Source organism: Rhizobium sp. Root1204, assembly GCF_001424965.1.
Taxonomy (GTDB): Bacteria; Pseudomonadota; Alphaproteobacteria; order Rhizobiales; family Rhizobiaceae; genus Pararhizobium.
Genome location: NZ_LMCZ01000034.1, coordinates 331214 through 443193, shown reverse-complemented (window position 1 = coordinate 443193; position 111980 = coordinate 331214). Strand labels below are relative to the sequence as shown.

At 57.6% G+C, this 111980-nt stretch carries 111 protein-coding genes, 5 tRNA genes, 2 pseudogenes and 1 riboswitch (2 of these 119 running past the window's edge); of the genes and pseudogenes, 53 read left to right on the top strand and 65 right to left on the bottom strand.

What is annotated here, in order from left to right:
• Positions 1–509 carry the 5' portion of a glycine cleavage system aminomethyltransferase GcvT gene (gene gcvT / locus ASC96_RS23450; protein WP_060505480.1) on the bottom strand. The gene continues 631 nt to the left of window position 1, outside the view, so the window shows 509 of its 1140 coding nt (coding positions 1–509); its start codon is at positions 507–509; its stop codon lies off the left edge, out of view.
• Positions 510–651: 142 nt separating this feature from the next.
• Positions 652–739, bottom strand: a riboswitch (glycine riboswitch).
• 160 nt (positions 740–899) lie between these two features.
• On the opposite strand from gcvT, the gene ASC96_RS23445 reads away from it, so the two are divergent.
• Positions 900–1295 (top strand): hypothetical protein, encoded by a 396-nt coding sequence (locus tag ASC96_RS23445; RefSeq protein ID WP_156393860.1) that lies wholly within the window; start codon positions 900–902, stop codon positions 1293–1295.
• Between the two features lie 102 nt (positions 1296–1397).
• Entirely contained in the window at positions 1398–2384 is a 987-nt protein-coding gene (locus tag ASC96_RS23440; RefSeq protein WP_060505478.1) for a DUF1775 domain-containing protein, read from the top strand.
• 80 nt (positions 2385–2464) lie between these two features.
• Here ASC96_RS23440 and ASC96_RS23435 read toward each other — a convergent pair whose 3' ends face one another.
• The 4 genes from ASC96_RS23435 to ASC96_RS23420 form a co-directional block, all read right to left on the bottom strand.
• Positions 2465–2800, bottom strand: a complete 336-nt coding sequence (locus ASC96_RS23435; protein WP_060505477.1) for a hypothetical protein — start codon at positions 2798–2800, stop codon at positions 2465–2467.
• A 166-nt stretch (positions 2801–2966) separates the two neighbouring features.
• Positions 2967–3233 carry a hypothetical protein gene (locus ASC96_RS23430; protein ID WP_060505476.1) on the bottom strand — a complete coding sequence of 89 codons (267 nt, stop codon included), beginning with the start codon at positions 3231–3233 and terminating at the stop codon, positions 2967–2969.
• Between the two features lie 331 nt (positions 3234–3564).
• The gene (gene dapA / locus ASC96_RS23425; RefSeq protein WP_060505475.1) at positions 3565–4491 is read right to left on the bottom strand and encodes a 4-hydroxy-tetrahydrodipicolinate synthase; all 927 of its coding nucleotides are present in this window, start codon (positions 4489–4491) and stop codon (positions 3565–3567) included.
• On the bottom strand, positions 4484–4990 hold the full coding sequence (locus ASC96_RS23420; RefSeq protein ID WP_060505474.1) for a hypothetical protein: 507 nt from the start codon (positions 4988–4990) through the stop codon (positions 4484–4486). Before ASC96_RS23420 ends, dapA begins: the two co-directional genes overlap by 8 nt.
• A 366-nt stretch (positions 4991–5356) precedes the next feature.
• Between ASC96_RS23420 and ASC96_RS23410 the strand changes: the two genes are divergently transcribed.
• Positions 5357–5770 carry a nuclear transport factor 2 family protein gene (locus tag ASC96_RS23410; RefSeq protein WP_162246389.1) on the top strand — a complete coding sequence of 138 codons (414 nt, stop codon included), beginning with the start codon at positions 5357–5359 and terminating at the stop codon, positions 5768–5770.
• A gap of 142 nt (positions 5771–5912) precedes the next feature.
• On the opposite strand, the gene ASC96_RS23405 is transcribed toward ASC96_RS23410, so the two are convergent.
• Together ASC96_RS23405 and ASC96_RS23400 are read right to left on the bottom strand one after the other, a co-directional pair.
• Positions 5913–6893 (bottom strand): HAD family hydrolase, encoded by a 981-nt coding sequence (locus tag ASC96_RS23405; protein ID WP_060505471.1) that lies wholly within the window; start codon positions 6891–6893, stop codon positions 5913–5915.
• 14 nt (positions 6894–6907) lie between these two features.
• A complete protein-coding gene (locus ASC96_RS23400; RefSeq protein ID WP_060505470.1) occupies positions 6908–7873 on the bottom strand; it encodes a formylglycine-generating enzyme family protein in 966 nt (321 codons plus the stop codon).
• A 311-nt stretch (positions 7874–8184) separates the two neighbouring features.
• Between ASC96_RS23400 and ASC96_RS23395 the strand changes: the two genes are divergently transcribed.
• The 5 genes from ASC96_RS23395 to ASC96_RS23375 all read left to right on the top strand — a co-directional run bounded on the left by ASC96_RS23395 (position 8185) and on the right by ASC96_RS23375 (position 12024).
• Complete coding sequence (locus ASC96_RS23395) at positions 8185–8883, top strand: L,D-transpeptidase (protein ID WP_060505641.1); 699 nt, start codon at positions 8185–8187, stop codon at positions 8881–8883.
• Positions 8884–9051: 168 nt separating this feature from the next.
• A complete protein-coding gene (locus ASC96_RS23390) occupies positions 9052–10101 on the top strand; it encodes a murein L,D-transpeptidase family protein (protein ID WP_060505640.1) in 1050 nt (349 codons plus the stop codon).
• A gap of 175 nt (positions 10102–10276) precedes the next feature.
• Complete coding sequence (locus ASC96_RS23385; protein WP_060505469.1) at positions 10277–11182, top strand: J domain-containing protein; 906 nt, start codon at positions 10277–10279, stop codon at positions 11180–11182.
• 1 nt (position 11183) lies between these two features.
• A complete protein-coding gene (locus tag ASC96_RS23380; protein ID WP_060505468.1) occupies positions 11184–11501 on the top strand; it encodes a chaperone modulator CbpM in 318 nt (105 codons plus the stop codon).
• Positions 11502–11577: 76 nt separating this feature from the next.
• Positions 11578–12024 (top strand): VOC family protein, encoded by a 447-nt coding sequence (locus ASC96_RS23375; RefSeq protein ID WP_082512231.1) that lies wholly within the window; start codon positions 11578–11580, stop codon positions 12022–12024.
• Between the two features lie 418 nt (positions 12025–12442).
• Here ASC96_RS23375 and ASC96_RS23370 read toward each other — a convergent pair whose 3' ends face one another.
• From ASC96_RS23370 to ASC96_RS23350, 5 genes are all read right to left on the bottom strand, one after another.
• A complete protein-coding gene (locus tag ASC96_RS23370; protein ID WP_156393861.1) occupies positions 12443–13423 on the bottom strand; it encodes a hypothetical protein in 981 nt (326 codons plus the stop codon).
• A gap of 836 nt (positions 13424–14259) precedes the next feature.
• Entirely contained in the window at positions 14260–18075 is a 3816-nt protein-coding gene (locus ASC96_RS23365; protein WP_060505639.1) for a vitamin B12-dependent ribonucleotide reductase, read from the bottom strand.
• Between the two features lie 640 nt (positions 18076–18715).
• A complete protein-coding gene (locus ASC96_RS23360) occupies positions 18716–19306 on the bottom strand; it encodes a hypothetical protein (RefSeq protein WP_060505466.1) in 591 nt (196 codons plus the stop codon).
• Between the two features lie 176 nt (positions 19307–19482).
• Positions 19483–19980, bottom strand: coding sequence for a xanthine phosphoribosyltransferase (gene gpt / locus ASC96_RS23355; protein WP_037095505.1), 498 nt, complete (start codon positions 19978–19980; stop codon positions 19483–19485).
• 39 nt (positions 19981–20019) lie between these two features.
• Positions 20020–20104: transfer RNA gene (locus tag ASC96_RS23350), tRNA-Leu, on the bottom strand.
• A gap of 208 nt (positions 20105–20312) precedes the next feature.
• On the opposite strand from ASC96_RS23350, the gene ASC96_RS23345 reads away from it, so the two are divergent.
• On the top strand, positions 20313–20555 hold the full coding sequence (locus ASC96_RS23345; protein ID WP_244482276.1) for a hypothetical protein: 243 nt from the start codon (positions 20313–20315) through the stop codon (positions 20553–20555).
• 141 nt (positions 20556–20696) lie between these two features.
• Complete coding sequence (locus tag ASC96_RS32980) at positions 20697–20846, top strand: hypothetical protein (protein ID WP_156397710.1); 150 nt, start codon at positions 20697–20699, stop codon at positions 20844–20846.
• 332 nt (positions 20847–21178) lie between these two features.
• Here the strand turns inward: ASC96_RS32980 and ASC96_RS23340 are convergent, their stop codons facing one another.
• Positions 21179–21421 carry a DUF2188 domain-containing protein gene (locus ASC96_RS23340; protein WP_060505465.1) on the bottom strand — a complete coding sequence of 81 codons (243 nt, stop codon included), beginning with the start codon at positions 21419–21421 and terminating at the stop codon, positions 21179–21181.
• Between the two features lie 283 nt (positions 21422–21704).
• Complete coding sequence (wrbA, locus tag ASC96_RS23335) at positions 21705–22304, bottom strand: NAD(P)H:quinone oxidoreductase (RefSeq protein ID WP_060505464.1); 600 nt, start codon at positions 22302–22304, stop codon at positions 21705–21707.
• A gap of 164 nt (positions 22305–22468) precedes the next feature.
• Between wrbA and ASC96_RS23330 the strand changes: the two genes are divergently transcribed.
• Positions 22469–23224: a competence/damage-inducible protein A gene (locus ASC96_RS23330; RefSeq protein WP_060505463.1), complete on the top strand. Its 756-nt coding sequence runs from the start codon at positions 22469–22471 to the stop codon at positions 23222–23224.
• 4 nt (positions 23225–23228) lie between these two features.
• On the opposite strand, the gene ASC96_RS23325 is transcribed toward ASC96_RS23330, so the two are convergent.
• Positions 23229–23840 (bottom strand): hypothetical protein, encoded by a 612-nt coding sequence (locus ASC96_RS23325; protein ID WP_060505462.1) that lies wholly within the window; start codon positions 23838–23840, stop codon positions 23229–23231.
• Positions 23841–24023: 183 nt separating this feature from the next.
• Here ASC96_RS23325 and ilvA point away from each other — a divergent pair, with 183 nt between their 5' ends.
• Positions 24024–25271: a threonine ammonia-lyase gene (gene ilvA, locus ASC96_RS23320; protein ID WP_060505461.1), complete on the top strand. Its 1248-nt coding sequence runs from the start codon at positions 24024–24026 to the stop codon at positions 25269–25271.
• 2 nt (positions 25272–25273) lie between these two features.
• Here ilvA and ASC96_RS23315 read toward each other — a convergent pair whose 3' ends face one another.
• Positions 25274–26227 (bottom strand): alpha/beta fold hydrolase, encoded by a 954-nt coding sequence (locus ASC96_RS23315; protein WP_244482274.1) that lies wholly within the window; start codon positions 26225–26227, stop codon positions 25274–25276.
• 61 nt (positions 26228–26288) lie between these two features.
• Here ASC96_RS23315 and ASC96_RS23310 point away from each other — a divergent pair, with 61 nt between their 5' ends.
• Positions 26289–26606 carry an HlyU family transcriptional regulator gene (locus ASC96_RS23310; protein WP_060505459.1) on the top strand — a complete coding sequence of 106 codons (318 nt, stop codon included), beginning with the start codon at positions 26289–26291 and terminating at the stop codon, positions 26604–26606.
• Positions 26607–26802: 196 nt separating this feature from the next.
• Positions 26803–28047, top strand: a complete 1245-nt coding sequence (locus ASC96_RS23305; protein ID WP_060505458.1) for a GGDEF domain-containing protein — start codon at positions 26803–26805, stop codon at positions 28045–28047.
• A gap of 20 nt (positions 28048–28067) precedes the next feature.
• Here ASC96_RS23305 and ASC96_RS23300 read toward each other — a convergent pair whose 3' ends face one another.
• Positions 28068–28529, bottom strand: coding sequence for an Lrp/AsnC family transcriptional regulator (locus ASC96_RS23300; RefSeq protein ID WP_060505457.1), 462 nt, complete (start codon positions 28527–28529; stop codon positions 28068–28070).
• A gap of 154 nt (positions 28530–28683) precedes the next feature.
• On the opposite strand from ASC96_RS23300, the gene ald reads away from it, so the two are divergent.
• Complete coding sequence (gene ald, locus ASC96_RS23295) at positions 28684–29802, top strand: alanine dehydrogenase (RefSeq protein ID WP_060505456.1); 1119 nt, start codon at positions 28684–28686, stop codon at positions 29800–29802.
• Between the two features lie 52 nt (positions 29803–29854).
• Here ald and ASC96_RS23290 read toward each other — a convergent pair whose 3' ends face one another.
• From ASC96_RS23290 to ASC96_RS23270, 5 genes are all read right to left on the bottom strand, one after another.
• The gene (locus ASC96_RS23290) at positions 29855–30325 is read right to left on the bottom strand and encodes a DUF1203 domain-containing protein (protein WP_060505455.1); all 471 of its coding nucleotides are present in this window, start codon (positions 30323–30325) and stop codon (positions 29855–29857) included.
• 81 nt (positions 30326–30406) lie between these two features.
• Complete coding sequence (locus tag ASC96_RS23285) at positions 30407–30973, bottom strand: GNAT family N-acetyltransferase (protein WP_060505637.1); 567 nt, start codon at positions 30971–30973, stop codon at positions 30407–30409.
• Positions 30974–30978: 5 nt separating this feature from the next.
• Entirely contained in the window at positions 30979–31833 is an 855-nt protein-coding gene (gene sseA / locus ASC96_RS23280; RefSeq protein WP_060505454.1) for a 3-mercaptopyruvate sulfurtransferase, read from the bottom strand.
• Between the two features lie 3 nt (positions 31834–31836).
• Positions 31837–32583 carry an alanyl-tRNA editing protein gene (locus ASC96_RS23275; RefSeq protein ID WP_060505453.1) on the bottom strand — a complete coding sequence of 249 codons (747 nt, stop codon included), beginning with the start codon at positions 32581–32583 and terminating at the stop codon, positions 31837–31839.
• 7 nt (positions 32584–32590) lie between these two features.
• A complete protein-coding gene (locus ASC96_RS23270; protein ID WP_060505452.1) occupies positions 32591–33631 on the bottom strand; it encodes a cysteine synthase A in 1041 nt (346 codons plus the stop codon).
• Between the two features lie 312 nt (positions 33632–33943).
• Here ASC96_RS23270 and ASC96_RS23265 point away from each other — a divergent pair, with 312 nt between their 5' ends.
• Positions 33944–34591: a ChrR family anti-sigma-E factor gene (locus tag ASC96_RS23265; RefSeq protein WP_060505451.1), complete on the top strand. Its 648-nt coding sequence runs from the start codon at positions 33944–33946 to the stop codon at positions 34589–34591.
• A gap of 107 nt (positions 34592–34698) precedes the next feature.
• A complete protein-coding gene (locus ASC96_RS23260) occupies positions 34699–35541 on the top strand; it encodes an SDR family NAD(P)-dependent oxidoreductase (protein ID WP_060505450.1) in 843 nt (280 codons plus the stop codon).
• A 36-nt stretch (positions 35542–35577) separates the two neighbouring features.
• On the opposite strand, the gene ASC96_RS23255 is transcribed toward ASC96_RS23260, so the two are convergent.
• The 7 genes from ASC96_RS23255 to ASC96_RS23225 all read right to left on the bottom strand — a co-directional run bounded on the left by ASC96_RS23255 (position 35578) and on the right by ASC96_RS23225 (position 42980).
• Positions 35578–36831, bottom strand: coding sequence for a cyclopropane-fatty-acyl-phospholipid synthase family protein (locus ASC96_RS23255; RefSeq protein WP_060505449.1), 1254 nt, complete (start codon positions 36829–36831; stop codon positions 35578–35580).
• 43 nt (positions 36832–36874) lie between these two features.
• Complete coding sequence (locus ASC96_RS23250) at positions 36875–37753, bottom strand: DUF1365 domain-containing protein (RefSeq protein WP_082512229.1); 879 nt, start codon at positions 37751–37753, stop codon at positions 36875–36877.
• Positions 37754–37755: 2 nt separating this feature from the next.
• Complete coding sequence (locus ASC96_RS23245; RefSeq protein ID WP_060505448.1) at positions 37756–39099, bottom strand: FAD-dependent oxidoreductase; 1344 nt, start codon at positions 39097–39099, stop codon at positions 37756–37758.
• A complete protein-coding gene (locus tag ASC96_RS23240) occupies positions 39096–40553 on the bottom strand; it encodes a deoxyribodipyrimidine photo-lyase (RefSeq protein ID WP_060505447.1) in 1458 nt (485 codons plus the stop codon). Before ASC96_RS23240 ends, ASC96_RS23245 begins: the two co-directional genes overlap by 4 nt.
• 178 nt (positions 40554–40731) lie before the next feature.
• Complete coding sequence (locus ASC96_RS23235; protein ID WP_060505446.1) at positions 40732–41364, bottom strand: LysE family translocator; 633 nt, start codon at positions 41362–41364, stop codon at positions 40732–40734.
• 83 nt (positions 41365–41447) lie between these two features.
• The gene (locus tag ASC96_RS23230) at positions 41448–42236 is read right to left on the bottom strand and encodes an APH(3'') family aminoglycoside O-phosphotransferase (RefSeq protein WP_060505445.1); all 789 of its coding nucleotides are present in this window, start codon (positions 42234–42236) and stop codon (positions 41448–41450) included.
• A 138-nt stretch (positions 42237–42374) separates the two neighbouring features.
• Positions 42375–42980: a TetR family transcriptional regulator gene (locus ASC96_RS23225; RefSeq protein WP_060505444.1), complete on the bottom strand. Its 606-nt coding sequence runs from the start codon at positions 42978–42980 to the stop codon at positions 42375–42377.
• 76 nt (positions 42981–43056) lie between these two features.
• Between ASC96_RS23225 and ASC96_RS23220 the strand changes: the two genes are divergently transcribed.
• Positions 43057–43971 carry an SDR family oxidoreductase gene (locus ASC96_RS23220; RefSeq protein WP_060505443.1) on the top strand — a complete coding sequence of 305 codons (915 nt, stop codon included), beginning with the start codon at positions 43057–43059 and terminating at the stop codon, positions 43969–43971.
• 73 nt (positions 43972–44044) lie between these two features.
• Here ASC96_RS23220 and ASC96_RS23215 read toward each other — a convergent pair.
• Positions 44045–44119, bottom strand: a tRNA-Asn gene (locus ASC96_RS23215).
• 221 nt (positions 44120–44340) lie between these two features.
• Between ASC96_RS23215 and ASC96_RS34095 the strand changes: the two genes are divergently transcribed.
• Complete coding sequence (locus ASC96_RS34095) at positions 44341–44619, top strand: hypothetical protein (protein WP_060505636.1); 279 nt, start codon at positions 44341–44343, stop codon at positions 44617–44619.
• Between the two features lie 59 nt (positions 44620–44678).
• Here the strand turns inward: ASC96_RS34095 and ASC96_RS23205 are convergent, their stop codons facing one another.
• Positions 44679–44999, bottom strand: coding sequence for a hypothetical protein (locus tag ASC96_RS23205; protein ID WP_060505635.1), 321 nt, complete (start codon positions 44997–44999; stop codon positions 44679–44681).
• A gap of 263 nt (positions 45000–45262) precedes the next feature.
• On the opposite strand from ASC96_RS23205, the gene lexA reads away from it, so the two are divergent.
• On the top strand, positions 45263–45973 hold the full coding sequence (gene lexA, locus ASC96_RS23200; RefSeq protein ID WP_060505442.1) for a transcriptional repressor LexA: 711 nt from the start codon (positions 45263–45265) through the stop codon (positions 45971–45973).
• Positions 45974–47100: 1127 nt separating this feature from the next.
• A tRNA-Cys gene (locus ASC96_RS23195) sits at positions 47101–47174 on the top strand.
• Between the two features lie 73 nt (positions 47175–47247).
• Here the strand turns inward: ASC96_RS23195 and ASC96_RS23190 are convergent.
• Together ASC96_RS23190 and ASC96_RS23185 are read right to left on the bottom strand one after the other, a co-directional pair.
• A complete protein-coding gene (locus ASC96_RS23190) occupies positions 47248–47466 on the bottom strand; it encodes a hypothetical protein (protein ID WP_060505441.1) in 219 nt (72 codons plus the stop codon).
• A gap of 351 nt (positions 47467–47817) precedes the next feature.
• Positions 47818–48300 (bottom strand): hypothetical protein, encoded by a 483-nt coding sequence (locus tag ASC96_RS23185; protein WP_156393863.1) that lies wholly within the window; start codon positions 48298–48300, stop codon positions 47818–47820.
• Between the two features lie 140 nt (positions 48301–48440).
• Between ASC96_RS23185 and ASC96_RS23180 the strand changes: the two genes are divergently transcribed.
• From ASC96_RS23180 to ASC96_RS23170, 3 genes are all read left to right on the top strand, one after another.
• Entirely contained in the window at positions 48441–48794 is a 354-nt protein-coding gene (locus ASC96_RS23180) for a hypothetical protein (protein WP_156407479.1), read from the top strand.
• Between the two features lie 143 nt (positions 48795–48937).
• Positions 48938–49015 (top strand) — tRNA-Met (locus ASC96_RS23175).
• Between the two features lie 165 nt (positions 49016–49180).
• On the top strand, positions 49181–49402 hold the full coding sequence (locus ASC96_RS23170; RefSeq protein ID WP_060511025.1) for a hypothetical protein: 222 nt from the start codon (positions 49181–49183) through the stop codon (positions 49400–49402).
• Between the two features lie 1298 nt (positions 49403–50700).
• On the opposite strand, the gene ASC96_RS23160 is transcribed toward ASC96_RS23170, so the two are convergent.
• Positions 50701–51006: a hypothetical protein gene (locus tag ASC96_RS23160; RefSeq protein ID WP_060505436.1), complete on the bottom strand. Its 306-nt coding sequence runs from the start codon at positions 51004–51006 to the stop codon at positions 50701–50703.
• Between the two features lie 551 nt (positions 51007–51557).
• Here ASC96_RS23160 and ASC96_RS23155 point away from each other — a divergent pair.
• Positions 51558–52187 (top strand): putative metallopeptidase, encoded by a 630-nt coding sequence (locus ASC96_RS23155; protein ID WP_060505435.1) that lies wholly within the window; start codon positions 51558–51560, stop codon positions 52185–52187.
• On the opposite strand, the gene ASC96_RS23150 is transcribed toward ASC96_RS23155, so the two are convergent.
• Positions 52184–52474 carry a hypothetical protein gene (locus ASC96_RS23150; protein ID WP_060505434.1) on the bottom strand — a complete coding sequence of 97 codons (291 nt, stop codon included), beginning with the start codon at positions 52472–52474 and terminating at the stop codon, positions 52184–52186. The genes ASC96_RS23155 and ASC96_RS23150 overlap by 4 nt on opposite strands.
• Positions 52475–52533: 59 nt before the next feature.
• On the opposite strand from ASC96_RS23150, the gene ASC96_RS23145 reads away from it, so the two are divergent.
• From ASC96_RS23145 to ASC96_RS23130, 6 genes and pseudogenes are all read left to right on the top strand, one after another.
• The gene (locus ASC96_RS23145) at positions 52534–52998 is read left to right on the top strand and encodes a DUF2280 domain-containing protein (protein ID WP_060505433.1); all 465 of its coding nucleotides are present in this window, start codon (positions 52534–52536) and stop codon (positions 52996–52998) included.
• A 49-nt stretch (positions 52999–53047) separates the two neighbouring features.
• Positions 53048–53683: a terminase family protein gene (locus ASC96_RS34090; protein ID WP_244482272.1), complete on the top strand. Its 636-nt coding sequence runs from the start codon at positions 53048–53050 to the stop codon at positions 53681–53683.
• Between the two features lie 71 nt (positions 53684–53754).
• Positions 53755–54303 (top strand): phage terminase large subunit, encoded by a 549-nt coding sequence (gene terL / locus ASC96_RS34085; protein WP_347360132.1) that lies wholly within the window; start codon positions 53755–53757, stop codon positions 54301–54303.
• Between the two features lie 78 nt (positions 54304–54381).
• Positions 54382–54465, top strand: a pseudogene (locus tag ASC96_RS32205) (major capsid family protein); the annotation flags it as partial.
• A gap of 2 nt (positions 54466–54467) precedes the next feature.
• Positions 54468–54764, top strand: a complete 297-nt coding sequence (locus ASC96_RS23135) for a hypothetical protein (RefSeq protein WP_060505432.1) — start codon at positions 54468–54470, stop codon at positions 54762–54764.
• Positions 54765–54908: 144 nt separating this feature from the next.
• A complete protein-coding gene (locus tag ASC96_RS23130) occupies positions 54909–55403 on the top strand; it encodes a DnaT-like ssDNA-binding protein (RefSeq protein ID WP_060505431.1) in 495 nt (164 codons plus the stop codon).
• An 8-nt stretch (positions 55404–55411) separates the two neighbouring features.
• On the opposite strand, the gene ASC96_RS23125 is transcribed toward ASC96_RS23130, so the two are convergent.
• On the bottom strand, positions 55412–55963 hold the full coding sequence (locus ASC96_RS23125; protein WP_060505430.1) for a hypothetical protein: 552 nt from the start codon (positions 55961–55963) through the stop codon (positions 55412–55414).
• A 93-nt stretch (positions 55964–56056) separates the two neighbouring features.
• On the opposite strand from ASC96_RS23125, the gene ASC96_RS23120 reads away from it, so the two are divergent.
• From ASC96_RS23120 to ASC96_RS34460, 4 genes are all read left to right on the top strand, one after another.
• A complete protein-coding gene (locus ASC96_RS23120; protein WP_060505429.1) occupies positions 56057–56413 on the top strand; it encodes a hypothetical protein in 357 nt (118 codons plus the stop codon).
• Positions 56414–56489: 76 nt separating this feature from the next.
• Positions 56490–57332, top strand: coding sequence for a hypothetical protein (locus ASC96_RS23115; protein ID WP_060505428.1), 843 nt, complete (start codon positions 56490–56492; stop codon positions 57330–57332).
• A 72-nt stretch (positions 57333–57404) separates the two neighbouring features.
• A complete protein-coding gene (locus tag ASC96_RS34465; protein ID WP_347360133.1) occupies positions 57405–58019 on the top strand; it encodes a hypothetical protein in 615 nt (204 codons plus the stop codon).
• Positions 57973–58674: a hypothetical protein gene (locus ASC96_RS34460; protein ID WP_348270822.1), complete on the top strand. Its 702-nt coding sequence runs from the start codon at positions 57973–57975 to the stop codon at positions 58672–58674. Before ASC96_RS34465 ends, ASC96_RS34460 begins: the two co-directional genes overlap by 47 nt.
• Positions 58675–58764: 90 nt before the next feature.
• Here ASC96_RS34460 and ASC96_RS23100 read toward each other — a convergent pair whose 3' ends face one another.
• The gene (locus ASC96_RS23100) at positions 58765–58956 is read right to left on the bottom strand and encodes a hypothetical protein (protein ID WP_060505426.1); all 192 of its coding nucleotides are present in this window, start codon (positions 58954–58956) and stop codon (positions 58765–58767) included.
• A 621-nt stretch (positions 58957–59577) separates the two neighbouring features.
• On the opposite strand from ASC96_RS23100, the gene ASC96_RS23095 reads away from it, so the two are divergent.
• Positions 59578–61497, top strand: a complete 1920-nt coding sequence (locus tag ASC96_RS23095; protein ID WP_156397708.1) for a hypothetical protein — start codon at positions 59578–59580, stop codon at positions 61495–61497.
• A 462-nt stretch (positions 61498–61959) separates the two neighbouring features.
• On the opposite strand, the gene ASC96_RS23090 is transcribed toward ASC96_RS23095, so the two are convergent.
• Entirely contained in the window at positions 61960–62178 is a 219-nt protein-coding gene (locus tag ASC96_RS23090; protein ID WP_060505424.1) for a hypothetical protein, read from the bottom strand.
• Positions 62179–63641: 1463 nt separating this feature from the next.
• Positions 63642–64070, bottom strand: a pseudogene (locus ASC96_RS23080) (ISNCY family transposase); the annotation flags it as partial.
• A 295-nt stretch (positions 64071–64365) separates the two neighbouring features.
• Here ASC96_RS23080 and ASC96_RS23075 point away from each other — a divergent pair.
• Complete coding sequence (locus tag ASC96_RS23075) at positions 64366–65103, top strand: hypothetical protein (RefSeq protein ID WP_060505422.1); 738 nt, start codon at positions 64366–64368, stop codon at positions 65101–65103.
• 6 nt (positions 65104–65109) lie between these two features.
• Here the strand turns inward: ASC96_RS23075 and ASC96_RS23070 are convergent, their stop codons facing one another.
• Complete coding sequence (locus tag ASC96_RS23070; protein WP_060505421.1) at positions 65110–66537, bottom strand: ISNCY family transposase; 1428 nt, start codon at positions 66535–66537, stop codon at positions 65110–65112.
• A 399-nt stretch (positions 66538–66936) separates the two neighbouring features.
• Between ASC96_RS23070 and ASC96_RS23065 the strand changes: the two genes are divergently transcribed.
• A complete protein-coding gene (locus ASC96_RS23065) occupies positions 66937–67881 on the top strand; it encodes a phosphoribosylaminoimidazolesuccinocarboxamide synthase (protein ID WP_060505634.1) in 945 nt (314 codons plus the stop codon).
• 10 nt (positions 67882–67891) lie between these two features.
• Here the strand turns inward: ASC96_RS23065 and ASC96_RS23060 are convergent, their stop codons facing one another.
• From ASC96_RS23060 to ASC96_RS23030, 7 genes are all read right to left on the bottom strand, one after another.
• Complete coding sequence (locus ASC96_RS23060) at positions 67892–68728, bottom strand: MBL fold metallo-hydrolase (RefSeq protein WP_060505420.1); 837 nt, start codon at positions 68726–68728, stop codon at positions 67892–67894.
• Between the two features lies 1 nt (position 68729).
• Positions 68730–69509: a TatD family hydrolase gene (locus tag ASC96_RS23055; protein ID WP_060505419.1), complete on the bottom strand. Its 780-nt coding sequence runs from the start codon at positions 69507–69509 to the stop codon at positions 68730–68732.
• 12 nt (positions 69510–69521) lie between these two features.
• The gene (gene metG, locus ASC96_RS23050; protein ID WP_060505418.1) at positions 69522–71072 is read right to left on the bottom strand and encodes a methionine--tRNA ligase; all 1551 of its coding nucleotides are present in this window, start codon (positions 71070–71072) and stop codon (positions 69522–69524) included.
• 122 nt (positions 71073–71194) lie between these two features.
• Positions 71195–72238, bottom strand: coding sequence for a DNA polymerase III subunit delta' (locus tag ASC96_RS23045; protein ID WP_060505417.1), 1044 nt, complete (start codon positions 72236–72238; stop codon positions 71195–71197).
• Positions 72235–72933, bottom strand: a complete 699-nt coding sequence (tmk, locus tag ASC96_RS23040) for a dTMP kinase (RefSeq protein ID WP_060505416.1) — start codon at positions 72931–72933, stop codon at positions 72235–72237. The genes ASC96_RS23045 and tmk overlap by 4 nt, the downstream gene beginning before the upstream one ends.
• 124 nt (positions 72934–73057) lie before the next feature.
• Complete coding sequence (locus tag ASC96_RS23035; RefSeq protein ID WP_060505415.1) at positions 73058–74212, bottom strand: D-alanyl-D-alanine carboxypeptidase family protein; 1155 nt, start codon at positions 74210–74212, stop codon at positions 73058–73060.
• A 68-nt stretch (positions 74213–74280) separates the two neighbouring features.
• The gene (locus ASC96_RS23030; protein WP_060505633.1) at positions 74281–75315 is read right to left on the bottom strand and encodes a septal ring lytic transglycosylase RlpA family protein; all 1035 of its coding nucleotides are present in this window, start codon (positions 75313–75315) and stop codon (positions 74281–74283) included.
• Between the two features lie 706 nt (positions 75316–76021).
• On the opposite strand from ASC96_RS23030, the gene ASC96_RS23025 reads away from it, so the two are divergent.
• Together ASC96_RS23025 and ASC96_RS23020 are read left to right on the top strand one after the other, a co-directional pair.
• A tRNA-Ser gene (locus ASC96_RS23025) sits at positions 76022–76111 on the top strand.
• 264 nt (positions 76112–76375) lie between these two features.
• Positions 76376–77209 carry a M10 family metallopeptidase C-terminal domain-containing protein gene (locus tag ASC96_RS23020; protein WP_060505414.1) on the top strand — a complete coding sequence of 278 codons (834 nt, stop codon included), beginning with the start codon at positions 76376–76378 and terminating at the stop codon, positions 77207–77209.
• A gap of 391 nt (positions 77210–77600) precedes the next feature.
• Here ASC96_RS23020 and ASC96_RS23015 read toward each other — a convergent pair whose 3' ends face one another.
• Entirely contained in the window at positions 77601–78284 is a 684-nt protein-coding gene (locus ASC96_RS23015; RefSeq protein ID WP_060505413.1) for a hypothetical protein, read from the bottom strand.
• Positions 78281–78736, bottom strand: a complete 456-nt coding sequence (locus ASC96_RS23010; RefSeq protein WP_156393870.1) for a hypothetical protein — start codon at positions 78734–78736, stop codon at positions 78281–78283. Before ASC96_RS23010 ends, ASC96_RS23015 begins: the two co-directional genes overlap by 4 nt.
• Between ASC96_RS23010 and ASC96_RS32970 the strand changes: the two genes are divergently transcribed.
• The 3 genes from ASC96_RS32970 (at position 78729) to ASC96_RS23000 (ending at position 81060) form a co-directional block, all read left to right on the top strand.
• On the top strand, positions 78729–79115 hold the full coding sequence (locus tag ASC96_RS32970; protein ID WP_156393871.1) for a hypothetical protein: 387 nt from the start codon (positions 78729–78731) through the stop codon (positions 79113–79115). The two genes, ASC96_RS23010 and ASC96_RS32970, sit on opposite strands and share 8 nt — an antisense overlap.
• 238 nt (positions 79116–79353) lie before the next feature.
• Positions 79354–79776 (top strand): DUF4864 domain-containing protein, encoded by a 423-nt coding sequence (locus ASC96_RS23005; protein ID WP_060505411.1) that lies wholly within the window; start codon positions 79354–79356, stop codon positions 79774–79776.
• Positions 79777–79872: 96 nt separating this feature from the next.
• On the top strand, positions 79873–81060 hold the full coding sequence (locus ASC96_RS23000) for a class I SAM-dependent methyltransferase (protein ID WP_060505410.1): 1188 nt from the start codon (positions 79873–79875) through the stop codon (positions 81058–81060).
• 10 nt (positions 81061–81070) lie between these two features.
• Here the strand turns inward: ASC96_RS23000 and tgt are convergent, their stop codons facing one another.
• The 5 genes from tgt to coaD form a co-directional block, all read right to left on the bottom strand.
• Positions 81071–82201, bottom strand: a complete 1131-nt coding sequence (gene tgt / locus ASC96_RS22995; protein ID WP_060505409.1) for a tRNA guanosine(34) transglycosylase Tgt — start codon at positions 82199–82201, stop codon at positions 81071–81073.
• On the bottom strand, positions 82198–83283 hold the full coding sequence (gene queA, locus ASC96_RS22990) for a tRNA preQ1(34) S-adenosylmethionine ribosyltransferase-isomerase QueA (protein ID WP_060505408.1): 1086 nt from the start codon (positions 83281–83283) through the stop codon (positions 82198–82200). The genes tgt and queA overlap by 4 nt, the downstream gene beginning before the upstream one ends.
• Positions 83284–83362: 79 nt before the next feature.
• Positions 83363–83872 (bottom strand): peptidylprolyl isomerase, encoded by a 510-nt coding sequence (locus tag ASC96_RS22985; RefSeq protein WP_060505407.1) that lies wholly within the window; start codon positions 83870–83872, stop codon positions 83363–83365.
• A 41-nt stretch (positions 83873–83913) separates the two neighbouring features.
• Positions 83914–84483, bottom strand: a complete 570-nt coding sequence (locus ASC96_RS22980; protein ID WP_060505406.1) for a peptidylprolyl isomerase — start codon at positions 84481–84483, stop codon at positions 83914–83916.
• 29 nt (positions 84484–84512) lie between these two features.
• Entirely contained in the window at positions 84513–85007 is a 495-nt protein-coding gene (coaD, locus tag ASC96_RS22975; RefSeq protein ID WP_060505405.1) for a pantetheine-phosphate adenylyltransferase, read from the bottom strand.
• Positions 85008–85365: 358 nt separating this feature from the next.
• Here coaD and ASC96_RS32965 point away from each other — a divergent pair, with 358 nt between their 5' ends.
• Entirely contained in the window at positions 85366–85506 is a 141-nt protein-coding gene (locus ASC96_RS32965; protein WP_156393872.1) for a hypothetical protein, read from the top strand.
• A gap of 198 nt (positions 85507–85704) precedes the next feature.
• Here the strand turns inward: ASC96_RS32965 and gyrA are convergent, their stop codons facing one another.
• The gene (gene gyrA, locus ASC96_RS22970; protein ID WP_060505404.1) at positions 85705–88500 is read right to left on the bottom strand and encodes a DNA gyrase subunit A; all 2796 of its coding nucleotides are present in this window, start codon (positions 88498–88500) and stop codon (positions 85705–85707) included.
• Positions 88501–88731: 231 nt separating this feature from the next.
• On the opposite strand from gyrA, the gene ASC96_RS22965 reads away from it, so the two are divergent.
• Entirely contained in the window at positions 88732–89361 is a 630-nt protein-coding gene (locus ASC96_RS22965; RefSeq protein WP_060505403.1) for a MarC family protein, read from the top strand.
• Positions 89362–89438: 77 nt separating this feature from the next.
• Here the strand turns inward: ASC96_RS22965 and ASC96_RS22960 are convergent, their stop codons facing one another.
• Positions 89439–89972 (bottom strand): single-stranded DNA-binding protein, encoded by a 534-nt coding sequence (locus tag ASC96_RS22960; RefSeq protein ID WP_060505402.1) that lies wholly within the window; start codon positions 89970–89972, stop codon positions 89439–89441.
• A gap of 266 nt (positions 89973–90238) precedes the next feature.
• On the opposite strand from ASC96_RS22960, the gene uvrA reads away from it, so the two are divergent.
• Together uvrA and ASC96_RS22950 are read left to right on the top strand one after the other, a co-directional pair.
• Complete coding sequence (gene uvrA, locus ASC96_RS22955) at positions 90239–93160, top strand: excinuclease ABC subunit UvrA (RefSeq protein WP_060505401.1); 2922 nt, start codon at positions 90239–90241, stop codon at positions 93158–93160.
• Between the two features lie 23 nt (positions 93161–93183).
• The gene (locus ASC96_RS22950) at positions 93184–93987 is read left to right on the top strand and encodes a DUF72 domain-containing protein (protein ID WP_060505400.1); all 804 of its coding nucleotides are present in this window, start codon (positions 93184–93186) and stop codon (positions 93985–93987) included.
• On the opposite strand, the gene ASC96_RS22945 is transcribed toward ASC96_RS22950, so the two are convergent.
• Positions 93988–95472, bottom strand: coding sequence for a bifunctional ADP-dependent NAD(P)H-hydrate dehydratase/NAD(P)H-hydrate epimerase (locus ASC96_RS22945; RefSeq protein WP_060505399.1), 1485 nt, complete (start codon positions 95470–95472; stop codon positions 93988–93990). It lies immediately after the preceding gene.
• Between the two features lie 336 nt (positions 95473–95808).
• Between ASC96_RS22945 and ASC96_RS22940 the strand changes: the two genes are divergently transcribed.
• Positions 95809–96147: a P-II family nitrogen regulator gene (locus ASC96_RS22940; protein WP_018324798.1), complete on the top strand. Its 339-nt coding sequence runs from the start codon at positions 95809–95811 to the stop codon at positions 96145–96147.
• A gap of 60 nt (positions 96148–96207) precedes the next feature.
• Positions 96208–97617: a type I glutamate--ammonia ligase gene (glnA, locus tag ASC96_RS22935; protein ID WP_060505398.1), complete on the top strand. Its 1410-nt coding sequence runs from the start codon at positions 96208–96210 to the stop codon at positions 97615–97617.
• A 100-nt stretch (positions 97618–97717) separates the two neighbouring features.
• Here the strand turns inward: glnA and ASC96_RS22930 are convergent, their stop codons facing one another.
• A complete protein-coding gene (locus ASC96_RS22930) occupies positions 97718–98752 on the bottom strand; it encodes a TAXI family TRAP transporter solute-binding subunit (RefSeq protein WP_244482270.1) in 1035 nt (344 codons plus the stop codon).
• Between the two features lie 47 nt (positions 98753–98799).
• Positions 98800–99831: a hypothetical protein gene (locus ASC96_RS22925; protein WP_060505396.1), complete on the bottom strand. Its 1032-nt coding sequence runs from the start codon at positions 99829–99831 to the stop codon at positions 98800–98802.
• A 188-nt stretch (positions 99832–100019) separates the two neighbouring features.
• On the opposite strand from ASC96_RS22925, the gene hspQ reads away from it, so the two are divergent.
• Complete coding sequence (hspQ, locus tag ASC96_RS22920) at positions 100020–100349, top strand: heat shock protein HspQ (RefSeq protein ID WP_060505632.1); 330 nt, start codon at positions 100020–100022, stop codon at positions 100347–100349.
• An 87-nt stretch (positions 100350–100436) separates the two neighbouring features.
• Here hspQ and ASC96_RS22915 read toward each other — a convergent pair whose 3' ends face one another.
• Positions 100437–101075, bottom strand: a complete 639-nt coding sequence (locus tag ASC96_RS22915; RefSeq protein WP_060505395.1) for an invasion associated locus B family protein — start codon at positions 101073–101075, stop codon at positions 100437–100439.
• A 284-nt stretch (positions 101076–101359) separates the two neighbouring features.
• Between ASC96_RS22915 and ASC96_RS22910 the strand changes: the two genes are divergently transcribed.
• Positions 101360–103174: an extracellular solute-binding protein gene (locus tag ASC96_RS22910; RefSeq protein ID WP_060505394.1), complete on the top strand. Its 1815-nt coding sequence runs from the start codon at positions 101360–101362 to the stop codon at positions 103172–103174.
• Between the two features lie 99 nt (positions 103175–103273).
• Positions 103274–103939, top strand: coding sequence for a DsbA family oxidoreductase (locus tag ASC96_RS22905; RefSeq protein ID WP_060505393.1), 666 nt, complete (start codon positions 103274–103276; stop codon positions 103937–103939).
• A 56-nt stretch (positions 103940–103995) separates the two neighbouring features.
• On the opposite strand, the gene mfd is transcribed toward ASC96_RS22905, so the two are convergent.
• Both mfd and ASC96_RS22895 read right to left on the bottom strand, forming a co-directional pair.
• Positions 103996–107502: a transcription-repair coupling factor gene (mfd, locus tag ASC96_RS22900; RefSeq protein ID WP_060505392.1), complete on the bottom strand. Its 3507-nt coding sequence runs from the start codon at positions 107500–107502 to the stop codon at positions 103996–103998.
• Entirely contained in the window at positions 107502–107816 is a 315-nt protein-coding gene (locus tag ASC96_RS22895) for a succinate dehydrogenase assembly factor 2 (protein ID WP_060505391.1), read from the bottom strand. Before ASC96_RS22895 ends, mfd begins: the two co-directional genes overlap by 1 nt.
• A gap of 118 nt (positions 107817–107934) precedes the next feature.
• On the opposite strand from ASC96_RS22895, the gene recG reads away from it, so the two are divergent.
• On the top strand, positions 107935–110037 hold the full coding sequence (gene recG, locus ASC96_RS22890; protein WP_060505390.1) for an ATP-dependent DNA helicase RecG: 2103 nt from the start codon (positions 107935–107937) through the stop codon (positions 110035–110037).
• Here the strand turns inward: recG and ASC96_RS22885 are convergent.
• The 3 genes in view from ASC96_RS22885 to glmS are tightly spaced (each overlapping or abutting the next) and all read right to left on the bottom strand, a layout consistent with a single transcriptional unit that may run on beyond the window.
• Positions 110024–110734 carry a DUF502 domain-containing protein gene (locus tag ASC96_RS22885; protein ID WP_060505389.1) on the bottom strand — a complete coding sequence of 237 codons (711 nt, stop codon included), beginning with the start codon at positions 110732–110734 and terminating at the stop codon, positions 110024–110026. The genes recG and ASC96_RS22885 overlap by 14 nt on opposite strands.
• Entirely contained in the window at positions 110731–111252 is a 522-nt protein-coding gene (locus tag ASC96_RS22880; RefSeq protein ID WP_060505388.1) for an N-acetyltransferase, read from the bottom strand. The genes ASC96_RS22885 and ASC96_RS22880 overlap by 4 nt, the downstream gene beginning before the upstream one ends.
• On the bottom strand, positions 111249–111980 hold the final stretch of the coding sequence (gene glmS / locus ASC96_RS22875; RefSeq protein ID WP_060505387.1) for a glutamine--fructose-6-phosphate transaminase (isomerizing). Its footprint extends 1095 nt past the window's final position; 732 of the gene's 1827 nt are visible here — the last part of the coding sequence; the start codon falls outside the window, past its right edge; the stop codon is at positions 111249–111251. The genes ASC96_RS22880 and glmS overlap by 4 nt, the downstream gene beginning before the upstream one ends.

Sequence of the window (111980 nt, the reverse complement as noted above, 5' to 3'; positions counted from 1 at the left end):
TCGGCCCAGAGTTCGGCGAGCACGGATTCGGCGCGCGGCCCCTGTAGCGCGATCAGCGCGCGGTCATCCAAAAGCGTCAGTTCGCAGGTGTCGCCGAGATGCTTTTGCAGATGAGCGAAATCGGCTTCCTTGCAGGAGGCATTGACGACGAGGAAGAGGTGATCGCCACGATTGGCGACCATCAGGTCGTCGAGAATATGGCCGTTGTCATCGGTAAACAGCGCATAACGCTGACGGCCTTCGGCAAGACTTAGTATATCGACGGGTACCAGCTTTTCGAGTGCCAGCGCGGCATCTTCGATCCGGCCGGACTTTGGACGAAGGATCACTTGTCCCATATGCGAGACATCGAAAAGACCGGCGGCGGAGCGGGTGTGAAGGTGCTCCTTCATCACGCCGGCGGGGTATTGCACCGGCATGTCGTAGCCGGCAAACGGCACCATGCGGGCGCCAAGCGACACGTGCAAAGCATGCAGCGGCGTCTGTTTCAAAGGGGAATCTGTGTTCAAGTCCGGCCTCCAGGTCTGGCGTCACACGCCGGCTCATCTCCACGGCGCATTTCGTGCGCCGTATCCTCGAGCCCCCTCTGTCCCTTTGCCTGAGATTGTTATCCCTTCGGCGAGCGAAACCGCTTCTCTCCAGAGTCCTACCGGCACCTTGCTGGTCCTTTGGCCTGAGAGTTTCCGGGGCGGTTGCTCCTTCGGCACCGGTGTTACCCGGATTCTCCCAACAAGATCGAAGCCAGATAACGGCGATGCCGGCGGCTTGGCAAGCGCAAAATGTCGCGCCCAAACAGATTTTTGTCGTGCCTGTTTCCTGGTAGTCATCAGAATAGAAAATCGGCCTTTGCTTTTTTGCCAATGAGGCGATAACGCAATCACTTAAAGCGAGGATGATCGATGGCGGTAGCCGGGCGACAGTGGCAGATGACGGTGCGGGTGCTTTCAGCACTGGCCCTGTTGTTTTTGTCGTTCGCCCATCAGCCCGCCTTTGCCAGCCAAATCACCCCGGCAATGGCTGCCGACTACATGCTGCCGGATGGCACGATCGGCGATATCTGCTTCGGACTTGATGGCATAGAGGGAAAAAGCCACCGCTTTCCGCATGAAACCTTGGCGCCGGTTTGTGATTATTGCCGGCTGGCGGCATCCATCGTCCTGCCATCCCCCTCCGGCGACGGTCATCTGGTCATCCGCGTTGCCGCGCGTTCTGACAGCAAACCGGATTTTCCTGCGGTTTTCGTTGCATATCCACGTCTCCTGCCGCAATCGCACGCGCCTCCGCTGTTGTTCTGACCGTATCGCCCCGGCGATTTCCAATTTTCCAGAGCATTCAGCCGCCTGACGCGGCATTGACCGTCCTGCCATGCGTGCAGGCTCCGGTCCGGAGACAGATCGATGACACAGACCAGAACCACACTTCTCGCAATCGCCCTTTCGCTGGGCGCTGCCGCATCGGCGCATGCCCATGCTTCCTTCGAAACGGATGAAGTGGCATCCGAGAGCAGTTTCAAGGCCGTATTGCAGGTCCCGCATGGTTGCGACGGCAAGGCGACCACCGAAGTGCAAGTCAAGCTGCCGGAGGGTTTCGTCTTCGCCAAGCCACAGCCCAAGGCCGGCTGGGAGCTTGAGATCATCAAGGGTGACTACCAGAAGAGCTATGACAATCACGGAAAGACGGTGACATCAGGCCCGCTGGAAATCCGCTGGAAAAATGGCAACCTGTCCGACGATTATTACGACACGTTCGTGATCAGCGGCAAAATTTCCGGCTTCGACACCGAAACGCAGATCGCCTTTCCGGTGACACAGCTCTGCGGCACGTCTAGCAAGGTTGTCTGGGATGAGATTGCTGCTGAGGGTCAGAGCGCGCATTCGCTGGAACATCCAGCCCCGACAGTGACGGTGACGCCTGCCCAGGCGGGTGGCCATGATCATCACGACATGGCGGCAATGGCTGGCATGGGCAATGCGGATGGCGCCCGCGTCAAGGCCGGATCGCTGGAAATTTCCGGTGGCGCGGTCAAGGCGATGCTGCCTGGCGCCAAGGTCGGCGGCGGCGGCTTCGTCATCAAGAATGAAGGCAGCGAAGACGACACATTGGTTTCGGTCGAGAGCGCGGTTGCAGGCCGTGTCGAACTGCATGAGATGACCATGCAGAACGATGTGATGAAGATGCGCAAGCTGGAGAGCGGCATTGCTCTTCCGGCTGGCGAAACCGTGACGCTTCAAAGCGGTGGGCTGCACCTGATGTTTTTCGATGTGAAAAAGCCGTTTGCCGAGGGCGACAGCATCCCTGTGACGCTGACCTTCGAAAAGGCAGGCAAGGTCGATTATGTGCTTGCGGTGGGCAATGCGGCCGGTGGCGCGCAGAAGCACAAGTAGGACCTGCGAATTTAGAGCGGATAAATAACGGCGCGGGAAACTGCGCCGTTATTGTTTGACAAGCGGGCGACTTGGCCGCGTCAGGCGTTGGTCGTTTCGTCGTCCCGGGTTAAGGCTTCGTCGCTCTCATCGGCCTCTGCGTCATCGGGACCGAACTCCATGTAACGGCGCACCGCTTCGCCGCGCGTACCCTGCGGCTGACGGCCATTGGAACTCATCAGCATCAACGATAACGACGTGGGGCTGCGGAGGGCAGCGACCGAGGCATGGGTGGTTGCCGCATCGTCCTTCGGCCGTGCAGAAAGCAGGGTGATCGCCTCGTCGGCCGGGCCATCGCCGCTCACGCGCGCGGACGGCTTGATGGCCTGCGCCGCGTAAGCCGCCGTATTGGCTGACATGGTAACGACCAAGGTCATGGACGATCTGCCCGTGCCGGGCGCTCCTTCGGAACAATCAATCCTTTTTACCCGACCGCCGTTTCACCACGGTGAAATCGCGAGGTCGCATTTAAGGCAAATCTTATCGATCATCCGAAGGAAAAAGGGGGCGCAGACCACCGGGGAAAGTGCGCGCCCCAAAGGTTCAGGCGTAGCGCCGTGAGAGCGTATTCCGCGTTGTTGATGTCATGCCGCCAAATTCGATGCATTTGCCGGCCGGTGCGCGGCACACCGCGCGCGCGTCGTGATTGCTTTCTTCGCCGGCAAAGTGCAGGGCTGCAGCTTCACTGGCAAACAATCCACCGACCCGGCCAAGCCGGTCCTGCACGACCCACCAGCCGTGGTGATCGCAGCCGACGGTGAAACGTGGCGTTACGGAATGCGTGTTCGCGAGGGGAGATCGACTGCCCATAATCCTTATAGACCTTTGTGTTGTTAATGGTGATGTGCTGCTGGCGTGGGCTGATTGCGCCCTAGCGCGGAAACCAGCCTGCCAGAATCTGAATAATGCCGGCACACACAAAGACTGCGGCCAGACGGATGACTGCGCCAGAAAGGCTGTTGCGATCCGGTATTACCGGCGCCGATACTGGCCTGTTTGATGAACTTTGGCGGGCGTATGATTGCATGACCTGTTCTTTCGGTTGGCCTGTTTGCGATCCGTAAGCCACTGATCGCCATGAGAAAATATGTACTCTGCCATTGCCGTTCCATGCGTGGCCGGCAGTTCTGTTGTGAAAATCTCATAGGAATTGCCGCCGCGCTGGTGCCGGTTTGCACAGCACCGGCGCCAGTGCCATGCGGATCGCGGCTGTGGTTTCCGCGACGATCGGCGTCAGCGGCAGCCGGACATCGTCGCTGATGCCTCTGAGCAGACTGAGGCCGTATTTGATGGCAGGAGGGCTCGGTTCGCGCTCCAGTGCCTGAAATAGTGGGCTGAGCCGCTCCTGCAGGCTTTGCGCCGATTGCTGGTTTCCGGTTGCCAGCGCCTGATGCAATGCGACAGTCAAGCGCGGCACCAGATTTGCGGCAGCCGAGATCACACCGCGGCCGCCCATCAGGGTGAACGGCATGGCCGTCAGATCGTGACCGGAATAGAGCGCGAACCGTTGACGCAAAGCCGACGGCATAGCCACAAGGCGCGCAATGTCTCCCGTTTCATCGGCAATTCCAACGACGGATCGCAGAGACGCCAGCCGCTCCAGCGTACGCGGCAACAGATCGGCCGCCGTCCGTTGTGGAGCGAGACCCACAATGAGTGGCAGGTCTACCCGGTCCGTGATTGCCTGATAGTGGCGGAACAAGCCCTCCTGAGCGGGTTTGCTATAGTAGGGCATCACCACATAGGCAGCGGTAGCGCCCATGTTTTTCGCTTCTGCCGTGCGCGCCACCGTTGTCTCGGTGCAGGATGTGCCGGTGCCGGCAAAAACCGGGACGCGGTTGCCGGCAACCGCGACGGCAAGGCGGATCAATCGCGCCCGTTCGTCATCGGCCAGAGCCCAGGGCTCACCGGCCGGCCCCGCAACCAGAAGGCCCGAAATGCCACTATTGATCTGCCATTCGGCAAGTTCGGCGAAGGCTGGTTCGTCCAATTGATCGCCATGAAAGGGCGTGACGAGGTCGCAGATAGCGCCGTGTGGCGTGGGGTCGATCCGGGGGCGTTCACTCATTTCCAAATTCCTTTTGCACGGCTGCATTTGTCCGTCTTCGGCGCACAAACGATCTCGTTTTACGGATGGCGCTGCTCAAAAGTGCAATGAGGATTGCGGCCGGAGGATCGCGATGTTCTGCGCGTATCAGTTTGCGCCGTTGCGGCTGGGAAAGGGCACTGCGGACAGACAGGGTCACGGCCCAACGATCTGCTTGCGGATCAAGTTCGCGAATGTCACGGGCGGGCTGGCAGGATTGCGCCATAAGGCGAAGGGCGGCTGTGAATGCCTCCTTTTCCATCAGCAAGCGAAACTCTGGTAGCTGCTTGATGCCGCCCGGCAGGCCGGCGGCCTCCGGCAGAATACGCACGGCCTCCCAGATATGGTGCTCGCGAAGAATGCGGGCGGCGCAGACCCGGGCAATCAGGCTGGCGAGTTCAGGTCCAACTGCGATGGTATCCGCTGGATGTGTGGCCTTGGTTGACCGCAAAAGCCGTTGCGTTGACGGTGTCGTACCCATGATGGAGCCTCATGCAATCACATAAATAAGGGCGACACCGGCAAGCGAGAGAACAATCGCTGCCGCATTCAATCCCGCCGTGATGCGGGCGCGGCGTTGCCTGCGGGAGCGGCCGCGCTGCTTGATCCTCGGTGTGGAAAGGTGGGAAGGGTGAACGTGGAGCATGGGCATCGCGGCAGTGACCTGTTTCGAATGCCTGGATGCTAGGGCCGCGCAGCATTTGAAATCCATTCCGGGGCAACGGCCAAGAGATAAAGGTTTCATAGGAGAGCAAACCCAGGAATGCGGGCTTGAACCTTGTAACTCTCTTACTTGCAGTCCTCCTTAAATACAGGCACACTTCCTGCAACCAAAGGGAGGGGCATGATGGACAGGCAAACACTGGAAGATGTTGTCAATACATTCTATGCGGCGCGCGCGGTCAGCAATATCGGCGCCATGATGGCATTGGCCGGACCGGGTTTGAGCTTCCGCATCGTCGGTAGCGGCAAACTGGCGCCGATGACGCAGCGCGTCACCGAGCCGGCAGCCGTCGATACGGTGGTGCAGACGCTGGTCGCACACTGGGATATGTCCAGGGTCAAAACCACGCGTCTCTACGTCGATGGCGACACGGTTTTTGCACTGCGCGCCGGCGTGATCCGCTACACGCCGAACGGCAAGGAGGCCGAAACCGAGTACCTTGACCGCTTCACGTTCAAGGATGGAAAGATCATCGACATGACCGAGTTCGTCGATACGCTGATGATCGCCGATACGGTCGGATTGCTCGACGCGTAAATCGCGGCAGCAACGAACAATCACGGGAAGAACTGGGGAGGTGCCAGCCAAATCGGCTTGCGCCTATCACGAAAGCGGCTCCTCATTCATCTCGGAAACGAAAGAGGAGCCGTTGTTCATTGTGGTGAAGACGGTCGTGCGTTCATGGTGTTTCAAACGCGAAGATGTTCTTCCAGTCGTTTTTCATGTCCACGAGCAGCCACTTGCGCTGCTCTGCCTCGTCCATCGCCTTGTTGAGCTTGCCGAAATGCGATTGGCGGTCGTAGGCGTATTCACGCACCGCGTCGGTGTGGTGCACGATCAGCCCGAAGCTATTGGGTCTGCCGCCGGTCACCCAGCGCAGCATCTCATAGTCGCCATCGGAATTTCCCGCGACAAAGATCGGACGGCGGCCGATGAACTTGTTGATGCCGACTGGTTTTCCGGCACCGTCATCGATGAAGTCGATCTTCGGCAAGCGATTGAGCACAGGCTCGCCGTCAACGAGTACATATTCGGTTACAATGGTGCTGCCGATTACCTGTTCGGGTGGGATGCCATAGGCTTTCTCCGTGATCGGCCGCATGAACTCCACACCACCACCGGAGACGATATAGGTCTTGAAGCCGTTTGCCCTCAGATAGTCGAGCAATTCCCGCATCGGCAGGAACGTCATTTCGTTATAGGGCTTACCGGTTTTCGGATGTTTCGCTGCCGCAAACCAGTTCGTGACAACTGTGTTGAACTGGTCTGTGGTCATCCCCGCATGCGTGGCCATGACAAGTTCGATCAAGCCCTTCTCGCCGCTTGCCGCCATCCCCTTGAGGTCGCCGGCCAGCACGGATTTGAAAGGCTCGGTGTCCTTCCATTCCGGATGCTCCGGTGCGAGTGCCTTGACGCGGTCCAGTGCAAAACCGAGCTGGAAATAGAATGGCTGCTCGGACCACAGCGTGCCGTCATTGTCGAACACGGCGATACGGTCTTCCGGCTTGACGAAATCAGCACTCTTCTCGTCGGTAACCTTGGTGACGAAATCGACGATCGCCTGTTTCGATTTGCCGTCGTTCCATGATGGAAGATCATCCGCAAGTGCTGACAGGGGTACGAGGAGCACGACAAGGAAAACACGAACAAAACGCAGCATGGCTCTCTCCAGGATCAGTTTTCAGGTCTTTTCACGCAGCGGAAACCGACATGGCTGGTCGACGTATCCTCCGGCTCGGCATGGCGGGCGGCCGGGCGGTAACGGCGGCAATAGTTCGGTGCACAAAGATGCGAGCCGCCCTTCAGGACGCGCCGGGGAATGCGGATGTCAGGCAAATTCGGATCGTAGCTGGCCTCGACAGCCCCGCCACGCGGGTTTTGCGGGATGCAACATGACTTGTTGGCTGGTTCCGGGTGGTGTGTCGACCAGTAGTCCGTCGTCCATTCCCAGACATTGCCGATCATGTCATAGGCGCCGTACCCGTTTGGCGCGAAGGATTTGACCGGCGTCGTCCGGTCCTTGCCGACGGGCTTGGTGTTGTGGGTCGGAAAAGTGCCTTCCCAGGTGTTTGCCATGGCGACGCCTCCCGGGGTCAGTTCATCACCCCAGGCGAACTCGACATCGTCAAGCCCGCCGCGCCCGGCCAGTTCCCATTCGGCTTCCGTCGGCAAATCGAGACCTGCCCAATCCGCATAGGCCTTGGCATCGCAGAAGGCCACATGCACGACGGGATGATCGAGCTTACCGCGCAGATCACTCATGCCGCCATAGGGGCGGCGCCAGTTCGCACCGAACTTGAAACTCCACCACTGGCTGATGTCCGGCCCGTTGACCGATTTCGGTGGCGTGAAGACCAGCGAACCGGCTCTCAGCATCTTGGGCAACGCACCCGGATAATCCTTCGGGTCCGGCGCCTTCTCCGCAAACGTCACATAACCGGTGGCTTTCACGAATTCCGTGAACTGGCGGTTCGTCACAGGGGTCGCCTCAATCCAGAAGCCATCGACCTTGACAGGGTGAGGGGGAGCCTCTTCCGGATAATGTTTGTCAGACCCCATCGTGAAGGTACATCCAGGGATCCAGAGCATCTCGCTCAACGCCAATGATCTGTCTTTTTCGCTATCCAATGCCAATGTCATGGCAGCCTCCGAATTCCGATGCCGGCACTATCGCAACGGCGATGCGCTTTACGGAAGTACGTTACAGTAACAACGCCTCCCGGACAGCTGCGTCTTTCCAGCAACGTCACATCACGATGTGGTGACCAGACGGTAAACTTGACGCCGGAACCGCAAGGTCCCGTTGGAAAGGCCAGCGATTGGCTGCATAAGGGCTTTGACCCGATTCCTCCGCGATAAGACGCACGGCACAATGCTTGTTTGGCGAGCGTGATGGCTGCTTCATCCAGATGAACGGGACGATATTGCAGACCAGCGAATTGATGGGGCTCATGACGACCGATCACAGTTTTTCCCGCCGCGGTTTTCTCGGCGTTCTTGCGGCGGGCACACTTGCCGGCTGTACCACATCGATGCCGGGTGGCCGTTCTGCGCCGACCCCGGCACGGATAACCCGCCCGATCGGCCCACCATCGGATGCCGAATTGCAGGTGATGTATGGCCCCGTCGAGGATGGCGGCTATCTCATTCCGGCCGTTCCTTACCAGCAGATCGATCCGAAATTTTACCGGCAGCGTGTCTCCGATCCGACTGGCCAGGCGCCGGGAACGGTCGTTGTCGATACGCCATCGCGTCTTCTCTATGTCGTCGAGCCGGGCGGAACCGCAATGCGCTACGGCGTCGGCATCGGCCGTGACGGCTTTGCATGGCAGGGTGACGGCATCATTCACTGGCGCCAGCCCTGGCCGCGCTGGAAGCCACCGAACGAGATGGTGGCGCGCACACCGAGCCTTGCCAAATACTCGATCGCCAATGGTGGCATGGAGCCGGGTCTGAAAAATCCGCTGGGCGCGCGCGCGCTCTATATCTTCCAGAACGGCGAAGATACGCTCTACCGTCTGCACGGCAATCCGGAATGGAAGTCGATCGGCAAGGCCGTTTCGTCCGGCTGCGTACGGCTGATGAACCAGGACGTCATCGATCTCTACAAGCGCGTTCCGGCAAAGGCAAAGATCGTCGTCTGGCAGTAACCTTTGGGAGGCAGGTGCAAACTGCACCTGCCTCCCGCAAGCTGCAGCGCGAATATTAACCGGACGCTAACCTCGATGTCCGATTCTTCGATGATCGGGCAGACATTGTTCTGATTTGATACGCTCGACAAAACTTTGGCACGATTTCCAGCGATAGACGCTTTCATGATTTCTCTGCATGCCCTTCATAACGCCTCGACGCGCATTCGCTCCGCCCGCACGGTTGTGTCGCGGACGCTGGCAGCGCTTGCTCTTGGCGTTGCACTATCGGGTTGCATGGCGCTTGATGATCTCTCCGAGGCACCGCCAAAACTGTCGGGCAAGATGATCGCGGAAATGTCGAAGAAGGGCATGAAGCCGGAAAGCCCGGTTCTGGTGCGCATCTTCAAGCAGGAAAGCGAGCTGGAAGTGTGGAAGGTCAACAAGACGGGCGCCTATGCCCTGTTGAAGACCTACCCAATCTGCCGCTGGTCCGGGGAGCTCGGGCCAAAGACGAAGGTCGGCGACCGCCACGCGCCGGAAGGTTTTTATCATGTCTCGGCAGGCATGCTGAACCCGAACTCGCAGTTCTATGTCTCCTTCAATCTCGGTTATCCCAACAAGCTGGAATCGGCGCTTGGCTATACCGGCGAGGCGCTGATGGTGCACGGCGCCTGCTCGTCGTCCGGCTGCTATGCGATGACCGACCAGGGGGTCGGCGAAATCTATGCGATCGTCCAGAGGGCGCTGGCGGGCGGGCAGGAGAAATTCCAGGTCCAGGCCTATCCTTTCCGCATGACGGCACAGAACATGGCGACGCATCGCGGCGATCCGAACATGCCGTTCTGGCGCACGATCAAGGAAGGCTACGACGCCTTCGAGGTAACGCGCCGCCCGCCGAAGGTGTCGGTCTGCGAGCGCCGCTACGTCTTCAACAAGGAATTCGAAGGCGGCGAGCCGACTGACGCGCTGGCTGCCTGCCCCCCGGTTGTCAACCAGCTCGAGCCGCAGGCCATGGCCCGGATCGAGGCGGAGGAGCGCAAGCTCGATACAGCGATCACCGGCTCCATTCCCACAAGCTCGACCCTCAGCGCCTATTCCGATGGCGGCATGCATCCGAGTTTTCGCGCCTTGTTGAAGGCGCAGGGACCGAAGAAACTGGCAGCCAGCATTTCCGGCACCCAATACCCGATCAGCCGCCCTGATGCTGCCCTCGCGGATCCTTTTGACGGGCGATAACATCTTCGATCTGTAACGCGGCGGGTGGGCGCCCGTGGTCTCGGCGGTTTATCCTGGCCAAGCTGCCCGGTTCTGCTATTCCACTCTCCAGTGCCATTTGGCGCATTCCAAATGCTTGCTCTCGCACGCAGATGGCCTATCTTCACAGTCACGACAATGCTTCGGCGGGAGCCACATGGCCAACGATCCCTACAAAACCCTCGGCGTGGCGAAAACCGCGACGCAGAAAGAAATCCAGAGCGCCTATCGCAAGCTTGCCAAAAAGCTGCACCCGGACCTCAATCCCGGCGACAAAAGCGCCGAAGATCGTTTCAAGACGGTCTCGGAGGCTTATTCGGTGCTGGGCGACGAGGACAAGCGGGCCCGTTTCGACAAGGGCGAGATCGACGGCGCGGGAACCGAACAGGCGCCGCGAAACTATTACCGCGAATATGCCGGCGCTCCGGGCAACGATGCGCGTTACCAGAACAGCAGCGGATTTTCCGACTTTACCGATACCGACGATATTTTCTCCAGCTTCTTTTCACGGCGGGGACCGATGCGCGCCAAGGGCAGGGATCTGCAGTTCTCCATGGAAGTGAACTTCCTCGATGCGGTCAACGGTTCGAAGGAGAAGATCACGCTGCCGGACGGAACCGTGCTCGACCTGCAGGTGCCGCCTGGCACCCAGGAGGGCCAGACGCTCAGGCTGCGCGGCAAGGGCGATCCGGGCTCTGGCGGCGGCCCAGCCGGCGATGCGCTGATCGAAATCCATGTCCGGCCGCATCCGTTCTTCACCCGCGATGGCGACGATATCCGCATCGACATGCCGATTTCGCTGCGCGAGGCAATCCTTGGCGGCAAGGTCAACGTCCCGACGATTTCCGGCAGCGTCGTGCTGACTTTGCCGCCGCATTCCAATAGCGGCAAGACGCTGCGGCTGAAAGGCAAGGGCGTTGCCAAGCGCGGCGGCGGCAACGGCGACCAGTACATTACCCTCAAGATCATGCTGCCGGAGACTGCCGATCCCGAACTGACGGCTTTCGCCTCCAGTTGGGGAGCGGGCCAAGCCCACAATCCTCGAAAAGCCTGGGGAGATTGACATGGACCATCTGGAGTATTGCGAGCGTCTCAGCATCGTTTCCTCCACACTGACATTATGGATCGACCGTCAATGGATCATTCCGGAACTGACCGAGCAGGTCGAGGCGTTTCACGATGCAGACCTGGCGCGGGGGCTGCTGATCCTTGATCTCTCAGAAAGCATGGGCGTCAACCAGGATGGGATCGACGTGATCATGGCGCTGGTCGATCAGGTGCACGGCCTGCGCGCCAAACTGCACGCGTTGACCGATGCAGTTCGCGAGCAGGACGCCGATATTGCCGAGCGCGTGGTAAAGAAGCTCGAGGGCATGCGATAACAGGCGAACGCGTACCTGATCTCCGACTGGCGGGCTTGCCTTGCCACGACACCAATCTGACGGGAGGGTTTTTCCGATGCGGCACACCTATAGCCTCGACCATTTTGCCCTTCTGGTCCGCGACCTTCCTCGCAGTATCGCTTTCTACACCCATATCCTCGGCTTCACCCCGATCGAGCGAGCCGGCAGCGCCAATGTCGCGTGGCTGACCATCGGCGGCCTCGACACGATCCATTTGATTGAGGGCGATTTTGGCGCGACGCATCTCACCAAGGACACGCATTTCGCGCTACGCATCGAAGACTTCGACGCCTTTGTTGCTGATATCACCGCCAAGGGTGTGACATTCTACGACTGGCCCGGAAACACCGGCCAGATCGGCATCCGCCGCGACGGTTTCCGGCAGGCCTATGTGCAAGATCCGGACGGGTACTGGATCGAGATCAATGATCATACGCGGGCGGTTGCGGGTGGGCGGGTTACCTCTTCCTTCGCGGGCGATCGCACAAAATCAACATCTTAGCCATAGGTTAAGTGTTGGATGTTGTTGGCGTGCGGCTTGTTCCTTTCCACGAACCTCCCTTCACCTGCAATTTTTAACACTTACTGACAGCTACGACGCTGTAATTACATTCTCTCTCGCCACGTGGAGAGTGAGGGCCAGAAATCTTGGCCGTCTTCGCGTATCTTCTCTGTCACCACAAAATTATGGCCCGAGAAATCTCCCGGGCCATAGATAATCAATCTGTCGAATCCAAGCAAATAATGGCCTGAACGCCGCTCCGCCCCAGGAAATTCACGCCCTCCAGCGGGCCAGTCCAAACAAGTATAGCCGAGTCCAAACATAAGTTGTCCAGTACCCCATACCTAGGAAATCCAAGGTATACTCGGCATAAAAAAAGCCCGGCGATCAGGCCGGGCGAGGGGTTGGTTTAAGCGACTTAGGTTGGCAGGTCGCTTTTCCTGTAGAAGGTGGCTCCAACTTCGAGCCTTGTGAAAGCAGGCTCGACGTTAGCCAGATCGAGATCACGCTTGATTACCCGGATGGCCTTTAGTTGTTCCGAGGCTAGCTGGTGAAGCGATCTATAGCTTTCTGAAAATGCGTCGAGCGTTGCGGTACTGAAGACGCGCTGCCGACACCTCTTTACTGGATTGATTGCCTGTTCCGATCCGATCACGCCGCAGTTTGCTAACCGGGTAAACACCTTAATGTTCAAAACTACATATCTTGCAGCTTCTACGGCAGACAAGCCTGGCATCGGTGGCAGCGTCGTGTGCGATGCGACTTCGGTCGGGTCCAACCTGAAAGCGCTGATGCCCGAGGTGGACGGGTCAAGCTTCACAGTGGTCAGTTTGCCTGCGAACAAGAGATCGAGAATCTCGGAGAATTTGCAGCTAGCCCTGTGTGCCGTTTCCGAGAAAGAACTGAGATGGTCACCGTCTTCGAAGTTCGAGGTGACATGCGCCTGCATGCGGGACAAGAGATCGTCGAGATCAAATTTCGAAAACATGGGGCCGAGGCGAAGCTCTCGGCTGCCTTCGATAGCTCGTTTAACATATCCCCGTCTTGTGATCGTACTCCACAGGGTACGCTCGGCGTTGAGATATGCACGCGCTTCACCGTCGGTGAGGTAGCCTCTTGCTTCCGACATAACCCTGTCGACATCTTCAACGGGCATGACCACTCGCCAATCGCTGATCGAATTTGCTGTTTGATCAATAAGGCCCGCAGCTTCGGCAAATTTGCGGGTTGTAACAGGGTGAAACCCATATTGTTTACTGGCAGACTTGATCGTGTGGAAACGCCGATCAGTTACGGGGGTAAAGATTACAGTACCAGGATCGAAGGGGATGTGCGACAGCGCGACCTCTCTAACGATTTGGCGAAGCTCGTCAGAGCCGTTGTCGTAGCGTTCCTGCATAAGCCAATCGTAGACTCGGCCGTAAAGTACCCGGCCCCCTGCGGCGGACCGTCCTTCCCAGAAATCTTTATGCAGTTCGACCAAGTGCTGTCTGAGTGCCGCTTCACCACCAAAAGAGAATTTGAAGCCTGCCTCTGCGCACGAGAGTGCTTGTTCCGCGAAGTTGTCACGCTGAGGGGCGTGGTACTTCGAGGAATAGCACTGGTGTGTCGGTAAGTGGTTGTTTGTATAATAATATACTACATGATACTAACTGGACAAATGAGCGTGCGTTGCAACGACTGGCATTGCCCTCGTCTTACACTGACGACCAGCCGGGCGATAATCTTGCAGTCAGCAAGACATCCAGATACGCGGGGAACGTGATCAGCCTTTTCGAACGTGTGCGTACCCGCCGGTGCTCGGACGAAAGCGGTCTCGGACAAGGCGTTTCTGCGGTTTGGGATTGGCATTGATCAATTTTAAGAAGGCGGAAAATCCGAACTTGGGCACTTGGCTCATATTGCTGAATTCCTGTGGTCGATTGATCTGAAGTAGCTCCCTCATCCCTGAATGCTTTTTGTTTTGTATGTTGCCCCGGGCAGGGCCAGCCTGCCTGGGACATCTCTTTGAGTTGGCAACTATGGCAACCTGGGTTTCAGCAATCACCGCATCGAAAGCGCGGAGGCCGGTTTTGCTTCAAGTCTGGCCAATATCGAGCGGACTTGCCAGACTTGGCTTCGGTTGTCAGGCGAACGCAATTTATTCCTCACGCTCACCTGCTTTGGATTCGTCCAATCAAAATTGGCCAGGGCATTTCACCGTTGGATTCGACACAATCATTTTTCAACCGGCGATCAGCTGCAGCCGCTTGTGGCTCCACACGTGTCGCACTTCTCGCAGGTGCCGTTGCGCACCATCGTGAAGTTCTGGCACTCCGAGCACATGTTGCCGGTGTAGCCCTGTGCAATCGACCGGATGCGGCGTTCGGCTTCGATCTTCTTTGCGTCCGACTTCGCGGCTGCGGCTTCGGCCGCTGCCTTGTCGGAGAAGAGGGCCGTCACTTCGCTGGTGGTTTCGACGTCCGTCGTCTCTTCCGCGATCTCTTCGGCCAGTTCCGCAGCCCGCTCCTCGTAATCGCGCTTGAAGGCGACGATTTCGGAGGTCGAGATGGCAACTGTCGTTTCGAGCTTACGCGCTGCACTGCCGGAGAAGGCGGTGATCGTTGCGCCCGACGATGCCTTGGCGGGAGCAGCGGTTGCAGCCCCCTTCGGCTCGCCGGAAGCACGGTCGATCTGGCCACCAGAGACGAGCGTCGGCTTGTGGCCGCGGGTCCAGCCGGTGGAGATCAGGTTGGTCTTGCCTTCCTGGATGCCCTTGCCGAGTGCGGTGTTGCCAAAGTCGGACGTGTCGACATGGGCAAGATCATGGCGGTTGAGGTAGGAGACGGCGAGTTCGCGGAACACGTAGTCGAGGATCGACGTGGCATTCTTGATCGCGTCATTGCCCTGCACCATGCCGGCCGGTTCGAACTTGGTGAAGGTGAAGGCCTCCACATATTCTTCCAGCGGAACGCCATATTGCAGACCAAGCGAGATGGCGATGGCGAAGTTGTTCATCATCGCACGGAAAGCGGCGCCTTCCTTGTGCATGTCGATGAAGATTTCGCCGAGACGGCCATCGCCGAATTCACCGGTGCGCAGGTAGACCTTGTGTCCACCGACGATCGCCTTCTGGGTATAGCCCTGGCGGCGGTTCGGCAGTTTTTCACGCTCGCGGGTGACCCGTTCGATGACGCGCTCGATGATCTTCTCGGTGACGGTCACAGCCTGGGCGGCGGCGGGCGCTGCCAGGAAATCTTCCATCGCATCCTCGTCCTCATCGTCCTCGATCAGCGAGGCGTTGAGCGGCTGGGAGAGCTTGGAGCCATCGCGGTAGAGCGCGTTGGCCTTCAGCGCCAGTTTCCAGGACAGCATGTAGGCGGCCTTGCAATCCTCGACCGTCGCCTCGTTCGGCATGTTGATGGTCTTGGAGATTGCGCCGGAGATGAACGGCTGGGCGGCTGCCATCATGCGGATGTGGCTTTCGACCGAGAGGTAACGCTTGCCGATCTTGCCGCACGGGTTGGCGCAATCGAAGACGGGCAGGTGCTCGTTCTTGAGGAACGGTGCGCCCTCCAGCGTCATCGCGCCGCAGACATGCACGTTGGCGGCTTCGATGTCCTTCTTGGAAAAACCGATATGCTCCAGCAGGTTGAAGCTCATGTCGGCGAGCTGCTCGTCAGAGACCTTCAGCGTATCCTTCAGGAAGTCGACACCGAGCGTCCACTGGTTGAAGACGAACTTGATGTCGAAGGCAGCCTTGGTGGCGGCGTTGATCGCCTCGATCTTGTCGTCGCCAAAGCCCTTGGCCTTCAGCGAGCCGGGGTTGATGGCCGGAGCCTGGTTGATGTTGCCGTGACCGACGGCATAGGCCTCGATCTCCGCAATCTGGCTTTCCGTGTAACCGAGCGTCCGCAAGGCTTCCGGAACGGCGCGGTTGATGATCTTGAAGTAACCGCCGCCGGCCAGCTTCTTGAATTTTACCAGAGCGAAATCAGGCTCGATGCCGGTCGTGTCGCAATCCATGACCAGACCGATCGTGCCGGTCGGTGCGATGACCGAAACCTGGGCGTTGCGGTAGCCATGTTTTTCGCCAAGTTGCAGCGCCTTGTCCCACGCGGCGGTCGCATGAGCGATCAGTGCCTGATCCGGGCATTCACCATGGATCAACGCCACCGGATTGACCGACAGACTTTCATAACCCTGGGTTTCGCCATGGGCGGCGCGGCGGTGGTTACGGATGACGCGCAGCATCGATTCGCGATTCGGCTTGTAGCCCGGGAACGGGCCAAGCTTGGCAGCGATTTCAGCCGATGTGGCATAGGAAACACCGGTCATGATGGCGGTGAGGGCACCGGCAATAGCGCGGCCTTCGGTTGAGTCGTAGGGGATGCCCGAAGACATCAACAGACCACCGATATTGGCGTAGCCGAGGCCCAGCGTACGGTATTCATAGGAGCGCTCGGCGATTTCCTTCGACGGGAACTGCGCCATCATCACCGAGATTTCGAGAACCAGCGTCCAGAGGCGGACGGCATGCTCGTAGTCGGCGATATTGATGTTCTTGGTGGCAGCATCCTTGAACTGAAGCAGGTTCAGCGAGGCGAGGTTGCAGGCCGTGTCATCCAGGAACATGTATTCCGAGCAGGGGTTGGATGCACGGATCGAGCCTGCGGCCGGCGAGGTGTGCCAGTCGTTCATGGTCGTGTTGAAATGCAGGCCCGGATCGGCCGATGCCCAGGCAGCGTGGGAAATCTGTTCCCAGAGATCGCGGGCCTTCAGCGTCTTCATCACCTTGCCGTCCTTGCGGGCGGTGAGGTTCCAGGTGCCGTCGGCTTCGACAGCGCGCAGGAAGTCGTCCTTGAGGGAGACGGAGTTGTTGGAGTTCTGGCCGGATACCGTGAGGTATGCTTCCGAATCCCAGTCGGTGTCGTAGGTCTTGAACTCGATATCCTTGTAGCCTTGCTTGGCGAACTGGATAACGCGCTTGACGTAGTTTTCCGGAACCTGGCTCTGCTTGGCGGCCTTGATTTCGCGCTTGAGGGCAGGGTTCTGCTTCGGGTCGTAGCAGGCGTCGTTATCGGCCGTGCAGTTGACGCAGGCCTTCATGATCGCCTTGAGGTGCTTGGCAACGATCTTGGAGCCGGTAACGAGGGCAGCAACCTTCTGCTCTTCCTTGACCTTCCAGTTGATGTAATCCTCGATATCCGGGTGATCGATATCGACGACGACCATCTTGGCCGCACGGCGCGTGGTGCCGCCCGACTTGATAGCGCCGGCAGCGCGGTCACCGATCTTCAGGAACGACATCAGGCCCGACGACTTGCCGCCGCCCGACAGGCGCTCGCCTTCGCCGCGCAGGTACGAGAAATTGGAGCCGGTGCCGGAGCCGTACTTGAACAGACGGGCTTCACGCACCCACAGGTCCATGATGCCGCCTTCGTTGACGAGATCGTCACCGACCGACTGGATGAAGCAGGCATGCGGCTGCGGATGCTCGTAGGAGGATTTCGACTTCACCAGCTTGTTGGTGAACGGATCAACATAGAAATGGCCCTGGCCGGGGCCATCGATGCCATAGGCCCAATGCAGGCCGGTGTTGAACCACTGCGGGCTGTTCGGCGCGACGCGCTGGGTGGCCAGCATGTAGGCAAGCTCGTCACGGAAGGCGAGGGCGTCTTCTTCGGATGCGAAGTAATTGCCCTTCCAGCCCCAATAGGTCCAAGTGCCGGCCAGGCGATCGAAAACCTGGCGGGCGTCGGTTTCGGAACCGTATTGTTCTTCCTTCGGCAAGTCCTTCATGGCGGCGAGATCGGCTTCCGAGCGCCATAGCCAGGACGGAACGGAATTTTCTTCCACCTTCTTCAGGCGCGCGGGAACACCGGCCTTGCGGAAATATTTCTGCGCGAGAATATCGGCCGCGACCTGGGAAAACTGGGCAGGCACATCGATATCCGCGAGACGGAACACGATCGAGCCATCGGGATTCTTGATCTCGCTGATGGCCTTGCGGAACTCAATTTCAGCATAGGCCGATTGGCCTGGTTTGGTGAAACGACGTTCGATCTGCATCTGTCCCTTGTCCTTTGTTTGCCGCATGCCCGAACCCATTCAAAGGCTCAGGGCGCAATTGTTCGCATCCGGCCGCGCGTTGAGCGTGCAGCCAGTTTCCGTTTTCCGCCTTGATGGGAAACCCGTCTCGGGAACCCTGTATCTTGTGCTGATTGCAGCTGCAAATACTAAATATAGTATCAACAGCTTCCTTACGCCAGCTTTTTGTGACGTGTTTGGCGCCTGGAGAGATCACAAAAAATAACCGTCACGACCAATGGATCATCCACCGGACAGTTTTGAAAACACAGACGATTTCTTCTGAAATGAACCGGCCTCGTTACTTTCCGGTCCCGCCGCCGCCGCAACGTAGAAACCATTAACGGTATTCGACCCGAGTCCGTCAAGGGCTGGTTTGTGTCGTAATTGCGAACACCAGATGTTGTGTGTGTGACCTGTGGAAAACGGGGACAGTGGGCATATCAAGCAAAATCAGATGCTTCGCCGGGTTCCCTCCAGCATCGTCCGCAGCGGCAAGCAAATTTGCAAAATTTTGCGGGTGAGAAACCACAGTATATTTACCATGGTGCCCGGCGGTCATAGCCAAGCCGGGCGAAATGTGGCGGTGGGACAAACTGATTCGGAAAGAGGGGCAACCGGCTCAAAGTGCGTCGAGATTGATACCGATGGTAATGGCACCGATCGGCTTACCGGTCTTGGGATCGGACACGGTCAGGCTGGCCTGCGATTGCAGCATTTGCGTCGATTCATCCTTTTGCGCGGCATCGACGAAAAGGGCCGAGGATCCGGCAAGGTAGGTCTTCTGCCATTTCAACTCATCCCCCTGCCAATAATCGGAACTGATCTCACTTTCGCCAACAGACAAACCCTTCGCATCGATCACAAGGATTTCGGTGACGACGCCACCGGAGGCGGCCTGCTTTGCCTTCAGGAATTTTGACAGCGGATTACCGATGACCGCATCGATCAGCGGCCGGACGTCCCCTGAAAACTCTGCGCGCCAGTTGGCATCCAGGCGATCGATCGCTGTCTGGCTCATGTGGGAATGGAGGGCGTTCTGGCTTCTGAGCGCTTTTATGATGATCGGGTCTTCGATCCACGCCCGAATGTTGGCCTCGATATAAGCGGTGACCGGCGCCACGTGAACATCGCTCGCCATTGCCGGAGGAACCGGCAGCAAACAGAGCGTTGCGCCAATCGCAGCCCTAACGCGCGTGTTGCGCACCGTCATGCGTCCTTCTTCTGCGATCCGTTGAGAAAAGCCCTGGAGCCTTCTGCTCGGCGCCTGTTTCCGCGGCGAAGGCGCCGCAGAAAATAGATTAATTTAGTGAAACAGATCGTTGTTTACACAGGGATATTCATGAAGCGTCGTATGCGGCGGCTAGTAAGCCGCTTCACAAGACCGCCTCAGCCGCGCGATCCCTTGGCGATCGGCTCTTGATAGGTGAATCCCATGTCCCAGGGGAAGTAGATCCATGTATCCTGGCTGACCTCGGTCACGAATGTATCGACCTGCGGCCGGCCCTTTGGTTTGGCATAGACGGCGGCGAAATGCGCCTTTGGCAGCATCGCGCGGACCACGGCTGCGGTCTTGCCGGTGTCGGTGAGGTCATCGATGATCAGTACGCCTTCGCCCCCATCAGCCTTCAGCTCCTCCGAAATCCCCTTGAGGACGTACATCTGCCCCTGTGCATCATAGTCATGATAGGAGGCAACGCAGACTGTCTCAATCAGCCGGATGTTCAACTCGCGACAGACAATCGCCGCCGGAACGAGGCCGCCGCGGGTGATGCAGACAATCGCCTTCCACTCGCCGCCATTGTCGGCAAGACGCCAGGCCAGCGCACGTGCGTCACGGTGAAACTGGTCCCAGGAAACGGGAAATGCTTTTTCAGGAAGTGACATGCTCAAGCTCCAGTTGATCGAGGCATCCGGTTTCGGGAGTGGTGCGGACGACGGGGGTCGAACCCGTACAGATCTCTCCGAGGGATTTTAAGTCCCTTGCGTCTACCAGTTTCGCCACGTCCGCGTGTTTTTCCTTTCAGACACTTGGGCTTTAAGGTCAATAGGCTGCTTCCCAAAACATGATCCGGGCAACACATTTGATCCCGATTAAGCAATAATAGCCGATTTGCAAAAACCCCTCAAACCACAGGGTTATGCCAAACCGGCTGCAGACTTATAATAGTATTATGAATCAATGCTGGGGCATGGACGACGTGTTGCAAGAAATCCCATTGACGTGGAAGCCGATCCGGAACCGCTCGTTCGCTGGCATGCTTGGCCAGCAGGAACTGGCTTATGTGTTGCAGCATGACGGTCAGACGAGTTGGGAATGGATGGTTTCCGGCTGCAACGGCACGATCCGCTACGACTTCCAGTCCGCTGAAACGCTGGATGAGGCGAAGGCCGCCGTCCAGGCCAGTATTGACGAATGGTTTCGGCTGGCGGGCCTGCTGAACACGTCCACATCGGCGTAAACGGTTTTTCCAGGCGGATGGTACATAGCGTGTATTATCAAAAAAATCAACTATCGATAATAATCAGCAAGAACCCATAGTTGAATTACAACCATTGAATATTACTATCGGTATCGCAATCGTTGAAAAATGAGGCTTCCGATGTCGGATAAAACGCATGTCACGGATCTTCTGCAGGCTGCAAAGTTATTAGCCGACTCTCAGCAGAATGTAATGCTGAGTTATCTGATCTGCATGGCCATTCTTGAAGCGAAGCAGGTCCCGAAGGAGGGAACCGCAAGGGCGGCGTGAGGTAAATCCGGTCATCATTCACCGGGGCAGAAGTCACCGGGGCAGAGAAATAGCGGCTGATCGTTTTTGGGGAATGAAGAGCAGTATCTCGATTGAGCTGCGGCCTCTTGGCATTAGGTCCAGTGATTAACCCTACCCGTGAAGGTTAATCAACGGTTTCAGTTGATGCACCGGTAGAACAGCGCTTTAACCAGTGATGCCGAGGGAGGGAAACTCGGCATTTTCAGTACCAAACCATAAGCCCCTCTTCGGCGCCGGAGAGGGGCATTCTGGTTTCGTTAAACCGCAAACGCGCCAGATGTGCCGCACTTATGTTGGCACGTCGCCGCCGTCTATTGATCCTCGACAACGGCTTCCGGCCGGTCACCGCCGTCTGCATGTTCAAAATGCCATCGGCCGCTTGGATCCTGAAAACTGATTTCTTCATCGTCGCCGCCGACCTGCTGCTCGGCTGCTGCGGCCTTTGCTGCCGCTACCGCTATCTCGCGGTTCGGGAAGGTCTCGGAAAACACGTCGGCAAGCTTGTAGGCCCAGCCGCCATCGTGCTCGACAATCGCATACACCACTTTGGTCATCTCGTACTCCCTGGAGTGCGCCGCATTCCAATATCTCATGGAGTCGACGTGACCGGACTGGAACGGCCAGTGTGGCAAACGTTCCCGTCGCCAAAACCTACGTTGCATATTGCCGCAGCGCATCCTGGCAGCGCAAAGTAGCATGAAACACCGGCGTTTTTCCAGTTTTCCAGTTGCCGGAGGCAGTAGCCCGGCCTTTTAGCCTTTCCCATATGGCGCACAGACGAAAAAAGGGCGGTCTTGCGATCGCCCTTCACACCTGTCGTAATGGTCTTTATGTCGCTCAGGCCGACAGCTTGGCGGCGATCTTGGCAACATGGGCGCCCTGGTAGCGTGCGGCTTCCAGTTCGATTTCCGATGGTTGGCGCGAACCGTCGCCGCCGGTGATCGTCGATGCGCCATAGGGCGAGCCGCCCTTGATTTCATCGACGCCTGTCTGTCCCTGGAAAGCATAGGGCAGTCCGACAACGACCATGCCCTGATGCATCAGGGTCGGAATGAAGCCGAGGATCGTCGACTCCTGGCCGCCATGCTGGGTTGCCGAGGACGTGAACACCGAGCCGACCTTGCCGACTAGCGCGCCCTTCATCCACAGACCGCCGGTCTGATCGACAAAATTGCGCATCTGCGACGCGACAGTGCCGAAACGCGTACCCGCGCCAAAGATGATGGCGTCGTAGTCGCCCAGTTCATCCGGCTTGGCGATTTCGGCAGCCTGATCGACCTTGAAATGAGAGGCTTTGGCAACGTCGGCCGGCACCAGTTCCGGCACGCGCTTGACGGTGACATCGGCGCCCGCGGACTTGGCGCCCTCGGCGACGGCATACGCCATGGTTTCGATATGTCCGTATGCCGAATAATAAAGCACCAATACCTTAGCCATCGTATTCTCCTTTGAGTTGGCAATTCCGCTTGATTGCCGCTGGAGATCGGATTTATCAGTTTACCTGTCCGTTGTCAGAAGCGAAGCGGGCGACAGACCGTTCGAGAATAAGAGACAATCGGATTTTTCGACTGAACGATCCCAGCGTTACATAGGACCTTCCGATGACCAGCGAAAAAATCGTCACCGCCGCCATGCTCGCCATCGGCGACGAATTGCTCTCCGGCCGGACCAAGGACAAGAATATCGGCCATCTGGCAGATGTACTGACGCTGGCCGGTATCGATCTGAAGGAAGTCCGTATCGTTGCCGACGACGAGCCGGCGATCGTGGCGGCTCTCAACGGGTTGCGGGCTGAATACGACTATGTCTTCACGTCGGGCGGGATCGGCCCGACCCACGACGATATCACCGCTGATGCGGTGTCACGGGCGTTCGGCGTCGCGTGCATTCACGACCCGGATGCCATGACCCTGCTTGGTGCCATGTATTCGCGGCGCGGCCTGGAGTTTACCGAGGCGCGGCAGCGCATGGCGCGTATGCCGGATGGCGCACGTCATATTCCGAATGCCGTATCGACAGCGCCCGGATTCATTATCGGCAACGTTCACGTGATGGCCGGCGTCCCACAGGTCTTCCAGGCGATGCTGGATGCGCTCCTGCCACAGCTGGAAAGCGGTACCGTCGTCAAATCGCGCACCGTGCGCTCTCCTTTCGGGGAAGGCGATATTGGCGGGCCACTCGGCGAGGTGCAGAAGGCACATCCGCTGACCAGCATCGGGTCCTATCCAAAGTTCGACGGTACGTCGTTTTCGACCGATCTGGTGATCCGTGCCCGCGACGAAGCCTTGCTCGATGCGGCGGAAGCGGATGTGAAGGCGATGATCGAGACAATCGCCGCATCGAAAAGCAACGCCTGAGTTACTAAGGCGTTGGAGACATTGCGGCGATCGTAAATTTCTGATCGACGCTTGCGGACTTGCCGCTGTTCAGATCGTTGAAGTGAAACCGGAGCACATAATCGCCAGCTGCGGCACCACTGACATCCGTGGTCAATGTCGCGTAGATTTCCTGATTGCGGAAGAAGCTGGTGAACGTGAAGTCGCCAAAAGCCTTCTGGTTGGCAAGCACTTCACCTGAAGCGCTGAGGATATCCAGGTCGACCGTAAAATGCGTCTGTACTTTTCCGGCCGCCGCCGGTGTCCAGGTGAGGCCAATCGGCTCGACATAAGAGACGAGGGCTTCGCCCGGCTTGAATATCGGCTGCGGTTTGGGCTCATACATCGCGTAGCCAACCGGAGGAACTCCTACGAATACAGCCTTGCCGATGGAAAACGGCAGCGTTGATGAAAACGCGCCGGTTGCCGAGCGCAAAAGATCATGAGCACCCAGCGTATCGCCAGAGGCTGCCAGCGCCTCGGCTTTGGTTGCTGCGTCGGCAAGCGGGCCGGCGAGGGCGGGTGCCGCCAGCAACAACAGGAGCGGTAGCGCGCTGATTGCGGCCGTCAGGCCACCTCTACGATTGTCGGTGCGCATTGCCTCTCCCCTGATCCTGCGTTGATTGCGGATGTTCGGTATTTGCCGACCGGTGTCAAGGCAGGCCGTCACTTCAAACAAAGGTGATTTAAATACTCCACTTATTGACGAATAGCTGTGGTTTCGTCAGCGGCGTTGTGGCATAGGCAGGGCCATACGAACACCAACGAAAGACCGCATCCCATGAAGCAGGACGTTGATAATGCCGTCGAGGCTTTGCGCGCGTTGTTCCCGGCGACGCCGCTGCAGCTCAACGATCACCTGAGTGCCCGCTACGGCGCGACGATTTATCTTAAGCGCGAAGACCTTTCCCCGGTGCGATCCTACAAGATCCGCGGCGCGTTCAACTTTTTCCGTAAGGTGATCGCGGCTGGTGGAATCGGTAAGACCTTTGTCTGCGCGTCCGCGGGCAATCACGCACAAGGGTTTGCCTTCGTCTGCCGACATTTTGGCGTGCCGGGCGTCGTCTTCATGCCGGTGACGACGCCGCAGCAGAAGATCGACAAGACCCGGATGTTCGGCGGGGAATTCATTACCATCAAGCTGGTCGGCGACTTCTTCGACCAATGCTACCAGGCGGCGCGCGATCACGTCGAGCGTATCGATGGCGTCATGGTTCCGCCTTTCGACCATGCCGACATCATCGAGGGACAGGCAACGGTGGCAGTCGAGATGATCGAGCAACTGCCGGAGGGCGTCGTTCCGGATCTGGTGATCATGCCTGTCGGCGGCGGCGGGTTGTCTGCCGGCATGACCGGCTATCTGAAGAGCAAGGTTGCTCCCGGCGCTTTCGTGTTCTGCGAACCGGAGGGTGCACCCAGCCTGCGCCGCAGCCTGGAGACGGGTTCCGTGGTGACGCTGGAACAGGTCGACAACTTCGTCGATGGAGCGGCCGTCGGACGTATCGGCGATCTCAACTTCGCAGCTCTCAAGCATTTTTCGATAGACCAGGTTCTGCTTCTGGCAGAAAACGCGATCTGCGTGACAATCACCGACATGCTCAATGTCGAAGGTGTCGTGCTGGAACCGGCCGGAGCCTTGTCGATCACGGCGCTGGAAATGCTGGGGCGGGAGGCCCTGGAGGGAAAGACCGTCGTTGCCGTCGTCTCTGGTGGTAATTTCGACTTCGAACGCCTTCCTGACGTCAAGGAACGGGCTATGCGGCATGCAGGCCTGAAAAAATACTTCATTTTGCGGATGCCGCAGCGCCCGGGCGCACTGAAGGACTTTCTTGGCCTGCTCGGCGAAGACGATGATATCGCCCGGTTTGAATACCTGAAGAAATCGGCGCGGAACTTCGGCTCCATCCTGATCGGTATCGAAACCAAACATCCGGAGAATTTTCCAAAGCTGAAGGCCGCCTTTGACGGTGCCGGTCTGCATTATCAGGATATCACCAACAACGAGATATTGGCCAACCTGGTTATCTGATATTATCGTTTTATATCTGAATGTTGATTTGTTTTATTAAACCAATCAACGATGATTTCTGCGAGATGCCCTGTTGTCTTTGGCGACAGGGCATCGCCAGCAACCACGTGCCCATAGGGATCGTCTATATCACCGGGGTCGAGAACTACCGCAGGTCCGCCCCAACGCGCGGCGACGGCAGATGTTTGCCGTGCATCGACAACCTGATCTCCCGGAGATTGAATGAACAGCGCTGCGGTTGATATCGCTTCAAAGGGCAGTGTCCGGGCTTGCGCGACTAGCGATGCCATCGGCAGCAGCGCGCGGACCGGATAGTCCGTGGTCCAATAGGCGGCGTGCAGGGCGTTGATCGGAACGAAGGAGCGGCGGCGGCCAAGGGTAAGGCGTGCGCTGAGACGGGCAAGCGGTGCAGTCAAAAGGAACGCGCCACGCCCCCTGATCCTGAAGTTCGGAGCAAGCAGGACGGCACCGGCGACGCGGTTTACCCACTCCGGCTGCGATAAGGCCCACGTGGCGAGTGTTGCGCCGGTCGAAGTTGCAATAATGAGTGTTCTTTCACCAAGCAGGCCGGCAATATCCAGTGTCTCGCGCATGTCAGCCCGCCAGTCGGTCACCGAGGCCTCGGTCATCGCGTCGCCGCTGCGGCCATGTCCGGTCAGGCGCGTATAAAACAGGTTGGCGCCCAGCGCCTTTGCCACCAGATCGGGCAGGGGCCGGACCTCGCCTTTGGACGCGGAAAAACCATGAATGTAGACAATGGCAAGCGCTGTCCGGGGCTTTTCGGCAGGATCGGCCCAAATGACCTGCTTGGCCAGGCCGGGCCTGATATCGGGAAGGGCCGATTCGCTGGCGGCCAGATATGCCTCGACATCGTCAATCGATCCGATGGCCGAAAAACCCGATATCATGATCGCGACAGCAGCCTCGTCATTCCGTTTCTCCTCTAGCCTGGGCATGGATTACTGATGAAAGAAGTTAGCCTTTGACAGGCCTGTTTGCCATGGTTAAGTCTTTTGCATGGCTTCTTTTCTGTCAAAACTGTTCGGCTTTTCCAATGGCTCCGGAACCGAGGCGGCTGCGCCCTCCGGCAAGACGGAAACCTATGGCGATTGCCTCATCCGCGCCACGCCGATCCGCGAGGGCTCCCAATTCAGGCTGGCCGGTTCGGTTGAAAAGGACGTCGAAGGGACGATGCGTGTCCGCACCTTCATCCGCGCCGATGTTTTCACGTCTGAACAGGATGTGATTGATGCGACATTGCGCAAGGCGCATCAGATCATCGACCAGCACGGCCCGTCATTGTTTGCCGACGACGTTGCTTCCCGGCAGGTCTAACTCCGCCCATTTGATACTGCTTGTTTGACCTGCCATCGGCAGATGCCGTTACCGTGCTGATGTAAACATTCGCACACTCGGCTCTAACGGCGCTCGAGCCGGTTCGCCTTCAACAATCGGCGGCAACACCCTAAACGTTTCTTTAAATTTGCCGTTTATAGATCCGCACAGTGAAAATCTGAGTGAACATCCGGCGATGACCAATGTAGTGTTGTTTTTCTGCGAAGGCCTTGTCTACGTCGCAGTCATGGTCACGCTGCTGCATTTGCGCCACCGGTTGGGCCTCGGCGTCTTCATCGCTGCGCTTGGCGTACTGCATTTCATCGAGACCTATCTTGCGGCTGTCTTTTACGTACAATTGCCATTCGGCGTGATTTCGCCGGGCTCGGCCGTACTGTTTGCCGGCAAGCTGATGATGATCCTCCTTCTCTACGTGAAGGAGGACGCGGCGACAGTGCGTCAGCCGATTTATGGCCTTCTTGCGGGTAATTTTCTCACTGTCGCGCTCAGCCTGCTCTTGCAGATGCACCAGACCGTTTCGGCCGTGCCAAATCGCAGTGCCGATCTCGCCTTCATCGACGAGATGGGCTGGCTGATGCTGTGGGGGACGCTGATGCTCTATCTCGATTCGCTGCTGATCATCCTGCTCTACGAACGGATCGGCCGGTGGGTGCGGGGTATGCTCACTTTACGGTTCCTCATCTGCGGCGTCGTTATTCTGACCTTCGACCAGGCCGGATTTTATGTCGCGCTGCATGCGCTCAACGATGCACCGGCCGAGGTGTTCTGGGGCGGCTGGATTGCCAAGATGGGGGCAGCGGTCGTCTATTCACTGATTCTCGGTGCTTACCTGCATTTTTCCAGCCATTCGGTACTCTCCGTCGTGCGGCAGCCGATCGGCGACATTTTCAACACGCTGACATTTCGGGAGCGTTACGAGGACTTGCTGTCGAAGTCGGGACGGGACATGCTGACAGGCGTACTCGACCGCAGCCGCTTTGAATTCGAAGCGCCAAGGCTGATCCGCCACGCGGTGGCGTCAGGGAGTGTCATCAGCCTGATCATGATTGATGCCGATCACTTCAAGAGCATCAACGACCGCTTCGGCCATCTCGAAGGCGACCGGGTGCTGAAATCCATCACCGATGCTATCCAGGCAGGACTGCGTCCGAACGACTACCTTTTCCGTTATGGTGGAGAAGAATTCGTCGTCCTGTGCGATGGTCTGGATCATAGCAGCGCCTTGTCACGCGCCGAACAGTTGCGGCTACGGGTGCTGAGCGATGTGACGACCTCGGATAAGTCTGCCGTTACCGTCAGCATTGGTATTGCCTCGACGCCTATTGATGGAACGACGACTCGCGATCTGTTGTCGAAGGCCGACATGCGGCTGTATGAAGCCAAGCGCGCAGGACGCAATCGTGTGGTCGGACACGCTTGAAATTATCCGGTCACTCGCATTCAAACGCCGACATTCGGCCGGTCGATAATTTCGCGAAGCGAAAAGCTGGAATTGATCTTGACCACATGGGGCAAGGCAGAAAGCCAATCCCGATGGATACGCTCGTAGTCCTCAAGGTCCTTCGCCGCGACCCTCAGAATGTAGTCGTATTCTCCCGACATCAGGTAGCAGACCAGCACATTCGGACAGAGTTTCACCGCCGCTTCAAACTCCGTCAATGTCTTGGCAAACTGGCCTGATAGCGAGATGTGGACGATCACCATGATGCGGTAATCGAGCGCCTTGTGCGACAGACGGGCATGATAGCCGCTGATGACGCCGGTCTTCTCGAGGATATCGACCCGGCGCGAGCAGGCGGACGGCGAAAGGCCGATTTTTTCGGCCAGTTCGGCATTTGCAATCCGGCCATTCTGCTGAAGAATCCGCAGGATCGCAGCATCAATTGCATCCATCGCCATCAGTCGAATATCCTTCGAGTTTCTAACTTAAAACGCAATAATCTGCGAAAGATTACGATATCGATCCGTCATTTTGCAAGGACATGCGATGATCTTTCTGTTTCGCTACGCGGGCAAAACAACAAAGGCGTAAGCCGCATAGGAGAGGAACGCGAAGATGCGTGTCGGTTGCCCGAAGGAAATCAAAAACCATGAATATCGTGTCGGTCTGACGCCCGGCTCGGTGAGGGAATATGTGGCGCATGGCCACGAAGTGATCATCGAGACAAAGGCGGGCGCAGGCATTGGCGCGGAAGACGACAGCTATCGAGCGGCCGGCGCAAGAATAGTCGCCACGGCCAGGGAAGTCTTTGAAAAATCCGACATGATCGTCAAGGTCAAGGAACCGCAGCCCTCCGAATGGGCGCAGCTCCGCGATGGTCAGATCCTCTATACCTATTTGCATCTTGCCCCCGATCCCGAGCAGACCAAGGGGCTACTTGGCTCTGGCGTGACCGCAATCGCCTACGAGACCGTCACCGATGATCGCGGCGGCCTACCGCTGCTGGCGCCGATGTCGGAAGTGGCCGGACGGCTCGCCATTCAGGCGGGAGCTACCTCGCTGCAGAAGGCCAATGGCGGCCGCGGCATTTTGCTCGGTGGGGTACCAGGCGTTCTGCCTGCCAAGGTTACCATAATCGGCGGCGGCGTCGTCGGCTTGCATGCAGCCCGCATGGCGGCCGGCCTTGGCGCAGATGTGTGCATTCTCGACCGGTCCATCCCACGCCTGCGCCAACTCGATGATCTCTTCGCCGGCCGTGTCCACACCCGGTTCTCGACGATCGACGCGCTGGAAGAGGAAGTCTTTTCAGCCGATCTCGTCATCGGCGCTGTGCTGATCCCCGGTGCTGCAGCGCCAAAACTGGTGACGCGCGAAATGCTGTCCGGCATGAAGAAAGGCGCTGTCATTGTCGATGTCGCCATCGATCAGGGCGGCTGCTTCGAGACATCACATGCGACGACACATTCCGATCCGACCTATGAAGTCGATGGTGTCGTGCACTATTGCGTTGCCAACATGCCGGGTGCCGTTCCGGTGACCTCGGCACATGCGCTCAACAATGCGACGTTGTTCTACGGCCTACAGCTGGCCGACCGTGGCTTAAAGGCGATTGCCGAGGACCGGCATCTGCGGGCTGGCCTCAACGTTCACAAGGGCCGCGTTACCAACAAGGCAGTTGCCGAAGCGCTTGGTTATGAGAGCTATGCCCCGGAAGCTGTGCTGATGTCCGCCTGACCCCGTCGCTGGTCAAGCATTATGGCGGGGCCGGTCACATCCGGCCCCGTTTTCATGCGCGCTCGATGCGGCATTGATAACAGTTGTTGCGGGCCGAGCGGACATGGACATAGGCCACTTCGGGCCGTTCCAGCAATTCGCTTGCCCGGGCGTCGACGGTATCAACCGGCGTTACGGCGCCGGTGCCATAGACGATCCGATCGTCGGCACCATAACCGCGCAAAAGATAATCCTTGCTGGTGGTCAGGATCGGTGGAACCGCCTCGCCACCGGCATAGGCGTCGCATGGGTCCGCATGCAGAAAAATAGGCCCGGTTTCCGCATAGGGCTGAAGTTCCGGGAAGGGGCGATAGGCAAGGATAAGATATCGGTCGCCCTTGGCGATATTGGCAAGGCAATGGCGGCAGGGCATGCCTTGGCCATCGGAGACATGCCGTTCCGGCGTCAGACCGTAGGCGTCGGGTTCGCGCCGGCGGTAGCGTGCAGCAAGATCGCTTGGCATCGGTTGGTAGTTTAGCGGCATCTTTGGTTCCTCCAGCTTCAATACTGAAGGAAATGCCATGTGCCGACATACAGCGACACCCGAAACTTGCCGTAGCGAGATTCAGAGTCCGCGTGCGAATGCCAGCAGTTCGTCGTCGGTGAGTGGCAAGACCTTGGCATCATGGGTCGAAACCGGCGAGAAGCCAAAGCGCTGGTAAAGCTGCAGTGCGCGCGGATGATCGAGCGTGTTCGTCGCAACCCGGACGATTTTCGGATTCGAACTCCAGGCGGCATACAATGTCTGCAGCAGAAACCATTTGCCGAGCCCAAGGCCGAGTGCATGTTCGAACATACCGAAATGGGAAAGCTCGACGGTATCCTCGTCCACCTGCAGCAGCTCAAAGAAACCGGCCGGCGCACCGTTAACATAAAGCACGGTCACGGTATTGCGCTTGTCATGCAGGACGCCGGCAAGGTCGGTGTCGCTCATCCGCAGCCGGTCGACCCAGTTCCAGCGTTTACCGACCTGCAGATAAAGGAAACGATAGAAAGGAAGCGGAATTTCCGGCACGCGCATGATCGCCGTCTGGATATTGACCGGCACCGGCAGGCTCTGCTTGGGCGGTGCGGTCATTTCCAGTTCGGTGATGCGAACATCAAGCGATTCGGCTGCGTTGCCCTTGGTCATGCTGATCATTCTTTCCCGGTAACGACGGGTGTGTCTGCCCGGCTGCCCCATTCGGACCAAGAGCCATCATAGAGCGTATTGTCCGTATGGCCCAGAGATTGCAGCGCCAGCGTGATGATCGCCGCAGTGACGCCTGAGCCGCAGGAGGTGACGACCGGCTTGTTAAGATCAATACCGGCTGCCTCAATCGTTTCGCGCAGGGCGTCAAGCGATTTGAACTTGCCGCCGGTCGAGAAAACACCGGAGGGCAGGCTCTTGGCGCCGGGCATATGACCGGATCGCATGCCGGCTCTCGGTTCCGCTTCCTCGCCGGTAAAACGTGCAGCACCGCGCGCATCGGCAATCTGGCGGGAGCCGGTGGCGACGATGTCGCGCATTTGTGCAAACGAGGTCACGGCTTCAGCATTGAACTTCGGATGGAATGTGGCAGGTGCCGGCTGAGGAACGTCAGTGGTGATCGGCCGCCCCTCGGCCTTCCAGCCATCGATACCGCCATCAAGTACGAACACCGATTGGGCGCCCATTGTGCGCAACAGCCACCAGACACGGGGCGCCGTGAATATGCCAGGGCCGTCATAGACAATGATCGTGTCGGTCTCGCTGATTCCAAGCTGGCCAAGAGATTCGGCGAAGGATTGCGGTGAGGGGATGGTATGCGGCAGACCGCTGGTCAGATCGGCGATGGCGTCCTGGTCGTAGAAGACGGCGCCCGGAATATGGCCGGCCGCATATTCGGCCTTAGGGTCCCGCTTCTGCGCCGGCAGATACCAGGCGGCATCGAGGATTTTGACGGAAGGATCGTTGAGGCGCTGCTCAAGCCAATCCGCGGAAACGACGAAGGCGCTTTTCTGTTCGGTCATCGATTATTCTCCGGTGGATGCGGCGTCCGGCGTACCGAAACGGATTCGAAAACGCCGGTTTTCCTTGCCCTTCTTTTCGATCTTGGCGATGTGGATTGCGCCGACCTCCTGGGTTTCCGACACATGCGTGCCGCCGCAGGGCTGGCTATCAACCGAGGCATTCTCGCCGATGCAGACAAGGCTGACCCGGCCAAGGCCCATCGGCGGGCGGACATTCTTCGATTTGACGATATCGGGATTGCCTGCCAATTCCTCGTCGGTGATCCATTGCAGGTAGATCGGATGATTGTCTTCAACCAGCACCATCATCGCAGCCGTGACCGCGTCCTTGTCGATGGTCTCGCTCATGTCGAAATCGACACGGCTCTCATCCTCACCGACAGCCGCACCCGTAATCGGATACTGGCAAACGACGGAGAGCAAGTGGCAAGCCGTGTGCATGCGCATCAGCTTGTAGCGACGCGGCCAGTCGATATGCAGCACCAGCTTTTCACCGACCAGCACGGATGGCTGATCGGCTGCCGGGACGTGAATGATGATGTCTTTGGTATCGCCGTGGCGCGTCGTTGCTATCTCGATGCGGGTGCCATCGGCACGCTCGAAAAAGCCGTTATCGCCGGGCTGGCCGCCCGAGGTCGCGTAAAAGCAGGTCCGATCCAGCTCGATGCCACCGTCCTCCCGTATTCCCGTGACGATCGCCTCCGTGGTTGAAAGGTAGAAGTCGTCGCGAAAAAGGGCAGTCGTTGTCATGAGATGCTTATCCGGCGGGTTCGTAGGGGACCGTTATTCCGGAATTCCGCGTCAGCCAGGCCGGAACAGGAAGGCCTTTTGACTTCAGAAATGCGGGATTGAACAGTTTCGACTGATAGCGGTTACCATAGTCGCACAGGATCGTCACGATGGTATGTCCCGGTCCCAAATCTTTTGCCAGGCGAATGGCACCGGCAATATTGATGCCCGAGGAGCCGCCGACGCAGATGCCTTCCTTTTCAACAAGATCGAACACCAGCTGTACGGCTTCGGCATCCGGTATCTGATAGGCGAAATCCGGCGTGAAACCTTCGAGATTGGCGGTGATGCGTCCCTGGCCGATGCCCTCGGTGATCGACCCGCCAGACGATTTCAGCTCGCCATGGGCATAAAAATTGTAAAGGGCCGCCCCTTCCGGATCGGCGATGCCGATCTTGACGCCCGGGTTCTTTGCTTTCAGGCCAAGCGCTACGCCAGCCAATGTACCACCCGACCCGACTGCACAGACGAATCCATCGACCTTGCCGTCCGTATCGCGCCAGATTTCCGGCGCGGTCGTTTCAACATGGGCGTCGCGATTGGCGACGTTATCGAACTGATTGGCCCAAATCGCGCCGTTCGGCTCGGTCTTTGCAAGCTGGGCAGCGAGGCGGCCGGACAGCTTCACGTAATTGTTGGGGTTCTTGTAAGGAACCGCGGGAACTTCGATCAATTCGGCGCCAAGAAGCCGCAGGGCATCTTTTTTTTCCTCGCTCTGCGTCTCCGGAATGACGATGACCGTGCGATAGCCGAGCGCCTCGGCAACAAGGGCAAGACCGATGCCGGTATTGCCAGCTGTCCCCTCGACGATCACCCCGCCTGGTTTCAGTTGTCCGGATTTTTCAGCATGACGGATGATCGACAGTGCGGCACGATCCTTGACCGACTGGCCCGGATTGAGAAACTCCGCCTTGCCAAGAATGGTGCATCCCGTCGCTTCCGAGGCACCCTTGAGGCGGATCAGCGGCGTATTGCCGATGGCATCGAGAACGGAAGGCAGAACGGACATGAGTGAACCTCTTGGCTGCAGGCGGTCGCTTCAGGCAGAACCTGACGCTGATGACGATTTGAACAGGTCGTATGGGAACGGCCTGAGCCACAAAAGCCCTTGCCGTTCAACATACCGAAATCCTAGCGTCTTTTCGGCCCACACTCCCGTCGAAGCAAGAAATAGCGTTTCGCCTTGGCGCTGTCGTGGGCAAAATTGACCCAAAAGTGGAAGATCGCGTTTCGCAATCGGCGTGATCCATTTGTTGACCCCTGGCGTAATGAGGCGATAGTTTCCGCGGCGCTCATGCGGCAAAACAGGTAAATCAAATGAATGGCTGATGTTCAGCTGGATACAGTGGATGCCTTGATGGCACGGTATGCTGCCGGCGTTCTGCCGGAGCCAGCACGCGTGCTTGTCGAAGCACATCTCGAGATGCAATCCGTCAACAGGCCCAGGGTCGCCGAGTACGAAACGGTCGCCGGTGATATTCTGGAACATATGGAGCCAGTCTCTTTCAGGTCAAGAGACAGCGCATTGAGAGCCATTTTCGCAGCCCCCCCCCTGGCAGCCGCCAAGGTCGCACCAGTACAGCCCGCAAGCGCGTTTTTTCCAAAGGCCATTCGTGATTTTGCCGGGCTCGATGCTACCGAAATTCCCTGGAAACGAAAACTGCCCGGTTTCAAGGAATACAGTCTTGGAAAAATCGATGGCTGCGACGTCAGCTTTTTCTGGTTGAAGCCCGGCCGCGTAATTCCGGCCCATACGCACGAAGGCTACGAGCTCTCGCTGGTGCTAGACGGCGCATTCAACGATACGCGGGGGCGCTTTGCCAAGGGCGACATATCGGTCGCAGACGAGAGTATCGACCACCGTCCCGTGGCAGAATCGGAATGTCCCTGCATCGGCTTTGCCGTCTTCCAGGCACCGCTCAAACTGACCGGCTCATGGAAACAATTGCTCGGCGACCTGATCGGCTGAGTTCTGCCGAACATTGGCCCGAATGCGGGAACAAACTACATTTCAATGCGTATTGTTTGGTGATCCCGGCTTCCGGGGTCCACAATGAAGCAGCGAAAGGAAGCCCGATGACCAACTATGTCGCACACCCTGATATGGGTTTGGCTTGGGTCACGGGGGCAAGTTCGGGCATCGGCCGCGCCTTGGCGTTACGGCTGGCGAAGGACGGTTACAACGTCGTTGTCACGGCGCGCGACCACGAGAAACTGGTCAAACTGCAGCACGAATCTCCCGGACCCGGCAAGATCATCGTCCTCGACGGCGACGTGACCGATCCGCGGGATATGGAGCGGGTTTTCTCCGCGATCGAATACGAGCACGGATCGATGGTGCTCGCGGTTCTCAATGCCGGCGTCTACGTTGCCGTTCACGGCGAGGACCTGCACCGCGAAGATTTTGAAAAGACTTTTGCGGTCAATCTGCACGGAACGGTCAATTGCCTGCTACCGGCGGTGCGTCACATGAGGGCGAGGGGGCATGGCCAGATTGCCATCGTCTCGTCCGTCACCGGATATGGCGGCCTGCCGACAAGCGCGGCCTACGGGGCCAGCAAGGCAGCGTTGATCAACATGGCGGAAAGCCTGAAATTCGATCTCGACAAGGTCGGCGTGCGCCTGCAGATCATCAATCCGGGTTTCGTCGAAACGGCAGCGACAGCCAGGAACGCATTCCCGATGCCTGCCCTGGTCAGCGCCGAGGTCGCAGCAGACCGCATTGCCGACGGCCTGAAATCCAGCGGCTTCGAGATCACGTTTCCAAAGCGCTTCACCTTGACGATGAAGCTGCTCAACCTCTTGCCTTACAGTCTCTATTTCTGGCTGATCAACAAGGCTACGGGATGGAAAACGCGCCCGCTGGTGACCGGTGGACATGCCGTCGACATGCTCAAACGGGATCCACAGGCGGTGTGATGGCGGCAGGTTGAGCCGAGCCGCCCTGCTGCGGTCTTATTCATACACGATTTGCCGGACGTCGATATTCCGGGCGCGGAAACCGGCTTCGCAATAGAACAGGTAAAACTCCCATAGCCGCTTGAAGCGGATATCGAAGCCGAGCGGCTCTACCTTGTCCCAGACACTCCAGAAGCGCTGGCGCCATTCTGCGAGCGTGCGAGCGTAATCCAGCCCAAAGCCGAAATCGCCGCTGATCTTCAGGCCCACCTTGCGGCCGAGGTCGATCAGATGTTGCGGGGTGGGCAGCATGCCGCCGGGGAAGACATATTTCTGGATAAAATCCGGATTGGCCCGGTATTCCTGATAGGCTTCAGGCTTGATGGTGATGATCTGAAGCCCAGCCTTGCCGCCCGGCTTCAGGCAGCGTTGCAATTGGGAAAAATAGGCCGGCCAGTATTTTTCGCCGACGGCCTCGAACATCTCGATGGAAACGATCCGGTCATAGAGGCCCGCCTCGTCGCGATAATCCTGGAACTTGATCTCTACCTTATCGGACAGGCCCGCATTCCTCATGCGTTCATTGGCAAAGGCCAGCTGTTCGCGGCTGATGGTCAGGCCTGTCACCTTGCAACCGATCTCACTCGCCGCATATTCGGCGAAACCACCCCAACCGCAGCCGATCTCCAGCACATGATGGCTGGAGGTAATGCCCGCCGCGTCCGCCAGGGCCTTGTATTTGGCGCGCTGGGCAGATTGCAGGTCATTGGCACCCGTCGAATAGAGCGCAGACGAATAGGTCATCGTCGGATCGAGCCACTGCTTGTAGAAGGCATTGCCCAGGTCGTAATGGGCAGAAATGTTCTTCCTGGAACCGGATTTGGTATTAGCGTTCATCCAGTGACGGAATTTTTCGACCAGACGCAGCACGCCGCGTGCGCCATTGGAGAAATTGCGGCCAACATCGGTGTTGACGAGGAAGAGTTCGAGAAACGCACCGACATCCGGGCTGTCCCAGTCACCATCCATATAGCTTTCGGCAACGGCGATGGTGCCACCGGTCAGCGCGCGCTGCGGCAAATTCCAGTTGTGCAATGTCACGGAGGCGACAGGTCCATGGACCTTGCCCTTGACGACCACGGTGCGGCTATCGGGTAAGGTCAATTTCAGACAACCGGCCTGCATGTGCACAAGACCACGCAGAACCATCTGCGCTTTGGCGGGCAATCCTTTGACTATGCGCGAAAGATTTTCAGCGGAAAGACGCTCTCCGTCTTTCGGATCACAATAACCGGTGCCTGCTGTGCTCATGCGACAGATCCTCAGCAATCATTGTTCTTGACGCAAAATAACCTCATTCCGCCGGACCGCCAACCTGGGATTCAGGAGAAAAAACAAGGCTTGTCCTGCGACCCTCCTTCCACGCGCTCGTCAGTTCCGGCGCTTGCGGCCGCGGAATATAGCGGACGCCTTTGCCCCAGAGCTTCAATGCCTCCCAATGAATCCCTGCGACAATCTTGAATGTAAGATGCGGAATGCGGGCAACAAGACGCAAAATCTTGCCTGTTTTCAACGGCACTTGAACACCGGAGAAGGTTGCGGCAAGCAAAGGCCCATCCTTGTCCGTCTCCAGAATGCGCCAGCGGATTTCCTCTCCCGGCGGCAGCATGCGGAATTGGTAGCGCATGGCCATTGGAATGAACGGTGAGACATGAAACAGCTTGTCGCATTGCTGGCGGATACCGGCATCGGACACATCACCGGGACCGATTGGACAGACATAGGTGTGGCGCTCGCCGAATGTGTTGCGGACCTCATAGATCATCGCACTGAGCGCGCCGCCGCTATCATAGGCGTAGTAGACAGCCAGTGGATTGAAGACAAAGCCCAAAATGCGCGGATAGCACACGAGAAGTATGCGTTCTGGCCGCATCGGCAGGCCATTCTTGGCCAGCAGGGCATCGACATAGCCGCGCAGCCCCACCGCGCTGTCGCCCGTATGATCCTCTTCATAAAAGGATAGAAGATTGCGGCGATTGACAGAGAAAAGACTGCTCAGCCGATCCGCTTCGTCCAACCGGTCCAGGTCGATCATCAGAGAAAACACGCCATAGCTGAAACGGTGGCCGACCGGCTTCATCCGCTGATGCATCACTTTACCGGCATAAAGCACGGCCGCCGCTTGTGGCGGTGCGCCATTCTTCGTCATGTCCGAGCCGGGTGACGCGCGCATCTCTATTCTGCCGCCTCCCTGAACACCGATGAGACCTGCTGGCGCCAGGGGATGACCCCGCCAAGTGCCTCTGCAGCTGCAAGCCCGGATGTCAGGCCGTCCTCATGAAAACCATATCCGGTCCATGCACCGGCAAAAAAGGTACCGTTATCGCCCTGAATCGCCTGCAGGGCACGCTGGGCGGCCATGGAGCCTGCGTCGAACTGCGGATGATCATAGGAGAATTCGGCAAACACCGTCCCAGACTTTGGCTCGCGCTCCGGATTCAGCGTCACAAACAAAGGATGCTCCGGGGCGATACCCTGAAGGCGGTTCATCCAATAGCTGACGGCGACGCCCTGCGAGCCGCAGGATTTGACCGACCGCAGGTAATTCCATGACGCCCAGACCTTTGGCCGTTTCGGCATTAACGCCGTGTCGCGGTGCAGGATGACCCGATTGGGATGATAGGGAACGGCCGACAGCAGCGCGTGCTCTGCGGGTGTCGGATCGGAAAGCATCGCCAGCGCCTGATTGCTGTGCGCAGCGATGATCACCTTGTCGAAGGTTTTCGTTGTGCCTTGCACGTCGATGATAGTGACCCTGCCGTCCTCCCGCCGGATCGACGCTACCCCGCAGTCGAGACGGACGCGGTCTCCAAGCGGCCGCAGCAGCTTGCACAGATAATTGCGGCTGCCACCGGTAACCGTGCGCCAGGGGTGCGGCTTGGAATAGATCAGGCGGTGATTATCGAAGAACTGGATGAAATTCTCGGCCGGAAAATCCAGCATCCTGGCTGCCGGTGACGACCATATCGCGGCAGCCATTGGTGCCAGATAATTGTTTGTGAAGCCGGGAGAGAAACCGCGCCAATTGAGATAGTCGCCGATCGACATGGCCTTGAGCAGCCCGGCGCTGCGATCTTCAAGGCAGATGCGATTGAAGCGGAGGATTTCGCGCAGCATTAACAGGAAGGACGGCCGGACGAGATTGCGCTTCTGGGCAAAGACGGTCGCCAGATTGTCGCCGCTCCATTCCAGCCGTCCCTGATCGAGTGACACCGAAAAGCTCATGTCGCTCTTGTGCGTGGCGACATCCAGTTCGGCAAACAGCGCTGTGAGGTTCGGATAATTGGCCTCGTTATAGACGATGAAACCGGTATCGACCGAGATCGGCGTGCCATCATAGTCGATATCGACCGTTGCCGTATGGCCGCCGGGGCGATCATCCTTTTCATAGAGCGTGACATCGTGGACAGGATTAAGTGCCCAGGCGGCCGAACTGCCTGAAACGCCTGAGCCTATGACTGCAATCGACAAGCGGCGGCCAGGTACATGATGCGAAGCATGGGAAAACGGGGCGTTCATGCTGCGTCCTTGATCTTGCTATACGCAGCAAGAGCGCGGTCGCGCGCCTTTGCATGATCCACGAGCGGATTCGGGTATGTCTCCCCGAGCGTCACCCCGGCGGCATCAAGGATGCTCCGAGGCGCCTCGAATGGCCGATGAACGAACTTTGCAGGCAGGTCTCGCAACTCTGGTACGAAGGTTTTGACGTAAGCGCCATCGGGATCGAATTTTTCGCCCTGCAGGACAGGATTGAATATCCGGAAGAAAGGCGACGCATCGGCGCCGCTGCCTGCCACCCACTGCCAGCTTGCCGCATTGGAGGCCGGATCCGCATCCACCAGCGTGTCACGGAACCAGGCTTCACCACGGCGCCAGTCGATCAGGAGATCCTTGATCAGGAAGGATGCCGCGATCATGCGGACCCGGTTGTGCATTGTGCCGTGCCGCCAGAGCTGGCGCATGCCCGCATCGACGATCGGATAGCCGGTTTGCCCTTTCGTCCAATGTTTGAACGCATCACCGGTTCCTGACCATGCGAAAGCATCATATTTCCGGTTGAGATTTTCCCTTGGCAAATCCGGATTGTGGAAGAGCAGGTGATAAGAGAAATCGCGCCAGACCAGTTCCTTGCGAAACGTGACGACATCCTCGGTAGGAGTGTCCCTTAGATTGCGGGTGGCGTGCCAGATGCGGGCAGGGGATATTTCTCCCATGGCCAGATGTGGCGAGAGCCGCGATGTGCCATCAGTGGCCGGCAGATCGCGCCTGACTTTATAGCCTGACAAATCGTCGTCGACGAATTCCTCCAGCCGCTCGAGCGCCGCTTCTTCACCCGGTATCCAGACCTCTGAAAACGTCTGTGCCCAATCCGGCGCTGCCGGCAAAAGCGCCCAAGAGGCCAAAGTATCGCTGCCAGGCCATTTGGTTGGAGAAACCAGCGCGTCAGGGCGGTCAAGCGGCTGATCCGGTTCGCCGGATGCCTCAAGCGCCCGCCAGAACGGCGTATAGACCCGATAGGGCGTTCCCGAGCCCGTTTTCAACCGGCTGGGCTCGTGCAGAAGCTGGCCAGCAAAACTCTTGACGGTTGTTCCAGCCGAAGCCAACGTGTCTTTCAGCGGGCTATCGACGGCGATGCCATCCGGATCGTACCTGCGATTCCAGTGGACAGTCGACGCATCGGTCTCGGCTATCAGCTCGGACAGAACACTGTCCGGCTTGCCGCTGCGCAGGATCAACCGGCTTCCAAGGCCCTTGAGCGCCTTGTCCAGTCCCGTCAGCGAATGATGCAGCCACCAGGCCTGGGCTGCCCCAAGCGGCCCGGTGCCGAGCCGTGAAGGTTCACGGATATAAACAGGGATGATATCGCGCCCGGTTTGGGCAGCCGCATGCAGCGCATGATTGTCGTCCAGCCGCAGGTCCTTGCGAAACCAGATGATAATGGGTTTTTCGTGGGAAAGGCCGTTGTTTTTCATTTTAATCCGCGCATCACATCTTACGTCAGTGTGTACGCAGATACGGCTATGACGGATCAAAGGTTTCGCGGAGAAAGCTTTTTATTTCATCGTTTTGCGACGGAATGCCGGTGGCGAAATTTCAACCGCCACTTCTCTTCAGAAAGCGACGGCTGCAGCCATCAGCGGCGAGGGGAATTCAGCTCTTCTGGAAAGCCAGATGCGCACCGAGCCCAACCAGCATGGTGCCGCCAGCGCGCTGCATCAGGCGTTGCGCGGAGCTTGAGCGGCGCAGCTTGGTCATCACGGCACCGGCCAGAAACACGCAAACGATATCCGCAGACGAAAACATCATGTTGACGATCATTCCAAGGATCGTCAGTTGCAGCCACACCGGGAAAGCAGCTGACGCATCCACAAACTGCGGCAGGAAAGCCACGAAGAAGATCGCCGTCTTCGGATTAAGGACTTCGACGGTGACGCTTTCGAAGAAGGCGCGCCGGCCGGATTTCGGTTCGATGCCGGGCAGGGCGGAATCCCCCTCGACCTTGGCCCGAAACAGGGAAATGCCCAGCCAGACAAGATAGGCTGCACCGGCCAATTTGACGATCATGTACAGGGTCGGCACGGCGTGAAACAGGATCGATAGGCCAGCGGCCGCAGCAATGACGTGGACGTAACCGCCGAGGTGAATACCAAGCGCCGCCATCAGCCCGGACCAGCGGCCGCGAGCAATAGTCTGTGCAGCTGCATACAGCATGGCCGGGCCGGGAATGTAGGCAAAGACAGCCGTAGTAGCGATGAAAGCAACAAGAATCTCGATCGACGGCATAGTCTGCTCCTCTTCCCGGTCATGGTTGTAAGCCTGATCTATACACCATGTTTTTTAAGAAGTCGCGTGGCCGCCGTCTTTCGCTAGCCCCAGGTCAGCGGGTCTAGACGCAGGTAAAAATCGAGCCTTTCCCGGTCGGCAGGTGCGATCGCGTGGAGATCGAACAAACGATTTTGCGCGGTCTGCGCCTCTTCGGCGGTGCGCCAGGTTTCACGGGTATTGCCGGTCAGCAGCGCCAAGTCGACGTAGCGGTCCGCCATGCCCAACCGTCCGAGATCGATCATTCCCGTGCAGCGAAGCGTTTCCGGTTCGATCATGAAATTGGGCATGCAGGCATCGCCATGGCAAACGACGCGATCGAGGCTTTCCTGTGCAAGGCGTTCGGGCAACTCGGCCCGCACTCTGTCGAGCAAGACGTGCGGCGGTGTGTCCTGGTCGCCTGGATCGAGAAAATCCGGATTGACGCCGTCGCGTTCAACAACATCAACCGCCCGGTCGAACATGGTCTGAAGCCCGCGGTCAAACGGGCAATCTTTTACCGGAATAGCGTGGAGATCGCGCACGCGCGCCGCGATCGAAGGCCAAGCCTTGAGAAGGCTCGCTGCTTCGAGCTGGTCTGCGGGAATGCCCGGCACGGCGCTTGTCACGAGGCATGCGACGTCGTCCGACACCTGCCAATCGAGAACGGTCGGGGATCCGATCTTGAAGGGGGCAAGCCATGCAGTGCGCCGGCGCTCGTCATCCAGCAGCGCCACGCCGCTGCCGGTCGCCACTTTGGCATAGGCGCTACCATCGGCGCGCCGAAACAGCGCGTCACCCGATTCGCCGTGATGATAGGCAGTCCACTGGCTTCCGAGAGAAAAGCCCTTCAACTGGGCTGCACGGGATCGATAGTCAGTCACGCGCCATCCCCCCACGACTTGTTTGGCGAAGGCGATTTCACGCCTCAGCCCCACATAGATATTGCGAGCCGCGATTTCACCATCACCGGACAGAAAATGTCCAAGTTTTTACGCGAAATCTCGCTTGCCGGCGACGGCCGGCGAGGGGCGAGGTGAATGGCCGAGTTCGGCGAGAAATTCCTGAAGCTGCGATTCGACATAAGGCACGACCGGACCATTCGCCTCAAATCCCCACCAGAGCAGTGAGCCCTGCCATTGAGCAAGCATCAGCCGTGCGGTCACCTCCGGGCGGTTGGCATTCGTAAAACACGCGCTGAGGGCCCCGACCAGCGTTCGCCCCCAGGCTGCACCCCGAGCTCGCAGTTGGGGATCCCGAAAGTCCTCTCGCAACAAACGCAGGCCGTCGGCATAGACGGCAGCGCTGTCACCATAATTTCCCGACAGAGCGGCGAGCAAAGTAACGGCACCTTGCGGTGTCCTAGGGATTGCTTCGCACAGTTGGATCGTCTCGGCGTCCAGCTGGTCCCAGGCATGCAGCAACGCCTGACGCAGCATCGCTGCCTTGGTCGAAAAACGTTGCACCAGTGTTGAGCCGGACAGGCCGCTTGCCTTGGATACAGCGGCAAACGTCGCCGCCTCCGGTCCCTCTGCGTGGATCAGCGTCAGCACCAGATCAAGCAGGTGCTCGTCGGATAACGTGCGTGGCCGCGGCATTATTTTCCCCTTGCGTTCATTTTATTTATGAACGAACGTTCGGTTATTATCAATTCTAAACGAGGAGGACAATACCGTGGTAAGCAACCTGCAAGGGAAAATCGCACTTGTGGCCGGCGGGACGCGTGGTGCTGGCCGTGGCATCGCCGTGGAACTGGGGGCAGCGGGCGCAACCGTCTACGTGACCGGCCGCACGACACGAACCCGGCAATCGGACTATGGCCGCCCGGAAACGATCGAAGAAACCGCTGAACTTGTGACACAGGCTGGTGGTAAAGGCATTGCCGTGCGGGTGGATCATCTCATCCACGCCGAAGTCGAGGCGCTGATCGCCCGCGTCCGCCGCGACGAAAAGCGGCTCGATATCCTCGTCAACGATATCTGGGGCGGCGAGTATTTGACCGAATGGAACAAGCCGGTCTGGGAACACTCGCTTGAAAATGGCCTGAAACTCTTGCGGTTGGCGATCGATACCCATCTGGTCACCGCCCATTACGCATTGCCATTGATGATCGAGAATCCTGGTGGCTTGCTGGTCGAGATGACCGATGGCACGGCGCAATACAATGCCACCCACTACCGGCTCAGCCCGTTCTACGATCTCGCCAAGACCAGTGTCATTCGCATGGCGTGGGCACACGCGCAGGATCTGGCGCCGCATGCAGCGACATCGGTGGCAATCTCTCCAGGCTGGATGCGTTCTGAAATGATGCTCGACATCTTTGGTGTGCGCGAGGAAAACTGGGTGGAGGCGATAAAGGCCCAGCCGCATTTCGTGATTTCCGAAACCCCACGCTTTACCGGCCGCGCCGTTTCATCCCTGGCTGCGGATCCGGAGCGGGGACGCCTCAACGGGCAATCGACCTCAAGCGGCGATCTCGCCAAGATTTACGGCTTTACCGATCTCGACGGATCGCGGCCGGACTGCTGGCGCTACATGACCGAGGTGCAGGATGCCGGAAAACCGGCGGACGCGAGCGGTTACCGGTAGAACATGAAGGCGGGCGCAGAGGGTACGCCAGAAACCAAAAAGGCCTTGCTTTTTCAGCAAGGCCTTTGGAAATTGGCTCCCCGGGCCGGATTCGAACCGGCGACCTGTCGATTAACAGTCGAATGCTCTACCGCTGAGCTACCAGGGATAATCTGCGGCGGTGTGTGCTGCAGAAGTGAGGCTGCTAATACAAATGCTTTTCCGATTTGCCAAGCGGTTTTTCAAAAAAAATGCACAATCTTGTCTGATTGTGGACAACTCCCCATGTGAGAGTTGAAAGCGCTCCGTTGATTTGCCGGGGATAAACCCGCAGGATTGCAGCGTTCGCAGGCGATGGCGGGTGGCCGGACATTTGGCAGGTGGAATTTGATGGCAGAACAGCGGAAAACAAAAAAATTCGGCATCGATGCCCGCGCCCACGAACTCATCATCGGCACGTGGCGTATGCGGCTGCCGCAATCGCGCCTTTTGCGCATTTCCATCGGTGCCGCGCTGATCTTTGGCGGTATTTTGGGTTTTCTCCCGGTTCTCGGTTTCTGGATGATTCCCCTTGGTCTTCTCGTCCTGTCGCACGACCTTGCCTTCGTCCGGCGAAAGAGGCGGCGGCTTTCGGTCTGGTGGGCGCGCAAATGGCCTGCTTCCAGCTAGGAAGCTGGACGTAAGCCCTTCTCCCGATTCGGCAGAGGCTTGCGCCGGATCCGATCCGCTTATCCGCCTGAGCCTGTCTGTGGCGTCGGGTCCTTGTCCGCAGGTGCCATTTGCGCCGGATCGACCGGAGTTTCCTGCGTGGCCGGAGCGCCATTGTTCGGGGCAGGCAGCTTTTCCTCAACCTTGGTCGCAGCGTCGTTGTCTGTGCTTTCGCCAAACACTTCCGCACCGGCCCAGGCGAGCATTGCAAGGACCACGCCGCAGATGAGTACCATCAGCACCGGCCGGCCCAAAAAGCCTTGACGGGCCTGCACGCCGCTCAATTCCACGGTTTTCTGCATATCGGCATCGGAAGCGCGCTCATCGGTGTATTTCGCCATCAAAGCCTCCTCGGACGGCATCCGGAGCAGGCCGTCCATCGCATTGTTTCGAGATAAACCGAAACGGTACCGGCGGCGCAAAGGTTCCAACAGATAGCTTCCCGCGATGAATGGCAGGCGGAATGCTGAGTGGAAAGGAGCCGCTATGCAGCACGATTTTCTGTTGCGTTGAAAACACTCACGAATTTTAGGGACTTGCGGAACACATATGGAACAGATAGTGTTCGTTCTTGATTTGTTTCTAGATTCTGGAGTGATCGTTCATGCTGACCCGCAAGCAACAGGAACTGCTTCTGTTCATTCACGAAAGAATGAAGGAATCGGGCGTACCGCCATCGTTCGACGAGATGAAGGATGCACTGGATCTTGCGTCGAAATCCGGCATTCATCGGCTGATTACAGCGCTTGAGGAGCGAGGCTTCATCCGGCGTCTGCCCAACCGGGCGAGGGCGCTGGAAGTGATCAAGTTACCAGAAGCCTATACCACGAGCCTTCAGCCAAAGCGCGGCTTTTCACCGAGCGTCATCCAGGGCAGTCTTGGTACACAACCGGCACCTGCCGCACCCGTCAAGGCCGCCGCAAACAACGATACCGTCTCCATACCTGTCATGGGCAGGATCGCCGCCGGCGTACCGATCTCCGCGATTCAGAACAATACGCATGATATTTCCGTGCCGCTCGAGATGGTTGGGACCGGTGAGCACTACGCACTTGAAGTGCGCGGTGATTCGATGATCGAGGCGGGCATTCTCGACGGCGACACGGTCATCATCCGCAATACGAACAGTGCCAGCCCCGGTGAAATCATCGTCGCCCTGGTTGATGACGAGGAAGCGACATTGAAGCGGTTTCGCCGCAAAGGCGCCTCGATCGCGCTGGAAGCCGCCAACCCTGCATATGAGACGCGGATTTTTGGACCGGACCGGGTCAAGATACAGGGAAAACTCGTCGGGCTGATCCGCCGTTATCATTGATCTGATATCACTTCAGCTATGGCAGCTTAAAGGAGTGGGGAAGATTGCGTGATTTGTAGACATGGCTGCAAACCTGTCACCGTCCGGCGCGACGATAGTTTTGCCCCCTGAAAGATAATGCCTTAGCGACCTCATGAACCGACCGGAGCACTCTAAATCATGAGTAGCGGCGGAAATAAGGGACATGATTTTTCCTTCAATACGCCCGATTAACGGGCTGTAAGCCTATGAATTTTCAATGCGGCTTGCGCATCGGCAAATGTTGCCGTTCCCCTATCGCACCCTATTTTTGGAACCTATTTAGTAGGATTTCGTTGACCTATCGGCTCTATTCGTGGACGGAACCCAGGAGGCCAATGTGAGAACCGTTTTTACAAAAGTTTTGGTCGTGGCATTGATGGCCACAGTCATTTCGACTGTTCAGGCACCAGCATCGTTGGCCCAATCCTTGGACATATACATCGGACGCGACAGTCCCGCAGTTGAATACAGAGACCGGCGATACAATAATGAGTATCGTCCGCGCAGCAATTGCAGTGAACGGCAGGCAATCCGCCGTGCCTATCAGTACGGAATGCGTGATCCCGGCATCCGCTCGATAAACCGGCGCCTTGTTGTCGTTGACGGCATTGGACGCCGTGGCGAATACACTGTCTTGAAACTTGCAAACCGCCAGGGTTGCCCGCGCGTCAATTGAGACGTGGACAGATAATGCGGATCGCTCCAGCCAAGAGCTGAACGATTGGCATCGTTAGGGAAAAGGGCCGGCTGCTGCAACGGCCCGCGTTGGCAAGGCGTTAGAAACAGTGCCGTTTCGCTAAGGGCTTTGGCGCTTCATCAATCGAACAGCCGACGGCAGCACTTGCGCACCAATTCACGAATCCGTCGCCCGTCACCTTCGTGAGAATGCGCCCGGCAACAGGGCAGGGACGTGGCGCTTTGACCGGGACGCCGCAATCTCGTTTTCGGCTCCTCGCACACCGGCTTGTTCATCCCCAAAGCTGTGGAAGAAGGGTTCGGAAACGGCATCTCAGAAATGACCAAGAACGTTTTTCAGAAATACCCTCTTGCGATTTGTCTAGGATCATTCTAAACCGCCGCCACAGTTCGACTATTTGAACTGGTGAGGCCTCGTGGCGGAGTGGTGACGCAGAGGACTGCAAATCCTTGCACCCCGGTTCAATTCCGGGCGAGGCCTCCAAACCTTTCTTGCTCCACCAGTAAGACCTTGAAATCAATCGAAAATATAGCGGGTGTGGCAGTCGGTTCCTATTTCACCCCTCCGTCCCGTCCTTGCTTTCGAGCAATTTCGTGCCCATCCCATCACAGTTGATCTTCGATACGGCCTGTCTGGCCAGCCGCGCATGGTCTGCGTTGCGCGTGTAGATCTTGGATGTCTTCCCGTCCTTCCAGCCGAACATCGCTTCCAGCATATAGTCGGTGGCTTCGTTGTGCGCCTGATCAGTTGCCAGCCCCTTGCCTGGCTGAACCATGCGGACACTCTGTTTCCAAGTCCCTTCACTGTGAAAGCTTTGTCGAACTCAGTCCGCACATTGGTGAGCCCGGTGACAGGGTGCAACTCCATCACGGCTTCAAGGATCGGGTGAATGGCAATCTCGATATCCACCGGCGTCCGGTTGCGGTTCTTGAATAGCCGCAGCTTGAGAATATCGCCACACCGATGCTGCGGGCCGATAACAGCCAAGTCCGATACGCGAAAGCCGGTCTGCATTAACAGCGACAGCGCCAGTACGGCTTTCGACTTCTGGCCGTGGTGATCGATGAACTTGCCGATCTCGTCGGGCGCGATGGTGTGGTGCCCGTCGCTATAGGCGCGGAATGGTTCAACGAGCCGAGCGATGTTCGGCACCACGGGCTTGCCATCCTTCTTCGTGTCGAAGACACGGCGCATCGTCAGCCACAAAGGGCACCTCTTTCTTGCGATCCCGCAGGACCTCTAAATTTTCCACATCCATTTTTGACACCGGCATGTCGGCAAATAGCCTGCCGTCTTTTTCGCTCAACGGTTCCAGCCACATCGCCTCCATGATATTCCGCCGGCGATCCTGCGTGGACTTGTCGAGCGTGGTGAAAGCGTTGCTGCACATGTATTCCACGCAGAGCCGGAAGCTGTTTGGCTTCACGATGAAGGACAGAGCTTTCGGAATATCGACACGCGCCATCACGGGCTGGGCGGTCTTGCAGGCCTTCCAGTATTCAATGGAAAATTGCTCGCTCTGAATATCATCCGGAAGTCGGCATATCCGCTTTCCATCGATGCGCAGGTAATAGCGCATCGTGCCGTGACGGCTCTTGTTCTTCTCCACATAGCAGATCGATATTGGCCACGTCCGTCATGCAGACGCCCGCCAGTCTTCACCGTCGTCAGCGTCTTCCCCTCGCTTCGCTTCACCGGACGGACGCGTGCATCGTGAAACGGTTCCCACTGATGGTAGGTTACGCCTTCGTGCGCGATCCCCACAGCTTCTATACGCTTTCCGACTGCGACGGAGTTTCGGCTATCCTTGGTGTGGCCGGTTGCCCGCTGCGCATCCTAGCTACAGACATCGAGAACATCCGCGCCGCCGAGGCGGCCGAACTGGAATCAATGGAACGGCGACCGGCCCGCCGGATCGAAAAGGAAAACCAGGCTGGCCCTAAACTCACCCGGAAAGAAGCTCGCGACGTTTTCCCGAAAAACCACCGCGTCGTCGTCAATGGCGGCTTCCTAAAGGGTATGGGCGGATATGTTGTGGACGCCACCGGCCGCAACACCATAAAAGCGATGATTGAGACGCTGAACGGCTTGGTACCCGTATAGCTTGATATTTCTGAATTTTCCGAAGCAGTGTAATATTTCAAGCCATAAGGTGATTTTATGGCTGATCTGTTGCGGTATCACCGGGCCTCTGATCGGTTTTTCACCGCCAATCGCTCAAAAAGAACGCTGCCAATTTTTCAGTTTGTCGGAGTAGAGCAGCCCGGTAGCTTGCCAGCCTCATAAGCTGGATGTCGCAGGTTCAAATCCTGTGTCCGCAACCATATCCGAGGGGAAGCTGACGAGCCCCGCACTAAAGCAAGCTGCTGGATACGCACCCAGCACCGTCAGCCAAGCTGGGGGGGTAGCCCGGCAGATAGCTTGGAGTTTGCAATCCAGTTAGGATTTCTGGTGTAAGCGATACGGCAACATCCCAATTGGAGTTTGCCATGTCTGAGCCCGCCACATCATCGCCCATGATGATTCGCCTGGCGAATGTGATTTGCTGGGGCTTTACTGCTCTCGCCATCCTTTCAGCCGCTATCGGGGCGCTTGGCCTTGTGCTGGGCAACGGCTCAGGGGACTTGGAAAAGGTTGTTGTGTTCTTCGTTATCGCCGCTGCGCTTTATGGAATAGGCCGCGGCGTCAGATATGTGATTGCGGCTAGGTAGGTCATAAGAGGCGGCGGGTTAAATCAGGCGCACATCTCGCCACGGGTTGACGGATACTGCCCGAAACCACCGAGAATGCCGTGACGGGGTAACCGTCGATACCCTCAGTGTCGGTTAAGCGTGCCGGGAAAGTCCTCGTGAGACGGCTGGTCTTCTTCGGGTCCAACTAGGGCAACCATTTATCCCGCTATCCAAGGGTAGCGACTCGTCCAAAAGGACTACCTTTACGGCAACCGTGCATTGTCTGTTCGTAAACCGTTCATGCTTGATTTAGAGATCACGGTTTTCGTTCTGTCAACCGAATGGGAGCGCTGACGCCTCCAGTGCCAGCAAGATTCATTGGGGGGCAGGCTAGTATCCGGAACTACCGCCACCGCTGTTGCCGCCGCCATGGTCGTTGCCACTGTAGGAAGGGCGATTATCGTAGTTTGGCCTAGTCTGACACGCCGAAATCGTCAAAGTCGCAAGCGCAATAGCGATCGCTGTCACCGTATATTTGAGTTTCATGATTTTCTCCTTTAATGGAGCGCAAGGCCAGCCAGTCCGTGTGCCCGCCAGTGATTGTCTTCCTGATGTCGACCAAAGGCAAGCGACGAGGGCGACAGACAGTCGAGCGCACTCAATGAAATCCGGGCGCCGCACCTCTGGCAACCTTAATTGATCATTTACCTTTCGCCGCCGTATTCTGAAACTATCGAGAGCCTCTACCGTTTCCCCTCTTCACATTTGGGGGACGCATGGAAATCGATCGAATTGAATGGCTCCGGGAAGCTCGTCAGCCACATANGAGGGTCTTTGCGTGAAACTATCGAGAGCCTCTACCGTTTCCCCTCTTCACATTTGGGGGACGCATGGAAATCGATCGAATTGAATGGCTCCGGGAAGCTCGTCAGCCACATAGCTACCGGCGCATGTACGGTCTCGTCATGATGATACTGGCCAGCTCATCCGTTACCGCCGCAGAAAAGCGGATGGCCCAGTACATAAGCCGATTGCTCAAGGATGTAATGGAGTTGGCGGTTGCCAGTGCGCCGGCCCTATCTAGGGTGCGAATCGGTTTTGCGCATTTAACGGAAATGGTCGTAGAAGCCGCGTGCAGTAACGCCGCCGGTGAGAGGGCGTAGCTCTACACCAAAAGGATTAGCTTTACGGACTAGTTCGACAGCCGTGCATTGTCCGTTCGTAAACCGTTCATGCTTGGTTTAGCGATCACGTATTTTAGCTGCATCAAGAGAACGACCCGCATTCCCATGCCTTTATTGATGGCGGAGTTTTTGCATTTGGGGGGGCGACACCAATTACTTCGTCGGCCTCACGAGCGACACGACGCGGGGCTTGGAAGGAGCATCCAACCACTCGATCCACTTGTCTCGCTCCTCGATCGTGTCGAAGAAACGCCAGCGTTTGAATTCTTCTTCAGTGGATTCCAACATCTCGCCGATTGAGGCCAGTTCCAAAGGCAGCGGCACCTCGTTTCCGTCGAAACGGATGAAGTAGACGCCCTCCGCAGCGAGGCGAATGACCTGGCCTGTGCCATAGCTTCCATCGGAGTCATCAACCGTGAAGTACATGCCGGTCAGAGTGTCGAATACAGTTTTGCTCATAGCTTTCAATGCCAGTCCATAGAAATGCTCGGCCTTCGAAATTCGCTCAAGCACCCGTCAAAGGCAATAGATCAATGTGGGAACTTAACCCCCGCAGTCCTGAAATGGAGAGCCGGGTGTTTAAGTCCGGCTCATTAGTTTCCCTACTTCTGCACGGCCACCGCCAACAACTTCCATCGTATCGGCGCTGGCGGGTTGTGTTGGTGATGATTCTGAGGTGGTAGAGGATTGCCTTTGTTGGCAGCAATCTCGTCCCCGCAGTGAACGCACCCATAAATCGCTGAGTCAGGGGATATCCAACCGGGCGACCGTTCCTCGTGGAAGTTTTGGTGGTCTATCTGCTGAAAGTACTTGGGGTCATTATAAAGCATGCATCTATCCCTTTCTGGTTGCATCAGAATGGAACGATGAACGACCCTGAGTTGCAATAGCGATCCCGGCGAGTGTCAGTATCAGCCAAGATAATCGCCACTTATCCACGTTGTTCACAGTGATAGCGACCAAACACAAATAAACACGTCTATAAGTATCATAGGTTGAATGGTGGGTGAATGAACTCCCAGCGCCCATATCCCCCGGAAACTATGTTTGGCCTCGACGGTTTCAAATCGTTCGCTCCGGCGCCTGACGTCAGCGAGTGGGTAGAGGCGACATTCTTTGACCCGTCGTCACCTGTTGCCAATCCAGAGCACGAGCATCTTGCTAATGCCCATATCGGCTACCTCTGGACCGTGGTTGAGAACAACCGCAAGGGCAAGCGGGTGATAGGCCAGTGCGAGACCGGATCACCTCAGGGCGCGATGGGCAAGTGGTCCAAGGCCCGAGCAGAGCAACAGGTCGTCGAGTGGTTCGGCTCCGTTCCGGACTTCATCATCACGCTTGATGCTGAATACTGCCAGGAGTGCGGCGATGCCGAGTTCATGGCGCTGGTCGAGCATGAGCTTTACCACGCCGCCCAGGACGTCGATGCTTTCGGCGCTCCCAAGTTCAACAAGATGACAGGCCAGCCGGTGTTCACGATTAGAGGACACGACGTAGAGCAGTTCGTCGGCGTTGTCCGTCGGTATGGGGCAGATGCCGCTGGCGTTCGTGCTATGGTGGATGCAGCCAACCGGCCGCCCGAGATTGCCCGCGCTCATATCGAGCATTCATGCGGGACATGCCTGCTTCGGGTGGCCTAGGCGAATCCATTGCGCAGTTGGTCGAGCCACGCCTGATAGTCCACGTGGTCGTGGAGAAATTCGCGGTCGCCTCCATACAGGTCGGCACCACTCATCTGCATGAGGGCATCCCAAACCGCTCGGTCGTCAATCCTGACGTCAACGATTGGGTCGTGATCAGCAAGTACCCAACGATTTGCCCAATCAGAAGCTTCGGCAGGGGAACACGCTCCGTTGATCAAGTCCGTCAGCTTCGACAAAACCTCATGCCGTTCCGGCAGCTCGATGATTTCCGATCGGCTCTTCATTGGTACTCCACCGGCGGCCACAAATGGCTTGCCCACCTTGACCGGACTTTGACACAGCTATGGCAAAAGCAAAACTCTCCGATGAGGTCAAGACCTACATCGTGCAGGCGCTGGCGTGCTTTGATAGCGCGTCGATCGTGTCGACAGCAGTCAAGAAGGAGTTTGGCGTCGAGGCCAGCCGTCAGCTGGTCGAAAGCCACGATCCGAATAAGAAAGCGGCTTCCGGTCTGGCGCCTAAGTGGCGAGCCTTGTTCGAAGAGACCCGGAAGACCTTCCTCGAAGACACGGCGTCCATCGCCATCAGCCATCGGGCCGTTCGTCTCCGCGCATTGCAGCGCATGGCAGACAAGGCTGAGAACAGCGGTAACATGGTGCTCGCGTCGTCGCTTCTTAAGCAGGCTGCAGAGGAAGTAGGCGGAAGCTACACGAACCGCCGCGAACTGACAGGGAAGGACGGAAAGGATTTGCCGGTGCCAGTGTCGCCGGTGACGATCTTCCAGTTGCCCGACAATGGCAGGAACTGAGAAGGGCGCGGCAGCCCAGACAATCATCCGGCCGCAACCGGGGCCACAGATGGCCTTTCTGGCGTCAGCGGCCGATATTGCGATCTATGGTGGTTCGGCCGGCGGCGGCAAGACGTGGGCACTACTCATGGAACCGCTGCGCCATGTGGCCAATTCGCAGTTCGGCGCCGTGTTCTTCCGGCGATCCACAGTGCAAGTTCGAAACGAGGGTGGCCTTTGGGATGAGAGCGAGAAGCTCTACCCCGCAATCGGCGCGGCTCCGAAAGAGCATGTGCTGCAGTGGAACTTCCCATCCGGAGCATCGGTCTCGTTCGCTCACCTCGAGCATGACAAGACCGTCCTAAACTGGCAGGGCTCGCAGATCCCGCTCATCTGCTTCGACGAGCTGACGCATTTCAGCGCCAAGCAGTTCTGGTACATGGTTTCGCGTAACCGCTCGATGAGTGGGGTGAAGCCCTACATCAGGGCGACATGCAACCCAGATGCGGACAGCTGGGTCGCCGAGTTCATCGCCTGGTGGATCGATCAGGATACGGGCCTACCAATCCCGTCGCGTGCCGGCGTGCTTCGCTGGTTCGTCCGTATCGGTGACGCCATCATCTGGGGGAGCACCCGGAGGAGCTTGCCCACTACACCGCGCCGAATGAGGACGGCATTGAAGCGCCGATCCCGCCAAAGTCGGTAACGTTCATCCCGGCCAAGCTCAGCGACAACCGCGCGCTTATGGCGGCAGACCCAAGCTACCTTGCCAGCCTCATGGCGCTGCCCACGGTCGAGCGGGAACGACTCCTTGGCGGCAACTGGAAAATTCGGCCCGCTGCTGGCCTGCTGTTCCAGCGCGGATGGTGCCGGGTTGTCGATACGGTGCCAGCTGGTGTCCGGTGGATGCGCGGGTGGGACTTGGCTTCTACGCCGAAAATCGAAGGGAATGATCCGGACGCAACGGCCGGCACGAAGATCGGCAAGTTGCCGGACGGCAGTTATATCGTTGGCCATCACGTCACGGACTTCCTGTCGCCGTCCGGCGTCGAGCGGCTGATAAAGAATACGGCCGACGCCGACGGGATCGAAACGCAGATATCGCTGCCACAGGACCCGGGGCAGGCAGGCAAGTCGCAGGTCACCAACCTGACGAAGATGCTTTCCGGCTTTAATGTACGAGCAACTCCGGAATCAGGAGACAAGATCACGCGGTTCAGCCCGTTCTCCGCTCAGGCGGAAGCGGGGAACGTGGTGATCTTGCGCGCTCCCTGGAACAACGCGTGGTTCGCGGCACTAGAAGTGCTTTCCGGAAGCCAAGCATGACGACGACGCTGACAGCACGAGCCGCGCATTCAACGCGCTGCTGAATGCGAGCACCTACAGGCGGAGCGCCGCTTGTTGAAGTTCGAGGTGCCTGGCATCTTCCGTCTCGGCGGCGTCGAAATCCGCCGCCCGGGTGCCGTTCGCTATCTGGATGGGATCTGATCATGGTCAAACTCGAAAACACCCGGCCGGGCGGCTTTGGCATCCCCGGCGGCCCGGTCATTGCCGGGAAGTCCTCGCTCGATGTTGAGCAGGCCGATTGGGATACCGTGAGGGATCATCCCGTCGTCGTTGCTTGGATCAACGCCGAACATCTCATCGTGACCGGCGTTGAAGACGACGATCCGAAGCTCTCGGAGCGGGACGATCTCAAGAAGCAGGCAGCCGAACTTGGGTTGGAATATCCGAAGAACATCAGCACTGAGAAGCTGAAAGAACTGATCGACGCAAAGCTGGCCTGAAAGAAGAGGGCTCGCTTGAAAGAGAAGGTTGGCGAGCCCTCAAGTCCCGGCAGTACTCAAAACTCATCTGCCGGTAGTTCCATGCCCGAGAACTTTGCCTTTCAATGATTTGTAATTACCTAATATACAGTGCAAGGATGAGACATGGCTGGATATGGCGACAATGCAGGCCTTACCGCCTATGCCGAGGCTGCCGGCTATGTCATTCCCGATGGCACCCAAGAGGCAGACATCACGGCGGCCTGTCAGCGCGGTTCGCTGGTGATCGATCGGTATGAGCGGTTCTTCTCTGGCACGCGCACCGGTGGGTACGAGCAGGAACGGGCATGGGGAAGGACAGGAGCTTCCACCTTTTATGGCGAAGCGATCCCGACCGGTGAAATCCCGGTTGCCATAGTCAACGCCAGCTATGAGGCGGCTTTCCTCGAATTGACCAACCCGGGCAGCCTGTCGCCGGTTGTGACCGGATCCGCAACGGTGAAGCGCGAGAAGATCGGGCAGCTTGAGGTCGAGTATTCGGTATCTTCGTCGACGAACATTGCCGATCTCGTCGCCATGGCAACGCCGGTCGTCACCACCATCGAGGGGCTGCTCTGGCCGTTCCTCATCCCGATCCTGCCGGGGATGCTGGTGGTCTGATGACCGCTTTACGTTGCAGGCACACACTCAAGCCCGGCCTCGGGACGGTTGTCTGAGTTGAGCCCTACCTTAATCAGCAGTTTTTTGTTTTCCTGCTCCAAGCAAACGACAGCCGGAACAAGTATCATCGTAACGCCCGCGATAACAAGCCAACCGATAATGGGTAGAGGGTCATCGGTAACTGTGATTGCCCCAGATGCAGCACCATCCACCTTGTAAAAGCTCTTTGTAATTCTCGTTTGCAAAGTATTGAATTCATAGGAATGGAGCTGGGTGAGCGACGCACCATTTACTGTCAGGCCTTGTTTCGGGACCTCTATTCCTCCTTCAGGGATCCGAGCTTCCACCTCCATGGTGCGCCCTGAACCAACCATATACCCGTGAACGACATAGGTTCCGTCTTGCGCCTTATCGATTTCACTGGAGTAGAGCGACCCCGTGACAATCTGATTATTCGACAAGGTACTTGCTTCAACCGTCGCAAATTGCTCCCCGGCCATAGCAAGCGTGGGCTGGAGAACAAGCACTATAGCAGTGAGTACAGAAGTCGACAGTTTCATCGTTCCCTCCCTGGTTACGGAGAGCATACCACAGTGCAGCCAATCGTTGCTGCTATATTTTAGCCCAACCTAATACTACCGGAGAGGTACGCGATGAAATTCAACTATTCGAAAGCGCGAGACACAGCAGCTCGGCTCATCGAAAAGTTTGGCCTGCAAGGCACCGTGACGCGCATTGTCCCACCAGACCAGGTGAACGGCGGCGATCCGTTGGAAACAGCGTATCCGGCCACGCTGGTGCCGATGGCATACGAAGCCAGAAACATCGACGGGACACTGATCAAGACCGGCGACGTGCAAATCTACATCTCAGCGGTTGGGCTAGCGATCACGCCCCAGGTTGACGACATCGCGACGGTCGGGGGCAAAGGTTACCAGATCGTGAACATCGATCCCTACAATTTCGACGGCGTGACCAACGTCGTCTTCGTTGCTCAGGGTCGAATATAATTTCCAGCAAACACTCGCGTAATGCGGGAAATTGCGTATCTATTGGTCCATCCATCAAATTTGGTGCGGGGGCGCAATGGAAAACAATGGTGCAGATGACAAGGGCCTGACTGCAAAGGCCAGCGTAAAGGAACGTATTAAGGCCACATGGAACGGCACTGCGAATGTTTGCGGTGTTTTAGCATTGATAATTTCCGTTTCCTGGACGTTTCCAAGTGAACTATGGCGTGCATATTTCAGCAGTCAGTTAGAAATGGAAGAGGGCCTAAAAGTTGCCATAGGCGAAATGACACGTGTTTATAAGGAGTTCGCGCAGTCTCAATCGTCCATTGGCGGCCAATCGGGCATCATGATGACGACAATCAGCCAGGTACAAATTAGTTATCAGCTCGATAAGATTGGCCGATATCCTGACTATGTGCTTAATGGGTCTAGTTATCTTGAGAATTTAACATTGGCTCAAATGGCTACTGTGATTGGTAAATTTGACGATGGTCAGAGATTTTATAAGTCAGCTCTTGTCGCTGCGGACAGAGAGAACCTTGAGCCTCAAGAGGTTTACATCGGATTAGCCGCTAATACATTGGGGCGGGATGGAATTACTGGAATTTTGAAAGCTCGTGAGCATTACAGGAATGCTCTTACCGTGGCATGGAAGAGATATAATACGGGTCGCGCGGATTATGCATTGGCTCCGCTCGGAGTACTGCTAGAAATTTCATTGGCTGAACTTAAGTACGGATCTTGGGATTGCGGCAACACCGTTTCAGGATTTGTCGAGCAGCAACTATCTCGTCCGGAAATGCTTGCCGTACCTGCCCTCCAAAACTATCTCGCTGTGTATCGTGCTACAAAGGCAGCCACCGTAAAAACAAGTGGGCGGCCCGAGATTGTGTGCAATTACCTGCTTCCAGCGTAGTTGGAATACCGAAGTTGAAACCTACAAACGGCTCGCTTCGGCGGGCTTTTTTTTCATGACAGGTAGGGAATTATGACCTTTGACAAGCTTCTTGCCCAGTATGAGCCAAAGGTTGCCGCAGCGTTTCGCGAAGCCATCGAGACGACCAAATCCTCCATCGTGCTCAAGGCGATCGCAGACCGATTGGAGCGCGGCGATATTGCCAGCACGGTGGCTGCCCTACAGTTTGAGCCAGAGGCTTTCGCGGCGTTGGAACTGTCCCTTCGAGAAGCGTTCAACGCCGGCGGCATCAACATGGCGCAGAGCCTGCCTTTCTTGATCTCACCGGACGGAATGCGGGTACTCTTCCAGTTCGGAGTGCGAAACTCAGAAGCCGAGCGACTTATCCGCGAGCAATCGGCTACTCTGGTCTCCAATATTACTGATGATCAACGGGAGGCCCTTCGCATGGGCTTCGAGGCGGGGCTGTCCAAGGGCCAGAACCCAACGAAAACGGCATTGGACGTTGTCGGCACGCTCAACCGGATCACCGGTAGACGGGAAGGCGGCTATATCGGCCTTACGAGCCGACAGGTGGAATTCATCGCCAGAGCAAAGGAAAACCTCTTGTCCGGCGATCCGGTGGCCATGAGCAAGTACGTTGACCTTAAAGCGGTTCGACCGAACTGTGGCCAGAGCCATTCGTGAGGGGAAGCCTGTCGACGCGGAAATTGCGCGCAAGATCGTCATGCGCCTGTCCGACAAAAACCTGTTGCTCCGCGGCGAGATGATCAGGCTTGAGGAAACGCGCACCGCCCTATTTTCCGTGCGCGACAACGCGATCCGACAACAGATCGAGGCGGGGAAGATCACCGCTCAAGATGTGACAAAGAAGTGGAAGCATTCGGGCTCTGAACACCCACGTATGCAGCATGTTCAGATGGCCACACAGAATGCCGTACCGCTCGACATCCCATTCGTAGCACCAGACGGAACGATGCTGATGTATCCTCACGATCCGAAGGCGCCGGCAAGGCACAAGATCGGCTGCAAGTGCCGGGTTGGAATACGACATCGACTATATTGCGGCTGGCCTGCGCCGTTATCGGGCACGAGCTGCCTAATGGCTGCGCTGTCATTTGCAGCCGCCGTTGCCAACTTCGCGGGAAAGTTACCGGAAGCCATCGAGGCCGTGCGGAACCAGAACGCCGCCGATGTGGGTGAAGGAAATGCAGCCCCTCGACATCGAAGGTGGACGGATGCCGTTCGCGGCAGGTTTTTTGCAGCAATCGCTGATGGCCTCGACGGCAACAATGCCGAGCATCCATTCTGGTGCCAAGCCGGTCGAGGGCCGAACCTATAAGTTCGATTTCGGGATCATCGAGGCGGTCATTGCGGGTGCCTCGTTAGAAGACGACCTGTATTTCGGCTACACGGCCGCTTACGCAGGCCATCAAGAGTACGGGGCGAAGCCTATGCTCATCCCAACCTGAGTGATGGCCAGCTGTTCCTTCAGAAACTTGATATCTGCCAGCAAGGCTCCGGTGGCACGCACGTCACCATGGTGGAAGGCGAGGGCGGCGGCAATATCGTCAACTTGGCCAGGATATTGGATATCGTGCGCTGCGGCGCTGATGGTAGGCATAGCTTTCCCTCTTCCACAGTGCCCGAGCAATGGATCAAACGTGCATGGATTTTCAGATCGGCGTTCCGCATCCGACGCAAGAGTTCTCATTATGTTCTCAACATAAAGAGAGTCAACCCCATCCGAAAAGTTGTACGGTTTGCATGGCTAGGGAAACCAGAATCGCAGCTAGGGCGGCGATCATAAGGATGATGACAGCGCAAGGCCTACATAGTCCGTCATGTCTCTCTCACCACTCCCGCGATTGCTGGGTTCGTAGGCGCCGGTTCAAACGAGAACAAACCATTGCGTGTCGCAACGAAAAACGTTGCAACCTGTTCGCCCTTGCGTAGATACTAGATGCTAATATCCAGAAGGAGGGGGAGCCATGCGTACATTTACAGTCCTTGTAACCGCAGTATCAGTCGTTCTGCTTGCTTCACCAACATTCGCATCGCAAGACTGTCAATACAAAAAACTGCATCCAACACCAGCTTCCGACGGGACGATAATTTCTAAACTACTGAAGCCTTTGCCCATCGATACTCGATGGGATGATCTGCCGAAGCAAACGCAATCTCAACTTTCAGTACTTGCTGAAACCCGACTATCGCACTTTAGTTCCGAATGGGACGCAAGTGCTTGGCCTCGAAAGAAAAAAACCTGCTGCGATGCCCTACGGCTGCGATGAACTTGAACATCAATCGCTTTCTGGCCAGATTCACCTCCGCGGCGGGTGCTTCAAACCCGCTCTCAACGATAAAAAATCAGGACCTCGGGCAAGCTTTGAAAAAAGCATACCTCGCAGAGTATGCCGCGAAGCGAGCGACACTACGATACCCCCGCGGCGCAGTTGAGAACCTTGACTGGGACGGTACGTCACCTTTTGGCTCAATTAGACTTCCCGAGAGAAAGTCCTACGCGGACATTAAAGATTATTCCCTCAAAGTTGCAGATGAATTGCGAGGCTTGGCAAATGACGATCTCAGTCCCACTGAGATTCATTTCAGAGAAGAAGCTCTTTACAAAATGCGCGCCTATTCAGCAGGCGCATTTACTGGGGATAGCTGGGGAGGGGCTGACAATGACAGCGCCTGCCAATTGATGATCCGGAACTATGATATTCTCGGAGGGTATCAGCTAGAGCAAAAGCGTCCAGAGATATACCAGAATGATGATGAGGTATTACTAGATGCGAACGCAATATTTCTAAACAACATGCCGCTCAAATGGCAAGATGTCGGTACATGGAACTCAGCAAAAAAATATTGCAATGTGACGAACCCTTCATTTGTTGCAAAGTTGGTGGGAGACCCTGCAGTCAACGACACCGCTAAAGCTATGATATTATTTAAAAATTGGTGGATAGAACGAATAGAGGCATCACCGGACTCAAAAAAGAAATGCACAATTTATACAGAGGGTGATCGCGAGCTGGTTTGGACAGCATTTTCGGCCGATCAGCAATTTAACAATGATCAAAGCTCGTCATTGGAATCTTATAATGAGAAAGTTGGCGAATACATCGCGGATCGAACCCTTCAGTTTCGCGACTCCGCCTCCACCGCCCTGGATCTCGTCTTTCCCGATCCTGCAGATTTCAGCTTGCAAGATCGGCAGACAATAAAGGAGGCGCTGCGGCAATCGTCAGCTTTCGGTGCCTACAAGGATATAATCCCAGCGATGCTCGAAGTTATTGACGCAAACTCCGGTAAATCATTGCGGGATAAATGGGATGCTGCGTGGAGGGAGGATGTCGTTGAGATCGGCGGCTATCAACCCGACGAGCAAATTCGCAAAGAAGATATCGATAAAATAAACGACATGTTCGAAAAGACAAAGGATTGGGTGGCCAAAAACTATAACTATTATCCTAATAATCCAAAAAATTTTTACCATGGAATAAGTATTAAAGTTACAACTTCGTCCAACTCTACCACAACATACCCTGGAAATATCAATATAGGTATTGGTACTTCACGCACACTATATGAACACTACAGCACTATACTTCACGAACTTCGTCACGCGATGGAGTTTGCAAGGGCATCAAGTGGCCAAATATTAACGGTCTATGGAGCTGACACAGGACCGGCATTTGAAGGTTCAGGTATCGCAACCGAAATTATCAATCTACCTATTCTAGCCAACGATGTTTTTTCGACGCCGAGGTCAATTGCCCTCAATCGCCTGGCTTATGCCATGCATGATGCGCGGCTTGCAGCAACGTCAGAGGCAACAGCAGCCCGTTACTTCCGGAGCGGGTGCTCAGAAGCTTCAAGCCCCAACAGCATCGATTATGTTGTAAAGCTCGTTGAAAAATACGGCCTATATAACGAATTTGCTTCCAACGCGGCGGTTAGAGTTCATGTAAACGCGCAGTATCTTCAATATCTGTGGTCTGGGCTCGATATGTTAGGGAAGCTGGAGACGCTGGAAACGAAGTTGGGGTTACAAAACGGTAGGCGGCTTGACCCCTTTATTCTTTTCGCATGCGGCTTAAACACGCCGGAGCCTTCGACCGATTACGAGAAAAAACTAAAAGCCTGCTTAAAACTGTAGCGGCTTGCCGCTGCACCCGTCGCTTCGGCGCCCAGGTCAACATATCAACGGGGAGATGAGACCAGAGATAATCGGGCCAGATGCCCAGCCAGGCAAGGAATTAAGCAAAGCCTAAACATACTCTTGGGTGTGGCTGGGTGTGGCAGTCGCTTTTGATTATCAAAGGAAATTATTTCTGCCAAGTGTGGCAATATCCGCCGGCAAGATATTGAAATTGCTGATTTGCTCGACCCCGGGCGAGGCCTCCAAATCTCCCACAGATTTGAAATTATATCAGGAAGAACGCAGCCTTTTCTTTGGTTCCCAAAGGATCGCGCGGCGTCGGAATAGCGATCCGCCTAGAGTTAGAACAAACATACCCGCCGCTCTTTAGCGACAAGGCACACGTCAATTGACAATAGACGGCTGGAAGCCTATCCGCTCTCCATGGCAGCCTATCGTGGGGTAGGGCAGCAATTTGCTTTAATGATAATAGAAGCAGGCACAATCGGCCTTGCTGTCATCTGGCGTATTCCAGACGCGCACCGCAAGTTTCTTGGCTACACCGGTCTCGTCCAGCCGTAGCCCCAGCAGCGACACGGCGGCCAGTTTCGGACTGACCGCATCGATTTCAATAGTCGACCCGACCTGATGGACGCCCTGCTTAGGGGTCCAGGTGAAAAACTGCACGCTGTAATGCATTGCATTCTCCTCCACCGCGCTTTTCAGCACTTGAGTTCAACGGGTGAGCAGACGCTGCAAGACGCTGGCCACGGGGCAGTCCACTGCGGGATGCGTACTCAATGTGTAGAAACAGGATAGCATATTTCGGCAAGCGGTGAAACATTGCCACATTCATTTAAGTCGAACGATGAGTGACCATCATCCATTCGGACTAGGATTCGCGCTGTCCGAGCCGAATTATAACCATCATATGCGCATCGTTATAGCTCATTTCGGTTGCCCGCAGACCGGGCAGGGTTCGGGATTGGTGGTCATGATCAAATCTTCAAACAGGCCGGTTTGAATGCTCCTGGACGGTCGGCAAAATATGATCCACCGACTTCAAAGAAGTTGCAAACCTTGCCTCATTGATCCGATCATCGCGGCAACGACCGGACAGGGCCGTTGTCGCGGGCTCCAAGGTGCAGGTGGGATCGACAGTCGGCATGGGCGTCGCACAGATCGGATCAACAGCCGAATTGAGTACCGGTATACCGATTTTGGTGACGCCAGATATGCAACACTCGGATTTGGCAGTTTTTTTTCGAAAGCCGACCGAGCTAAAAACCCAGGACATCAAGGTTGGACTGAGTTTTAACCTCTAGCTGGCACAATTGAGAGGTTGTCTTCGATCCATCACATCCGGGCTGTCCTTCATCAAGGGACGTTTTCCCGAACCTTACCCTTCGCCGGATGGCGCAAACAGACCCGGCGTCAGTCTTCAGGGGCATATGCCGCCGATCGCGCACGAGTTTCGCGCGCCTTTGTTTGGCTTGCCGACCGAATCCGAATTGGAAAATCCCGCTGTTGGCCGTGCAGCTTGTTCCGGCGGCGAGACGAGCAGGAACAGGCTCCAAAGAGCGAAGCCACTCAGAACAGCGCATATCGCAATGTAGGCGTAGAAAATCCGCACGGTGCTGCCAGTTGTTTCCCTCGGTTTGGCTTTTTCAGCCGAGGACAATCTTCAGTATCAGCAAGAGCTTGGGCGGGGCATGGCGCTACGAGATATGCCAAACTGCCATGCCCCTATGGCGTTCAAGGCCAACGCCGTTTTGTACCCCCGGGCGTTTGAAGAGACAATTCCGACATAAGGAGCTTGGCGTACAGCCTTTGGATAAGGATTGGCGGAGAACATTTGCGGCACGGCGCAATGTCATCACTGCGCCGTGCCGCAATCACGGCGCCTTTCATGTTTTAGGCAATGGTGAATGGACATTTAAATAAGGTCAGGCTAATTTATGAATGCTGTTACCTTGGCCGAAACCGGAACGGCGTTGATTGCGGAAGTGTTTTCCACTTTATGTATTAAGCGACTTTTCAACGACCTATATTGCGAGGCGATTTAGAACCCGTCACCGGATCCGGTGACGGGTTCGTTCTGTTGCATGGCAAAAACAAAATCTCTCAAAGGGTAAAGTTGCACACCGCTTCTCCGAGCCAGCAAAGCGAAGATGCAAGAGCTTGCCAGTCGCATCATCGATGAACACCAGCAATGAACAGGGGTCACCGCGATCCTCAAACCAACGATGCTCGTCACCGATCTGCACCAGTTCGCCATAGGCCTCGCGCCGCAATCGTGGCTGATGGAACGTCCGTCGCTGCTTGCACGACAGCCACAGGTCGGCCTGCGTCATCCATTGCCGCAAGGTCTCGCGCGACACCGTTAGCCCATCGCGCTCGGCAAGCTTCTCGGCCACCAAGGTTGGACCAAAGTCCGCATAGCGCTCTCGAATGAGAGCCACAGCATAATCGCGAACCCCATCGCCGATCCGGCTGTTTGACGGCCGGCCGATCGTCTTGTGCCGGATCGACGCCGCACAGGTCTTCCTGATCCGCTGCAGATCACGCTCACTCATCGCAATCAATCCCATCCGCAATCGCCCAGGTCATCAAAACCCCGGGGAGTGTGACATTCTTACTTTGCGGGATCAGGACACTTTAACTTTGCGGCTACAAAAAGTGTCAAAGCTGGATAGGGCTGCGACGGTGGTGACCAGTTAGAAACGCGACACTGGTATCGTCTTGCTCCGCCGGTTAGCCCCCGACCGGGACCGGCTGCGGGTATGACGCTCCCCTTCGGCTTTAGCTTTCTCAGTGGCAATTGTTCCGTCACCCGTTGATACTCGCTCATGCCTGCATAGGGCAGGTAGGGATCAAAGCCGCACGATGCTTCCGGAAATCAAATTGCAGGCCAACGTCGACATCGCCGCGCTGTCACCACTTGTTCGCGGCATGCTTCTAGCCGTTGCCTATGCCGACGGCGAGCGTGGTATAGGATTGACTGCGACCGGCGCCATGAACCGCAAATTCGTGCATTGGGCCGCGGTTAATTTCCTCTGGCCGGGGTTCACCGCCGAAGACCTCTACAGCATGCACAAGGTGCTCAATGAGAGCGACATGCCGCCGCTCTGGGTCGTGCGCGACATGACCCGCCATCTCAAACTGCTTCGCCGGAAAAAGAATGTTCTGCTGCCAACCAAACGAGGGCGCGAGTTTCTGCTGAACCCGCAAGCCTTCTTCGATCTGGTCGCCACGGACTATCTCTATTCGTATGTCCACGTGACCGATCGGCAAGAGGACGTTCAGGCTCGATTGCGCTGGTGGCGCATGTTCCTCAATCTTCTCAATATCAAGGCCAGAGGAGGTTGCACGCCATTGGATGTTGTAAAAATCCTCAATCCAGACTTCGCGCCCCTGTCAGACACCGAAATGACCCTGGAAGCCTGGGAACTGAAATCCGATGTCCAATATGGCGTGCTGAGGCGCCTGTGCTGGCTCGGCCTGCTCTACGAGGCACGAGAAGGGCTCACGCTTTTCCAGGATGGATCCTTCCACAAGACGCCACTTTGGTCCGCCTGCCTGCAGCTGGAATCGGATACACAAAGCGACATCGGGGTGCATTGAAACGTCTTATTCCGCCGCCGGCTGCTTCGATAATGCTTTCTCGCGCTTCGCAATCACCGCTGGATCGTTCATGAAATCCGTCCGCCGACCCGGCTTGCGGCCACGCTTCTGATACCCGTTCGCCGTGCTGCCGTCGCGAATACCGAACATATGATCTTTCTGCCCGGTGCGCCGTGGTCCGCCCTTGCTGCGCTGCTGTTCTCTGCCGGTCTGCATCTCGGCGACGATCGACAACATGTCGTCCAGCCGCTTGTTGTCGACGACCTCGGCACGATGCACCGAGCGTAACGTATCGAAGGTTCTATAGGGCAGGGCATAGCTCTCGTGCATGATCTCGAGCCGTCCGTCCGGATAGTCGCAGACAATCACCTTCTTACCTGCCAAAGGCGTTGAAATCTCGGTCGGATCGAGGATGAACAGCACCTTGTCGTAGCGCAGCGTCAGGGATTGCGACAACGTGCGGATCTCCTTGCGACACATGGCGCCATCGAGATTCTCATGCGCGGCCAACGGCCTATGCATGTCCTTCGGATTGCGCGGCAGCTTGCCGAAGCGCGCGTTGAAATCCGTAATGAACTCAGGCGCATAGGCATTGGCTTCCTCGATCGTATCAATGCCGCGAAGCCGCATCTCCTTGACCAGCCGATCCTGCAATGTTTGGTTGGCACGTTCCACCCGGCCCTTGGCCTGCGGGGTATTGGCGCAGATGATGTCAATGTTCAGCTCATAAAGCGCCCGGCCGAACTGCGTTAGGCCGCTCGTCCGGTCTTTCTTCGACGGATGGAGTGAGCGGAAAACGCCGTGCTTGTCGCTGTAAAACGCCAGCGGCTTGCCCCATTGCTGCAGATAGGCCTTCGTCGCATGCAGATAGTCGAATGTATTCTCCGAGCCAGCAAACCGTAGATGCAGCAGCTTGCCAGTCGCGTCATCGATATAGACGAGCAGGGCGCATTTGGGGCCACGGTTCTCGAACCACCAGTGATGTGAGCCATCGATCTGCACCAGTTCGCCAAAGCAGTCACGTCGGCCGCGTGGCTGGAAAACCCGCTTCTTGCGTTCACGGCGAGAAACCCAGATGCCGGCCTCGGTCATCCATTGCCGAAGCGTTTCCTTGGCGACCGAAATCCGGTGCAGCTCGATCAGCTTCTCACGTGCCAGCGTCGGACCGAAATCCAGATAGCGTTCGCGGATCAGATCCAGCGCCGCATTGCGAAACTCCTCGCTGTGGCGCCGATTGCTCGGCCGTGATCGCTTCTTCGAAACAAGCCCGGCCGGGCCATCCCGGTTATAGGCCTGCAGCAGCCGATGGACTTGGCTTCGACTGAGGTCGAGCCGTTCGGCCGCCTGGACGACGCTCAGGCGTTCGTCACGGATCTTCTGGATGAGTTCGAGGCGATGCAATTCTTTCTGCGACATGGTGATCAAAAAGGACATGACGACTCCGACCGCTCATGGTCTCGACCAGGCTGAAGATCGTCATCCTTGCTCCCAACGTTGGTTTTGACCAGTGCGTCGAGAGGCGAGACTGTCGCATCTCTAACTGGCCCAACTGTCGCATTACTAAATAGCCCTTACAANATCCTTGCTCCCAACGTTGGTTTTGACCAGTGCGTCGAGAGGCGAGACTGTCGCATCTCTAACTGGCCCAACTGTCGCATTACTAAATAGCCCTTACAAAAAGATGTCACGTAAGATAGATTATGGAACTAATATGCATGAAGAGCGATCTCAATGTTCGTATTTCAGGCTTATGCTGCCTTGACCTTACCGGGTCCCAAGGCTTAAGCGATACCGGTCTCCACCGCTAGCGAAAGACCCCGCCCGATGAGCGATTTGCGCATTCTTTCAGATGCTTTCATTCCTGAATTGCCAGGACGCTACAATGGCAAGGTGCGCGAAAATTACGATCTGCCTGATGGTAATCGCATCATCATCGCCACCGACCGGCTGAGCGCTTTCGATGTCATCCTCACCGCAATTCCGTTCAAGGGCCAGGTCTTGACCCAGACAGCGCGGTACTGGTTTGAGGAAACCGCCGACATTTGTCCGAACCATGTGGTGTCCTATCCGGATCAGAATGTCGTCATCGGCACGAGGCTCGACATCCTGCCGGTCGAGATCGTCGTGCGCGGCTATCTCGCTGGCACGACCAGCACATCGATCCTCACCAAATACAGGAACGGCGAGCGCGAGATGTACGGTATCCGTTTGCCAGACGGCCTGAAGGACAACGAGAAACTGCCGCAGCCGATCATCACGCCAACCAGCAAGGCCTTTGACGGCGGTCATGACGAGCCGCTTTCTGCCGATGAAATCATCGCGCAAAAGCTGCTGACGGCCGAACAATGGGAAACCGTCTCGCGATACGCGCTGGCGCTGTTCGCCCGCGGCCAGGAACGTGCTGCCGAGCGTGGCCTCATCCTCGTCGATACCAAGTACGAGTTCGGCACCGACAAGGATGGCCGTATCGTTCTCGCCGACGAGATCCACACGCCGGACAGCAGCCGGTACTGGATTGCCGAGAGTTACCAGCAGAGCTTTGCTTCAGGCGCGCGGCCAAAGAGCTTTGACAAGGATTTCGTCCGCGCCTGGGTGACCGAACGCTGCGATCCCTACAAGGATCCGATCCCGGAAATTCCAGCCGATCTCGTCGAGCAGACCTCGAAAGTCTATATCGAGGCCTATGAGACGATCACTGGTAAGCGTTTCATCGCCGACCTATCCGGCGCCACCGTTCTCGATCGAATCCGGAAGAATCTGCAGCCTTATTTCAGCTGATCGATCCCGGTTAGCAAGCGACGCCGGCCTCGCCGCTGATATCGAACGCAATTTGCATACCGTCATAGGCCGGCTCGATATGATCAGGCGTCTCGCGCATCACCGTTTCGTAGTCGAGCGGTGTGTGCATATGAGTAAGCACGGCACGCCTGGGGGCAAAGCGCGCGATCCATCCGAGCGATTGCTCGAGCGACAGATGGCTCGGATGGGACTTGTATTGCAGCGTGTCGATCACCAGAGTGTCCAGTCCGGCAAGCTTGCCGATGGTCTCCGGCGGAAAATCGCTGACATCGCTGCAATAGGCAAAATCGCCGATGCGAAAGCCCATCGACATGATGCTGCCGTGGTTTTGAAGGACCGGCTGGAACAGGATCGTGCCGCCTGCGCCGCTGATGGCCACAGGCGCCAGCGATGGATCGATGATTTTTGGTTCGACGATCGGCGGATAGCCGCTGCCTTGCGGCGTCTCCAGGCAGTAGCGAAACCCTTCGCGAATGCGTTCCATGGTCAGCGCATCGGCCCAGATCGGCATGCGTCTGCCGGTGTACTGGACATAGCCGCGCAGATCGTCGATGCCGTGGATGTGGTCGGCATGCGGATGTGAATAGAAGACGGCGTCGATATTCTTGACCTTTGCCGCAATCATCTGCTCGCGAAAATCGGGGCCGGTATCAATAACGACCGTGGTGGTGCCGCCGTCGTCACCTATCTGTTCGATCAGCAAGGCGGCGCGGGTGCGGCGGTTTTTCGGATTGGCGGGGTCACAAGCACCCCAATCGCCGTTGATGCGCGGCACGCCCGGAGACGAACCACAGCCAAGAATGGTGAAGACCCGCCTCACCGCCATCTCACAGTCTCGGCATTTTAGAAAAGACGCGGAACGCGTTGTCGGTGGTGATCGCGGCAATCTCTTGCGTCGAAACGCCGATCGTCTCGGCCAGAACCTGCGCGGTATGCGCCACATAGGCCGGCTCGTTGCGCTTGCCCCGGAACGGTTTTGGCGCCAGATATGGCGCATCGGTTTCGACGATCATCCGGTCATGCGGCACAGTCTTGGCAATTTCGCGCAGCTCTTCCGATTTCGGAAACGTCAGGATACCCGAAAAGGAGATGTAGCCGCCCAGATCGACGCCGACCTTGGCCAGTTCAGGACCGGAGGAGAAACAATGGAGAAGAAAAGGGAAGGCCCCCTTCCCTGTTTCCTCGGTCAGGATCGCCGCCATGTCATCGTCAGCCGAACGGCTATGGATGACCAGCGGCAGCTGCGTCTCCCGGGCGGCAGCGATATGGCGCCTCAGGCCGATCGCCTGGGCGTCGCGCGGCGCATTATCGTAGAAATAATCGAGCCCGGCTTCGCCGATCGCCACGACCTTCGGATGCGCCGACAACCGCACCAGATCGTCTGTCTCTATATCCAGTTCCTCATCGGCATTGTGCGGATGCGTACCGACGGAACAGAAGACGTTGGCATAGTTTTCGGCAATGGCCAAGATCGTATCAAACTTCTTCACGCGCGTCGAGATGGTGATCATCTGCTCAACGCCGACCGCACGCGCCCGCTCGATGATCGCGTCACGCTCGGCGTCAAAGTCCGGAAAATCCAGGTGACAATGGGTATCGATCAGCATCGCTGGATGTCCTCAAACTTCCGGCGGAACATAGCGCGGGAACACAGGCTTCGGTGCTTCCAGCACCGTTCCGGCGGTGAGGCGTCCGGCTTGGCCGAGCGAGGCGAAACTGCGGTTATCCGCAGGCACAGCCACGAGATCGAGCAACTTTCCGGCCGATTCCGGCATGATCGGCTGCAGAAGGATGGCGATCTGGCGCACGACTTCCGCAGTCACGTAAAGCACGGTTCCCATGCGGGCCGGATCGGTTTTTTTCAGTGCCCACGGCTCCTGACCGGCAAAGTAACGATCGGCCTCGGAGACGACGGCGATGATCGAGGCCAGTGCCCGGTGGATCATCAGCGCATTCATGTCGTCGCGGGTCGAGGCATGCAGCGCATCGGCCGCCGCCAGCATCGCCTTGTCTTCATCGGTGAGCGGCCCGCACACAGGGATCTGCCCGTCGCAATTCTTGACGATCATCGACAGCGACCGGCTGGCGAGGTTGCCGATACCGTTGGCGAGGTCGGAGTTAATGCGGGTGGCAATCCCCTCCTCGCTATAGCTGCCGTCCTGGCCGAAGGAGACTTCGCGCAGGAAGAAATAGCGGATCGGGTCGAGACCAAAATGCTCGACCAGATTGACCGGATCGACGACGTTGCCGAGCGACTTCGACATCTTCTCGCCCTTGTTGAGCAGGAAGCCGTGGGCAAAGACCTTCTTCGGCAAAGGCAGGCCGGCCGACATCAGGAAGGCGGGCCAGTAGACGGCGTGGAAGCGGATGATGTCCTTGCCGATCATGTGGATGTTGGCCGGCCAGTATTTGGCGCGCGGGTCTTGCGGATCGGTGAGATATCCGGTCGCGGTAATATAGTTGGTCAGGGCATCGACCCAGACATACATGACATGGCTCGGGTCGTTGGGAACCGGAATACCCCAATCGAAGGTCGTGCGCGACATGGACAGATCACGCAGGCCGGACTTGACGAAGGAAATCACCTCGTTGCGGCGCTCGGCCGGGCCGATGAAGTCCGGATTTTCTTCGTAGTGCTTTAACAGCCTGTCCTGATAGGCAGAGAGCTTGAAGAAATAGCTGGCCTCCTCCACCCACTCCACCGGCGTTCCCTGTGGCCCGTAGCGTACGCCATCGGCGCGCACTTCGGTTTCACCCTCCTGGTAATAGGCCTCGTCACGCACCGAATACCAGCCGGAATAGCTGTCCTTGTAGAGATCGCCCGCCTCGCCCATGCGGTTCCAGATATTCTGGACAGCCTCGTGATGACGCGGTTCGGTCGTGCGGATGAAATCGTCGTTGGAGGCATTCAGCAGAACGGCCATGTTCTGGAATTCGGCCGAGTTGCGGTCGGCCAGTTCCTGCGGGGTGATGCCTTCCTTGCGGGCCGTCTGCTGCATCTTCTGGCCGTGTTCGTCGGTTCCCGTCAGGAAGAAGACGTCGCGCCCGTCCAGCCGCTGGTAGCGGGCCACCGCATCGGTCGCGATCAACTCATAGGCATGGCCGATATGCGGCTTGCCGTTCGGATAGGAGATCGCGGTGGTGATGTAGAATGGGGACGTGTCGGTCATGATCGGGTTTCGGCCTGTGTCTGATCTTGGGTGTCTGGCTATTAGCGCATCCAATGGCGGGATGAAACAGTGCACGCCTAGAAAAGCAGCAATGTGATGCCGCAACGAAATACAATGGAAACTCAGGCCATCGTGCGCGATGCTGCTTTCACGTCGTCCAGAATCGATAAAACCGTTTGCTTGCGATCGAGATTGTAAGCCTGCGCCACGGCAATCCGCTCGTTAATGCTGCTCGACAAACGTGCAAACCGGTCCGCCCTGTCGAGATCGCCAGAGAGCGCGGCGCGGCGTGCCTCCCCCATCAAGTGCCCTGTCACCAGCGCCAGGAAGAACGCGAAAATTGTTTCACTGTCCTTTCCAGCCAGCACGTCGGCAAGTTTGTGCATATCCTTGCGGATACCCGGCTCCTGGCCCGCGATGATCGCCTCGAACGTCGCCATGATGTCGAGGCCGCCATAGTTGATCAGCTTCAGCGCTTCTGAAACGCTGCCGTCGGCCGATGCCAGCACCTTTTGTCCATCCGGCCCGGAAAGATCGAAGCCGAGATTGTTCATCGCGTTGCGCATGGCCTCTGGCGCCAGCGGCTTTAGCTGCAACGGTAGGCAACGCGACCGGATTGTCGGCAAAAGCTTACCCGGTGCATGGGTCAAGACCAGGAACAACGAGCGCTTCGGCGGTTCCTCGAGGATTTTCAGGATCGCGTTAGCGGCGTTACGATTGAGGTCATCGGCCGGATCGACGATGACGATCCGCCAGTTGCCCGTACCCGACGTCTGCGAGAAGAATTTACCAGCCCGGCGCACCTCATCCACCGTAATAGCGCTCTTGACCTTGCCGGTTTTCTCGTCAACGGGCCGCGTCAGGTGCAGAAGGTTGTGCGACGCACCGGAGGCGATCTGTCGGCTGGCGATCGAGTCCGGATCAGGATCGGCAAGCTCCGCTGGAGCTTGCGCCGGATCGGGATGGGTGAGCACGTGATTGGCGAAGCGGAAGGCAAGCGTCGCCTTGCCGATGCCTTCAGGCCCTTCGATCAGGATGGCGTGATGCCCTTTCCCCGACCGGTAGCTTTGTGCCAGAAAATGCCCGGCCTCCCGATGGCCGAAAAGCCGCGTGTTTTCAGCCGGGGAGATGGCGCCGTCGAGAACGTCGAACCTGTCTGTGCTCATTGGGCCGCTTCCGTATCCGGTCCATTACCCGATCCAGGCAACATCGGCTCGATGATCGAAAGCACATGGGCTGCAATGTCGCTGGCCGAGGCAGAGGCATCGACCACGTGGCAACGCCTGGGGTCGGCACTGGCGATATCGAGAAAGGCCTCACGGCGCTTTTCATGGGTCTCGAGTTCTTCTTTCTCGAAGCGGTCGAGTTCGACTTCCTGGCCCGTCAGGACCTCCGCGGCCCCGGCCCTCCGGCGCACCCGCTCAAGACCAAGGGCGGCCGGCAGGTCGAAAACGATCGTGCAATCGGGCACCACGCCATTGATTGCCACGCGCTCCAGAGCTTCGATAAAGCCAGGCTCCAGATTGCCGGTGACGCCCTGGTAGACGCGCGAAGAATCCATGAACCGGTCGCAGATGACGACCGTGCCTTTCAACAGTGCCGGCCGGATCACTTCTTCGACGTGATCGCTGCGCGCAGCGGCAAACAGGATTGCCTCCATGCGCACGCCGAACTCCTGGGCTGCACCGGATAAAAGCACGTGCCGAACGGCTTCCGCCCCCGGCGAACCGCCAGGCTCGCGCGTCGTCAGGACACTATAGCCACGCTCGCGCAAGGAATCGGCAAGCAGGCGAATCTGGGTGGATTTTCCAGCGCCCTCGCCGCCTTCGAATGTAACAAACACGCCTGTTCCGACTGACACTGCTCGATCCCGTATATTATTTTCAATGGAACGCCCGCACAGCGCGGGCGTCCTATCTGTGCCGGGCACAGGGCCTGTTTAACTGATTGTGCCCGGCCGCGAAACCGCTTGCGGCGTCATTTCATCAGAGCCAGAAGAACAACAGCTCCTGTAGTGCATCCAAGGCCCTAGTGGAGAGCGATCCCTGCCCTACCGCAGCATTGGTCTCGACCGGCACCTCACGCAGGAGCCGTTCACCGCTCCAGATTCTCAGCGTACCTGCCTGCTTGCCAGCCTCGACCGGCATCGCCAGCGGCCAGCGGTAGATCACCTTAGCCGAAAGCCGCTCCGGATTATTGACTGGCACAAGCACATCGACAGCCGTGGCCGTGACGAGTTGAACATGCGACACCGCACCGCCATAGACGCTCGCCTCACCGACGCTATCTCCGGCCTCGAACAGCCTCTTTCTTTCAAATGCCGTCATCGACCAGTCGAGGATCTTACGCGTTTCCTCGACGCGCTCCTTGTCGGTCGCAAGGCCACCCAGCGCCAGAAACACGCGTCTTGTGTCCTTCTGCATCGTGGCGACCATGCCAAAGCCGAACCCTTCGGCAAATCCGGTGACAAATCCGTCGACACCGATATTGGCCGAGATCAGCGGCGTGCGGTTACGCTGAAGGATCTTGTTCCACTGGAATTCCGTTTGGGAGTAATATTTGAACAAGTCGGGATAATTGGCCTGAATGTGCTGCGCCAGCAGCGCCATGTCGCGCATCGTTGTCTTGTTCTGAGGATCCGGCAGACCGGTGGCGTTGCGGAAGACCGAACCGGTCAGCCCGAGTTCCCGGGCGCGGTCTGTCATGCGCTTGGCAAAGGCTTCCTCGCTGCCGGTCATGCCTTCGGCGAGAATGATGCAGGCGTCGTTGGCGAGCTGGACGGTCACACCCTGGATCAGGTCGACAACACGAACACGTGATTTCAGCGCGGCAAACATAGTCGACGTTCCCGACGGCGCGCCGCCGGTTCGCCAGGCATGCTCGGAAACGGGGAATTCGGTATCGAGCGTCAGCTCGTTCTTTCGGATTGCGTCGAAGACGACTTCCATGGTCATCAGCTTGGCAAGTGATGCCGGTGGGACGACGGCGTTTTCATCCTTGGCGAACAGAACCGTGCCTGTTTCGGCATCGATCAGGTAGACCTGCTTCGCCTTGGTTTCGAAAGCCTGCGCCTGCGCCACCGACGGAGCGCAGACAATCAAGACAAGAGAAAAGAGAACCGAGACCAGTCGTGTATGCATTCCAAACTCCGGCGCCTTCTCCGGCAATAGCAGCCGGTCCACCGGTGATCAATCACGAAGGATCGGGATTAGCGCGTGACACTCTTGCGCTTGGCATATTCGACAATCGAATTCGGCGTCAGCGGGTTTTGGTCAACGAGAATGGCATCGAAAGCCGTTTCGGAATCGCTGACACGCGCTTCGACGTAGGCCGCCGCATAGGCCATGTTGCCAGCGGGCATCGGAATATAGTCTGGGCGCTCGCGCGGGATCGGGCCGATCTCCGGCAGCATCGCGAATGCGTCGAGCCCGGCCGGCGATGGGCGCGGAATTGCGGTTTCGGCAAGCGCGGTCACCGGCACTCCCATCTCCAGGTTCGATTTGGCCGGAATGGTCAGGGTTCCGAGATTGCCGGCCTGTTTGCGCAGCGGCTCATTCGAAGCGACCATCACGCCCGTGGCGATCTGGCCTTCTGGGAATGCGTTCGGAGTGCGATCGCCCTTCTTGACGTAGGAAGCCATCAGATAGGGCATATCGTTGCCTTCGAGCGGCGCCTTGCCGATATACTGGACGCGAACCTGGGCGCTACCCTTGCGCTTCATGTCGAGGAAGTCGGCGGTTTTTGACGAAACGTCGATGATGCGCCCGTATTCATAAGGACCGCGATCATTGACCCGGACCACGACAGACGTGCCGTTTTCGAGATTGGTAACGCGGGCATAGCTCGGCAGCGGGAATGTCGGATGCGCAGCCGACAGGTGATACTTGTCGTAAACCTCGCCGTTCGCGGTCAAGCGGCCGTGAAAGGCGGACCCGTACCACGAAGACATACCGGTCTTATTGTAACCGAAATCCTCTTTCGGCTGGTACCATTTACCCTTGACCTGATAGGCCTTACCGACCTGGTAGCGGCCGCCGCCCTTGGGAACAGCCTTCCCCTCGCCAACAACGCGCGGACTGGCCTTCACGCCATAGATCGACTCGGCAAAATATTCCTTGCTGCGCGGCTTGTCTTTTTTGATGCCTCCGGTCGATCCGCACGCGGTCAACCCGACGCAAAGCATGGGAATGGCGGCAACCCGCAATCCCTTGAAGAAAAAAGCCGCAGTCAGATTGGAAGTCATGTGCCCCACATCGCCATTCGCAAAACTCGTACGCAGCATTTTCCCGCGCTTGCCCCCGCGAAAATACCGGCGTCACGAAATGTAACAGTCGATTAATCATGACAACAACGTGGCGAAAATGCGAACGGTTAACCGTGCCGGAATGAAACAATTGAATTTATGGTTTATGAATAGTTAATGGAGGTCCAGCCCAGATATTATCGAGATCTGTCGAAAGGCGACCGAAAGCACAGGTGATAGGAGAGTAAAATCAGACGAATACGTTCTCCTAGCAGACATATTCGATATTATGATAACGAATATCGATTATGGCGCTGCCGGCGTTGCGAATAAATGTGGAAAATACTGAGGCTGACGGTAAATTGCGGCCACGTCCTGCGTGGAGGTATCGGGCGTATCGCGGGCGGCATGGGCTTCTGACACGGCCGAGAAAACCCGGTGCATCCTATCACGGCTCATCAACATCGCATGTCCACACAATCTAAACACGGTGTGACGAACCGGACAGCGGTTGTTTTGTTGCACAGCCGCAACGCGCGTCAGCGACACCTTTCAATTGCACCGCCACCAGCTACGGCCTGCCACAGGACCGGTTGACGTTCGCAATCGGCAAGCTATAAAGCGAGCCGTGACAGGCTGATGTCAAAAGTTTGCTCGGGAAAACCACCGCCCGGCCAAAACGGCATCACATTCATGCCCGTTATCAGGAAGAGTGTCCGAGTGGTTTAAGGAACCGGTCTTGAAAACCGGCGTGCGGGAAACCGTACCGTGGGTTCGAATCCCACCTCTTCCGCCAAAAAAAACGGCCCAAATTCAGAAAAATAATCAAGAAAAATCAACAGTTTATGGAAGAGCAGGGATTCGAACGGATCTTAGAAATCTAATGTCCCGATTTTCTTTGAAACTTGCCAGAGAACATATACTGTCGCAGATAATAACGTGAGACGGGTTCTGCTACCGAGGGCACGCCCACAAACAGGATATCTTTGATTTTCATCAAGCTAAACGTTGTGTCGCTCGTTTTAAAGCACATCTTATTTGAAGTTATGGAGGAATTTAAATGCCCACGAACCTCATTATCACGATGCTCTTGAACGATTTGCCTGAAAATACGCCGTTGGGAACCGAGATTGCCACCATCTCCCCTGAAGGGTTGGGAGTCTCGATTACTTCAGCGGCGATCTCGTCATATGAGCGTGTCAATTATGGCGGCATGCTTGAAACGGAAAATTATCCATCCGACTTATTCGAGATCATTGGGGCGAAGATCGTCCTAAAATCCGCACTCGACTACGAGAAATATCCTGACAGCTTCCACGCTTATAAGGCTAATTTTACCGTAGACGCTACTTTCTCCGATGGCACAACCGGGAGAGCAATCGCAGGGCTTCAAGTTACGGACGTTATTGAGGAAGTCCGTGGAACTGGTCAAGCTGACAAAATCTTTGGCACCAATAGCATGGACTATATCATCACCGGATCGGGTAATGACCAAATCCGTGGCTCTGCTGGCAATGATGTGCTGTACGGCGGTACCGGGGGCGATAAGCTATGGGGCGGTGAAGACGCTGATACCTTCCTCTACAAAGCCATTAACGAAAGCACGCTGAAAAACCCCGACATCATCTACGATTGGCAGCATGTTGCCGGTGGTGGAACCCGTGATGTCATCGACCTACGTGCCATTGATGCTCGCTCCGACTATTCGGGTAACCAGCCTTTCAAATGGCTCGGTGCGAAAGACTTCAGTGGCAAAAAGGGCCAGTTGAACTACAAATATGAAAAGGACGGCGACACTCACGTCTACGGCGATCTGAACGGCGATAAGAAAGCTGATTTTGAGATAATTCTGGACGGCAAGATCAAGATGTATGCCGACGATTTCTTCCTCTGAACCCGGATAGCACGTCATTTCATCGAAAAGATGATTGGCGAAGTCGCTGAAATCAGAACGACAAGCCGCCAACTGAGGCGGCTTTTTTGTGCCCACTGGCTGCTACATTCCTGATGCATCGATTGCTGCATTTACGCTGGACGACTAATGCAAATTAAGCAACGAAAACAACGACGAAATTCACCCCATAGCTCTCACCTCTTCCGCCAGAACCTTTCCGCAACCTCGTTAAAAATTGCAGAAGTTTGCGTTGATGAGCGATTGTCGAAAACAATTACCGGTCGCTTTTTGGAGAGCAAGAAATCAGAAATAATTTCGAGCCAGACGCTCACGGCGGCAATGCGCCCATGCAGTCATGCTGCGGTGCTCTGGAACCAAGCCCGACCTTCGATCAACTCGCCAAATTAAGGAGCTTGCATTCGATCAACGTCGAAACGAGCGCGACCCTCTGCTCATCGCTGATTTCGCCTGGCAATTCGCGCACGAAAAAGCTGCCATTGTATGTAATGAACTCCAGAGCTGCACGGGCCGTCTGGTCAACAGCGAACACGGCTTCCCCCTCATTGCTCAAAAGTTCGACCATGTCGTCATCATCCTGCAGGTAGAAGGCGTGGCGGCGAGAATTGACGATGCGCCGATCCAGCGTGACATTTTTCTCGTCGTACCACAGGTCAGGCAGCGGCTCGCCGAACAACTCTTCGTACCGCTGCGCGAACATAGCCAGCGTGGAGGGCGTCATTTTAGGCAAGCCTTCTACCGTCGGCGCGGTACTGGGCGCATGCTGAATGTACTTTCCGAAATTTGCGCGGCAGTATTCGATATACTGACGTGTGAATAGAATGAACTGGTGCCAGATCTGATCGATTCTCAGCGAATACATACCCCATGCGACTGCGGGGCTGGACGCTGTCAAAACGAGGTAGCGCTTTACCTCGCGAAAGAGGGCTTCAGCCTCTTCGCGGGAACGGACGACGTCGTCTTTCAGCAGTTTCTCGGAAAGATAGGGGGCCTCGAACGCCAAAGCTTCGGCATGAACGTCCGCAGCACCTGATGCATTCTGCACGGCCATGGTCATTGAACTTGCGCCAGGCATTGGCAGGTGCAGGGCACGCATTGCGTTCCATCGCAGATAATGAAACAGGTGCAGGTATCGCGAGCCTGTGACCTTACTTTCATGCGAAGCCCTGCCCGCCGTACATCCGCCAAGGCGCCGTTCTGTCTCGGGAACGCCGCACCTTGTGCGCTCGTGGAGTTCGTCTGGCTGATTACCGCGTCTCGCCGGACCCAGACGGCGACCGCTCCGAGACTGGATTTAGGCAAGTCGGCAGTTGCGACGATGTCGCTTTCGGCGATCTCGATACCACCAGATAGGTCATTGAGCCGGAAAATCAGCTTTATGTGCCCCTCGCGGCGAGACGGCGCAACAAATCCGGTGAATGCAACGGCATTTTCGCTGCCCGCCTCCAGCAGGCGCGACACCAATGCGTTCGTCTTCAGCGCTTTTCCCGAATCCGGTTCCTTGGCCATCATGATCTCCTTGTGGCTTGCCAAGCTGCTGCGGCAATTAGACATGTCCGCGATCGCGATCGACATTAAGAAAACTTCATCTCTGGCAGAAAACGTGGCGATAGAACGCTCGACCCGCGCAATCAAACTGAGCCAGTTAGGTCACGCCACGTTTAAAACGGCATGCTTTCGTTTGGCGGCGAATCCAGCCGCCCTGTTTCACCCGGATAGGTTTCGGCTCCCTCTGAAATTGGATGAAACCAATTCTTTATATTCATCAATACTCACATATGCACGAAGTTGCGATGTTCGGCAACAGGTTGCATTGATCATCGTAGCGGCTTCCCCGAAAGCACGGGAGCAAATTCTGCTTTCTTTCCATGCAACTCCCTCTGGTTGATCGACCGGCATTCTCCTATGATCTGGGACAGGATGAGGGATCGACTGGTGTTACACCCAATCTACCGAAGAAGCTCTCACGCCATTGGCAAACCTCAAGAATTTAATTCAATAAATAAAAACAACCAATTGATATTAGTGTGTATTTGTAAAATACGAAAAACCTAACTCCAGTGAAAAACCATTTTCTCTCGACATACGTATCCTGTCTATCGCGATGGTCAGCAAGGAGATGGCAAATGATCCGGACATTCAAAGCCTGCGCATGCATTGCCATTCTCTTGGCTACGGCGCCGCTATCCCAGGCGGCGGAGCCTGTCGATACGGCCCAGTCGATCATCCAGAACCAGATCGAAGCCTTTCTCCACGATGATGCCGAGACGGCCTATTCTTTTGCCTCCCCGCAGATCAGGCAAAAGTTTCCAGACAAAAGCGTCTTCTTCGATATGGTCAAACGTAGCTATGCGCCGGTCTACCGCCCCGGCAATTTCGCCTTTGGGCGCAACAAGATCGAGAGCGGTACGGTGGTGCAGGAAGTGCTGATATCCGGGCCAGACGGCAAGGATTGGACGGCATTGTATTTTCTCGTCAGGCAACCCGATGGCACCTACAAAATCAACGGCGTACAGCTGCTTCGGCAAACGCCAGGCCCCGAAATTTAAACAACCGAAATAACGCAACTCTGCACTGTGGTGCATTGACGTTAACGCGCACGCTCCCTTAGACATAACAGCCTAATTAAGCCGGGAGAATTAAGCGTGAATTTGCCACTGCAGAAAGTTTGCGACATTTATGATCTCTTCGATCCGGAGATCGATAGTATCCTTCGGGACGATCTGAAATCCATTCCCTTCGGTTCGCGGCGTGCATGGGAGTTCGCAATGATCTTCCGGGCCTTGGCCCAAAAGGGTAAGTTGACCCCTGTGGCCCAGGGCCTTGCGATGGGTGCCGGGACAGAAAAGCTAATTTATGCGATTGTTCCACGCGTCGCGAAGACGATGGTTACCGATCTCTACCTGCCGAACAGCGGCTGGGTCGGCGTGCGCACGGACAATCCGCGCGATCTTATCCTGCAGAAGGCACCTTGGCCGATTGACGCGCAGAAGGTCGATGCCATGGCCATGGATATGCGTAAACTCGACTTTCCTGACGAGAGCTTCGATTTCTGCTGGTCGACGGGTTCCTTCGAGCACATCGGACGCGACGAAGATTTCCTCCGCCACTTTAGCGAAGTCGAACGTGTGCTGAAACCGGGGGGCGTCTACGCCTTCACCACCGCCATTACGTTTGGCGGCGTCACGGAGCCTATTCCACACAACTACTATTTCGATCCCAATCATCTGATTGACCTGATCCATGCATCGCCGCTGCATGCGGAACCGGTTTTCGATTGCTTCGTGCGCGATCACATCTTCAACCGCCCTCATCCCGAACGTCTCCAGGATTACGGGTTCGATCCTGGCAGGAAGTTCTCCAAGCCGATCGTCTCCTTCCGCCGCGGGATTCTTCTGGCGGCGAATGTGATGGTACTGACAAAGGACGCCAGCCGCGCGAAGGTGCGACCCGAGGTGCGTGGACTTGAGGAATCGCGCAAGCGCCTTACGAGCCAGGCAGACGGCTATCTGCGCGATCTCTGGTCGGAGTTCCAATATCTTCAGACAACAGCGGAAAAAGGCGGCCTGAGCATCCAGCCTCAAGTCTTTGGCAACGGCGCTGCGCTGATCGACGTCATCATTCCGAAGGGCGGTCCTGACAAGCTGAAATGGACCGTCAAGCATCGCCCGATTTCCGGGAGCGTGACCTGGGAAACGTTGCAGACAGGCAAGCTGACCGCGAATGACAGCACTTTCCGCTTCGAGACGAAACGCGATCGTCTGTACTCCATCAAGCTGTCAAATGCGGCAGGCGACCTCAGCCGCATCATCGTCAAGGCGAAATTAGCCTGAACTCAGCCTCTCAGAGTGGCGCCAGGTCTCCTTGGCGCCATTCTTCCTGCGTCTCTTCCATGAAGGCGGCATAGCGGCCCTCCTCGATTGCCGTGCGGATACCTGCCATCAATTCCTGGTAATAGGCCAGGTTGTTCCAAGTCAGCAGCATGCCACCCAGGCTCTCGTCGGCACGCACGAGATGATGCAGGTAGGCGCGCGAATAGTCGCGTGACGCCGGGCAGGCCGACTGATCGTCGAGCGGCCGGGTATCTTCCGCATGACGGGCATTGCGCAGGTTGACGCGGCCGCGCCGGGTGAACGCCAGGCCGTGACGGCCAGCGCGTGTAGGCATGACGCAATCGAACATGTCGATGCCACGGGCCACGGATTTCAGGATATCATCAGGGGTACCGACGCCCATCAGGTAGCGCGGCTTTTCTACCGACAGTTCCGGGCACGTGATGTCAAGCATGTCGAGCATGACGGCCTGCGGCTCGCCGACAGCAAGGCCGCCGATCGCATAGCCCTTGAGATCAAGCCCAGACAGCGCCTGTGCCGAACGGACACGCAGCGCCGGCACATCGCCGCCCTGAACGATACCGAACATCGCCTTGCCCGGCTGATCGCCAAAAGCAGTCTTGCAGCGGTCGGCCCAGCGAAGCGACATTTCCATTGCGCGTTCAATATCAGTGGGTTCTGCCGGAAGTCTCACACATTCATCGAGCTGCATCTGGATGTCGCTGTCGAGCAAACCCTGGATTTCGATCGAGCGCTCCGGCGACATGTGATGCAACGCACCATCGACATGGCTCTTGAAGGTCACGCCTTTTTCGTCAAGCTTGCGCAGGCCCGCGAGCGACATGACCTGGAAACCGCCGCTATCGGTCAGGATCGGATAGGGCCAACGGATCAGCTCATGCAGACCGCCCAAACGCGCCACGCGCTCCGGGCCTGGACGCAGCATCAGGTGATAGGTGTTGCCGAGGATGATATCGGCGCCGAGATCGCGGACCTGATCGAGATACATCGCCTTGACCGTGCCGACGGTTCCGACCGGCATGAAGGCCGGCGTGCGGATTTCGCCGCGCGGCATCGATACCGTGCCGCGACGGGCCTTGCCATCAGTTGCCTTGATGTTGAACTGAAAAGTCTCGGTCATGTTGCATCCCGGAAAAGCAGGCTGGAATCGCCGTAGGAATAGAATCGGTAGCCGGTTTCGATGGCGTGCTCGTAAGCGCGCCGCATGGTGTCCATGCCACTGAAGGCCGAAACGAGCATGAACAGCGTCGACTTCGGCAGATGGAAATTGGTCATCAGCATGTCGACGGCGCGGAAACGATAACCGGGCGTGATGAAAATGCCGGTCGGGCCGGACCATGGGCGGATGTCGCCATTCTCCTCAGCGGCACTCTCGATCAGCCGCAGCGAGGTGGTGCCGACACAGACGATGCGCCCGCCCCTCGCCCTGACGGCGTTCAGCCGTTCGGCCACGTCAGCGCTGACATGGCCGATCTCCTGATGCATGACGTGATCGTCGGTATCGTCAACCTTCATTGGTAGAAACGTGCCAGCGCCCACGTGCAGGGTGACGAAATGGCGCTCGACGCCAAGCGCATCCAGTGCCTCGAACAGGCGATCAGTGAAATGGAGGCCAGCAGTCGGCGCTGCAACGGCCCCATGTTCGCGCGCGTAAACCGTCTGGTAGTCGGTGCGGTCCTGCTCGTCTTCGGGGCGCTTGGAGGCAATATAGGGAGGCAGCGGAATATGGCCGACGGCAAGGATCGCTTCATCCAGCGCCGGGCCGGAAAGATCGAACCGCAGCGTCACCTCGCCTGCGTCGCCTTTCTCTTCAACAGTCGCGTCCAGCGCGCCTGTGAGACAGGTGTTGGTGCCGTGGCCGAATTCGATGCGATCGCCGGGCTTGAGACGTTTGGCGGGGCGCGCGAACGCCTTCCAACGGTCGGCAGCGATACGCATATGCAACGTCAGGGAAACCTGCGTGACGACATCCTCGCCGCGGCGGCGAATCCCCTCCAGTTGAGCTGGAATGACCTTGGTATCATTGAAAACGAGAGCATCACCCGGACGAAGGAAGGATGGCAGATCCACGACGCTACGATCGATCAGCTGATCGCTTTCTTGCGGCTGGACAACGAGCAGCCGGGCGCTGTCGCGCGGGCTTGCGGGCCTCAGCGCTATATTATCCTCGGGGAGATCGAAATCGAACAAATCGACGCGCATCAAAACTCTTCTTTAAACGGCAAACCCGCCCCGGCGCCTTTTCCAGGCGATCCGGGACGGGTTTTGGCAATAGCCTGAATTAGGCGTTGGCGGCAAGTTTCATCGACACGATGGTGTCAGGATCCTTGACGGGCTCGCCCCTCTTGATCTTGTCGACATTTTCCATGCCGGAAATGACCTGGCCCCAGACCGAATACTGCTTGTTCAGCCATGGGCTGTCGGTGAAGCAGATGAAGAACTGCGAATTGGCCGAGTTCGGCATCTGGCTGCGCGCCATCGAGCACGTGCCACGCACGTGGCTCATGTTGGAGAATTCAGCCTTGAGGTCCGGCTTGGAGGAGCCGCCCATCCCGGCGCGGGCCGGATTGAAGTCCTTGCCACCGGTCTTGCCGTACTGCACGTCGCCGGTCTGCGCCATGAAGTCGTCGATGACGCGGTGAAACACGACGCCGTCATAGGCGCCTTCGGCGCACAGTTCCTTGATGCGGGCAACGTGGCCCGGCGCCAGGTCCGGCAAAAGCTGGATGACGACCTGCCCCTTGGTGGTTTCCATGATGATGGTGTTTTCAGGATCCTTGATCTCTGTCACGGCCTTCTCCTTCTTGTTAAAGCGGGCGTTTCAAAACGCGATTACTTGCCGACCTTGACGCTGATCATCCGGTCGGGATCGGTGACGGAACCGTTGTTGGCTTCGTCGCCCTTCTTGATCTTGTCGACATTGTCCATGCCTTCGACGACCTGTCCGACCACCGTGTACTGGCCGTTCAGGAAGTCACCGGGGGCGAACATGATGAAGAACTGGGAATTGGCGGAATTCGGGTCCTGGCTGCGGGCCATGCCGACCGTACCGCGCGCAAACGGTACCTTGGAAAATTCAGCCTCGACGTTCGGCTTGGACGAGCCGCCCATGCCGGCCATCTCCGGCTTGAAATCCTTCTCCATATTGCCGTACTGGACATCGCCGGTCTGAGCCATGAAGCCCGGGATGACGCGGTGGAAGGCGACATTGTTGTAATCGCCTGCTTCGGTCAGTTCCTTGATGCGCGCGACATGCTTGGGCGCAACATCCGGCATCAGCTCGATGACGACCGGGCCGTCCTTCAGCGTGATGGTGATGTATTCCTTGGCCTGGGCGAAGGCATTGCTGGTCAGGGATGCGAGGACAACGGCGCCTGCGAAAGCGAGTTGGAGAATTTTCATATGAGCTCCCATGGAAATAAAAGAAAACGTCAGGATTTGCGTTTTGCGTTCAGGGCCGCATGAACGGCCTTGGGTACGAAGGCGCTGACATCACCGCCCATGGCAGCGATCTGGCGAACCAATGTGGCGGTAATGGGCCGCGAGGCCGTACCGGCCGGAAGAAACAGGGTCTGGATATCCGGCGCCATTTGCCGGTTCATGCCCGCCATCTGCATCTCATAATCGAGGTCCGTGCCGTCTCGCAAGCCGCGGACCAGAAGCGAAGCGCCATGTTTTCGCGCGGCATCGACAACGAGATTATCAAAGGAAACGACCGAGATATCGGCGGCCCTTTCAGGAAGGAATTCCTTGAGCGACTGCGCAATGAGGGCGGCGCGCTCTTCAAAGGAAAACAGTGGCGTCTTGCCAGGATGAACACCGATCGCAACGATAACCGCCGACGCAACATTCAGCGCCTGCACCAGCACGTCGAGGTGGCCGTTCGTCATCGGGTCGAAGGAGCCGGGATAAAAAGCAGTGGTCATCGCGCCTGTTTCCATTTCGAAGCCTTGTGTCACGGTCTGCGGGCAATCGCAAGGGAGCACGCTTGCCGCTCCACGTGTTCCCTTTGGAACAGCAGCCCGATGACATGAACGCTAAATGAAGAGTGTGTTCAAGGTTGTTTCAAGGACGGGCTTGTACATCGTCAAGTAGAGAACGGAACTTTTTCCAGTCAAGGCCGTTTACTGGCTGAAAGGATCACCGCTATGGCACTTATTCTTCTGTCTATGACCATGTTCTTTGTCATGCTTTTTGCAACGGCAAACGCGATCAGAAACGAAGCGCGCAATGACGGGCCTCACCTTAATCGTACGCGTTTGTTAAAGTAGAGGATGAACTACAATGGCCATCACAATGATGATCATATCGGCAGTGATCAGTATCGTGTTCCTGGTCGATTTCGCCAAAACAATTTTCGAACTTCAGCGCGACAGAAGCGCAATGAAAGCAATGAGCCGCGACGCCGGCGGTTTCAGCGTGTGACATTTTCAAAGTTCCACAGCGACAACCTCCAGTGCCGCTGTCATAAAAGCCGGACGGTTCCCCTGCCAGTCCGGTTTTTCTTTGCCTTAATCAGCCCTGATGACGGCGGTTTGTATCACTGCTGCGCAAAGCCCGGGGTAAAAGAAAAAGCCGGGCGATGCGATCACCCGGCTTTTTGTAATAATGGGACGAAAGATTTTACTCTTCCGTTGCAGCCGGCGGATCGATGGCCGGAGCATCGTCATCCGGCGTCTCAGCCTGGCCCGCGGCGTCCTCGTCCTCTTCTGCTTCAGGCTCGCTGATACGCTCGACCGAGACGACCTTTTCGTCCTTGGCAGTGGAGAAGATGGTCACGCCCTTGGTGGCACGGCTTGCAAGCCGGATGCCGCTAACCGGAACGCGGATCAACTGGCCGCCATCGGAAACGAGCATGATCTGGTCATTGTCTTCGACCGGGAAGGCCGCGACCAGTTCGCCGATTTCTCCGGTCTTCGAGGTATCCGTCGCGCGGATACCCTTGCCGCCACGGCCCGATGTACGGAAGTCGTAGGTGGAGGAGCGCTTGCCAAAGCCCTTGACGGAGACCGTCAGCACGAACTGTTCGCGTGCCTTGAGTTCCTCATAACGGGCGTCGTCGAGCTGACCTTCTTCGGTGACTTCCTCGCCGACGAGCGCGATTTCCTCGTCCTCGCCGGTTGCCGCGCGCCGTTCGGCGGCAGCGCGTTTCAGGTAGGCTGCCCGTTCCCACGGCTCGGCATCGACATGGCCGACGATGGTCATCGAGATGATCCGGTCGCCCTCGCCGAGCGTGATGCCGCGAACGCCGATCGAGTTGCGGCCAGCAAAGACGCGAACATCATCAACCGAGAAGCGGATGCACTGGCCGAGTGCCGTCGTCATCAGCACATCGTCATGTTCGGTACAGGTTTCGACGGAGAGGATTTCGTCACCCTCTTCATCCAGCTTCATGGCAATCTTGCCGTTGCGGTTGACCTGGACGAAATCCGACAGCTTGTTGCGGCGAACCGTTCCACGCGTCGTCGAGAACATCACGTCGAGGTTTTCCCACGTCGCCTCATCCTCGGGCAGCGGCATGATCGTGGTGATGCGTTCGCCGGGCTCCAGCGGCAACATGTTGATCAAAGCCTTGCCGCGCGATTGCGGTGTACCGACCGGCAGGCGCCAGACCTTCTCCTTGTAGACGATGCCGCGCGAAGAGAAGAACAGCATTGGCGTGTGGGTGTTGGCAACGAACAGGCGCGTGACGAAATCCTCGTCGCGCGTCGCCATGCCGGAGCGGCCCTTGCCGCCACGGCGCTGGGCCCGGTAGGTCGCCAGCGGCACGCGCTTGATATACCCGAGGTGAGACACGGTGATGACCATATCCTCCTGGGCAATCAGGTCTTCGTCATCCATATCGAGACCGCCTTCGACGATCTCTGTGCGGCGCGGTGTACCGAACTCGTCGCGAACGGCAATCAGTTCGTCCTTGACGATGGTCATGATGCGAATGCGTGACGACAGGATATCGAGATAATCGCTGATCTCGGCGCCGATCTTGTTCAGTTCGTCGCCGATTTCATCGCGGCCAAGGGCCGTCAGGCGGGCCAGACGCAATTCGAGAATCGCCCGGGCCTGCTCTTCGGACAGGTTATAGGTGAGGTCCTCGTTGATACGGTGGCGCGGATCGTCGATCAGACGGATCAGGCTTTCGACATCCGATGCCGGCCAGCGGCGTGTCATCAATTGTTCGCGGGCGGTGGCCGGATCCGGCGCCTCCCGGATCAGCTTGATGATCTCGTCGATATTTGCAACGGCGATGGCAAGACCGACCAACACATGCGCGCGTTCGCGCGCCTTGCGCAGCAGGTATTTGGTGCGGCGGCTGATGACTTCCTCGCGGAACGCAACGAAAGCGCGCAGCATGTCGAGCAGCGTCATCTGCTCCGGCTTGCCGCCGTTCAACGCAACCATGTTGCAACCAAACGAGGTCTGCAGCGGCGTGTAGCGATAGAGCTGGTTGAGGATGACCTCGGCATTGGCGTCGCGCTTCAGTTCGACGACGACACGGTAACCCTGGCGGTCGGATTCGTCGCGAAGGTCGGAAATACCCTCGATGCGCTTGTCCTTGACCAGTTCGGCCATCTTCTCGATCATCGTCGCCTTGTTCACCTGATAGGGAACTTCGGTGATGATGATCTGCTCGCGGTCGCCGCGCATCGGCTCGATGGTGGCGCGGCCGCGCATGATGACCGAGCCGCGGCCCGTCTCATAGGCAGAACGGATACCGGAGCGGCCAAGAATGAAGGCACCGGTCGGGAAGTCCGGCCCCGGAATGATCTCCATCAGCTGCGGCAGTTCAAGGCCAGGCTCGTCAATCAGCGCGATACAGCCGTTGATCACTTCGATCAGATTGTGTGGCGGGATATTGGTCGCCATGCCGACGGCGATGCCGCCTGCCCCGTTGACCAGAAGGTTCGGGAACTTCGCAGGCACGACGGACGGCTCGCTCAGCGTACCATCGTAGTTGTCGCGAAAATCGACCGTTTCCTTGTCGAGATCGTCGAGCAGCGCATGGGCGGCCTTTTCAAGCCGGCACTCGGTATAACGTTCGGCCGCCGGCGGATCGCCGTCGATCGAGCCGAAATTGCCCTGACCGTCGATCAGCGGCAGCCGCAGCGACCAAGGCTGCGCCATACGGGCGAGCGCATCATAGATCGCCGAGTTGCCGTGCGGATGGAATTTACCCATCACGTCCCCGGTTACGCGGGCGCATTTGACGTATTTCTTGTTCCAGTCGATGCCCAGTTCGCTCATCCCGAACAGGATGCGCCGGTGCACGGGCTTCAGACCATCGCGGACATCGGGAAGAGCACGGCTGACGATAACGCTCATGGCGTAATCGAGATACGAGCGCTGCATTTCCTCCATGATGGAAATGGGCTCGATGCCTGGTGGGTTCTTGCCGCCGCCTGGTGTGCTTTGTTCAGTCAATTTCGATCACGATCTTTGTTCAGAATCAGACAGATTTTTATAGCCGAATGCGTTGGCGAGCGCCAATTTCGGGGCCGGGTTGTGAACAGCCTTTTAGGCTCATCGTCGCTCTTGCAGGCATTTGCAAGGCAAAAGCGGCTAAACGGTGAAGGACAGGTCTTTCATTCAGCGATCCCCTCGCCTAACAATTCATCAGACGGTCATCATAAACAAGGCCGCGAGGGGAATGGGATGTCTCATATCGACCTTTTGATCAATGCGCTGACCACGATCCTGGTCACCATCGATCCGCCCGGCCTTGCGCCGATCTTCCTGAGCTTGACTGTCGGCATGAGCCGTCAGGAGCGCTTTCTGGTGGCGCGGCGTGGCACGCTGATCGCTTTTTTCATCCTGTCGGCGTTCGCTTTGTTCGGAAGTAGTATACTTGGCCTGCTCGGTATTTCCATCGGCGCCTTCCGGATTGCCGGCGGCCTGCTGCTGTTCTGGATCGCCTTCGAAATGATCTTCGAGAAGCGCAACGAGCGCAAGGAAAAGACCGGCGAAACTGCCATCACCCGCGATCACATTCACAATATCGCGGTTTTCCCGTTGGCATTGCCGCTGATTGCCGGCCCCGGCGCCATCTCGGCGACGATCCTGTTGTCCGGTTCGTTTTCGGCAACCATCGACCGTGTGCAGCTGATCCTGGTCATCGCCTTCTGCCTGGCCGTCCTGTTTGCCTCGCTCGTCATCGCCGAACGCATCGACCGGTTTTTAGGCGTCACCGGCCGCGCCATCCTGACACGCCTGCTCGGCGTCATCCTCGCGGCCTTGGCGGTGCAGTTCGTCGTCGATGGCGTCAAATCGACAATGGGGTTGTGATCACGCTCGATTGTGGCAGGTCCCATTGACGAAAAAGGCCCGGTTTCCCGGGCCTTTTTGACTGTAGATCGTTTGGATCAGAACGGAATATCGTCGTCCATATCGCGCGAAAAATTCCCGCCGCTGCTGCTGCTGCTGCCGCGGCCCGATGGAGCCGAAGACGGGCGATCGTAGTCGCCGCCATAGTTGCTGGAACCGCCGCCGACATTGCCACCGTAATCCGAGCCACCGCGGCCACCACCGGCACCCTGTCCGTCACCACGGCCGCCGAGCATGGTCAGCGTCGAGTTGAAGCCCTGCAGCACCACTTCCGTCGAATAACGGTCCTGGCCATCCTTGTCCTGCCATTTGCGGGTCTGCAGCTGGCCTTCGACATAGACCGTCGAGCCCTTCTTCAGATATTGCTCAGCAACCTTGCAGAGACCTTCGTTGAAGATCACCACACGATGCCATTCGGTCTTTTCCTTGCGCTCGCCGGAATTGCGGTCGCGCCAGCTTTCCGAAGTCGCAATGTTGAGGTTGGCGATCGGCTTGCCGTCCTGCGTGCGCCGGATTTCCGGGTCTGCCCCGAGGTTACCGATCAAAATCACCTTGTTGACACTGCCTGCCATCTTGCTTTTCCCGCTATCCTGCCAGACCTTGCGGCCCGGCTTCCAAATTCAGAGCGCGCATCTTAGCGGCTGATGGCCAAGCATACGCCCCTTTGCATCCTGTCATCCACAACAGTTTTCAAAATTCGTTCTTTCTTTGTTCTAATAAATCCGTAATATCCTGTCAACCGACTCGGGAAGGCTGACTGTTTTTCGGATTGCGCCTCGACATGCGCTGTGCCGTACTTAAATAGAAGCTTTCAAATGCAGATACAAAGCTGGGCACGATGAGCAAACTCGAGACCATTTCCATCCGCGGCGCGCGCGAACACAATCTCAAGGGCATCGACCTCGATTTGCCGCGCAACAAGCTGATCGTCATGACCGGCCTATCGGGCTCCGGAAAATCGTCGCTTGCCTTCGATACGATCTATGCGGAAGGGCAGCGGCGTTATGTCGAGAGCCTGTCGGCCTATGCCCGCCAGTTCCTTGAGATGATGCAGAAGCCGGATGTCGACCAGATCGACGGCCTGTCCCCGGCCATCTCGATCGAGCAGAAGACCACCTCGCGCAATCCGCGCTCGACGGTGGGCACGGTCACCGAAATCTACGACTACATGCGCCTTCTCTTCGCCCGCGTCGGCGTGCCCTATTCGCCCGCCACCGGCCTGCCGATCGAAAGCCAGACAGTCAGCCAAATGGTCGATCGCGTCGTCGATTTCGGCGAAGGCACCCGTCTTTATATTCTCGCGCCGATCGTGCGTGGCCGCAAGGGCGAGTACAAGAAAGAACTTGCCGAGCTGATGAAGAAGGGGTTTCAGCGTGTCAAGATTGACGGGCAGTTTTACGAGATCGCCGAGGCACCGGCGCTCGACAAGAAATACAAGCATGACATCGACGTTGTCGTCGACCGTGTCGTCGTGCGCCCCGACCTGACGACGCGCCTCGCTGACAGTCTGGAAACCTGCCTGACGCTGGCCGACGGCCTGGCGATTGCCGAATTTGCCGACAAGCCGCTGCCGCCTGAGGAAACCGCAGCTGGTGGCGCGGCCAACAAGTCGCTCAACGAAACGCATGAGCGTGTGCTGTTTTCCGAAAAATTCGCCTGCCCCGTATCCGGCTTCACCATTTCGGAGATCGAGCCGCGGCTGTTCTCGTTCAACAATCCGTTCGGCGCCTGCCCGACCTGCGATGGACTTGGTAGCCAGCAGAAGATAGACGAAGCACTCATCGTCCCGGAACCCGACAAGACGCTGAAGAGCGGTGCCATCGCACCCTGGGCAAAGTCGTCATCCCCCTATTACAATCAGACGCTCGAAGCGCTTGGCAAAGCCTTCGGTTTCAAGCTGTCGAGCAAATGGACCGATCTTTCCGACGAAGCCAAGCACGCCATCCTACAGGGCACCGAGGAGAAGATCAGCTTTCATTACGAGGACGGCGCCCGCTCCTACAACACGACCAAGAATTTCGAAGGCATCGTGCCCAATCTGGAGCGGCGCTGGAAGGAGACCGACAGCGCCTGGGCACGTGAGGAAATCGAACGCTACATGTCGGCAGCCCCCTGCCCGTCCTGCAACGGTTTCCGCCTGAAGCCCGAAGCACTCGCCGTTAAGATCAACAAGCTGCACATCGGCGAAGTCACGCAGATGTCAATCCGCGTCGCACGCGACTGGTTCGACGTCCTGCCTGAACATATGAACGCCAAGCAGAACGAGATCGCGGTGCGCATCCTAAAGGAAATTCGCGAGCGGCTGCGCTTCCTCAACGATGTCGGGCTGGAATATCTGAGCCTCTCGCGCAATTCCGGCACCCTGTCGGGCGGCGAAAGCCAGCGCATCCGGCTCGCCTCACAGATCGGCTCCGGCCTGACTGGTGTACTCTATGTTCTCGACGAACCGTCGATCGGCCTGCACCAGCGCGACAACGCCCGCCTGCTCGATACGCTGCGGCATCTGCGCGATATCGGCAATACGGTGATCGTCGTCGAGCATGACGAGGATGCGATCATGACGGCCGATTATGTCGTTGATATCGGTCCGGCTGCCGGTATTCATGGCGGCGAAGTGGTGGCACAAGGCACGCCGCCGGAAGTTCTTGCCAATCCGAACTCGCTGACCGGGAAATATCTCTCCGGCGAACTGTCGGTCGCGGTTCCGGCAGAGCGGCGCAAGCTGAAAAAGAAAAAGGAAATCACGGTCGTCGGCGCCCGCGCCAACAACCTGAAGAACGTCACGGCGTCGATCCCGCTCGGCGTGTTCACGGCTGTCACCGGCGTGTCGGGCGGCGGCAAATCAACCTTCCTGATCGAAACGCTCTACAAGGCAGCCGCCCGCCGCATCATGGGTGCGCGCGAAAATCCGGCCGAGCATGACCGGATCGACGGGTTCGAGCACATCGACAAGGTCATCGACATCGACCAGTCGCCGATCGGCCGCACGCCGCGCTCCAACCCGGCCACCTATACCGGCGCGTTCACGCCAATCCGCGACTGGTTTGCCGGCCTGCCGGAAGCCAAGACCCGCGGCTATCAGCCGGGCCGCTTCTCCTTCAACGTCAAGGGCGGCCGTTGCGAAGCCTGTCAGGGCGATGGCGTCATCAAGATCGAGATGCACTTCCTGCCGGATGTCTATGTCACCTGCGACGTCTGCCACGGCAAGCGCTACAACCGCGAAACGCTCGACGTGCATTTCAAGGGCAAGTCGATCGCCGACGTGCTCGATATGACCGTCGAGGAGGGCGTCGAGTTCTTCGCCGCCGTTCCCGCCGTGCGCGACAAGCTGCAGGCGCTGCAAGGCGTTGGCCTCGGCTATATCAAGGTCGGGCAGCAGGCCAACACCCTGTCGGGCGGCGAGGCACAGCGCGTCAAGCTAGCCAAGGAACTGTCTAAGCGTTCGACGGGCCGCACGCTCTACATTCTCGACGAACCGACCACCGGCCTGCATTTCCATGACGTCGCCAAGCTTCTGGAAGTGCTGCACGAACTGGTCAACCAGGGCAATTCGGTCGTTGTCATCGAGCACAATCTCGAAGTCATCAAGACAGCCGACTGGGTGATCGATTTCGGTCCGGAAGGCGGTGATGGTGGCGGCGAAGTGATCGCCGCGGGTACGCCAGAAGATATCGTCAAGGAGAAGCGCTCCCATACCGGCGCCTTCCTCAAGGAACTTCTGGAGCGGCGGCCGATCCGCAAGATGGCGGCGGCGGAATAAGGGATACGGGGAGAGGAAAGCGCATGTCGACATCAGGCACAATCCGCTGCGGCATTGGCGGCTGGACCTTCGATCCTTGGGAAGGAACGTTTTATCCGGAGACGCTGGCGAAGAAGCGGCAGCTGGAATATGCCAGCAGCCAGCTGAAAGCCATCGAAGTCAACGGCACCTATTACGGCTCTCAAAAGCCGGAAACATTCGCCAAATGGGCGTCGGAAGTGCCGGACGACTTTGTCTTCTCGCTGAAAGCCAGCCGCTTTGCCACCAACAAGAAGGTGCTGGCGGAAGCCGGTGAATCGATCGGCAAATTTCTCGGCCAGGGACTGACGGAACTCGGACCGCATCTCGGACCGATCCTCTGGCAGTTCATGCCAACCAAGAAATTCGATGCCGATGATTTTGGTGCGTTTCTAGCGCTGCTACCGGAGAAGCAGGACGGCCTGACGCTGCAACATGTCGTGGAAGTACGGCATGATTCTTTCTGCACGCCGGAATTCACCGCCTTGCTTGCCAAGCATAAGGTTGCTGTCGTCTGCGCAGACCATTTCGACTATCCGATGATCGCCGACGTCACTAGTGATTTCGTCTATACACGTCTTCAGACCGGCAGCGATGACGTCAAAACCTGCTATGATGAAAAACGCCTCGATCTCTGGGCTGAACGGCTGAAGATCTGGGCAGCAGGCGGCGATGTCAGTGATCTCGCGCATGCCGATCCCGGCCACAAGCCGGAAAAGAAGCCGCGCGACGTGTTTGCCTTCTTCATCACCGAGGGCAAGGTCAATGCCCCGAACGGCGCGCAGGCGCTGCAGAAGCGGGTGAACTGATCAGCGGACTGGCGGCAACGGCCCGATCGCTGCGGCGAGATCGTCTGCAGTCAAGCCCTCGCCTGCCTTAGCGCCTGCCTGGCCGTGTCTCCAGACGCCAGCGGCGGCCGCTTCAAAGGCCGGCATGCCCTGCGCCAGGTGTGCGCCGATGATGCCAGCGAGCGTATCGCCCGATCCCGCCGTCGCCAGCCACGGAGGCGCATTGGCGTTGATTGCGGCGCGGCCGTCTGGTGCCGCAATGACCGTATCGGCGCCTTTGTAGACAATCACGGCATGGCTGCGTTTCGCAGCCGCGAGGGCACGATCAATCTTCGAGAGCGTCTGGTCGGCGTCGATATCGGCAAACAGCCGGGCGAACTCGCCCTCGTGCGGGGTCATCACCAGCCGGGGTTCGCCACCGGAAAAGGCGTTGAAAAGTGGGGCTGGATCATCCTTGAACGCGGTAATCCCGTCGGCATCAAGCACCAGCGCCCTGTCGCAGAGCATTAGAGTATATTGCCGCGCCTTCTCCAGATCGCCAAATCCCGGGCCAAGCACGAAGGCGCTGATACGCCTGTCGGCAAGCCAGTCGGACAGAGCGGCGGCATCCTCGATCTGCTTCAGCATGACGGCGGTCAGATGAACTGCATTGGCGGTGAGCGCTGCAGAGGCGGACGCCACCGTCACCAATCCGGCGCCCGCCTTCAACCCAGCCGCAGCCGAAAGCCGTGCCGCCCCGGTCGAAAGCGACCCGCCTGAAAAGATTGCGAGATGGCCACGCTTGAATTTATGGGCCGAGGGATCAAGGATATGGGCCAGTCCGGCCCAGAGATGCGGGCCATTTTCGCAAAGCCCGCTTGTATGGTTGAGCAGAATACGTTCGGGTATGCCGATATCGAACACCTCAAGACTGCCGCACAATGTGCGTCCCGGCAACAGCAGATGCCCCGGCTTTCGCGCCATGAATGTGACGGTATGCCCGGCTCGAAAGCTCTCGCCGAGCACCTGCCCGGTGAGGCCATCAAGACCGGACGGCAGGTCAACAGCGATAACGGGAATTCCGGCCCGACCCACGGCCTGCATCACCAAAGCTGCGTCATCCGGAACGGCACGGGACAAGCCGGCGCCAAACAAGGCGTCAATGACAACATCTCCAGGTTCGGGCTGGTAGGCCGCAAGTGTTTCAACACTTTTTGCCCACTGCGCATGGGCGCGGGCTGCATCGCCCGTAAGGCGGGCGCTGCAGCCCAATGCGTGAACGGCGACCTCCGCGCCGCTTCGCTGCAACGCGGCAGCGGCGATATAACCATCGCCGCCATTATTGCCAGGCCCGCAGAGAACGACAAACCGCAGCGCCTGTGGATAAAGCCGCAGGGCAGCTGCGGAAACGGCCAGCCCCGCCGATGTCATCAATCCAAAACTGTCGATCCCGGATACTGCCGCATCGCTGTCGATCGCGGACATTTCCGTAGGAGTGATAATGGATACTGTGCGGTCGAAGGACATGCCTCAAAATGCCCGCAAGCAGAAGAGCCGACAAGCTTAAAACGCGATCTTACTTTGTTTACTTTTTAGGCATTTGCACAGAATCCGCACTGACCTGTGCTGGCTTCCGCAGCAACAGCCAATGCACCCTGAGGACAAAGCGCGTTCAGGCAGAAAAATTCATAAAAAATAGGCAAATGACGCTGTTTATTCCGGAGAAAGAGATATGATCATCGCAGCTGAGGGTGTTTTAACCCGAAACAGCATCGCATTTGCCATATCTGGCATATAAAATGCATATTGAGGGCGAGCGGGCATAAGCCTGCCATAACGGGAGAAGCGGAGAGATATTTTCTCATGAAAAAGATCGAAGCGATCATAAAGCCTTTCAAGCTGGACGAAGTGAAGGAAGCCCTTCAGGAAGTTGGCCTGCAAGGGATCACCGTCACCGAAGCCAAAGGCTTTGGGCGCCAGAAGGGTCACACGGAGCTTTATCGTGGGGCAGAATACGTTGTTGATTTTCTCCCGAAGGTGAAAGTTGAAGTCGTATTGGCTGACGAAAATGCGGAGGCCGTGATCGAGGCCATACGGAATGCCGCGCAGACCGGACGTATTGGCGACGGAAAAATCTTCGTCTCCAATATCGAAGAGGTCATCCGCATCCGTACCGGCGAAACCGGCATCGACGCCATCTAATCCGCCTAACCGGTTCGGTTTAGGCCTACCTCGTCATCTCAAAAGAGGGACTTTCAAAACATGACGACTGCAAGTGATATCCTCAAGCAAATCAAGGAAAACGACGTCAAGTTCGTTGATCTGCGCTTCACCGATCCGAAGGGCAAGCTGCATCATCTGACCATGGACATCGGCTGTGTCGACGAAGACATGTTCGCCGATGGCGTCATGTTCGACGGCTCGTCGATCGGCGGCTGGAAGGCCATCAACGAGTCCGACATGGTGCTGATGCCGGATCCGGCGACCGTCCACATGGATCCCTTCTTTGCGCAATCGACGATGGTTATCGTCTGCGACATTCTCGACCCGGTCTCCGGCGAAGCCTATAACCGCGATCCGCGCGGCATTGCCAAGAAGGCCGAAGCTTACCTGAAGGCATCCGGCATCGGCGACACCGTCTATGCAGGCCCTGAACCCGAATTCTTCGTCTTCGACGACGTCAAATACAAGGCCGATCCGTACAATACCGGCTTCAAGCTCGACTCATCCGAGCTGCCGTCGAACGACGATACCGATTACGAGACCGGCAACCTCGGCCATCGCCCGCGCGTCAAGGGCGGCTACTTCCCGGTTCCGCCGGTCGATTCGTGCCAGGACATGCGCTCCGAAATGCTGACGGTGCTCACCGAGATGGGCGTCACCGTCGAAAAGCAGCATCACGAAGTAGCGGCCGCCCAGCATGAACTCGGCGTGAAGTTCGACACGCTCGTTCGCAGCGCCGACAAGGTGCAGATCTACAAGTACGTCGTCCACCAGGTCGCCAATGCCTATGGTAAGACGGCAACCTTCATGCCCAAGCCCATCTTCGGCGATAACGGTTCGGGCATGCACGTCCACCTGTCGATCTGGAAGGACTCAAAGCCGCAGTTCGCCGGCGATGAATATGCCGGCCTGTCGGAGAGCTGCCTGTTCTTCATCGGCGGCATCATCAAGCATGCCAAGTCGATCAACGCCTTCACCAACCCGACGACCAACTCCTACAAGCGTCTCGTTCCGGGCTACGAAGCCCCGGTTCTGCTGGCGTACTCGGCCCGCAACCGCTCGGCTTCTTGCCGCATTCCATTCGGCACGGGTCCGAAGTCCAAGCGCGTCGAAATCCGCTTCCCCGATCCGCTGGGCAACCCCTATCTCGGTTTCGCCGCCATGCTGATGGCCGGTCTCGATGGCATCAAGAACAAGATCCATCCTGGCAAGGCGATGGACAAGGATCTCTATGACCTGCCGCCGAAGGAACTGAAGAAGATCCCGACCGTCTGCGCTTCGTTGCGCGAGGCACTGGAAAGCCTGGACAAGGATCGCAAGTACCTGACCGCCGGTGGCGTCTTCGATGATGACCAGATCGATTCCTACATCGAACTGAAGATGGTCGAAGTCATGCGCTACGAAATGACCCCGCACCCGGTCGAATTCGACATGTACTACTCGGCCTAACAGCCGGATTACGGTCCCGCCTTTGGTGGGTCCGGACGATCAATGTAAAAAGCCGGATTCGCGAGAATCCGGCTTTTTTGTTCTTGGATTTTTGACCAGGTTATTGTTTTTTCAGCCGCTGTTTCAGCAGATTGAGATATTCCTCGTTGCCGTCCTGCGCTTGTTCTGCTGCCGCTGGCGCCTTGCATGCAGGCTTGTAGTCGAGCGCCATGCCGGCCTTGACGCAGACGCCGACCTGCCAGCCGGGCGGCAGCGCCGTCAGATCGGCATCCTTCCATTTCGGATGGCCGCTCGCCTGCAGCTTGTCGAGATTGTTGAGGATAAGGTTGGAGAACTCCGAGACCGCCTTGCAGCTTTCGCGCTGATAGGCGTTGCGCTTGACGTCGTAATCATAGGTCATCATCACGGCCTTGACCGCGATCAGCTCGACCGGTTCCTTCTGGAAAGCATAGGTTCCACCGTCGATCCGCGACGGTGTGTAGGTCGCCAGAAGCGGCGCTTCGGTAATCGGCACGAGATGGAATTTCGCGCCGTCGATCGGATTGTTCTTGAACAGCGCTGCCGGTGCGCCGGCGACGTAGAAGAAGGCATCGATCTCACCAGCGAGAAGTTTTGGCAGGGCTGCGTCCGGATTGAGCGGCACCCGCTCTCCGGTCTTCACCTGCAGGATGTCGAGAACCAGCGAGGACGTCAGAAATGTGCCGCTGTCCTTGACGCCGACGGCCACTTTCTTGCCCGCCAGATCGCCCATGTCCTTGACATCTGTGCGGGCGAGAACATGGATTTCCTCATTGTAGAGCGGATACATGATGCGGACGCCACGAACGGCTTGCTGCACTTCCGGGTCATCGGCCTCGAATGTTTTCAGATATTCAAGCACATCGCTCTGGACGATGCCGAACTGGGTATTCCTGCTGTTGCGCACGCCGACGAAATTCTCGAGCGATCCAGCCGATTCCTTGACGTTGAGTGTCAGGCTGCAGGACTTGCCGAGGGCTGCAATATCGCGCCCGATCTGGATGTAGGTACCCTGCGGCCCGCCGGTCATGATGTTCTTTTCGAACTCGGCTGCCGATACCGGAGTAAGCGCGAGCGCTGTCAGCATCGTCGCGGCCACAAAAGCCTGTCGGAACATCATGTTTCTCCCCGTAAGGCGACCGCCAAGCTGGCGGATACCGGTTGTCAGCAATCACTCTTGAAATCACGCATCAGGTTGCGCATCAGGACCAGCGGCACCTTGTCAAAGACGCTCTCCAGCGCATCCGTAACACAAGCCCCTGATACCAGCTGGTTTTTCAGCCGCTGCTTCTTCTCGTCATCTAGGAAACCCATGCCGCGCGTCGTGCCAATGATGTTGTCCACCATCAACCGGTCACGCGGCACCAATTCGACGCTTGGGGCCGGCTGACCAGTCTCCGGCACAGGCTTGCCGGTCACAGGCGCATTGGATGGCGTTTCGGCAGTCATTCCGGCTGCGGCTTCGAGTTGCTTTTGCAGCGCCTCAACTTTGCGGCGTTCTTCGCCAAGGCTCTGTTCCAGCGTCTTGATCTGCGCGTCGCGGGCAAGTTCAAGCGGCGACTTGAGTGCCGAAGGTTGTTTCCCGGCTTCCGTCACCTTCTGGTCCAATGCTTTTTGCGCTGCTATCGCATTGGCCGTTGCCTTTTCGAGACCCGCCTTCAAGCTGTTTAGCTGATTGTTCAGGGCAAGTTTGTCGGCGCCAAGATTTTGCGCCTGCGTTCTGGCGTCGGTAAGATCATCCCTGGCTGCGCTCAACTGCGCGTTCAGCCCGGCAATCGTCGCCGTAAAATCATCGGAGGCAGATTTGGACGCGGTCTTTTCGGTTAAAAGCAGTTTTTCAAGCGCCGAAATATCCGCATCGCGCTTGTCCAGCAGCCGGGTGAGCTTCGGAACCTCGTTCAGTTTCAGCTCGGCATAGTCTTTTTCCAACTCCTCGGCCCAGTTCCCGGAATTCTTTTTGAAATTGACGAGGTCGTTGTTCGCCTTGTCTCGCTGCGCCGTGACTTCGGCGAGTTCGGTTGTGAGTGAGGCCGTGCTGGTCTTCAACGCGGCAATTTCGGTTTGCATCGCCTGCCGGGCAAACCAGAAATAGCCACCGGCAGCAATCAGCGCCACGCAAAGTACAGCCGGCAAGACGAGGCCGGACGAGCCGCGGCCGCGTGTCGCCTGTTGGTCCCTACCCCACTGATTGCTCATGCTTTATCCGCCACCGAAGAACTCCTCTTGTTTGAGGTACGATGATTTTCCCGGAGAGGCAAGCAACGGCGCGCGGCGACGCCGCCTTGCGTCTATCCATGACGTTTAGCGCCCGCGCCACGTCTGAGCGTAACACTTGATGTTTGAGGAAAAACCACCACATACTACAGCGAAAGGAACCTAACATGATGAAACAAAGAGACGCAAAATTTCAGATTGGACAGGTTGTTCGCCATCGCGTGTTTCCATTCCGTGGCGTCATTTTCGATGTCGATCCGGAATATGCCAACACCGAGGAATGGTGGAATTCAATTCCCGCTGAAGTCCGCCCGACCAGGGATCAGCCGTTTTACCACCTGCTCGCCGAGAATGAGGAAACGGAATACGTTGCCTATGTCTCCGAACAGAACCTCATTTCGGACGAGAGCGGAAAGCCCTTGCGTCATTCCCAAGTGAACGCATTTTTCGATCCGGAGACTGTCGGCCAGTACAAGCCGAAAGCGGTTGTCCAGCACTGAGGTAAGCCATCCGGTAAGGCTTTGCCTGAAAAACAAAAAGCCGCCGCGAGATTGTCGCGGCGGCTTTTTGTTTGATGGCACAGGCAATCAGTTTGCGGTGGCAGCCTTCTGGGCGTCTTCCAACTTCTTGCGGGCGTCTTCAGCCTTCTTCTGCATTTCTTCCTGCAGCAGGCGCTGGCGCTCTTCGAGCTTGGACTGTTCGATCGGCTCGCCGTCGAAAACGCCGGTGAAGCCACCGAGCGAAATCTTGATCGGATTCGGCGCACGCTGGAAGTTAACCGACGTGAACACGACTTCGCCGCCCTTCTTCAGGCTGGCCAGAACGGCATCGCTGAGGGGCACTTCGGCAACGCACTTGTCAGGCATGCAGATAGCGTAGTCGAGCTTGGCGCCCTTGCCACCGTCGATCTGCATCTGGATGCCCGGCGGGATCAGGCGTGCGGATGGAACCGACACCTGCAGAACCTTGCGGTTGACCTTGCCCTGAACGCTGATCAGGCCGACGGCAGTAATCAGCTGACCATTGCTGGCCGTCAACAGATTCTGCACGATGCAGACATCATTGTCTTCCTGCTTGGTGCAGACCTTGAACCAGCCCTGCGGCGGGCGGGCGGCGCCGGCAGCAGCCTGCTGTGCAAAAGACGCGGCCGGCATCGCGGCAACAGCAACTGCGCCGGCAAATGCCGACAAAGCAGCCTTTTTGGTGAAGTTCGACTTGAAGATCATAATGATACCCGTCTCCTGAATTCCGGTGTCTGAGCGGTCTTAAAGACGCTCGTGATCAATGGTCAGCTGCCCGCTCTCCTGTTGGGCAAATGAGGCAATTGCATGACCCTCGTCTCCGGGAACACCTGTTACAGCGAGCGGCGACGGATATCCAGCCTCTCCGCCATTTTTTTGCATTCCGTCCTTGGGCCGGTATCGGCTTTTAAAGTATCGGTTGGTTGGAAATGCTGATCAACGTGTTAATTTGCCGTGATTCACGAGATGACGACAGCAGGAGGCGGGCTTTGCGCGCATTATTTTTGGGTTTGATTTCGGTGCTAGCCACGCTTGGCACCGGTGTAGCTGCACAGGCAGAGCCGGTTCACGGCATCGCCATGCACGGCCAACCCGCCCTGCCCGCCGATTTCAAGAACTTCCCTTACGTCAAGCCGGACGTCAAGAAGGGTGGCCGCGTCTCCTACGGCGTGGTTGGTACGTTCGACAGTCTCAACCCGTTCATTCTGAAGAGCATGCGCACCACAGCGCGCGGCATGCTCGACCCGGAATACGGTAACCTCGTCTATGATTCGCTGATGCAACGCTCGCGAGACGAAGCCTTTTCGCTCTACGGGCTGCTGGCCGAGACAGTGGAGTGGGATGACGACCGCACATTTATCCAGTTCAATCTCAATCCGAAGGCGAAATGGGCCGATGGACAGCCGGTGACGCCAGAGGATGTCATCTTCACGTTCGAACTGTTTCGCGACAAGGGGCGCGTCCCGTTCAGCACGCGGCTTGCAAAGGTCGACAAGGTCGAGAAAATCGGCGAGCGCAGCGTCCGCTTTACATTCAACGACAAAGCCGACCGCGAATTCCCGCTTTTGATCGCCATGACACCGATCCTGCCAAAACATGCGATTGACGTTGCGACATTTGATCAGACCTCGCTCAAGTTCCCGCTCGGCTCCGGCCCCTATCGTGTAGCCGAGGTGAAACCCGGAGAGCGGATCGTCTACAAGCGCAATCCTGATTATTGGGCAAAGGATCTGCCGGCAAAGATCGGTTTCGATAATTACGACGAGATTTCCGTCGAATATTTCCTGCAGGATAATTCGCTATTCGAGGCCTTCAAAAAGGGTGAGATCGACATTTATCCGGAAGGCAGCCCAACAAAATGGGCGCGCAGCTACAATTTCCCGGCCGTCCAGTCCGGCAAGGTCATCAAGGACACGTTCACGCCGAAGACCCCGTCCGGCATGCTCGGTTTCGTCTTCAACACACGCCGGTCGATGTTCGAAAACCCGAAACTGCGTCAGGGCCTGGCATTGGTCTTTGATTTCGAATGGGCAAACAAGAATCTCTTTGACGGAGCCTATACCCGCACGCAAAGCTTCTGGCAGAACTCGGGACTTTCCTATCTCGGTGTTGCTGCCGATAGCCGTGAACTGGGCCTTTTGGGCGACATACGAAACCGCATCAACCCATCGGTCCTCGATGGCACATACCGCCTGCCCGTGACCGATGCCTCGGGCCGCGACCGCAATGTGTTGCGTGAAGCCGTGACGCTGCTGCGTGAAGCAGGCTACGGTATCAAGGATGGCAAGATGCTCAGCGCGCAGGGCATACCGCTCGCCTTCGAGATCATGACCCAGAACGAGGGCCAGGAAAAACTGGCGCTGACCTATCAGCGTTCGCTCGCAGCACTTGGGATTGCCGCATCCGTGCGTACGGTCGATGATTCGCAGTATCAGCAGCGCACCCAGTCCTTCGACTACGATATCATCATGAAATCGTTCCCCTCATCGCTCTCTCCGGGCATCGAGCAGGTCACCTATTGGGGATCGCAGTCACGCGACCAGCAGGGCAGCTCGAATTTTGCCGGTGTCGCCGATAAGGATGTCGATACGCTGGTCGACCATATCCTGCGCGCCGTCAGCGTCGAAGATTTTACGGCAGCCGTGCGAGCACATGATCGCCTGTTGGTTTCCAACTTCTATCTGGTGCCGCTCTACCATGTCGGCTCGCAATGGGTGGCGCGTGAAAAGCGGATTGGCCGTCCGAGTATCGTACCACTCTATGGCTACCAGTTGCCGGCATGGTTTGACGAAACTGTGCAGTAACGTGGAATTGGCGGCGGTATACTTTTGGTAACGCATTGAAAGCGCAAAACGCTGCGCCTATGTCGCTGTTCAACGATATTCCGCGCAAGGAGCAAGTGCATGAACCATGTCAATATCGACGTCGTCTCGGACGTCGTCTGCCCCTGGTGCTATCTTGGCAAGGCGCGGCTCGATCAGGCGATCGCGAATGTCGCCGGCGATGTCCTCGTCACGGTTAACTGGCGGCCGTACCAGCTCAATCCGGATCTGCCGCAGGAAGGCGTCGATCACAAGATCCATCTTGCCGAAAAGCTTGGCGGGCAGGCAGCGGTGGATCGCGCCCATGAAATGCTGGCCGGCCTTGGTGAACAGGACGGAATCGCCTTCAATTTTGATGCCGTGAAGATCAGCCCCAATACGCTTGATGCCCACCGCCTGATCCGATGGGCACTGACCGAAGGCGGCGACACCCAGAGCGAAGTTGCCACCTTATTGTTCAAGGCGAATTTCGAAGAGGGCCGCAACATCGGCGATCACGCGGTATTGCTGGACATTGCAACCGAGGCCGGCCTCGACCGCACAGTGATTGCCGCACTGCTTGCGTCGGATGCGGACAAGGACGCGGTTTCCGAGGAAATCGATATGGCCCGCGGCATGGGCGTCACCGGCGTTCCCTGTTTCATCATCGACAGTAAATATGCCGTCATGGGCGCACAGTCGGTCGAAGTTCTGGAGGATGCACTGCGTGACGTCGCCAAGATGAAGGACACGTCGCAGATCAATTGAGGCCTAATCCGCACAGCAAAAAGCCGCGCAGAATTTTGCGCGGCTTTTGTTTGCGATCAACTTTTTGCCAGACCGGCCAGCTGCGTCATCACGACCGCTGAGCCTGCCAGCCGCTTTTCCGGCGTTGGGAAATCACGCTGGAAGAAGATGCTGTGATCCGGGCGAATCTTCGCCATGATGCCCTGCTTGGCAATGTAGCCCACCAGCGCGCCCGGATTGGGGAATTCGCGATTGCGGAACTGCACGACGACCCCCTTCGGGCCGGCATCGAGTTTTTCGACATTGGCGGTGCGGCAGAGCGACTTGATATAGACGATCTTCAACAGATGCTGGACTTCCAGCGGCAGTGGACCGAACCGGTCAATCAATTCCGCGCCAAACGCATCAATATCGGAAAGCTCGGTAATTTCGCCGAGGCGGCGGTAAAGGCCAAGGCGAAGATGCAGGTCCGGCACATACTCGTCGGGGATCATTACCGGCGTGCCAACGGAAATCTGCGGCGACCAGCCGCTATCGGCGATCTCTTCGTCACCCTTCAGCTCGGCCACCGCCTCTTCCAGCATCTGCTGGTAAAGCTCGAAGCCGACCTCCTTGATATGCCCTGACTGCTCGTCACCCAACAGATTTCCTGCACCGCGGATATCGAGGTCGTGGCTTGCCAACTGGAAACCTGCCCCCAACGTATCCAGAGACTGCAGCACCTTGAGGCGGCGTTCCGCCATGCCGGTCAGCGTCCGGTTGACCGGCAGCGTGAACAAAGCAAAGGCGCGGACCTTGGAACGGCCAACGCGGCCGCGGAGCTGATAGAGCTGCGCCAGGCCGAACATATCAGCGCGGTGCACGATCAGCGTATTGGCCGTCGGCACGTCAAGGCCGGATTCGACGATCGTCGTCGACAGGAGAACATCGTAGCGGCCTTCATAGAAGGCGTTCATGATGTCCTCGAGTTCGGTCGCAGGCATCTGGCCATGGGCGACGGCGACTTTCAGTTCCGGCACATCCGACTTGAGGAAGTCGTGGATCTCCGAGAGATCGGCCAATCGTGGGCAGACGTAAAAACTCTGGCCGCCGCGATAATGTTCGCGCATCAATGTTTCGCGGATCACCAGCGCATCGAACGGCGAAATGAACGTGCGCACTGCCATGCGATCGACCGGCGCCGTGGTGATCAACGACAGTTCGCGAACGCCCGTCAGTGCCAGTTGCAGCGTGCGCGGGATCGGCGTTGCCGACAGCGTCAGCACGTGTACATCGGATTTCAGCTCTTTCAGCCGTTCCTTGTGCTTGACGCCGAAATGCTGCTCTTCGTCGATGATCAACAGGCCGAGATTGGCAAAATTGATCGAGGCGCCGAGCAGCGCATGCGTGCCGACGACGATATCGGTCTTGCCGTCCGCCACTTCCTTCTTGGTCAGCGCCAGTTCCTTTGAGCCGACAAGACGGGAGGCCTGGGCAATCCGCACCGGCAGTCCGCGAAAACGCTCGCTGAATGACTTGAAATGCTGGCGGGCAAGCAGCGTCGTTGGCACGACCACCGCCACCTGAACGCCGTTCATCGCAGCGATGAAGGCGGCACGCAGCGCGACTTCGGTCTTGCCGAAACCAACGTCACCGCAGACGAGCCGGTCCATTGGACGGCCAGCACCAAGGTCGTCGCGCACGGATTCGATCGACGTCAGCTGATCTTCGGTCTCGTCGTAGGGGAAGCGGGCAGCAAACTCGTCGTAAAGCCCTTCCGGCGTCGTCAAAACCGGCGCATGACGCGTCAGACGTTCGGCGGCGATGCGGATCAGACCGCCCGCCATGTCGAGCAGGCGTTTTTTCAGCTTGGCCTTGCGCGCCTGCCAGGCAACGCCGCCGAGCTTGTCGAGCACGGCATCGCTGCCTTCCGAGCCATAGCGCGACAGAAGCTCGATGTTTTCGACCGGTAGGAACAGTTTTGCTTCATCGGCATAGACCAGCTCAAGACAGGCATGCGGGGCACCGGCGGCCTCAATGGTGCGCAGGCCGATAAACCGGCCGATGCCATGTTCGGCGTGCACGACAATGCTGCCCTCATCCAGACCAGCCACTTCCGCGATGAAATCGGCACCGCGCTTGCGGCGCTTCGAGCGGCGCACCATGCGGTCGCCGAGGATATCCTGCTCGCCGATGACAACCAGATTGCCCGTTTCAAAGCCGCTTTCGAGACTGAGGACAGCGGATGCGGCTTCTCCGGGTTTCAGGCTGTTGACTTCGGACAGCGCCTTGACCGGCTTGATATTGGCAAGACCGTGTTCGGCCAGCACCTGCAACAGACGGTCAAGCGATCCCTCCGACCACGCTGATATCAGCACCCTGGCGCCCTTGGCGCGACGGTCGGCGATATATTTGACGGCCTGATCGAAGACGTTGACGCGCTCGGCGTCGCTGGTCGATTCCGTGGCGTTTTTCGCCCAGCGGACGCCGAGACGTGCGTCGACGGTGATCACCTGGCGCGCTTCGCCTTCGTGTTCGCTGAACGGCGACAGACGCACCGCATTGCGCGACACCAAGGCGGCATTGAACGCCTCGGCACTGAGATACAGCATCTCCGGCGGCACCGGCTTGTAGGGCGTGCCCTGCGAAATCTGCGATTTTCCCGGCGAGGCCGACGACTGGCGGGCCTCGTAATAATCCTGAACCAGCTTGGACCGCTCGGCAGCGGCTTCGCGAACAACATGATCGGTGACGATATGGAAGCCAGCGAGATAATCGAACACGGTATCGAGCGTGTCGTAGAACAATGGCAACCAATGTTCCATGCCGGCATAACGGCGGCCTTCGGAAACCGCCAGATAAAGCGCGTCATCGCGGGTGGCCGCGCCGAACATCGACAGGTACTGCGTGCGGAAATGGCTGATCGTTTCCGGCGTCAGCGATACCTCGCTCATCGGGTTGAGATCGAGCGAACGCGCCTTGCCGGTGGTGCGCTGGCTGGCCGGATCGAACGAGCGGATGCTTTCCAGGGTATCGCCAAAGAAATCCAACCGCACCGGCTCATCATTGCCGGGGACGAAGACATCGAGAATGCCGCCCCGCACCGCATATTCGCCGACCTCGCGAACCGTGGCGACGCGCTCGAAGCCATTGCGGCCAAGCCGGGCGGCGATATCGTCCATGCGGATAATCGCACCCGGGCGCGCCGAAAAGGCGAGATTTTCGATGATATCCTGCGGCGCCATCTTCTGCAGGGCAGCATTGACAGTGACGAGCACGATGGCCGGATGCGGTTTTTTCGCGTGCGCGATCAGGCCGCTCAGCGTTGCCAGGCGCCGCGCTGACGTGTCGGCACTGGGGGACACGCGGTCATAGGGCAGGCAGTCCCAACCCGGCAGGGTCAAGACGGGAATATCAGGGGCGGCGAAACCCAGCATCTGCTCGACATCGGCGATGCGCTGACCGTCAGACAGAATATAGGCGACCGGGCCATTGGCGCGGGCAAGCTCGGCAAGGATCAGCGGTTCCACCCCGGCCGGAACCGGGCCGATGGTCAGCTCGCGGGTGGCGCGGGCAACTTTCTTGGGGTCAAAACCGGCGATCATCAGGCGTTTTTGTCCTTGTCGGCAAGCAGCACATCAAAATCGGGGCGATAGGACACGATCCGATTGAACAATGGCGTGCGATAGCGCTCCGGTACCGGCTGCGATCCAAGCACCCACTTGAGCAAGTCGGTGTCCTCTTCGCCCATGATCGTTTCGAGCTCGTCGAGCTCGGTCTCTGCCAGATCAGCAAGCTCATTATCGGCGAACTGTCCGAAAACCAGATCCATCTCGCGCACTCCCCGGTGCCAGGCGCGGAAAAGAATCCGTTTGCGGCGCGGATCGAGATCGGCGCTGGTGCGTGTGATGCCGGTCATGAAAAGTCCTTCCTGCCACCGCTTCGCGAAAGGCGGCGTTTCGCTATGGCTCTATAAACGCTGAAAAGATAAATGTCAGCCTTGCCAAAGACCTAATCCTAGTTTCAGTCTGCCCCGCATGCGCCCTGCCCTTCTCGATCCGCTTTTTGCTCCGCTCAACTCGCTTCCCGGCATCGGCCCGAAAGCCGGCGAACTCTATGCGCGGCTGCTTGGCCGAGAAAGTATTGACGATTGCCGGGTGATCGACCTTGTCTTTCACGCCCCGCATTCATTGATCGACCGGCGTCATCAGCCCGGTATTGCGCGCGCCCCCCAAGGCGTCATCGTCACCATTACCGGCCGGGTTGATCGGCATCAGCCACCACCGCCGCGCACCAGCCAGCCCTACCGCGTCTTCCTTCATGATGATACCGGCGAACTGGCGCTGACCTTCTTCCGGGTCAAGGGAAACTGGCTGGAAAAGGCGCTGCCGGTGGACGAGACCATCACCGTCAGTGGCAAGGTCGATTGGTTCAATGGTCGTCCATCGATGGTTCATCCGGATTACATGGTGCGGGCAACGGAGGCTGAAAACCTGCCGCTGGTCGAGCCCGTCTATCCGATGACCGCAGGCTTATCTGCCCGTATTCTGCGCAAGGCGATCGAGGCGGCCCTGCCTCGCATTCCGGACTTTCCAGAATGGATTGAAGAAGCCCTGATGCAGAAACAGGGCTTTCAGTCTGCGCGTGATTGTTTCCTCGCCTTGCACGATCCGCGCGATGGCACCGATCTCGATCCACAGGCGCCCGCCCGCCGGCGGCTTGCCTATGACGAATTCCTCGCCGGACAGCTCTCGCTGTCGCTGGTGCGTCAGCGGCTGCGCAAGGTTGCCGGAATACCGGTTCACGCAACGGGAAAACTCAGCAAGCCGGTGCTTGCAGCCCTGCCGTTTTCGCTGACCGGCAGCCAGGAGACAGCAATCGGCGAAGTGCTGAAGGACATAGCGGGCACAGAACGCATGCTGCGGCTGCTGCAAGGCGACGTCGGCTCTGGAAAAACCGCGGTGGCGCTGATGTCGATGCTAGCTGCCGTCGAGGCTGGCGGTCAGGCCGTGCTGATGGCACCGACCGAAATTCTCGCACGCCAGCATTTTGCAACACTGTCGAAGATGGCGGCACCTGCCGGTGTAACCATCGACGTCCTGACCGGCCGCACCAAGGGCCGCGAGCGCGACGCCATTCTGGAACGCATCGCATCCGGCGAAACGCAGATTGTCATCGGCACGCATGCGCTGTTCCAGGACACCGTCGTCTATAACAATCTTCTGCTTGCGGTCGTCGATGAACAACACCGCTTCGGTGTGCACCAGCGCCTGCGGCTGACGGCCAAGGGCATTTCCCCTCATATGCTGGTCATGACAGCAACTCCCATCCCACGCACGCTGGTTCTCGCCGCATTCGGCGACATGGACGTCTCGAAACTTACCGAAAAGCCGGCGGGGCGAAAGCCGATCCAGACCGTGACGGTATCGACCGAACGCACCGGTGAAATCGTCGACCGGTTGCGCACCGCGCTGGCCGAAGGCAAGAAAGCCTACTGGATATGCCCGCTGGTCGAGGAATCGGAAGCTTCCGACCTGATGTCTGCCGATGAGCGCTTCCAGAGCCTCGACAAGCAGTTCGGCCCGAATGTCGGCCTCGTGCATGGACGCATGAACGGCGCGGAAAAGGATGCGGTGATGCTCGCCTTCAAGAATGGCGAGATCCGGCTTCTTGTTGCCACCACTGTCGTCGAGGTCGGGGTCGATGTGCCGGACGCAACGATCATGGTGATCGAGCATGCGGAACGGTTCGGGCTGGCTCAGTTGCATCAGCTGCGCGGCCGTGTCGGACGCGGTGATGAAGCCTCGACCTGCATCCTGCTCTACAAGGGACCACTCAGCGAGAACGGCCGCGCACGCCTGTCGATTCTACGGGAAACAGAAGACGGTTTCCTGATCGCCGAAGAGGATCTGAAACTGCGCGGCGAAGGTGAATTGCTTGGCACGCGGCAGTCCGGAACACCGGGTTTCCGCATCGCCAGCCTGGAAGCGCATGGCGATCTGTTGGAAATTGCCCGCAAGGATGCCGCGTATGTCATCGAGCGGGATCCCGACCTGACGACTGAACGGGGTGAAGCATTGCGAACTCTGCTCTATCTGCATCGCCGCGACGAAGCGATCCGTTTTCTCAGGGCCGGCTAAGCGTCTTGCCGCGTTTTGCGGGTGTTTCCTGCTGCGGGACTGCCAGAGTTTTCGGCAGATATTCGGGCGAGACCAACCCACCCGACAGAAGCAGCTTGGCAGCATCTTCCGGGCTCATATCGAGCGGCACAATTTTTTCACGCGGTACGAAAATCAGGAATCCGGCGGTTGGTACCGGCGTCGGTGGCAGGAAGACGGCAACCATGTCGAGGCCGCGTTCGGTAAATTTCACCGCTATCTCGCCCTTGGCATCCGTCGCAATGAACACCAGCGCCCAGAGACCAGGGCTTGGATATTCGATCAGCCCTGCCTTCTTGAAGGAATTCGACTGATCCTGCAGCACCGTCTGGAAAATCTGCTTCAGGCCCTTGTAGATCGAGCGGACCAGCGGCGTGCGGACAAGCAGTGATTCACCGAAACCAACGACGCTGCGGCCAATGAGGTTGGCGGTGAAGAAGCCGACCAGCGTTATCAGCATCAATGCTGTCAGCAAGCCAAAGCCGGGCACCGGATACGGCAGAAAATTGTCCGGGTTATAATCGAATGGCAGGTAGGGTTTGACCCAGCTATCGGCCCAGAGAATGAACGACCAGGTGATCCAGGCAGTAATCGCGAGCGGCGCACAGATGATCAGACCGGTCAGGAAATAATTCCTCAACCGCGTGGCGAAAAACCCACGTGCCGGTTTGTCTGTCATGCCACTCCGTCTTGCCCATCGCCGCCAGCGTAAAATGCCGCGTTATAGTTTACTGTGCCGGACGCCTGACGTGAGGACAAGGGCTGCACCAAGAAATATTGCGGCGCACAATCCTTGAGGACAAACCGAGGATCGTTACGGAACTCAAATTTCCGGTATAAATCCGGATCGCCCATGACGACGCAGCCGGCCGCTCCCTGATCTCGCAACATGTCCAGCCCTTGGCGGATCAGGGCGCCTCCGATGCCCCGCCCCTGGTATTGAGGCACGACCGATACCGGACCGAGCCCGAACCAGCCCTTCGAACCATCGGACAGTTCGACCGGCGAAAAGGCGATATGGCCGACAATTTCGTCATCCACCACTGCCACCAGCGAAATGCTCAAAGCACCCGCCTGGCGCAAGCGATCAACGATCAGGTGTTCTGTCTGGTCGCTGTGCGGATGATCCCTGAAGGCCGCGATCGTAACATCACGGATGGCTGGGATATCAGTCGGACTTTCTGGCCGTATGATCATTCCACCGTGACCGATTTGGCCAGATTGCGCGGCTGATCGACGTCGGTGCCCATGAAGACGGCCGTATGATAGGCTAGCAGCTGGATCGGCAGCGAGAAGATCATCGGTGCGATGATTTCATCGACATTCGGCAGCACGATCGTGCTCATCGTCTCGAGCTTGGAGGCGGCGGCGCCCTTCTCGTCGGTGATGAAGATGATGCGGCCGCCGCGTGCGGCGACTTCCTGCATGTTCGACACCGTCTTTTCGAAGAAGCGGTCATGCGGCGCGATGACGATAACCGGCATATTCTCATCGATCAGCGCGATCGGGCCATGTTTCAACTCACCTGCCGCATAGCCCTCGGCGTGAATGTAGGAAATTTCCTTGAGCTTCAGCGCGCCTTCCATCGCCAGCGGATAGCTGGTGCCGCGGCCGAGATAGAGCACGTCCTTGCACTTCGACAATTCGCGCGACAGGCTTTCGATCGTCGGCTGGATGCTGTTAAGCACCTTGCCCATGATGCGCGGCATTTCGGCCAGGCTGCGGACGAGGACCTTTTCCTCGGCCTCAGAGACCGTTCCGCGCGCCCGACCGGCGCCGATGGCAAGAGCTGCGAGCACGGACAGCTGGCAGGTAAAGGCTTTGGTCGAGGCAACACCGATTTCCGGGCCGGCCATGATCGGGAAGATCGCGTCGGATTCCCGCGCGATGGTCGATTCCTTGACGTTGACGACGGCGCCGATCTT

What these genes read in the sequence shown, in the direction of transcription:
- ASC96_RS23445 (WP_156393860.1), top strand. Translation starts at nt 900, where the DNA reads ATGGCGGTAGCCGGGCGACAGTGGCAGATGACGGTGCGGGTGCTTTCA.
- ASC96_RS23440 (WP_060505478.1), top strand. Translation starts at nt 1,398, where the DNA reads ATGACACAGACCAGAACCACACTTCTCGCAATCGCCCTTTCGCTGGGC.
- ASC96_RS23435 (WP_060505477.1), bottom strand. Translation starts at nt 2,800, where the DNA reads ATGACCTTGGTCGTTACCATGTCAGCCAATACGGCGGCTTACGCGGCG.
- ASC96_RS23430 (WP_060505476.1), bottom strand. Translation starts at nt 3,233, where the DNA reads ATGGGCAGTCGATCTCCCCTCGCGAACACGCATTCCGTAACGCCACGT.
- dapA (WP_060505475.1), bottom strand. Translation starts at nt 4,491, where the DNA reads ATGAGTGAACGCCCCCGGATCGACCCCACGCCACACGGCGCTATCTGC.
- ASC96_RS23420 (WP_060505474.1), bottom strand. Translation starts at nt 4,990, where the DNA reads ATGGGTACGACACCGTCAACGCAACGGCTTTTGCGGTCAACCAAGGCC.
- ASC96_RS23410 (WP_162246389.1), top strand. Translation starts at nt 5,357, where the DNA reads ATGGACAGGCAAACACTGGAAGATGTTGTCAATACATTCTATGCGGCG.
- ASC96_RS23405 (WP_060505471.1), bottom strand. Translation starts at nt 6,893, where the DNA reads ATGCTGCGTTTTGTTCGTGTTTTCCTTGTCGTGCTCCTCGTACCCCTG.
- ASC96_RS23400 (WP_060505470.1), bottom strand. Translation starts at nt 7,873, where the DNA reads ATGACATTGGCATTGGATAGCGAAAAAGACAGATCATTGGCGTTGAGC.
- ASC96_RS23395 (WP_060505641.1), top strand. Translation starts at nt 8,185, where the DNA reads ATGACGACCGATCACAGTTTTTCCCGCCGCGGTTTTCTCGGCGTTCTT.
- ASC96_RS23385 (WP_060505469.1), top strand. Translation starts at nt 10,277, where the DNA reads ATGGCCAACGATCCCTACAAAACCCTCGGCGTGGCGAAAACCGCGACG.
- ASC96_RS23380 (WP_060505468.1), top strand. Translation starts at nt 11,184, where the DNA reads ATGGACCATCTGGAGTATTGCGAGCGTCTCAGCATCGTTTCCTCCACA.
- ASC96_RS23375 (WP_082512231.1), top strand. Translation starts at nt 11,578, where the DNA reads ATGCGGCACACCTATAGCCTCGACCATTTTGCCCTTCTGGTCCGCGAC.
- ASC96_RS23370 (WP_156393861.1), bottom strand. Translation starts at nt 13,423, where the DNA reads ATGCAGGAACGCTACGACAACGGCTCTGACGAGCTTCGCCAAATCGTT.
- ASC96_RS23365 (WP_060505639.1), bottom strand. Translation starts at nt 18,075, where the DNA reads ATGCAGATCGAACGTCGTTTCACCAAACCAGGCCAATCGGCCTATGCT.
- ASC96_RS23360 (WP_060505466.1), bottom strand. Translation starts at nt 19,306, where the DNA reads ATGACGGTGCGCAACACGCGCGTTAGGGCTGCGATTGGCGCAACGCTC.
- gpt (WP_037095505.1), bottom strand. Translation starts at nt 19,980, where the DNA reads ATGTCACTTCCTGAAAAAGCATTTCCCGTTTCCTGGGACCAGTTTCAC.
- ASC96_RS32980 (WP_156397710.1), top strand. Translation starts at nt 20,697, where the DNA reads ATGTCGGATAAAACGCATGTCACGGATCTTCTGCAGGCTGCAAAGTTA.
- ASC96_RS23340 (WP_060505465.1), bottom strand. Translation starts at nt 21,421, where the DNA reads ATGACCAAAGTGGTGTATGCGATTGTCGAGCACGATGGCGGCTGGGCC.
- wrbA (WP_060505464.1), bottom strand. Translation starts at nt 22,304, where the DNA reads ATGGCTAAGGTATTGGTGCTTTATTATTCGGCATACGGACATATCGAA.
- ASC96_RS23330 (WP_060505463.1), top strand. Translation starts at nt 22,469, where the DNA reads ATGACCAGCGAAAAAATCGTCACCGCCGCCATGCTCGCCATCGGCGAC.
- ASC96_RS23325 (WP_060505462.1), bottom strand. Translation starts at nt 23,840, where the DNA reads ATGCGCACCGACAATCGTAGAGGTGGCCTGACGGCCGCAATCAGCGCG.
- ilvA (WP_060505461.1), top strand. Translation starts at nt 24,024, where the DNA reads ATGAAGCAGGACGTTGATAATGCCGTCGAGGCTTTGCGCGCGTTGTTC.
- ASC96_RS23315 (WP_244482274.1), bottom strand. Translation starts at nt 26,227, where the DNA reads ATGCCCAGGCTAGAGGAGAAACGGAATGACGAGGCTGCTGTCGCGATC.
- ASC96_RS23310 (WP_060505459.1), top strand. Translation starts at nt 26,289, where the DNA reads ATGGCTTCTTTTCTGTCAAAACTGTTCGGCTTTTCCAATGGCTCCGGA.
- ASC96_RS23305 (WP_060505458.1), top strand. Translation starts at nt 26,803, where the DNA reads ATGACCAATGTAGTGTTGTTTTTCTGCGAAGGCCTTGTCTACGTCGCA.
- ald (WP_060505456.1), top strand. Translation starts at nt 28,684, where the DNA reads ATGCGTGTCGGTTGCCCGAAGGAAATCAAAAACCATGAATATCGTGTC.
- ASC96_RS23290 (WP_060505455.1), bottom strand. Translation starts at nt 30,325, where the DNA reads ATGCCGCTAAACTACCAACCGATGCCAAGCGATCTTGCTGCACGCTAC.
- ASC96_RS23285 (WP_060505637.1), bottom strand. Translation starts at nt 30,973, where the DNA reads ATGACCAAGGGCAACGCAGCCGAATCGCTTGATGTTCGCATCACCGAA.
- sseA (WP_060505454.1), bottom strand. Translation starts at nt 31,833, where the DNA reads ATGACCGAACAGAAAAGCGCCTTCGTCGTTTCCGCGGATTGGCTTGAG.
- ASC96_RS23275 (WP_060505453.1), bottom strand. Translation starts at nt 32,583, where the DNA reads ATGACAACGACTGCCCTTTTTCGCGACGACTTCTACCTTTCAACCACG.
- ASC96_RS23270 (WP_060505452.1), bottom strand. Translation starts at nt 33,631, where the DNA reads ATGTCCGTTCTGCCTTCCGTTCTCGATGCCATCGGCAATACGCCGCTG.
- ASC96_RS23265 (WP_060505451.1), top strand. Translation starts at nt 33,944, where the DNA reads ATGGCTGATGTTCAGCTGGATACAGTGGATGCCTTGATGGCACGGTAT.
- ASC96_RS23260 (WP_060505450.1), top strand. Translation starts at nt 34,699, where the DNA reads ATGACCAACTATGTCGCACACCCTGATATGGGTTTGGCTTGGGTCACG.
- ASC96_RS23255 (WP_060505449.1), bottom strand. Translation starts at nt 36,831, where the DNA reads ATGAGCACAGCAGGCACCGGTTATTGTGATCCGAAAGACGGAGAGCGT.
- ASC96_RS23250 (WP_082512229.1), bottom strand. Translation starts at nt 37,753, where the DNA reads ATGCGCGCGTCACCCGGCTCGGACATGACGAAGAATGGCGCACCGCCA.
- ASC96_RS23245 (WP_060505448.1), bottom strand. Translation starts at nt 39,099, where the DNA reads ATGAACGCCCCGTTTTCCCATGCTTCGCATCATGTACCTGGCCGCCGC.
- ASC96_RS23240 (WP_060505447.1), bottom strand. Translation starts at nt 40,553, where the DNA reads ATGAAAAACAACGGCCTTTCCCACGAAAAACCCATTATCATCTGGTTT.
- ASC96_RS23235 (WP_060505446.1), bottom strand. Translation starts at nt 41,364, where the DNA reads ATGCCGTCGATCGAGATTCTTGTTGCTTTCATCGCTACTACGGCTGTC.
- ASC96_RS23225 (WP_060505444.1), bottom strand. Translation starts at nt 42,980, where the DNA reads ATGCCGCGGCCACGCACGTTATCCGACGAGCACCTGCTTGATCTGGTG.
- ASC96_RS34095 (WP_060505636.1), top strand. Translation starts at nt 44,341, where the DNA reads ATGGCAGAACAGCGGAAAACAAAAAAATTCGGCATCGATGCCCGCGCC.
- ASC96_RS23205 (WP_060505635.1), bottom strand. Translation starts at nt 44,999, where the DNA reads ATGGCGAAATACACCGATGAGCGCGCTTCCGATGCCGATATGCAGAAA.
- lexA (WP_060505442.1), top strand. Translation starts at nt 45,263, where the DNA reads ATGCTGACCCGCAAGCAACAGGAACTGCTTCTGTTCATTCACGAAAGA.
- ASC96_RS23190 (WP_060505441.1), bottom strand. Translation starts at nt 47,466, where the DNA reads ATGGTTCAGCCAGGCAAGGGGCTGGCAACTGATCAGGCGCACAACGAA.
- ASC96_RS23170 (WP_060511025.1), top strand. Translation starts at nt 49,181, where the DNA reads ATGTCTGAGCCCGCCACATCATCGCCCATGATGATTCGCCTGGCGAAT.
- ASC96_RS23160 (WP_060505436.1), bottom strand. Translation starts at nt 51,006, where the DNA reads ATGAGCAAAACTGTATTCGACACTCTGACCGGCATGTACTTCACGGTT.
- ASC96_RS23155 (WP_060505435.1), top strand. Translation starts at nt 51,558, where the DNA reads ATGAACTCCCAGCGCCCATATCCCCCGGAAACTATGTTTGGCCTCGAC.
- ASC96_RS23150 (WP_060505434.1), bottom strand. Translation starts at nt 52,474, where the DNA reads ATGAAGAGCCGATCGGAAATCATCGAGCTGCCGGAACGGCATGAGGTT.
- ASC96_RS23145 (WP_060505433.1), top strand. Translation starts at nt 52,534, where the DNA reads ATGGCAAAAGCAAAACTCTCCGATGAGGTCAAGACCTACATCGTGCAG.
- ASC96_RS34090 (WP_244482272.1), top strand. Translation starts at nt 53,048, where the DNA reads ATGGCCTTTCTGGCGTCAGCGGCCGATATTGCGATCTATGGTGGTTCG.
- terL (WP_347360132.1), top strand. Translation starts at nt 53,755, where the DNA reads ATGGCGCTGCCCACGGTCGAGCGGGAACGACTCCTTGGCGGCAACTGG.
- ASC96_RS23135 (WP_060505432.1), top strand. Translation starts at nt 54,468, where the DNA reads ATGGTCAAACTCGAAAACACCCGGCCGGGCGGCTTTGGCATCCCCGGC.
- ASC96_RS23130 (WP_060505431.1), top strand. Translation starts at nt 54,909, where the DNA reads ATGGCTGGATATGGCGACAATGCAGGCCTTACCGCCTATGCCGAGGCT.
- ASC96_RS23125 (WP_060505430.1), bottom strand. Translation starts at nt 55,963, where the DNA reads ATGAAACTGTCGACTTCTGTACTCACTGCTATAGTGCTTGTTCTCCAG.
- ASC96_RS23120 (WP_060505429.1), top strand. Translation starts at nt 56,057, where the DNA reads ATGAAATTCAACTATTCGAAAGCGCGAGACACAGCAGCTCGGCTCATC.
- ASC96_RS23115 (WP_060505428.1), top strand. Translation starts at nt 56,490, where the DNA reads ATGGAAAACAATGGTGCAGATGACAAGGGCCTGACTGCAAAGGCCAGC.
- ASC96_RS34465 (WP_347360133.1), top strand. Translation starts at nt 57,405, where the DNA reads ATGACCTTTGACAAGCTTCTTGCCCAGTATGAGCCAAAGGTTGCCGCA.
- ASC96_RS23100 (WP_060505426.1), bottom strand. Translation starts at nt 58,956, where the DNA reads ATGCCTACCATCAGCGCCGCAGCGCACGATATCCAATATCCTGGCCAA.
- ASC96_RS23090 (WP_060505424.1), bottom strand. Translation starts at nt 62,178, where the DNA reads ATGCATTACAGCGTGCAGTTTTTCACCTGGACCCCTAAGCAGGGCGTC.
- ASC96_RS23075 (WP_060505422.1), top strand. Translation starts at nt 64,366, where the DNA reads ATGCTTCCGGAAATCAAATTGCAGGCCAACGTCGACATCGCCGCGCTG.
- ASC96_RS23070 (WP_060505421.1), bottom strand. Translation starts at nt 66,537, where the DNA reads ATGTCCTTTTTGATCACCATGTCGCAGAAAGAATTGCATCGCCTCGAA.
- ASC96_RS23060 (WP_060505420.1), bottom strand. Translation starts at nt 68,728, where the DNA reads ATGGCGGTGAGGCGGGTCTTCACCATTCTTGGCTGTGGTTCGTCTCCG.
- ASC96_RS23055 (WP_060505419.1), bottom strand. Translation starts at nt 69,509, where the DNA reads ATGCTGATCGATACCCATTGTCACCTGGATTTTCCGGACTTTGACGCC.
- metG (WP_060505418.1), bottom strand. Translation starts at nt 71,072, where the DNA reads ATGACCGACACGTCCCCATTCTACATCACCACCGCGATCTCCTATCCG.
- ASC96_RS23045 (WP_060505417.1), bottom strand. Translation starts at nt 72,238, where the DNA reads ATGAGCACAGACAGGTTCGACGTTCTCGACGGCGCCATCTCCCCGGCT.
- ASC96_RS23035 (WP_060505415.1), bottom strand. Translation starts at nt 74,212, where the DNA reads ATGCATACACGACTGGTCTCGGTTCTCTTTTCTCTTGTCTTGATTGTC.
- ASC96_RS23030 (WP_060505633.1), bottom strand. Translation starts at nt 75,315, where the DNA reads ATGACTTCCAATCTGACTGCGGCTTTTTTCTTCAAGGGATTGCGGGTT.
- ASC96_RS23020 (WP_060505414.1), top strand. Translation starts at nt 76,376, where the DNA reads ATGCCCACGAACCTCATTATCACGATGCTCTTGAACGATTTGCCTGAA.
- ASC96_RS23015 (WP_060505413.1), bottom strand. Translation starts at nt 78,284, where the DNA reads ATGACCATGGCCGTGCAGAATGCATCAGGTGCTGCGGACGTTCATGCC.
- ASC96_RS23010 (WP_156393870.1), bottom strand. Translation starts at nt 78,736, where the DNA reads ATGGCCAAGGAACCGGATTCGGGAAAAGCGCTGAAGACGAACGCATTG.
- ASC96_RS23005 (WP_060505411.1), top strand. Translation starts at nt 79,354, where the DNA reads ATGATCCGGACATTCAAAGCCTGCGCATGCATTGCCATTCTCTTGGCT.
- tgt (WP_060505409.1), bottom strand. Translation starts at nt 82,201, where the DNA reads ATGACCGAGACTTTTCAGTTCAACATCAAGGCAACTGATGGCAAGGCC.
- queA (WP_060505408.1), bottom strand. Translation starts at nt 83,283, where the DNA reads ATGCGCGTCGATTTGTTCGATTTCGATCTCCCCGAGGATAATATAGCG.
- ASC96_RS22980 (WP_060505406.1), bottom strand. Translation starts at nt 84,483, where the DNA reads ATGAAAATTCTCCAACTCGCTTTCGCAGGCGCCGTTGTCCTCGCATCC.
- coaD (WP_060505405.1), bottom strand. Translation starts at nt 85,007, where the DNA reads ATGACCACTGCTTTTTATCCCGGCTCCTTCGACCCGATGACGAACGGC.
- ASC96_RS32965 (WP_156393872.1), top strand. Translation starts at nt 85,366, where the DNA reads ATGGCCATCACAATGATGATCATATCGGCAGTGATCAGTATCGTGTTC.
- ASC96_RS22965 (WP_060505403.1), top strand. Translation starts at nt 88,732, where the DNA reads ATGTCTCATATCGACCTTTTGATCAATGCGCTGACCACGATCCTGGTC.
- ASC96_RS22960 (WP_060505402.1), bottom strand. Translation starts at nt 89,972, where the DNA reads ATGGCAGGCAGTGTCAACAAGGTGATTTTGATCGGTAACCTCGGGGCA.
- uvrA (WP_060505401.1), top strand. Translation starts at nt 90,239, where the DNA reads ATGAGCAAACTCGAGACCATTTCCATCCGCGGCGCGCGCGAACACAAT.
- ASC96_RS22950 (WP_060505400.1), top strand. Translation starts at nt 93,184, where the DNA reads ATGTCGACATCAGGCACAATCCGCTGCGGCATTGGCGGCTGGACCTTC.
- ASC96_RS22945 (WP_060505399.1), bottom strand. Translation starts at nt 95,472, where the DNA reads ATGTCCTTCGACCGCACAGTATCCATTATCACTCCTACGGAAATGTCC.
- ASC96_RS22940 (WP_018324798.1), top strand. Translation starts at nt 95,809, where the DNA reads ATGAAAAAGATCGAAGCGATCATAAAGCCTTTCAAGCTGGACGAAGTG.
- glnA (WP_060505398.1), top strand. Translation starts at nt 96,208, where the DNA reads ATGACGACTGCAAGTGATATCCTCAAGCAAATCAAGGAAAACGACGTC.
- ASC96_RS22930 (WP_244482270.1), bottom strand. Translation starts at nt 98,752, where the DNA reads ATGTTCCGACAGGCTTTTGTGGCCGCGACGATGCTGACAGCGCTCGCG.
- ASC96_RS22925 (WP_060505396.1), bottom strand. Translation starts at nt 99,831, where the DNA reads ATGAGCAATCAGTGGGGTAGGGACCAACAGGCGACACGCGGCCGCGGC.
- hspQ (WP_060505632.1), top strand. Translation starts at nt 100,020, where the DNA reads ATGAAACAAAGAGACGCAAAATTTCAGATTGGACAGGTTGTTCGCCAT.
- ASC96_RS22915 (WP_060505395.1), bottom strand. Translation starts at nt 101,075, where the DNA reads ATGATCTTCAAGTCGAACTTCACCAAAAAGGCTGCTTTGTCGGCATTT.
- ASC96_RS22905 (WP_060505393.1), top strand. Translation starts at nt 103,274, where the DNA reads ATGAACCATGTCAATATCGACGTCGTCTCGGACGTCGTCTGCCCCTGG.
- mfd (WP_060505392.1), bottom strand. Translation starts at nt 107,502, where the DNA reads ATGATCGCCGGTTTTGACCCCAAGAAAGTTGCCCGCGCCACCCGCGAG.
- ASC96_RS22895 (WP_060505391.1), bottom strand. Translation starts at nt 107,816, where the DNA reads ATGACCGGCATCACACGCACCAGCGCCGATCTCGATCCGCGCCGCAAA.
- recG (WP_060505390.1), top strand. Translation starts at nt 107,935, where the DNA reads ATGCGCCCTGCCCTTCTCGATCCGCTTTTTGCTCCGCTCAACTCGCTT.
- ASC96_RS22885 (WP_060505389.1), bottom strand. Translation starts at nt 110,734, where the DNA reads ATGACAGACAAACCGGCACGTGGGTTTTTCGCCACGCGGTTGAGGAAT.
- ASC96_RS22880 (WP_060505388.1), bottom strand. Translation starts at nt 111,252, where the DNA reads ATGATCATACGGCCAGAAAGTCCGACTGATATCCCAGCCATCCGTGAT.